The following is a 115,343-nucleotide window of genomic DNA, read 5'->3' as shown; positions in this document are numbered from 1 at the left end:
ACCCAAATAACCGTTACGTTTGCCAAACATTTAGAATCAAATATTCTTCAAACGCTTTTTAAAACACATTCCTATGAAGAAGTTGCTTATGAAATAACTACTTTGGAAAACAAAAATCAGCATATAGGACTAGGCATGATTGGTAATTTGAAAGAAGCCATGAAACCAAAAGACTTTTTAACCCACGTAAAAACCAAAATGAATACCCAACTTATCAGACATTCCCAATTTTTAAATAAAAACATAAAGAAAGTAGCCGTTTTGGGAGGTTCGGGAAGTTTTGCCATTGAAGCCGCTAAAAGTGCTGATGCTGATGCATTTGTAACAGCCGATTTAAAATATCATGATTTTTTTACTGCCGAAAACAGCCTCCTTTTAGTGGATATTGGACATTATGAAAGTGAGCAATTCACAAAAAATATTTTAGTTGCATATCTTACGAAAAAAATCACTAATTTTGCAGTCGTTTTATCAAAGACAATTACCAATCCTGTTAAGTATTTTTAAAGTATGGCTAAAAAAGAACAAACTGTTGAAGAGCGCCTAAGAGCTTTATACGATTTACAACTCATCGATTCCCGCATAGATGAAATAAGAAATGTTCGTGGAGAACTTCCATTAGAAGTTCGTGATTTAGAAGATGAAGTTGCTGGACTGAATATAAGATTAGAAAAACTTGTATCTAGTTTGCAAGTCATAGATAATGATATTGTTTCTAAAAAGAATCTTATCGAAGAATCTAAATCTTTAATGAAAAAGTATGCTGAGCAACAGAAGAACGTTAGAAATAACCGAGAGTTCAACTCGCTTACTAAAGAAATAGAATTTCAGGAATTGGAAATTCAACTAGCTGATAAGCACATTAAAGAATATAAGTCTCAAATCGAACAAAAAAAAGAGGTTATATCCGAAACCAAAGAGCGTTTAAAAGAGCGTGAAAATCACCTTAAACACAAAAAGAGTGAGCTTGATGCTATTTTAGCCGAAACTGAAAAAGAAGAACAAGCTTTAATTTCAAAATCTGAAGATTACAAAGAACAAATTGAAGAGCGTTTAGTTGCTGCTTACGATAGAATTCGTAAAAATGTAAAAAACGGTTTAGCGGTAGTCGCTATTGAAAGAGGTGCTTCTGGAGGTTCGTTTTTTACCATTCCACCACAAATACAAGTAGAAATTGCTTCTCGCAAAAAAGTAATTACAGATGAGCATAGTGGTAGAATTTTAGTTGACGCTGTTTTAGCAGAAGAACAAAAAGAAAAAATGGCAAAATTGTTTTCAAAATTTTAATCCATTAAAAACTATATGTCTAAAGCCTTCATAAATTATGAAGGCTTTTTTATTTTGTGAAAACTTTCACAATTAAAAATAAAAAGGTTTTCTAATTTTATACGACTAGTTAAAAAAACTTATTATGAAATCGCCATTGACAACAAGTTTGTTGCAAACAAAAACCAATAAAAATAAGGCGATACCATATGACCAAAAAAACAATAAATATTTACATATGAAAAATATCATATCAGCCATAGCGCTTACCATTTTATTCAGTTGCCAAAACAAAGCCCAAAACAATCAAGTTCAAAAAGTTATAGATGCTAAACCTGTTCAAGTACCCATTCAAAATGGCAAAGATCGTGCCTACTTTGCTAGTGGTTGTTTTTGGTGCGTAGAAGCCGTATATGAAAGCATTAAAGGTGTTGACGAGTCCATAAGTGGATATTCTGGCGGCCATACCAACAACCCCACTTATGAAAGCAGTAATACTGGAAGAACAGGTCATGCAGAAAGTGTTGAAATTATTTATGATCCAAAGATAGTAAGTTTTGAAACCTTGGTAGATGCTTACTTTGCTTCTCAAAACCCAACACAGGTTAATGGACAAGGCCCAGATAATGGTTCGCAGTATCGCTCCATTATTTTTTATCAAAACGACGAGCAAAAACAAATCATTTTAAAAAAGAAAGAAGCGTTGGCAAAAAAATTAAATGCAAACATTGCTGCCGAAGTATACCCCTTCCAAAAGTTTTGGATAGCTGAAGATTATCATCAAAATTATGAAAAGCTTCACCCAAACAATAGTTATATAAGAAACGTGTCCATCCCTAGATTAAAACGTTTTAAAGCTAATTTCCCAACAGAATTACTAAAAGAAAATCACTAAATCAATGAAAAATGCTATTTTAATTATCTTAACAACACTATGTTTTTCTTGTAAAGAAAATCAAAAAAATGTGAGTGAACCCAAAGAATTGACCATAGCTGAAAAAATTGCTAATTCTCATGGTTACGAACATTGGAAAAACGTTTCAAAAATTGAGTTTACTTTTAATGTAGATAAAGACAGTAGCCATAGCGAACGTTCATGGGTTTGGGAACCAAAAAATAGCAATGTATCTTTTTTAGCAGACAAAGATTCCATTGTCAATTATAACAGAACCAAAATAGATTCAATAAAAATAAATCTAGATAAAAGCTTTATCAATGATAAGTTTTGGCTGCTTATACCATTTCAATTGGTTTGGGATAAAAATACAACCATTTCGGCGCCTATTAAAGCTGAATCACCGATAAGCAAAACACAAATGAATAAAATTACATTGACGTATCCAAGTGATGGTGGTGGCTACACACCTGGAGATGCTTACGATTTATATTATGGAGACGATTATTTAATCAAAGAATGGGTGTTTAGAAGAGGCAATAGCGAAAACCCTTCCCTTATAAACACCTTTGAAACTTATCAAGTTTATAACGGCCTAAAATTAGCCACAGAACATAAAATGGCTAATGGTATGAATATAAACTTTACGAATATAAAAGTAACATTAGAATAATTTTTTTGGGAAAATAATCCAAACTCAATCTTCAATCGTATATAATTATAAATATCCCGCTTTAAGCGTCTATATATATTTAAAAGCTCTTTAACCAATAGTTAAAGAGCTTTTCTTTTTCACCCAATATAATGTACCGTTGCAATTAAACTTGTTGCAAATCATTTAATCACCATTATCAATAATCTCTATTTTAATTTACAGATGCTCCGCTTCTTTATGAACTTCTCCATTCATATAATAATCCAAAGCACCAGATGGACATTGTTTTATTTGATTTACCAACGCCTCGGTTGATGCAGCTTCCATAGTAATCCATGGACGTTCCCTAGGTTTAAATACCTTTGGCAATCCTTTGGCACAAATAGCCGAATGTGTACATTTTTCGGGCTCCCAAACTATGGTGACTTCTCCGTTTGAGTATTCTTTGATTTTGCTCATTTTTTAAAAGTTTAAATAAATATACAAAAAATGAATATGGAAGTAAAGGTAAATTCTACTGACCATTTCTTATTTTTGTTATAAACAAAATTATGAATTTAAATTTAAAAAATAAGTATGCTTTGGTTTGCGGAAGCACTCAAGGCATCGGAAAAGCTACAGCAATAGCATTAGCCCTAGAAGGTGTTCATGTTACTTTGGCAGCTCGAAATGAAGACAAATTAAAGCAGGTTTTATCAGAATTACCCAATCCTGAAAATCACAATTACATTGTGGCAGACTTTTCAAATCCTGATATTTTACATTCTAAAGTAGTTTCATTCATTCAAAAAAACCATGGATTTCACATTTTAGTCAATAATACTGGTGGCCCTAAAAGTGGCACTATCTTGGATGCTTCGATTTCAGAATTTGAAAATGCATTCACACAACATATAAAGTGCAACCATTTATTGGCTCAAGCACTTATTCCTTTTATGAAAACGGAAGGCTTTGGCAGAATTATAAATATCATTTCAACGTCTGTTAAAGAACCTATTCCCGGACTTGGTGTTAGTAATACCATAAGAGCAGCCGTTGGTAATTGGAGTAAGACATTAGCTAGCGAAGTTGGTGCCATGGGAATTACGGTAAACAATGTGCTTCCTGGTTTTACCGATACTGAACGCATCGCTGAAATAATAAAAATAAAAGCAAAAAACGAAGGCACTTCCATTGACGAAATGACAGAAATCATGAAAAGTTATTCACCAGCAAAACGATTTGCAACACCCGAAGAAATCGCGAATGCTGTTGTTTTTTTAGCAAGTGAAGCGGCCAATTATATTAATGGTATTAATTTGCCTGTTGATGGCGGCAGAACAAAAAGCCTTTAAATATGTATTTTATCCCAGAAGAATTAGATAATTATGTTGTAAAACATTCTGAAGACGAACCAGAACTGTTACAACAACTTAGTAGGGAAACCTATCAAAAAATATTGCAGCCACGCATGCTAAGCGGTCATTATCAAGGGAGGTTGCTTAGTATTATTTCTAAATTGGTAAACCCGAAAAACATCTTGGAAATCGGTACTTATACGGGTTATTCCGCTTTATGTTTAGCGGAGGGCATGCAAACTTCGGGAGCATTGCACACCATAGATATTAATGAAGAACTGATTGATTTTCAAAGAAAATATTTTGATAAATCTGATTACGGAAAACAAATTTTTCAGCATTTGGGAAATGCCTTGGAAATCATACCAAAATTGGATGAAACATTCGATTTGATTTTTATTGATGCCGACAAAGACAATTACCCAATCTATTTTAATGTGATTATTAACAAACTGAATATAGGAGGCATTTTATTATCTGACAATGTTTTATGGAGCGGTAAAGTCATTGAACCTATAAAAAAAGATGACACGGCAACAAAAGCGCTATTAGAATACAATTCGCTTTTAAAAGAAGACAAACGTGTAGAAACCGTTATTCTACCAATAAGGGATGGTTTAACTATCAGTCGGAAAGTAGCTCTATAAACACTCTTTAAGAAGCCTTAATAAATTTAGTGATTTCTCTTTGTTTATTAATATTGGCTGAAAGAATTTGAAAAAACTCATAATTATCAAATGGCTTGGTAATAATATCATCGTAACCTATATTTTTATGATCTTCTTTAACATCTTCAATATCTGCAGCCGTCAACGCTATAACTGGGATGGTATCATTAAATTTCCTAATGGCCATAGTAGCTTCATTTCCATTCATTAAGGGCATATTGATGTCCATTAAAATAAGGTCAAAATTATTATTTTTTATTTCCTCAATGGCTTCCAATCCATTGTTAACAATGGTACATAGATAACCTTCTTTATTTAACAGGTTTTTTGTTACAATCTGGTTTATTTTGTTGTCCTCAGCAACTAGAATCCTGCGCTTTTTAGTTTCAGAAATTAAACTGTTTGGTTTATTATCAGAATCAGAAATACTATTCGTCCTGTTGTTATCTATTTCAAAATTCACGTTAAAGCTAAATTTCGATCCTTTACCAACTTCACTTTCAAGTTCAATTTTACTCTCAAATAGCTCAATTAATTTTTTCGTTATGGAAAGTCCCAAACCAGTGCCTTGATAATTAAAATTGTTTTCGGCTTCTAATTGTGAGAAGTTATTAAATATGGTGGCAAACTTTTCTTCAGGTATTCCTATACCGTCATCTTCTACTTCAAAACGCAATCCAACTTGGTTATTATCTATATTCAATAATCTGGCTCTTAAATTAATAGTGCCACTTTCTGTGAATTTCACACTGTTACCAATTAAATTAATTAAAACCTGAGACAACCTAACATTGTCACATTTAATATATTCTGGCACATAATTATCAATGTAGATTTTAATTTTGTTATTGGTTTCTTGAAGTCTGTATTCAAATGTATTTGCAATACTTTCTAATAAATCTTTTACATTAACGGATGTGTTTTTCAATTCTACTTTTTGGTTTTCCATTTTACTTACTTGTAAAATATCATTTATTAAATTCAAAAGATAATCCCCCGAGTATTTTAAAGATTTCAACAATTTGGTATCTCTATAGCTCAAATTATTATTGCTAAGCAAAAGTGATGTTATGCCAACAACACCGTACAAAGGAGTTCTTAATTCGTGTGATACATTAGAAATAAATTTTGATTTTAATTCTGAGGATTTCAGAGCTTGCTCTTTGGTTATTTCCAGTTCACTATTACGAATCTCTAGAGTCTTGCTTAATTTTCTTTTGGAAGTATAACTTACATACAACGTAATTAATGAAGCGAACAACAAAGATAACGTGATGGAAATAATAAGGTTTACCATTTTAATCTTATTATTTGCTTGTTGTTGCTCGAGTTTTTCAATATTAGCAAGATGTGCATTGTTTTTATAATCTTCAATAAGAAATTTGGATTTAGTAACTAAATCTTCTTTTAATTTCTCTTCATTTAAAAACCTCTCTCTGTAATTATTATGTTTTAATAAAGCCACGTAGGCTTCTTCATTATTTCCAGATTTAGCTGCTGACAAAGACAACTCCTCGTAGGCTTTACTTAAAAGTTTTAAATTTTTATTATCTTCTTCCAATAACGTTATGGCTTCTTTAAATCTGGAATTCGCATTATTATATAAATCTTGCTTAACAAAATAAAGTCCGTATATGTAATTGAAATACCCTTTTGAATAGGTGCTTGCTGTATTATTCTTTAAACTTTCTTCAACTTTCAACAAACTAATCAATGCTTGTTCAAACTGATTATTATTTAATAATGCTTCGCTTAAATTGATTCTAATATCAAATAAAAGAGGCTGTATTTGTTGTTTTTCATTGTCATTAACAATATCCAAACCATATTTTAATGCATTTTCAAAGTAGGAAATCGCATTTTCAAATGCTTTATTGTTTTTATAGAGTTTCCCTAAACTTATATAAGCATTAGCAATTAAATAATCATCCTTGGTATGCTTTGCAGATTTTAGCATGGCTTTATAACAATTTTCTGCTGCATTATCATTTTGCATCAAATTGTAAATATGGCCTAAATTATAATTTGCAATGGCATTCCCATAACGATCATCTATGGTTTCTGATAATGCTTTTGCTTTATTAAATCCATTGAAAGATTTTACAATGTCATTATTATCGTAATAAATTAAAGCAGTGGAGTTTATACTATCAATTTGCTTGATAATTTCTCTATCTCTTTGACCATAGGTCAACGAAGTAATGGATAGAAAACAGATTAGTAGATTAGTTTTCATTTATTTGTGAAATTAGATTTGGGACTACCAAAGTATTTTATTTTACAAACAGGTTTAAAAAAAATCGTTAAAATGTGCCTTAAAAAAGTTTAATAGATGAACAACACTATAAATGAGAAGAAAATAAAACTGATTTAAAGCTTTCGCTTTACTGAGCCTGTAAAATCATCTAGATTCTCTTTAGCTTCATTAAGTTCTTTGGTGATATCTTTAGTGATACTGGTGTCGATACCATTTTTCTCAGCGGTTTTAGTTATTTCATGCTTAATATCGTTGGTAGCATCTTTAAGAACACGCATGCCTTTTCCCAAGCCACGAGCTATCTCTGGTAACTTATCGGCACCAAAAACCATAACAGCTATAAATAGTATGAATGCTATTTCGCCACCGCTAATAAATAATAATGTAGGTTGTAATATCACAGTACAAATATATGAAGTTGCATCTACACAATAAAAAAAATCTTGTTTATTAATAAAAACATTAACAAACAAGATTTTATAAAGTCTATGCAAGATAATAACTAGCTTCCTGCCTTCTCCTTAAACGTATCGAAATCACTTTCTTGAACCTGTTTGGGCCATGAATTATTGGATGGATCAATATCGGCAGTTTCTAAATTCGGGTCTACAACAATACCAATAATTTCTTTTTCAGAAGCTATGGCTTTTTTAACTTCTTTGTCATTAAGTCTCCAAATTTCAGCAGGATAGGTTTCCATTTTTGAAGTTCCATCAGCATATTTATATTCAACAATAATAGGCATAACCAAGCCTCCTGGTTTTTCAAAAGTTATATTATAGAAATATTTAGGCGTTTTTAACTTACTAAGCTCTGCTTGAGTGAAATTATTCATAAAATAGTCATTAAGCGCCTTTGAATTATCGGCTAAAGAGCCCTTTTTCAAATCATCACTGTAATCTTCACTTCCTTCTTCAACCAAATATACCAAGGGGCGTAAATCACTTTCCACAAGTCCCCTCTCCTTCATATAATCCTTCATATCTTTATTAGGTTTTGAGGACACATAATATTTTTTCACATCTTTTACACCAATATCAACCCAATCGGTTGTATAGAACCAACCGCGCCAGTACCAATCTAAATCCATGGCCGAAGCATCTTCCATAGTACGGAAAAAATCTTCAGGCGTTGGGTGCTTAAATTTCCATCGATTTGCATATTCCTTAAAAGCATAATCAAAAAGTTCATGCCCCATAACCGTTTCCCTTAAGATGTTAAGAGCGGTTGCCGGCTTATAATAGGCATTATTACCAAGTTCTCTTGTTGCAATATTTTGCCCCTTAGACATAATTGGGTTTATTAAATCTTGATCTCCAGACATGTAGGGGATAATTAAAGGTGCTGGTCCAGCATCAGAAGGAAAGTTTTTGTGTTGTGGTGACAGTGCTGAAGGATAACGTTTCCCAAATTCCTGTTGCGCCAGGTATTCAAGAAAAGTATTGAGACCTTCATCCATCCATGCCCATCTTCGCTCATCACTATTAACAATCATAGGGAAAAAATTATGGCCTATTTCATGTACAATTACCCCAAACATACCATACTTTACACGGTCACTGTAAGTACCGTCTTCATTTGGTCTACCATAGTTCCAACAAATCATGGGATACTCCATTCCCTGATTTTTGGCATGCACCGATATAGCCTTGTGGTATGGATAATCAAACGTCATATTAGAATAGGTCTTTAAAGTACTTGCCACCACCTTAGTTGACCAATCTCCCCAAAGCGGATTACCTTCTTTAGGGTACATTGATACCGCCATAACATCTTTATCTCCTATGTTAACGGCCATCATATCGTAAACAAATTTTCTAGAAGTAGCAAAAGCAAAATCACGAACATTTTCTGCGTATAATTTCCATGTTTTTGTTTCTGTAGAAAAACTTTTTTCAGCTGCTTCAGCTTCTTTTTGAGTGACAATTAAAACAGGTTCATCATAAGATTTCTTAGCTTGTTCGTAACGATCCATCATGGTTTTAGAAAAGACATCCTTTCTATTCATCAACGTTCCCGTACCATCTAAAATATGGTCGGCAGGCACCGTAATGTTAACCTCAAAATTACCAAATGGCAAAGCAAACTCATCATTACCAAAAAATTGCATGTTTTGCCAACCTTCAACATCGTTATACACTGCCATTCTTGGATAAAACTGCCCTATGACATAAACCCTATTCCCATCTTTGGGAAAGTATTCATAACCAGATCGGTCTCTTAAAGGCACGTGATCGTTTATGTTATACCACCATCTCACATTAAATGAAAACTTATCACCAGTTTTCATGGGTTTAAGCAATTCAATACGCATCATGGTATTATTTACCATATATTTTAAAGCTGTTCCGTTAGTATCACTCACCTCTTGAATATTGAAGCCGCCATCAAACGGGTCTTTCAAATAATTTTCAACAAATTTGTCTGGAAAAATATAAGGATCGAAGCCTGTTGATTCAATTAAAGGGGTTTGAGAGTTTTTTGACCTCTTATTTTGGTCTAATTGAACCCAAAGATATTTAAGTTCGTCTGGGGAATTATTTGTATAAGTAATTGTTTCAAAACCTGATAGTTTAGTGTTTTTATCGTCTAAAACTATGTCCATTTTATAATCGGCCTGTTGTTGGTAATATGCAGAACCCGGAGCTCCAGAAGCAGTTCTGTACTGATTTGGAGACGCAAACTCATCATCTAACTGTCTGAATTTATTTGTATTTGTATGTCCGAGTTTTCGTTCTGTTTTCTGTTGCTCTTGAGCAAAAATACTAGTTATAAAAAACAGCATTGAAATAAAATACAGCAATTTTTTCATTTGAATTTAAATTTTTTATTGATGAATAATTTGCTTTTAAGCAAATTGGTTAAATTATTATTAATTAAAAGTTAGGCAAAGTAATAATTTTAAAAAAATCTTCCTATCAATTAATCAAAATTTAACACGGCATTATCATTTTGGGAGGTTAGCAAATAATTTTTAAATAACGCATTTATTTTTAGCTTAACCATATTCTGTTGCTCATCAAATAAATCGAATAAAACCTTATTGGTTATTTGAAAAGAATGGATCTCTTTTATTCCTTCTATTTCCAAATAAACCTTCATAACATCTAAATCAGTATCTTTTCCAATAAAATTAAAATTGACATCCTTTCCGTTGATTTTAATTTTAATTCTTTCAGCTAAATATTTTTGAATGTAATCATCAACAATTGGAGCTTTTTTATCATCATCTAAGTTGATGGTTTTATCATAGCGTTCTCTTAACAGATTTTCAAAATCATCCATAAAAATTCTTGAGATTATCTGAACTGATTGTTTATCTTGAACATATTCTATTTGTGTCACACTTAAATAAAATTTATGAACCGCAGTAAATGCCGAAACACATAAAACAACCAGTAAAATTGAGATTTTTATAAACTTCATTTGTATAAATTATTTGCAAATTTACTTTTTTCAACGTTTCTAAGAACAATACAAAACTATTAATCTTCAGTGTCACTTCTATTCTCCAAATACTGTTCGTATTTCATTCTTAAAAATTTAAATATTTCAAAATCAGTTTGATTTTTACATGCCTCAATAAAATTATCATCATCTGCACAGAAATAGAAAAATTCCATTCTCAAATGCTCATCTAATGGATTTAACAAAAAAAAATCTTTAGCCAAGCGGCTTTGTATACTTTGCATCAATGCTTCTACTTCCTCTACTTTTATTTGATTTTTCAATTGTTTTGTTCTTCCTGAAATAGCATTTAAAATAGGATTTAACGGTATAAAACCACCTCCCGTGGTTGCTTCATTTAATCTTCGCTCACTTTGTGTTGCTATTTTGCCAGTATAACCTGCAATGCCAACATCATAAAAATTAACAGGCGGTTCGCCTTTTCTGTTTTGAATGTCTAAAAACAAATCTCCTGTAAGCGTATTGCCCACAGTCACTTCGCTTAGCTCGTTAACTTGTTCTTCCAAAGCAACCTTAATTGTTTTTAACAATAGCATATTTTTATTTACAACTACATATTTTGTTTTGTGTAGCATGGAATAAAATTGCAAGCTATCATTAAGTCTAACCATAATTGCAAACTCACCTTTGGCATTTGTTATGGCATAATTATAAGTGGTTTTATTTATAATATTAATGTTTTCAATTCCAATATTGCTTTCTACGCTTCCTTTAATCTCAATGGATTGCGACATTCCTACTTGAAATGACAGTAATATTAAAAGTTGTGGAACATGTTTACTTTTTAACATGGTGTTGCAATAAGAATAATGCGCTTTGCTTTACCAAAAAATCAATTCTTTCAAATTCTTGTTTATCATTCAAAAATTCTTGAGATATGCCATTTTTTTCAACAAATGCAATAAATTCGTCTATATGCTCTATGGGGATATTAAATGTGTCATTAATGTATTTTCGGGAATAAACGTCTAACAACAATTTGGGTTTTACAAATTTGGGGTAATCTTCTGTGTAAGCACGTTTTTTAGGTTTAAAAAGCATGTTCGTTATTTTAACAAAATCCACCCCATTATAAAGTTCATGATTATTCATTACTGAATTTAATTCATTTTTAACCTTAAAATCATTGTGACCCATTTCATCATACATCTCAAGATCATTCATGTTTCTTAAATCAATATCAATTTTAGGAGGGATTTCAACAATTTCTATATCAACCGCTAAGCTTCCTGATAAACCATGCCTTAATAAAACCGCGCTTAGTTGATTGACATATTCCACTAAATAGATTTTTAAGACACGAGACTCTAAAACGTCTTTTGTTATACTAACTTTTTGGGGCTCAAATTGTAATGCAGAAATTTCAATGACATCGTTTTCTGCAACTTCTAAAAGAAATTCTCCTTTTTCGTTTGTTACAGTCCCTTTATTGGAAGATTTATTATAAATGGCAACAGCTTCAATATCATTAGCATTGGCATACATAAACCCATGAACCTCTACCCTGTTAATTGTTTGACCAATTAAAAACTGAAATATAAGTAAACATAAAATGACAAGTAATTTTTGTTTCAAGCTTATAATTTATTAATACTTAAATATAAAGAACGTTTTTCAAATCTTAAATAAAATGTAAACTCTCTATAAATTTTTGTTAAAGTGAACATTTAGTTAGCTTTACGCAAAACTTGATACGGCATGAAGAACATGATTATTGCTAGCACGTCCACCCTACACGGCAGCGGCTATTTAGAATATCTTTTGGATGATTTAGCAATGCTTTTCAAAGACTCTTCTGAAATTTTATTTATTCCTTACGCAAGACCAAGTGGAATATCCCATGATGATTATACCGAAAAAGTCTCGGAAGCTTTTTTAAAAATAAATAAACAAGTAAAAGGTATCCAGACATTTGAAAATCCTTTAACTGCAATTAAAAATGCTGAAGCCATTTTTGTTGGTGGCGGCAACACCTTTGTTTTGCTATACCAACTGTATAAAAATAATTTAATACCTGTTTTAAAAGAAACGGTTAATAATGGAACACCCTATTTAGGCACAAGCGCTGGAAGCAATATTTGTGGGTTGACTATAAAAACCACTAACGATATGCCGGTTGTTTATCCGCCAAGTTTTAATGCTACTGGCTTAGTCCCATTTAATATCAATCCACATTATTTAGACCCGGATTCCAATAGTAGGCACATGGGAGAAACCAAGGAAACAAGGATTAAGGAATTCCATCATTTTAACACACAACCAGTTATAGGATTACGCGAAGGCAGTTGGCTGCATGTAAAAAACAATTCCATAATTTTAAAAGGCAATCTAACTGCTAGAATATTTGAACAAAATAAAGCGGCTTATGAAGTTGTTTCTGGCACAGAATTGAATACTCTAAAATAAAAAAGCCTCACCGTTTAAGTGAAGCTTTTAGAGCGGGAGACCGGGTTCCCTTCGACAAACTTCGTTTGCTACTTTCAAAACAAAATATATTTTGTTTTTCAGTAATGCTCAGGATAAACTTCTCACCCTAGAGTTTTAATAACAATAAAAATACAGCATAAAAAAAGCCTCACCCATTAAGTGAAGCTTCTAGAGCGGGAGACCGGGTTCGAACCGGCGACATTCAGCTTGGAAGGCTGACGCTCTACCAACTGAGCTACTCCCGCAATTCCACCGCAAATATATATAAACTACACTTTCATTTGCAACAAAAAAATACAACTTCTTGAAAAAAAAGATTTCCTGAAATTTAAATCTTAAATACTTTTTATGTTGAAGTAAAAAATGTCTCTGAATGGTTATTTTGTTTAAGTTTGAAAAACCATTTTATCTATCACAAATGCTAGAAAATTCAAATTATAGAATTGGGCTAATAACCGCAAAAGAGGCTTGGTCTATAAGACAGCCTGTTTTACGTGAAGGAAAGCCAATAGAAGCCTGTATTTTTGATGGAGACGATTTTGAAACCACATTTCATATTGGTTTATTTGTTGATAATACTCTTATTGCAGTTGCCACATTTATGAAGAATTCCAATTCCCTGTTTTTAGAAAAAAAACAGTTTCAATTGCGTGGTATGGCCGTATTAAAAGAATTTCAAGGAAAAGGCTATGGCAATGATATTTTAAAATTTGGAGAATCCCTTCTTATAAAGCAAGGCGTAAAAATGATTTGGTGCAATGCCAGAAAAATTGCTGTTAATTTTTATCAAAAAAATAACTACACCATCAAAGGAGACTCGTTTATTATTCCAGAAATAGGAATTCATTACGTTATGGGTAAAACTTTATAAATCAATCATAAAAAATTGTACTTTTATTAAATGAGAAGTAGAAATTTTAAAGTCAGGTTATTAATTGGAGTTGCCATTGCTTTATTTTTTGTATTTAAAAGATGTAGTCAACAAGAAGTGAACCCGTATACGGGAAGAACGCAAACTATATCTATGACAGCGGATAAGGAAATCGCCATTGGTTTGCAGAGTGCCCCACAAATAGCTCAAGAATATGGCGGTTTGTATCCAAGTAATGAATACCAAGCTTTTGTAGATAATGTAGGCAACAAATTAGTTGATAATAGTGTCGCAAAAAACACCCCCTATCAATACGAATTTCATTTATTAGCAGACCCCAATACCATTAATGCTTTTGCGCTTCCTGGCGGACAAATTTTTATAACCTATGCCCTATTTTCCAAATTAGAAAACGAAGACCAACTTGCTGGCGTTTTGGGTCATGAAATCGGACATGTTATTGGGCGCCACAGTGCCGAACGTATTGCCGAAAGTGAATATTGGCAAGGGTTAATTACCGCTGGTAATGTGGGAGCCGATATAGGAAACGTGATTGGTGGTATCGGACAAAACACACTTCTCACAAACGGAAGGGATGATGAACTGGAGAGTGATGATTTAGGCGTCTTGTTTATGTTGAAATCTGGCTATAATCCTGAAGAAATGATTGATGTCATGGAAATACTTAAAGCAGCTGCAGGACCTAACAGATTACCCGAATTTAAAAGTACGCATCCCGACCCGGAGAATAGAATAGAAAAAATTAAAGAGTCTATTGAAAAATACAAAAAAAACCCTGAAATTCAGGGTTTATAAAGAGTGACTAGCTCAAATAATTTATAAAACTATATTATAAATCACTTATTTTTTCATGGCTTCTTCTAAAATAGCTTTAGCGTCATGGGCTTTGTGTAATTCAGCATATTTTATAGCTGTCATACCTTTGTCCGATTTTGCTTTTAAATTGGCTCCATTGGCTATTAAAAGTTTTAAAATATCAGTTCTGTTGTATTTAGCAGCATACATAACTGGTGTCATACCTTCAGATTTTTGATTAACATCGGTGCCAAGCTCTACCAATTTTTTAACTGTTTCAAAATCGCCTTTAGCAATTGAAACACAAAATGGACTCACTTTTACTTTTGAAGTAGGTTGATAATTAGTCAGCGTTTTAATTGATGTTTCGGCATGTAATGTTACTACTGAGAAACATAATGCCAGTGCAGAAATAATGATTGTTTTTTTCATGATGAAAGATTTTAAATTGATTTTAATGATTTGTTTTTTGATATACTAAACAGACGACAAAATTTGAAACCTGTTACACCAAAAAAAAATTATAACACATTTTTAACATTTATTTTACAGATTATTAACGTGTTACAAAATCAAAAATCGAAAAAAACTAAATAACCCATTATTTCAAAATTTGCTTTTCAATCATCTTTTAAAACTTGCCATTTTTCTAAATCTCCATTTATTATATAAGTATTGGAATGTTTTAAAAACGCTGTAATTCCACCATTACAAGCACCAGCAACAGCTCCGAACATCGCACCTCCTACTAGTCCATCCGATTCAGTATGATAAAACCAATTACCAAATAGATCATTCGTTGCATTGACTGTCACCACTCCTAAGATTGCTCCTGCTGCGGCCCCAGCTGTAGTACCAATAAGTAGATTATGTCCCGCAGATCTTTTTGTTTTTATAGTACCTATTTCACGAACATTTATTTGTATGATGTTACCATGTCGTTTAAGTCCAAGAATTGTATCTCCAACAAAAGTGACATGACCCTTGTTAATCTTTTTCCCATCTAAATTGTAAACACGAACAAACATGCTACTTTTTATGATCTCTTTTTGAGCATACATATGAGTACTCAAAACCACAACTAATAATAACATTATTGTTTTGACTTTTTTTATTATTATCATAATTTTTAAATTGGCTAATGCGTTTATTTATTCTGGTAAATCTTTTAAATTTATGGAAACAGTAATTATTTTAGTATCAAGAATATCTTGACTAAAATCCAAATGCACAATTACTCTGTTAACTTTAATGGTCGCTATAATTATTGGGTTAGTCTCAAAATCAAAATGTACTGGATCTTGAACATAAATGGAAGCATTGCTAAAGCCATATGAATTATTAATACTAATAGCATTTGGAACATTTTGAGATGTAATAATAAACTCTGTAAGCCCTTTATTTACTTGATATGGAATGATTCCAATTAATTGATCTTGATTTGGATTTTCATCTATGGTTGTAGTGAAATCATTAACAACAAATATATCTAAATCATCCTTTGAGCAAGAGATAATTATCCAAAAAACGGACAGACAGCATAAAATAATTTTAAATGTAGTTTTCATATTAATAGTTTTTTAAAATCATGCATATAATAGTTTCTTTAAATCTTCGGTTAGATTATTGTTCAAATATATATTTCGCAGTTTAAATGACTATCCCATTTAGTGTGTCAAAGACTAATTCGGACAATTTTGATTTGTTTGCTGTATTCATCTTAAGTTATTTAGTTTAAATTAATATCATTCGTCTTCGGAAAATAGGAATCCCAAGCCCAGCCTATCTATCCCCCAAATAATTCCTCCTGAAAGAACTACTAATAAAATAAATTTAAATACTGACATGTCTTTGTATATGGATTCAGTATTTTCTAGTTGAATTGGCATTTTAACCAACTCTCCTCTATACTTTTTTATACCGTAATAAACGGTATCAATCTTTACAATTTTATCAAACTCTAAAGAATTTGCACTATCGTTACTATAAATAATGCTAGCCGATTTGCCATCTTCAACCGCTTTTTCTAAGGAAATTGAATTTGCATAATAGGTTTTACAACTCTGGAACAATACTAAAAAGGCGAAGAATAAGGCTGTTCCTCTTAATCTCAATAATGTGATTTTCATATGTAGATATTTATTATTTTTTATCGGTCTCCCGATAGCTATTGGGAGCAATTCCCATATCTTCATTGGTTGTTGCATCAAGTTTTCGTTATGCTCATTTCATAACTCGTTTATTAAAATTATAATCCTAAAATCGATATGTGATTTTTGGCATATAGTACCATTTACCTATGTCGTTCTGTAAAGCTGCTTTCAACTTATAGGTAGCATATTGTACACTAAAACTTATTGACATTTGAGTCTTATTTGTTACATCAAATATATACTCCAATTCAGGGGACAAGAGAAAAGATGTCATTCCTTTATATAGTGCCTGATTGTCTTCGTTTTGCGGTTCAATAACATCCGTAGCAATTAAAATAGTTGATATACCTATGCCAGCACCAATACCTATAAAAGATTTATTAAAGAAAATTATATCCTTTTTTAATTTTATGAGTCCATTAAAAAAGATATTGGAAGTTCCTTTTAGTGTATCCAACCTTTTTACATATGTGAAATTATTTTCACGGCTCCAACCTCCAAATTGAATGGCAAATTCAACAGAATTAACTTGGCTAGTTGGTACATTCATATTGAATTCAAAAAATGGCGCTTCTCTAAAATGCTGGTTTGAAGCGGGTATAAAAAGTCCCATTCCACCTCTGTATGATATGTTTTCAATCATTTCATCAAAATCATCAACGTATCTGTCAATAGTCCTTATAGAATCATATTGAGACCATAATGGCATAAGGTTCAAATGCAACAAAAGAATACATAAAGCAAAACGTTCCATAATATTCAGTTTCCTTAAAATCGACTATACTTTTTTTAAAAATGTCCCCATTAATCTATCCCAAATAGTAAAATATAATCCAAAGTTATACTTTGCATTCCTGTGATGAAGGTCATGTTCCAAAGGTGTATTTTGCCACTTAAGAAATTTAAACGTCTTAATATTAAATCCCCAATGAACATAGGTGTCATAAAAAATCATAATGGTTATAAAAATGACAAGTGCCAAATTATGCCATGGAATTGTAAATATGATTATTGGTATGATGCCCATTGTTAAAATCGCTTCCAACGGATGAAAAGCAAAAGCACTCCAAGGGGAGGGATTATGAAATTTATGATGTAACAAATGGGTATATTTAAAAATTAACTTATGATGCATCAATCTATGGATCCAATACGAATACATATCGTGCATGACAATCATTAGAAAAACACTCAAAATAAAATATGGTATTCCAAATTCCTGGATATCTGTATAATTTTTTGTAAATCCATTTTTTAACCAATTCAGAAAAAACCAAATACCTGAACTATAAATACAAAACGTAGAAAGCGAATATTTTATCTCCTCCAATACCTGTTTTCTAGATGGGTATGCATTCTGAATTTTCGAAGCTCTATAACGGTTTTTTCCAATGATATACAGCCACAAATAAGGAACTCCAGCCACCAAAACATACCGCATAGTTAGCATTAACATTAAAAGCAGCCATAAATTAAAAGTCGACATTTCCAATAACTTTTCCATAATCAATTTAATAAGTGGGACAACCTTGTATAGACATTGCCGATAATTGATTTTCAAAATCTTCATGTAATATGTTTCCTGAATTAGTATGACAAAAAGGGCATGCATTTAGATTCCCTTCTGTGTCAACATACATACTCCTATTACCACCAGCAAAGCATCCTTGCCGTCTTTGATAATACCCATGATAGCTAATTATTGGGAAATCCAGAAACTCGTTGGAAAAATTTATTTTGGTATAAAAAGATTCCAAAATCGCTATATTTTCTTGAGTAATTGTAACCTCTTTCCCTTTAAAATGACCTACCTCCTTTGGTTCTAAAAACTGTACAAAGTGAACTCCTGTTTTCCTGGCTAGTTGCATGTATGCCATTAGGTTTTCTTCACTAACAAAATCGTTAGTTACGCACACAGAAAACACCACCACTAATTGGTTTTCAATAGCATTCTTAGCGCCGTTAATTGCCCAATAATAGGCGTCTTTGAATTTCCTGAAATTATTATGTTTCTCTTTTTCAAAATGGTCTAAACTTATAAAAACCCCTGTCAATCCTGCATTTTTTAATCTTTTGGCCACTTCATTTGTCAATTTGAATCCTGAAGAATTGATCCAAAAATTAGTGGTGTTTTTTGATTTTGATATTAGATTGATTAGAATATCCAATTTAAGCATTGGCTCACCTCCTGTTAAATGAATCTGTCCCGTACCCATGGCTTGCAGTTTACTAATGATATTTGAAAGGTCATTTTCATTTAGTTGATCTTTTTGGTTTAAGACATCCCACGCGTAACAATGGTCACACTGTAGTGGACATTTTTTTGTAATTGCTAAATACACATGATTGAATCTTAAAACGCTCTTTTCAATAGATTTGTAATGATTTAATTCTGAAATGATAAATCGTTTATAAATGTCATCGTTCCACCCTGGTGTATACAATCCCATATAGTATTTACCATCTACTTTAACTAATTTTTTAAGCTTAAAGTTCCCTAAAAACTTTTTCCTTAAATGGATTAAATAATTAATCCCCCGTATCCAATGCAATGGATTTGAATAGCTTGATATAAGAATGCTTATTAATGTGAGTCTAATTCGAAAATGCCACCAAGATTTTTCAATTCCTGTTATTATTTTAGAATCAATTTTAAAACAGTTTTCACCTTCAGAAACTACTACTGCTTCAGAATAATGTAACTCATCTCTAACCGATATTACTGATGCTTTATTCATGATAAGCCAATTCATTAGGTTGAAAGTTTGCAAACTCAAAATATGATTTCTCCGCGTATTTTGTAAAGGCGTTATCTTCTTTAAAAGATTTCAAGGCCTCAAAATCTGGAATTCCGCTATAATCTCTTATATAATTATAGTACCCTCTATTTTTGAGAATAACCGTTTGGGATTGCCCTTCTTTAGGCCCAGTAGTTGGAAAACTTATTACAACTTCATCACCAATATTGGCTTGAGCAAAATAATTTTGATCTGCTTTAGCCAGAAGAGCGGTCACATCATTTCCATTTTGGTCCAAGGCTTTTGAAGCATTAATGTATTCGGGTTGTAAATCTAAATTTTCAGAAAAATCCATTCCTACATAATCAACTTCCCAGAACATAAATCCGGTTTCCAATTTAATTTTCACCATGTTACCCTCATGATTATCTAAACTAATTGGTATTGCTAAATCTCGCATCGCCATTGGACCAACAGTACCAATACGCTCAACTAATTCCCACCCCGTTTTTGTGTTTTTATAAATAGACAGTGGAATATGCTGATTCATAGTCCATTTTTTTATGCTATCATTAGGAACTTGCTGTTGCTCCTTCTGAAATGTATTGTAGTAATACCCAAATTTTTCATTAAATTTTCCGAAAATATAATCCAGCCATACAGAATTTTTTGCGGTTAAATATAGCTTTGCCTCTTTAGCTTGTTCGGGTTTTTCAAATTCAAAAACAATATTTCTGGTACTGTTTTCTGTCGTTAGAGCGGTATCAAACGCATAATAATCGTAATCTTTATGTATTACAGATTCTAAATTTTTAGAACCATTGTCTTTTGTAGCATTTACTGGTGAGACCAAATTATTAAAGGTTTGTAATTGCCCTTTGCTATCCATTAAAACCTCCAGATTCTTTTCATGATTTATTAAAACCAACTGAACCTGATCTGTATATTGAATTTCTTTTAGGTAATTGGATATTTTCAAAGTGTATTCACCATTTTCTGATTTAAAATGAGGTAACTGTAAATAATCATCCTTTTGCATATTTGGGGTTATGGTACCTGGATACAATTCCCCAACAAACTCAAAATTTTCACCGTTCTTTATATAAACAAACGGACAGGAACTTTTAGTTGCCGCTACAATAAGTGCTACTACAAAAAACACTCCTACTGTTGTTAATGCCACATTGGCAATTGCTCTTCCAGTGTTTTTATCATTCACAGATATTGAAGCAATCTCTACCAAGGGAATGCTAACAGCGTTGTTAATTGAATAATCTACAGAGGTATTCAAATAAAAATGAACTTCATTTAACGGATTAGTTGTTAGGTTATTATATCTATGAACTCTTTGACTTTCTCTAGGTTTTGTATACTGGTGTTGACTGTTTATTGATACTACAGTTCCAGAAATGGTTTGATTATATTCATTAATTACCGTATTACTTAAATGCCATGACCGATTTTTTGAATGGATTATTACATATTTTTCAGAGTTATTAAATTCTTTAACTGTGGTTGAAATGTTTTCTCTTGTTGTTGGCACATTCTTAACAGTGAAGTAAGAGCAGGATATTGTAAGGTTTAGAATAGCCATAATCATGATGCAAGAGATGGTTTTAGTGACTCTTTCATCTTTATGGAAGTATGACAATCTTCCTATTTTACTTTGGGTGATTCGTGTTTTCATAATTATTGTTTTTAGTTGAAATATTGTTTTTCTAATAATGGGTCTATATGTATAAAGCCTATGTAAATTGCTCATATCTATAAATAAATTTAGAAAGAAGTTGCTGGGGTTGATTCCACTATCCTTCCATTTTGAGACCATGAACCCAAAAAGTTCAAATTCAATAAAAGAATACATAAAGCAAATCGTTTCATAATATTCAGTTTCTTTAAAATCGTCTGTTAGATTGTTGTTTCAAATATATATTTCGCAGTTAAAATGACTGTCCAATTTTGTGTGTCAAAGATTAATTCGGACAATTTAATTGGATTTTAAGCAGTCGAAGGAAATTTGTTTATCTCCCGATTGGTCAATCTATTCTTGATAAATTCAGGTAATAGTTTATCTAATGCTATAAAACATTTATTTACAAATCCGGGAACAACCACACATTTTTTGCGCACTAAAGTTGCGTTTCTATTTGTTAACAAGGAATCCAAAATTTTTGGTGTTAAGGCAAAGTCAAACTTAAAAAGGGTATTAAGTTTTGATATCATGATTATTCCTCTTTTCCCTAAAGCATAATTAATTTGTAATATCCTGATTTTACTTATGGTGAGCGTTTTTATGTGATTGAACAATTATAGATAACTAATATTCTCTCCCCGAATAATATATTGCTCGCAACTTAATCCAGACTGTAATGCCAAAAAACGGGCATTAATAACATCATCTATAAACACATAATTGGAAATGGTGGAAGTGGCAGTATGAAACAAATAAGTGCATTCTTCCTAAGCCTTTAATACCATAATATTAATGAGTTAACCTATTTTTTAATTGCATTGTTCTTACAACAGCTGTAGCCAGGTCTCTTGGAAATAATCGAGGTAAAAACGCCAAGAATCTATTGAATAAACCCGGAATTGCAACTGTTTTACCTTTAAGCATAGCGCCATAACCATATTTTGCAACTGCTTTCGGACAGGACATATTAAAGGTAATCTTATTTTTAGCCGTATCGTGAGATACCACATCCTGAAAAGAAGTACGTGTTGGCCCAGGACATAGTGCGGTTACTGTTACGCCTGTATCTTTTAATTCGCTCGCTATAGCTTGAGAAAATGATAAAACAAATGCTTTTGAGGCATAATAAACCGACATGAATGGACCTGGTTGAAATGCTGCCAAAGAGGATATATTTAAAATTTTCCCACAACCACGATTCATCATAGATTTCAATACCAATTTTGAAAGTTGTGCGGTAGTTGTAATATGTACAGTTAGCATTTCTTCCTCTCTTCGCCATTGCGTATTTGCAAAAGGACCGAAGAGTCCAAAACCGGCATTATTAATTAAAACTTCAATAGGAATATTATCAATATCTTCAAAAATTTCTTGGGCAATATTCGGTTTGCTCAAATCCTTTACCAAAACAGTAACTGAAACACTGTATTTTTTTTGAATAAAGTTTTTTACAGCCTTAAGTTTTAACTTATCAATATCTACAAGCACTAAATCATATTTGTCATTCGCTAACAACACTGAAAGCTCATAACCTATTCCCGAAGCGGCCCCGGTTACTAAAGCAGTTTTCATGATAGTGTTTTGTTTTTTAAGGTTAGAGTATAAAACATAGAGATTTCATAAACTGCAGATAATGCGATATGAATAAAAAAGGCATACCATACACTGTTTGAGTAATAGGTGAATAAGCATAAGACAAACCCAAAAGGGATGGTTCCTAAAATCTCTTTTCTTGAATCAAAAATGTGAATGAGTACATATAATATGGTGCTATAAAATATCGATGAAAAAAGTGTGACATGTTCCAAAAACTGAAATAACAATACACCTCTAAAAAAGAATTCATAGCTCAACAAAAACGCAAAGCGTATACTAAAATACACCCAAGCATTGGAGAGATAGTAACCACTAATATGAGTTCTATTTAAGGTTTGCTTTTTTACTGAAACTTCCGATATGTATGTGCACAGAAATACAATTACAAAAAATGGCAAAAGCACATACAATCTTGGTATTTCTATAACATCAACTAAAAATCTTGATTCCGGTAAAATGGTATAGAAAATAATTCCGAACAATATAATCCCGAGTATATGTTTCAGATTTAAGAGCCGCAACCCATTGGTTGCCAATAATGCAGATTGCAGATTATTGACCCCAAGTTTTTTGTATACCGCACTTATAATAAAATAAGAAGTGAAACTCACAGCAATCAAAACCCAAATGACAATTGAAGAACTCATGACTAAACAGGTATTAGGATGACATCAAACATGGGAGATACGGCTACTATTTTCACACATTTTCCATGCTTATAATGAAAAATATTATACTTCCCTTTTGAAAGTTCAACCTTGTAGCTTCCATTACCTAGAGATTTCACGTTTACCATTTGCTTTTGGTTGTCACAAAAAACCGACTCAATCCCTATAGGCTCAGTCATGTAAAGGGTCATTAGGTTTTGCTTGATATTGTCAAAATTCAAAGGGCTAATCTTATTTGGTGTTTGAATGCTATAGTGTCCTTGGTTATAAACAATAGAATGGTTTGTTTTTACCTTATTGTTAAGTGTCCTAAAAAGTGAAGCATAGATCAAGGTGCCATCTTTATAAATGTATTTTTCTTTGCCCACAACCTTATATTTTAAAATAAACTGTGCTTCAACTTCACTATCTATAGTATATATCACAGAATCTTTAGATTTACTTTCGGTTATTTTTATGGAACCAATTACCGAGTTGTTCTTTACTATATTGAATATTATGGGTTCAGGTGGATTGCTGCCATAGTTTGAAGCGAACGCTAAAAGACATAAAACAGCAATTGTTTTTTTGACAAATTTTTTGAATATCAAAAACTTTTTTGATGTAGACTGGCTAGCTGAAAACTTCCTTAAAGCGTATAAAATCAACATAGGTATCATGGCTAATAATTTTAAGATTGTGGTTAACAATCGTAAAAGTATTATGGACCATCAATACTAATATCCAAAATAGTCTATGATGTAAAAATCAGGATGTCCAACGATAATTTCGGATAAAACAGGAGATTAGAACTGCTCTCTGTAAGTGGTTGGTGTTTCTGAAGTGAATTTTTTAAAGGCAGAATAAAAGGTTGATTTTGAATTAAAACCACATTCCAGTCCAATGGCTACAATGGTATATTGGCTAAATTCATCATCAGACAAAAATTTCTTCGCCTGTTCTACACGTAAAGAGTTTATAAAATCTGAAAAATTGTTATTGCTGTATGAATTGATCAGTTTTGAAAAATAGCTTTTGCTCATCCCTAAATCTGAGGCTACACTTTCCATACTCAACAACGGGTCCAAATACAATTTCTCATCAATAAGATAACTTTGTATTTTATTGAAATCATTTTGGTGCTTGTCATTAAAAAACTCATCGGTTTGTTTTTCAGGACTCAAATTCTTCTCCGGGCTTATCAAAACCCTATCTGCATCAATTGAGCTTCTTAAAAAAATACGATCCTCAACAACATTATATTTATAGAACCCTAGATAACCTATCCAGTATAATAAAATGGAAGAGCTTAAGCGCAAAAAAACATATGCCGATTCATTTCCAGTAACGGTCTTAATTGAAAGGGCAACAGCCCAAAAAATGACCACAACCAAACCCAAACAAATAAACCATTTAAGCCAGCTTAAATCATCATAAGCTAAAATATATTCAAGTAAATGATGCCTTCTAAAAACAAGCAACCAAGCATTTAGAAATAGAAAAGTACAATAAATAAGGTTAAATATATCTTCAATATTTGTATAGCGCTCGATTAAAACAACATCCCGATTTGGGATTTCATAATAAACATAAGATATTAAACAAAGGCGAATAATAATTTCAATGGCAAACAATATCAAGGTAGGTTTAATAAAATCATTCACTTTATCATTGATTTTCAAAAAATGTGTGGTAAATGCATAAAACATAGGGAAAATTAAAACATACCAAGGAACGAGCAACTGTTTTAAAAGAAATAAATCAGAAGAAAAACCATTGTCAATAAGCCACCGTTGAAGGTTGTTCAAGGAAATAAAAAGCACCACTAAGTTTAAAAAAATTACAACTTTGCCAAATTTTCTTCTACCAAAAACTGTAACAAGATTAAATCCAAAACCTTGTATTACGCCTGCAATAAGTAAAAAATTGACAATAGAAAGAAAATTCATAATTAAATTTCATTAAACAATTACAATGTCTTTTACTAATTTTTTAGGGGAAAGGATAATCTAAGTCATTCAAATAATGGCTCTTAGATATATAGCTAATATAAGGAAAAATGTTAAAATTTCAGATTTGAAATTAAACGACCAAAAAGAAGGAGAAAATAATTAGGCTATGTTTAGATTGACCTCATTAATTATTTGATTATTGGGATTTGCAATAAACGATTGTTTATAACTTTTGTTGATCACTACATAATAAATGTACTTATCCAAAAGGATATGAATATAAGAAGTCGATTTACCTGATTTTGCATTCATGACCAAATATTTTGAGAGTTGATTTAACTATTGATTAAAATTAATTGTAATATTTAATAGACTATTGGTTAAAATGTCAAAAAAAGTAAATTTTTTTTCTTAAATTTCACAAAGTCTTCCAAAAACCTACTTGTAATTTTTCAAAAAATGCAAGAGCAGTTTATTCAATATTTAAAGTCGAAAACCTTAGATAGCACATCGTTTGCAGAGGAAATAGCAAGTGTTTTAGACATTGGTTATGACGCCGCTTACAGGCGCATTAATTCTAAAACAAGTTTAACTTTAGAAGAAGGGGTTAAACTTGCCAGACACTATAAAATATCATTGAATCAATTATTTGAAGTTGGTAACCAAAATACCATTGTTGCTGATTTATCTCCCCCAATACATAATATTAAAGGCCTAGAAGTATGGTTAAATCAATCTTACAACAGTGTTTACCCTTTAACTAAACTAAAAAGCGCATCCATAATTTATTCAGCTAAAGACATCCCCCTTTTCCACACACTTAAAGATTCTTTTTTATCACGATATAAAATGTATGTTTGGCTAAAGGATGTAGACTCTAATATGACCAGAGACAAAATCAGTTTTGATGATTTTATAAAAAACATTCCCGAATCGTTACTTGAAAGTGCTTTTAAATTAGGGCAAGTTTATAAAGACATCAACATTACTGAAATTTGGAACAACACCACCATTAATGGATCGTTACAACAAGTACTTTATTATTTTGAATCTGGAGCACTATCTAAAGAATTGGCCTTAATAATATGTAACGACATTGAGGATGTGGTTCGCCTTATTGAAAAACAAGCCATACAGCAATCTCTAGTTGGCTCTGAAAATAAAGCCATATATAACTTATATATTAATGATATTCATACCATGAGCAACACTATTATGGTAAAAACACCGTTTCAAAAAGTGTTTTTTACACCTTTTACAGTAATAAGTTATTTTAAAATAGAACATCAACCTACCTGTGAGCTCATGTATGAGTTTTTTGAAAAACAAATGAGTATTTCCAAGCTTTTGGTAAATGCAGGGGAAAAAGACAGATCTTTATTTTTTAACCGCATGATTCAAAAAATTAACAGATTACGAGAACGCATTATTATTGATAATGATGCTTTTGATTTTGAATGATTCAAGCATAATTAAATGTTAAAACCATACTCAAACTTGCTTATCTCGATTTTTTTATTAAATTGTAGAGTATGATTTATTCCGAAAAAGAAAAATATTCCGAAATCTTAAACGACTCCATAACTTATTTAGAAAATCGTGGTTATGAAAACATCAAGGCCGATATCGATAATTACGAAACCCCTAAATCGTATACAAAAAAAGGAAGCGATATTAATATTACTCCAGATATCGTAGCGATTAAACATGGACAAAAATATTATTTCGACATCAGTCTTAAGTCTGAAAAACCAAAATTATTAAAATCAAAATGGCTGTTTCTTAACACATTGAGCAATTTAAAATCCCATAAATTCAGATTAATCACGACTCGTGGCCATTATAAGTTTACCGAACAAATGCTTGAAGATATTAACTTAACTAACAAAAAATTAATTAAAATTTAATTTCCTGTAACATTATCTGTTATTTATACGTATAACTACTGAATAATAGTATTCATTAAAAACACAGGAGAACTTTAGATGAGACAACTTAAAATTACGAAACAGGTTACCAACAGAGAAACCGCTTCGTTAGATAAATATCTTCAAGAAATTGGAAAAGTTGACTTAATTACCGCAGACGAAGAAGTAGAATTAGCACAACGTATTAAAGCTGGCGATCAAGCTGCTTTAGAAAAGTTGACAAAGGCTAATTTACGTTTTGTTGTATCGGTAGCTAAGCAATATCAAAACCAAGGTTTAACATTACCCGATTTAATTAATGAAGGTAATTTAGGTTTAATTAAAGCGGCACAACGTTTTGATGAAACTCGTGGTTTTAAATTTATATCGTATGCTGTTTGGTGGATTCGTCAATCGATTCTTCAAGCGTTGGCTGAACAATCGCGTATTGTACGTTTACCATTAAACAAAATTGGTTCTATTAATAAAATCAATAAAACATTTGCGTTTTTAGAACAAAGCCATGAGCGTCCGCCCAGTGCTGAAGAAATTGCCAAAGAGTTGGATATGACCATTAACGATGTTAAAGAGTCTATGAAAAACTCTGGTCGACACGTAAGTATGGATGCCCCTTTAGTAGAAGGTGAAGATTCTAACTTATATGATGTATTAAATAGTGGCGAGTCGCCAAACCCAGATAGAGAATTATTACACGAATCATTACGTACAGAGATTGAGCGTGCTCTGGAAACATTAACACCTCGTGAAGCAGACGTGATTCGTTTATATTTTGGTTTAGGAAACCAGCACCCAATGACTTTAGAAGAAATTGGAGAAACATTTGATTTAACTCGTGAACGCGTTCGTCAAATTAAAGAAAAAGCAATTCGTAGACTAAAACATACGTCTAGAAGTAAAATATTAAAAACATATTTAGGTTAGTAATTACATAAAATTATAACTAAATTACAGTTACAAACAGTTACAACATAACTGTTCGTTTTTTGATTGATGAAAGAACCCACGGCTGATTACCGTGGGTTCGTTTTTTAGCCCATCTTCCGTCTTCCCAAAGGGAAGAAACTTTTTCCTAACCCTAAATCCCTTTCCAAAGGAAAGGGACTTGTAAAAAGACTTTTCTATATTTGCAGAAACAAACCAATACTTATAAATAATGGGTTCTAAACTAATCGCACCTTCATTACTTGCAGCAGATTTTGCCAATCTTCAACGCGACATAGAAATGGTAAACCAAAGTAATGCTGATTGGTTTCATATTGATGTTATGGATGGTGTTTTTGTGCCAAATATTTCGTATGGCATGCCTGTGCTACAAGCCATTACAAAACATACAAAAAAAACGGTTGATGTTCATTTAATGATAGTTGAACCAGATAAATACATAAGCACTTTCAAAAAATTAGGAGCTAATAATTTAACGGTCCATTACGAAGCATGTCCACATTTACATAGAACATTACAAGCCATAAAGGCAGAAGGCATGAAAGCAGGCGTGGCATTAAATCCGCACACAAACATAAGCCTTTTAGAAGATATTATTAATGATATAGATTTGGTGCTCATTATGAGTGTTAATCCTGGTTTTGGTGGGCAAAGTTTTATTGAAAACACCTATAATAAAATAAAAGCGCTTAGAGAATTAATTATACGCAAAGGCGCAAAAACACTTATTGAAATAGATGGTGGGGTAAGTGCTGCAAATGCCAAAATGCTTGTTGATACCGGTGCAGATATCTTAGTTGCCGGTAGTTTTGTTTTTAAAAGTGAACATCCTCTTGAAACCATCAAAGAATTAAAAACAATAACTAATTCCTAAAATTGTCTCAATAAGAAATTTATTAAATCTGTTGTAGTTACAATACCTATCAATATATTATTATCTACAATGGGCAACGCATGAAATTCTTCTTTAGCAAAAATTTCTGCTACTTTTTTAACAGAAGTCGATGATGAAACAGACGTTAATTTTTTGGTCATCACTTCCTCAATGGTTGTTTTAGTCCTAACCAACGTGCTAATGGAATCATTAACAACTCCATCATCATTCCACAATCCAATGCGTTGCAAATCGGTTTTACTAAGCATCCCTATAATTGATTTGCCTGACACAATGGGTATATGCCTAACATGGTGAATTTTTAATAAGTATTTTGCATCTTCAAGATTGTCGTCTTTTTTCAGACAGATAACACTATGTGTCATAATTGTAGAAACTGGAACCTTGCGTATCATGATGCTCTTTGGTTTATTGCTGACCTTAAATATAAGTATATAAACACAGGGGAAGTATGATAAAAATCATACTTCCCCCTAACATAAAAAATTAGTTTAGTTTATAATTGTTTTAAAAAGTAATTTAATAAATCTGTACTTGTTACAATTCCTACCAAAATGGATTCATCTACAACAGGCAACGCATGAAACTCCCGCTTTGCTAAAATTTCAGTAGCTTCTTGAATTGTAGTATCACTATCAATACACAAAACATCTTTAGTCATTACTTGTTCTATGGTAAATGAATTATAAACAACAACCTCTATATCATGCTCATCGTTGGTTGTATCGGCATAGCTAATTTTGAGTAAATCCGCATAGCTTAGCATACCAATGATAGATTCTCCTTTAACTACTGGAATATGTCTTATTTTATGCTTCTTAAAAAGCATTTCGGCTCTAGTTAAGTCATCAGACCTCGTTAAAGCAATAATGTTTTTTGACATTATTTCTGAAACTGGAGTGTTTCCTATCATCATTATAACATTTTAATTATATCATAAAGATATGACCAAATAAGAGAATAAATCATGACTTAAGTCATGTACTAAAAATAAAAGTTTTTTAACTAAGGGATTAATACCCAGAAATATTAAAGTTGAGCATTTGCCTAACTTTCCCATAGATTTCTGGAAACTCGGCCTTAAAATCCTGAGGTGTTTCAATAAAGTTTTCAATAGCTACGGCCAAAAACTCAAATTGATTGGTAAAGGCATATTTCCTAAAGTATTTTGAGGCCATCAATCTATTTCTCAAATCCTCCTCTACTGCCAATAGTTGTGAAAGTTCGTTAAACGAATCGCTAAAAATGGTAGAACTAATATCGCGTTCTTTAATACTGTTTAAATGTATGGCATGCGTAAATTCATGAATGCCTAGATTTAAATTATCATTTTTTGCATCAAACCCCTGTTTAAAATCTTCCCATGATAACACTAAGGTTTGAAATTTTGGATTAAATTCCCCTTTATGATAAGTCTTGTTTGTATTTGAATAAAATTTATTTGGATAAACCACTATTTTTGAAATAAGTGCAATGTAAAAATCCCTGAAACCAAAAGTGAGCATGACTGCTGTAGCAGATATTAAAACCTTTATATCATCAGTAATTACAAGACCATCTCTACCAATAAAATCTTTATCCTTCATAAAGGAAGCTACTCGATGTTCAAAATAAGATTTTTGTTTATTCGATAGTTTCTTATAAAAAGGAAAATTATTTATTAGAATATGCTTTTGTTGCTGATTAAGTTTCTTTAAAAAAAAGTAAAAATGAATATAAAAGGGCTTTCTGTATTTTAGAACATAAGCGACCTCAACCATTTTTATAGTAAAATAACAAATTATATAAACCAATACTGCAACAAAAATTCCTATAACCATATTACTACCCATAAAATTCTATCTTGAAACATTTTGAACGATTACTTAAATTAAAATTACAAAACATAACTGTAAAACCTGCTTTTAATTTTAGAGATTAAAAAACTGTTTAAAAATAACCTTCATTCTTAAAATGATTGTTTACCAAATAAGAACATTTTTATTTAAAAAATGTATCTTTAAAAGCAAATAATTTCTATGGATTTTTAAATTTATCTTTATAAGAAGCATTAAATAACAGTAACCCTTAAATTAAAGTTACTAAGATTTTACCATATCCATACGTAAGCTTTTTGTTATTGGCCATAAAAAATAAAAAAGTTATCCTTGATAAAAAACCAACAAACTAAACACATTACTAATTATGCAAAAAATCACAACTTATCTAGTGGCTATGCTTATGTTATTTGCCACCATGTCTTGTTCCAAATCCGAACCAGGACAAGTTAAAACCAAAGATGGATGGTTGCAAGGAACTATCCAAGACAGTTTAACCATTTTTAAAGGCATTCCTTTTGCTGCACCACCCATTGGGAATTTACGTTGGAAAGCGCCACGGCCCGTTGAAAAATGGGAAGGTATAAAACAAACGACCGAGTTCGCTCCTGGACCCATGCAAGGCGGAAATCCACCTTCAGGAAAAAGCGAAGATTGTTTATACTTAAACATTTGGACCCCTGCCCAAACAGCCGATGAAAAAATCCCTGTTCTTGTTTGGATATATGGTGGAGGGTTTGGCGCAGGTGCCACATCAGAAACTGTTTACAATGGTGAAAAACTAGCTAAAAAAGGCGTTGTACTTGTTAGCATTGCTTACCGTGTTGGCATACTTGGATTTATGGCTCATCCTGAACTGAGTGCAGAAAACCCCAACAAGGTATCTGGAAATTATGGCCTGCTTGATATGATTGCTGGCTTAGAATGGATACAAGAAAATATCTCTGCATTTGGAGGAGACCCCAACAAAGTCACCATTTTTGGTGAATCGGCTGGAGGTATTGCCGTAAGTATGTTAAGTGCTTCGCCATTAGCTAAAGGATTATTTCATGGAGCTATTTCACAAAGTGGCGGGTCGTTTGGGCCTTCACGTCCAACCACATATCCCGGTGAAAATCAAAAAACATTACAAGATGCTGAAAAAGATGGTGTGTTATATACTGAAACTGCTGGCGTTTCATCAATAGCAGAACTAAGGGGCATTTTAGCTGATAGTCTTCCCGGCGGTAGAGGATGGCCTATTATTGATGGTTACGTCATCCCAGATGATCAATATACCCTATATGAAGCTGGCAAGTTTAATGACACGCCTATATTAGTTGGTTATAATTCCGATGAAGGCGCCAGTTTTACCCGTACCAAAGATCCACAAGAATTTATTACCAGTGTAAAAGAACGGTATGGTGCATTTGCAGATGACTTATTAAAAGCGTATCCTGTTGGCGACAGTACAGTTCCTAAAACTGCCCGCGACTTATCTCGTGATGCAGCCTTTGGATGGCATACTTGGAGTTGGGCAAGGTTACAGGCTAAAAAAGGACAACATAAAGCCTATTTCTATTATTTTGACCAACATCCTGATTATCCTGAAGATTCTCCACGTTTTGGTTATGGCTCACCTCATGGACAAGATGTTGGCTATGTGTTTATGAATTTAGATGCTTCCAATCCGGAAACAACCAAATCCGATCTAGAGATTTCTGAAGCTATGGGCACTTATTGGACAAACTTTGCTAAATATGGTAATCCGAATGGAGAGAATGTCCCCGAATGGCCTGCCTTTAGCGATGCCAATCCTGAAGTGATGTACTTGGGGCCAACGCCACATCTTGGCCCTGTACCAAGTGCAGAATCCCTTGAAGTATTGGATGATTATTTTGAATGGCGACGAACACCAGAAGGCGAAGTTTGGGCTAAATAATTTAAACATCAAAAATGAAAAGAATATAAATTGTAGGGTTGATATTGAATTAAAATTCTATGTAATACGTTTAAAAAATACTACTTTTAAATGAACCACTAAACTAATGATATGGATATGAAAAACTTAACACGCCGTCATTGGCTTAAAGGCATCTCTATGGGTGTTGCGGGCCTTATGGTACATGAGCGGGCAACCGCCAAAAGCAGTGAAAAAATCAATTATACAACTGCTCTTATAAATCCAAAGGATGATTTAAAAATTACAAAACTAGAGATTATCCCTGTAAATACACTTCGTACTATTTTTATAAAACTGCATACAAATGCTGGTATTGTAGGGTTAGGAGAGGGTACTGTAGAAGGTCGAATAAATACTACTATGGCTGCAATAAAAGAGTTAGAAAATTATCTTATAGGTAAAGATCCAAGGTTAGTGGCTCATCATTGGCAGGCCATTTATCGACACGCTTTCTATCGAGGTGGTATTGTTCTAACTTCGGCTCTTTCAGCTGTTGATATAGCTATGTGGGATATAAAAGGTAAAGCCTTAGGTGTTCCCGTTTATGAATTGTTGGGCGGACTTACCCGCGACCGCATACGTGTATACGGCCAAGCTCAAACACCCGAAGAAGCTAAAAAAATTATGGCCGAAGGTTATACATCCATGAAAGTTGGTGTAACTTCAAGTCGTGGGCGTTTATCCCGGTATGTGGAAAACCCTGATTTTGTTCAAGGAGTGGTTGAGAATGTTCAAGCCATACGTGACATTATAGGTCCAAAAGTAGATATGGGTATCGAGCTACATGGCGATCATGAACCACAAACATCAATGATTTTAATAAAGGCATTAGAAAAATTTCAACCATGGTTCTACGAAGAACCTATACAATTTCAAAATTTACCACTAATGGCTGAAATGGCCAAAAAAACACATATCCCATTTGCTACGGGAGAACGCATGGTTACTAAATGGCAATTTCGTGATTTATTGGAACTTAAAGCTGCATCATTGTTGCAACCTGACATTACGCATTGTGGTGGTATTACCGAAATGAAAGCTATTGCTAATCTGGCGGAGGCCCATTATGCTGGTATGTTGCCACACGCTAAAGAAGGTATGATTGGTGCTGTGGCTTCCATGCACGTTGCCGCTTCTATCCCAAATTTTGTTTGTCATGAACTTCCTAGTCTTCAAGCGGCTCCCAATGATGGTGTGGAACGAAGTTATTTAGGCAAAAGCTACATAACCAAACCTTTAATCATGAAAAATAGTGAGATCATGGTAGCAGGTAATTTTGACGGACCTGGATTAGGAATATCTCTGGACGAAAACATTATTGAAAATGAAAAAAACATCCCAGAATGGGAATTTCCTGAAATGTGGGATACTGATGGGTCTGTAAAAGACCATTAAGTTTTTGCAGGCAATATTTGCCCTTGTTTGATTGTAGCATTTTTATAGAGTTATTTATGTTCTCATAAATGAAAAATCACTATTTAAACCAAGGGCACAAATCAACATACTTTTATAAACCAAAAAAAACATATAATTAATGAAAATTACATGGTTTTTTGTGACCGCGGAGGGGTTCGAACCCCCAACCCTCAGAGCCGAAATCTGATATTCTATCCAATTGAACTACGCAGCCGTATTCCCGCACAGGCGGGAATCTTTTTATTTTTAAGACAGCTTGGCTTTTACAATATTGGAAATAGTTTTTCCATCTGCTTGGCCAGCCAATTCTTTACTTACAAGTCCCATAACTTTCCCCATGTCTTTCATGCCTTGAGCGCCGACTTGGTTTATAATGTTTACAACAACTTTTTCAACATCTTCATCGCTTAATGCTACTGGCAAAAATTTACTGATAATATCAGCTTCTGCCAATTCAGGTGCTGCCAAATCCTCACGTCCTTGCGCCAAATAAATGGCCGCACTGTCTTTACGTTGCTTAACTTGTTTTTGAAGTATTTTAAGTTCTTGATCTTCTGTTAGCTCTTCTTTTGCTCCGCTTTCTGTTTGTGCTAATAAAATAGCCGATTTTACAGCTCTTAATGCTGTTAAAGCGGTTTGATCCTTTGCTTTCATGGCGTCTTTTAATGCCGACATGATACCTTCTTGTAAACTCATAGTTAAATCATATTAAGAATGCGAAGATAAAACAAATAAATAATAAAAATGTAGCTGATAAGAGATTCCCTCCTTCGAGGGAATGACAAAATTGCTGTTGATTAATATTATTGAGATTCCCGCCTTCACGGGAATAAAAAACCCGAAAAGCTGAGAGGTTCTTTTCGGGTTCATAACTAAGTTAGGTTAGCATATATTTTAATCTACGTTATCGTGTAAATAAGAATTGTTTGTTCTTAATTGAATATCGTCATTATCATCTACACCAATACTGGTTCTAGACATATCAGTTTCTGATGAATGTTTTGCATCTTCAAGATTTACGCCTTGACGTTTATAAGCGGGTACTTTTTCAATATCATCAATTTTTGAACTATTGAATTTATAATTAAAGTCTTTCATTTTACGTCGTCGTTCTTGGGCGCGTTCTTTAAGCATATCTGAAATAGGACTATTCATAGGGTCTATCTCTTCACAAGTGTTTTCAGTAACTTCTTTTGCTATAATTTTCTTTTCAAAAACCACGTTATAATCTTCATCTTCAGCGATATCTTTAATGGATACTTGCTTTTTATTCATAGATGATTCTACTTCTATACAATCTTCCAAGGTATAGCGAATGTCACCTGCTTCATTAGATTCGGTTACCGTGATAAGTTCTACATAATCATTTACGGGCATTTTTTTAACATCCTCGTTAGCTTCATACGTCATCATATCATCATCATCTTCCTCCGCATTAGAGTTAGTAAGAGGTAAATCAAACGTTAACGTAATTTGTTGTTCTTCCTCCACCTCAACGTCTTTAACTTTATTTGACATTTTAGTGACCGGTTTGATAATGAAGTCATCGTCTTCTTTAATATTGGCCTTTACTTCTTCATAAACAACTTTAATGTTTTTTATGATATCAGTGGTTGGAACCAAATTGATATCCTTTAAAAAATACTCTTGTTTTTGTTTAGGCTCTTGTTTTTTAGTATCAGGTTGAACCAACTCTTCGTCAACTTCAATATCTAAAGTATGACGAACAACAGGTGTTTCTTTTTTTGTTTCAAGTTCTATAACTGGTGCGATAATGACAGGCTCTTTTCCCTTTGGGCTTAATTCCCTTTCATCCACTAAAGAATGGATCACTTTCTTTGTTTCACTATTAGAAATTTCATCTTGTTGCTCTACATTAAATCCCGTGGCAATAATAGTTACCGCAATGGATTCTTCTAGCGCTTCGTCTTCACCAACTCCCATAATAATATTAGCCCCATGACCTGCTTCATTTTGAATATGGTCGTTTATTTCGCCAATTTCATCAATGGTTATTTCATGTGTACCAGAAACAATAAGCAGCAATACGTTTTTGGCTCCAGTAATTTTGTTATCATTTAATAACGGTGAATCAAGTGCTTTTCTAATAGCGTCTTGTGCACGGTTTTGACCCGATGCTAATGCAGACCCCATAATAGCTGTACCACTATTGCTTAATACTGTTTTAGCATCACGTAAATCGATATTTTGCGTGTAATGATGCGTAATAACTTCAGCTATACCACGAGCAGCAGTAGATAGCACTTCATCTGCCTTAGAGAAACCAGCCTTAAAGCCTAAATTCCCATACACTTCACGCAGTTTGTTGTTATTAATCACAATTAAAGAATCTACAACGCTTCTTAATTTTTCAATACCTATTTGAGATTGCTCAATACGCATTTTACCCTCAAATTGAAAAGGCATGGTGACGATCCCTACTGTTAAAATATCTAAATCCTTAGCCATTTTAGCAATAATAGGTGCCGCACCAGTACCTGTACCACCGCCCATTCCTGCAGTGATAAATACCATTTTCGTGTTTGAATCCAACATATTGGAAATGTCTTCATAACTTTCAACAGCAGACTGCTCCCCTATATGTGGATTTGCTCCCGCTCCCAATCCTTCGGTCAAATTAAGACCTAATTGGATTTTATTTGGTACACCACTGTTTTGAAGCGCTTGTGCATCTGTATTACAAATGTAAAAGTCTACGCCTTTAATGCCTTGCTGGAACATGTGATTGATAGCATTGCTACCACCACCGCCAACACCAATAACTTTAATGACATTTGATTGATTTTTTGGTAAATCAAATGCGATACTTTCGAATTCTTTTTTGCTGCTCATAAATTCTGTTTTACTGGGGTTTGATACTTTATACTCTTAATTCTATGGATTTGTACTATTCTGCGTTATCTAAAAAATCCTTAACCCTTTCGGTTAACTTATCTAGAAACGAACGTCGTTCTTTTGGTGGTTTTTCAACAGGTTTCTCTTCCTGTTTTTCCTCTTCAGTTTTAGGTGACAATTTTTCTTTTTGTTCTATTTTTTTACGTTCATTGCGTTTGATGCCATCTAAAACCAAACCAACAGCCGTTGCATATAAGGGACTTGTTATTTCTTCATCACTATCACCTGCTAAATGCTCGTTAGGAAATCCTATTCTGGTATCCATGCCTGTAATATATTCTACCAATTGTTTAAGATGCTTTAATTGAGCACCTCCACCTGTTAAAACAATACCAGCTATTAGTTTTTTCTTTTGTTCTTCATGTCCATAATTTTTAATCTCTACATACACTTGTTCTACAATTTCTACAACACGTGCATGAATTATTTTGGACAGATTTTTTAATGTGATTTCTTTAGGCTCTCTTCCTCTTAGCCCTGGAATGGAAACAATCTCGTTTTCTTTGTTTTCCCCTGGCCAAGCAGAACCAAATTTTATTTTTAAGAGTTCGGCTTGCTTTTCTATAATGGAACACCCTTCTTTGATGTCTTCTGTTATGACATTTCCCCCAAAAGGAATGACTGCAGTATGGCGAATGATGCCATCTCTAAAAATGGCTAAATCAGTGGTTCCACCTCCTATATCTATTAATGCAACACCAGCTTCTTTTTCCTCTTGACTTAACACTGCATTTGCTGATGCCAATGGTTCTAGCGTAATGCCTTCTAAATTTAATCCAGAACTTTGTACACAACGACCAATGTTTCTTATAGAGGAAACTTGCCCAACGACCACATGAAAATTAGCTTCCAACCTACCACCATACATGCCGATGGGTTCTTTAATTTCAGCCTGTCCATCTACTTTATATTCCTGTGGCAATACATGAATTATCTCTTCCCCTGGCAACATCACTAATTTATGCACCTGATTGATAAGTCGGTCTATATCTTCTTCATCAATAACCAGATCTGAATTAGGTCTTGTTATATAATCACTATGTTGTAAACTACGTATGTGCTGACCCGCAATACCCACGGTAACACCTTCAATTTTCCTATCGGCTGCAGCCTCTGCCTCTTGAATAGCTTGTTGTATAGATTGAATGGTTTGTGTAATATTATTTACCACGCCACGGTGCACACCCAAACTTTTAGATTTGCCTATACCTAAAATTTCAAGCTTGCCGTATTCATTTTTACGACCAATCATAGCCACAATTTTTGTGGTACCTATGTCTAATCCTACTGCTACATTATGCTCCATAGTTTACGTTTTGGTACATACTACCTGATTATCAAATTGTAAATTAACTTTACTGTAACCATCAAGTGTTTTTTCTTTTAAACTCTTTTGATAAAACGCTTTTAGATTATTTATTTTTTTATCCAAAAAATTAACGCTTCCCAATTGAACTAAAAAACGACATTGTCTAAGTTTCAAGTAAATTACTTCATCCTTATCCTGATGGATTTCAACAACATTCTTTTTTAAAAACTCATCACTTTCAATTTTACTTGCTACAGTAAATACATTTTTTAAATTATTTTTTTCAACATATCCCGTAACAAGTGGCACTCTGGACGAATAATTTGATGACAATGGCATATAAAAACCTTCGTCATCAATATAATACGACGCATTTGTACACACTCTAGCAATTGGTCTTTTTTGTTCGATTTCAGCGGTAAGTGTGCCATTTACAGTAACATACACTTCAGCCGATTTAATCATTGGGTTAGAATTCAGGGCGCGCTCTAATACATTCAAATCTAAAGTTTCTTTAGGCATATTTTTTACATCCCCGTAATTTTGTATTAACAATTTACTAACAGTTTCGTAGGTGATAAAAAGATTGTTATCCCCAACAAATTGTATGTTGGGTTGAGACACTTTTCTAATGGAATTTCTACTCGATGCAAAGGCATACAAGAAAACCACTAAACCTAGCAGCACTATCATTTTTATGTAATTCCAATTAACTCGCAATGCTTAATTCTTTTTTAATTTGTTTTACTTCTTCACCTATATCACCTGCCCCAATGGTTAAAATGACTTGGGCATGACTTTCTTGTATTTTAGAAATTAGTTCAGCTTTACTGACCAATTGCTTATTTTTATTTTCAATTTTATCCAATAACCACGTTGATGTAACACCTTCTATGGGAAGTTCCCTTGCAGGATAAATATCCAATAATAATATATCATCAAACTGAGATAGGCTTTTGGCAAACTCGTCAATAAAATCTCGTGTTCTACTAAATAAATGTGGTTGAAAAATGGCTAAAACCCTTTTATTGGGATACATTTCCCTAACCGCTTGGTGTACGGCATTAATTTCTTCTGGATGATGCGCATAGTCATCAATATAAACCAGATTTTCTGTTTTTATTTGATATGTAAATCGTCTTTTAACCCCTTTGTAAGATGCTAAAGCTTTGGCGAGCTGTTGGTGCGGGCAACCATATTCTACAGACATCGCCAAGGCTATTAATGCATTCGACAAATTATGTCTACCAGGCAGGTTAAATTTTAAATTTTCTAACACCGCTTTTGGCGTTTTAACATCAAAAACATACGTGCCATTTTCTATTTTAATATTTTGAATGGTATAATCTGAATCATCTTCAATACCATAGGTAATTCCTTTTATGGGCAATCCGTTTTTAACAAATAATTTTCCATCTTTCTTAACTCGTTTTGAAAAAGCAACGAACGATTCTTTTAAGGCATCAGCATTTCCATAAATATCCAAATGATCGGCATCCATGGATGTGATACAAGCCATGTTGGGCGATAAAGTTAAAAACGAACGATCGAATTCATCTGCTTCAACAACCGAAACCTCTGTTCCGTTAAGAATTAAATTGGAATTATAATTTTCACTGATGCCTCCTAAAAAAGCCGTTAGTGGCACATTACATTCTTTCATTAAATGACCCAAAATACTTGTTGTAGTGGTTTTTCCATGTGTACCAGCAACTGCTAAACAAAACGTGTTTTCGGTTATTAACCCTAAAATTTGGGAGCGTTTTAAAACATTAAATCCGTTGTTTATAAAATATTGTAATTCTGAATGGTTTTTAGGAATTGCTGGCGTGTAAACTACTAAAGTTGTATTAGGATTTAAAAATGATGGCTCAATAAGTTCAACGGCGTCTTCAAAATGAATTTGGATACCTAAATCGGTTAAATCACTTGTAATATCAGTTGGTGTTTTGTCATAACCTGCTACTTGTTTTTTATTTGCTTTAAAATATCTAGCAAGCGCACTCATACCTATGCCGCCGATGCCGATAAAATAAATGCTATGTATATTATTTAAGTTCATGTTGTCATTCCTGCGTAGGCAGGAATCTGATTATATTATTATTTCTTTTGTGAATTCCTGCCTATGCAGGAATTCACAAATAGGTTTAATTTATATTATTTATTTCCTTAGAAGTTTTACAACTTCATCTACAATTTCATTTGTTGAATTTACCAATGCTAACTTTTTTATATTGCCCCCCAATTGCTTTTGCTTCTCTGCAGACGCTATAAGCTGAGAAAATTTATTCTCAAAATCGGCATCTAAATCTTCTTCTTTAATGATTAGGGCTGCATTTTTATCTACAATGGCCATGGCATTTTTTGTTTGATGGTCTTCAGCCACATTAGGTGATGGTATGAATATAACCGGCTTACCAACCACACATAATTCTGAAACCGAAATAGCGCCAGCTCTAGAAATCACGATATCTGCCGCCGCATACGCAAAATCCATATTATTTAAAAATTCATATACCTGAACATCCTTGGTATGGCTGTAAATTTTATATTGTTGATAATACAGCTTACCGCATTGCCAAATAACCTGAACATTTTGTGTGCTTAAAAAATCCAATTTACTTTCTATCAATTGATTGATTCGTCTGGCACCTAAACTCCCGCCGAGAACCAAAAGGGTATATTTACCATGCTTTAAATTGAAAAAATTTTTAGCTTCCACTGTTTTTGTATCAATATCCAACAATCCTTTTCGTAAAGGATTCCCCGTTTTTATGATTTTATCTTTCGGAAAAAAACGTTCCAATCCATCATAAGCCACACAAATTTTATTTACTTTTTTTCCTAATATTTTATTGGTTATTCCTGGATATGAATTTTGCTCCTGAATAAGTGTTGGAATTTTTTTGGAAGCTGCAACATTTAATAATGGGCCACTAGCAAAACCACCTGTTCCAATAACCACATCTGGATTAAATTCATTAATAATACTTCTGGCTTTTAACAAACTACTAATCAATTTAAAAGGAAACATGAGGTTTTTAGTGGTTAGCTTACGTTGAATACCCGATATCCACAACCCTTTAATATCATAACCCGCTTGTGGCACTTTTTCCATTTCCATTCTATCTTTTGCGCCAACAAATAAAAATTCCGCATCAGGAAAACGCGATTTTAATTCGTTTGCTATGGCAATGGCTGGATAAATATGCCCACCAGTTCCTCCTCCTGAAAGAATAATTTTATATGCTTTATTTTTTGCCATTTATTCTATTTAAATTGTTTCTGATAGAATTTCCAACGGATTTTCTTCCATATATTCTTGTTCCTTAATTTCTTCTCGTTTGGCACTTACACTCAAAATAATACCTATTGCCAAACAAGTCATCCAAATTGATGTTCCTCCACTACTAATTAATGGAAGCGTTTGTCCCGTTACTGGAAATAATTCCACCGCAACTCCCATATTTATTAATGCTTGAAAAATAATGGGCAAGCCAACCCCTAAAACCAAAAGTTTGCCAAATACCGTATCGGATTTTTGTGCCACAATAACTATTCTGAACAATAACCACAGATATAACACCACTAAACCAACACCCCCGATCAATCCATATTCTTCAATAATGATGGCGAATATGAAATCGGACGACGATTGTGGCAAAAAATTCTTCTGAATACTTTTCCCAGGACCCAACCCTTGAATACCTCCTGAAGCAATGGCAATTTTTGCTTTTTCAATTTGATAGTCGGCTTCAGTATCTTCATCATTGGCATAATTTAAAATCCTATTTTCCCAAGTAGTTACTTTTACATTTAGTGGTCCTGTTGTTAATTTAGCTGTCATAATAAAGACTACTAAAGCAATCATTCCACAGCCTATAATAATTCCTAAATAACGCATGGGGTAGCCTCCAATAAACACTAGGATTGATACCATTAAAAATATAATGGCTGCCGTAGAAAAGTTAGATGGCAATATGAATGCTAACACTAAAAAAACTGGAGCCCAAAGTGGGATGATCGTTGACTTAAAAGTTATTTCCTTGTCTTTTATTTTCGACATATAACGGGCTACATACACCATAAGCACCACCAATGCAAAAGTGGATGTTTGAAACGACATACCCACAATTGGTATTTGAATCCATCTACTCGCACTCGCGCCACCCATAACCGTGCCTTGCATCATCGTTATAACCAGTAAAACCAATACAACGGGCATCATAACCAAAGATAAGCCTCTAAAATATCGATAGGGAATTTTATGAACGCCATACATAATCCCGAATCCTAAAAAAAGATGCATAAAATGTTTTACAAAAAAGACAAACGTATTGCCTTCCCCTCTATCGTAAGCCAAGTCACTTGAAGCACTGTATACAGGTAAAAAGGACAAAATTGCCAACAACGCAACGATGGCCCAAATAAGCCTGTCTCCTTTTATATTTTCAAATAGTGCTTTCATCCCATCTCTCCTTTCGGACATCTTCCCTAAGGGAAGAAATTATTTAGTTTTAATTAAAATTTTCTTTTTTCTTATCCACATCAGTTTCTTCCCTTCGGGAAGATTAAGATGGGATTATAAATTCCTAACAGCGTTTTTAAATTGACGTCCTCTATCTTCGTAATTTTCAAACAAATCGAAACTCGCACAAGCAGGCGATAGCAATACGGTATCTCCAGCCTCAGCTATTTTGTATGCTATTTTTACAGCTTCGCTCATAAACTGTGTTTCAATTATAACATCAACCATATTACTAAACGTGTTAAAAAGTTTCTCGTTATCAACACCCAAACAAATAATGGCCTTTACTTTTTCATTAACAAAAGGAAACAATTCTTCATAATTATTACCCTTATCAACACCTCCAACAATCCAAACCGTAGGCGCATCCATGCTTTCCAAAGCATAGTAAGTTGAATTCACATTGGTAGCTTTAGAATCATTGATGTATTGCACTTTATTAATTTTTAACACATGTTCCAAGCGATGCTCTACACCTTGAAAATTCTCCAAACATTCTCTAATAGTTTGTTTTCTTATTTTCAATAAATGTGCTGCAGTAGATGCGGCCATGGCGTTTTTAATATTGTGCTTACCCTCTAATGCTAGATTTGTTGTTGGCATAATCATTTGGTTATTGTCTATTGTTATTATTATGTTATTATCTTTTAAATACGCGCCATTTTCAATCGTTTTTGTTAATGAAAAAGGCAATAATTGTGATTGAATTGGGTATTCCTTGAGGTGATTGTTTATTATTTCATCATCAGCATCATAAATCAAGTAATCATCTTTGGTTTGATTCATTGTTATTCTAAATTTAGAAGCGATATAATTTTCAAACTTGTAATCATATCTATCTAAATGATCTGGTGTTATGTTGGTTATTACAGCTATGTGTGGTTTAAAATCTACAATATCATCTAATTGAAAACTGCTAATTTCCAACACATAGTTTGGGTAATCCTTTTCCAGAATCTGTTTTGCAAAGCTGTCGCCAATATTGCCTGCCAAGCCTACTTCCAATTTTTGTTTTAAAATATGGTGCGCAAGTGTTGCTGTGGTTGTTTTACCATTGCTTCCCGTGATACCTATAATAGTTGCACTGGTATATTGGGCAGCGAATTCAATTTCAGAAACTACTAAAATCCCTTTTTCACGAATGGTCTTTACCAAAGGTGCTTTATCAGGAATTCCTGGGCTTTTCATAACCATGTGGGCATTCAGTATTTTTTTCTCAGAATGCTTTTCATCTTCCCATTCAATCTCATTATGTATAAGAACGTCTTTATATTTTTCTTTAATTTTTCCTTTATCGGAAACAAAAACATCAAAGCCTTTTTCCTTTCCCAAAAGCGCTGTTCCCACTCCGCTTTCGCCTCCACCTAATATGACTAATCTTTGTTTTGCCACGAATTCACCAATTTTTATTTATCTGTTTTTATGGATTCCTTCCCGATAGCTATCGGGATTCGCAGGAATGACAAAACTTTATCTTATTTTCAATGTTACTATAGATATAATGGCTAGTAAAATGCCGACAATCCAAAAACGAGTGACTATTTTACTTTCATGATATCCTATTTTTTGGTAATGATGGTGCAACGGTGACATTTTAAAAATGCGTCGCCCTTCACCAAATTTTTTTTTAGTGTATTTAAAATAGCTTACCTGCATAACCACCGATAAATTTTCCGCTAAAAAAATACCACACAGTACAGGAATCAACCATTCTTTTCTAACAGCAATAGCTATAACTGCAATAATACCACCGATGGTTAAACTGCCTGTATCTCCCATAAACACTTGCGCTGGATACGCATTGTACCATAGAAAGCCGATGAGTGCACCCACAAAGGCTGCGATATAAATAGTTATTTCCTCCACTCTTGGGATATACATGATATTCAAATAATCGGAAAAAATAATGTTACCAGACACCCATGCGAAAATACCTAGAGTAAGGACTATAATTGCCGATGTTCCTGCTGCCAAGCCATCAATGCCATCGGTTAAGTTGGCTCCATTTGATACAGCAGTAATGATAAAAATTGAAATGATGATGAATATAACCCACGCATATTCATCTAATTTCGGACTTATCCAAGTGATGATATCGGCGTAATCAAATTCATTTTCTTTAACAAATGGGATGGTTGTTTTAGTTGACTTTTCTTCTACTTCAAAAAGCTTAGTAGGAGAGACATTAGGGTCTGCCGCAAGCATTTGTTGTTGTACTTGAATAGGCAATTTCTCTTTAATAGTTACATTCGGATTAAAATACAACGTGGCTCCAACAATAATTCCTAAGCCTACTTGTCCTAATACCTTAAACTTGCCTTTTAAACCTTCCTTATCGTTTTTAAATTTTTTAATATAATCATCTATAAAACCAATAGTTCCCATCCAAAGCGTTGTAATTATCAACAAAATGATGTATGTGTTCTCAAGTTTTGCTAACAACAATACAGGAATCAGCGTGGCTAAAATGATGATGATACCACCCATAGTTGGTGTTCCAGCCTTTTCTTTTTGACCTTCTAGACCTAAATCCCTAATGGTTTCGCCTAATTGTTTTATTTGCAAAAAATTAATAATCCGTTTACCATAAATAGTAGAAATAAGCAATGATAAAATCATGGCAAGTGCCGCCCTAAAGGTTATAAACCCAAAAAGTGATGCTCCAGGAACCTGGAATTCTTTTTCTAAATATTCAAATAAGTAATACAGCATTTATTTTTGTAATTGTTTTAAAAATTCTTGTACGGTTTTATAATCATCAAAATCGAAACGCTCTCCTTTAATTTCTTGATAAGTTTCATGACCTTTGCCAGCTATTAAAATAATATCGTTAGGCTGTGCCATTTGACATGCTGTTTTAATAGCTTGACTTCTATCTGTAATGGAAAGGGCTTTTTTAAAATGTTGTGGCTCCACGCCTTGTTCTATCTCTTTAATGATGGCTTCTGGTTCTTCACTTCTTGGGTTATCACTCGTGAAAATAACCTTGGTACTTAATGCCGAAGCTATTTGCCCCATAATAGGCCGTTTTGTTTTATCCCTGTCGCCACCACAACCCACAACGGTAATCAATTCCTCGTTTTTTGTGCGAATGCTATTAATCGTTTCCAGCACATTTTTTAAGGCATCTGGCGTATGGGCATAATCGACAATAGCCGTTATTTTTTCATCTGAAATAAAATATTGAAACCGTCCACTAACACTTTCCAAGCCACTTATTAATCGAAGGATTTCAACTTTTTCAAGTCCCAACAATTCTGCTGTCGCATATATAGCTAACACATTGTAAGCATTAAAGTTGCCGATAAGTCTTGTCCAAACTTCACTTTCATTCAACTTCAGCAATAACCCGCCTAATTGGTTTTCTAAAATTTGAGCTTTATAATCGGCATAGCTTTTTAAGGCATAGGTGTATTTTCTAGCCTTCGTATTTTGAAGCATGACCAAGCCATTTTTATCATCAATATTTACAAGTGCAAAAGCTTTGGACGGAAGTGCATCAAAAAACGATTTTTTAACATCTCTATATTCTGAAAATGTGTTATGATAATCTAAATGATCGTGCGTTAAGTTGGTAAAAATGCCTCCTTCAAAATGTAGACCTTCAGTTCGGTGTTGATGAATACCGTGAGAGCTGACTTCCATAAAGCAAAATTCAACGCCTGCCTCATTCATTTCCTGTAAGTATTTATTAATGGTCAAAGAATCTGGCGTGGTATGCGTCGCTTTATATTCTTTGGTATCTACTAATATTTTTACGGTTGAAAGCAAGCCTACTTTATATCCGGCATTTTTAAATAATTGGTACAACAAGGTTGCAATAGTTGTTTTTCCGTTTGTACCGGTAACACCTACCAATTTTAAATTCGCTGAAGGTTCTTCATAATAATTTGAAGCCATAATCGCTAAAGCCTTACTGGAACTATCAACTTCAACATAGGTAACGCCATTCATTAATTCATCTGGCAAGGTTTCACAAATCACCGCTACCGCACCTTGCTTAATGGCGGCGTTTATATAATTATGCCCGTCAGAAACACCGCCTTTAATCGCAACAAATACGTCATTTTTAGCAATGTTTTTCGAGTTGAAATCGATAGCACGAATCTCTACACTTGTGTTGCCTACCACAGCGTTTAGAGTAACTTTATATAATATGTCTTTTAGTGCTATCATGATACCTCTAAAACAACGATTTGATTTTTATTTACTTTTTGTCCTGATGTAAGTGACTGTTTTTTAACGATCCCAGAACCATTTAACTTTACCTTAAGTCCCATGTTTTCCAATAATGAAATGGCATCCATCGCTGGTAATCCAACCACATTTGGCATGATGGTTTTATAGGCTTGTGCTGAAGCGTAATAGTTTTCAAATTCGGTTTCAGCAGATGCATTTTTTACTTCCAAAGATTCTACCTCATCAACAATAGGCGTGTCTATAAATATTTTCTGAGCTATTTTTTTGAATACGGGACCAGACACATCCGCTCCATAATAGCCAACACTCTTATCGGGTTCATGGATGACTACGATGCAGGAATATTTTGGATTGTCTGCCGGAAAAAAACCAGCAAAAGATGATATATAGCTCAGCTTATCCTTTTGAGCATAATCTTTTTGGCAAGTCCCAGTCTTGCCCGCCATAGAAAAATTCTCTGAATATAATTTATGGCCCGTACCATGGTCTTTTTCTACAACATTTTTAAGCAGCTGTGTCACTTTTGCAACGGTTTCCTCTGAACAAATTTGTTTGTTGATAACCTCTTTTTTAAATGGCACAATGGTTTTATCAAACTCTTTTACTTCCTTTAAAAATTGCGGTCTTACCATTTCTCCTCCATTAGCAATGGCATTGTAAAATGTTAATGTTTGCAATGGTGTAAACGATACGCCGTATCCATAAGCCATCCATTGCAGTGCGATACCACTCCAACGGCCATTTTTTATTCTTGGATCTGGAATGATTGGTTTGGGCTCTCCTATAATAGAAATATCCAAGCTTTCATCTAAATTCATGGCATATAACCTATCAACAAATTTCTCGGGTTGATTTCGATATGCCTTATCAATGGCTTTTACAATACCTGTATTTGATGACACTTCAAAAGCTTCCGAAATGGTGATTTTACCATAGCCACCCTCACGTGAATCGCGTACTTTCTTTCCATAAAAAGATAAAATGCCTTTTTCAGTATCCACCACATCACTGGTATCAATCACCTTATCTTCTAAAGCTGCGGTAACAGCCATAAGTTTAAACGTAGAACCAGATTCATGACTTTCACCAACAGCATAATTCAATCGTTCATAATAGAAACCATCACTATTTCTTCCTAAATTTGAAATAGCTCGAATTTCCCCAGTTTTGGTTTCCATAACCACCACACAACCATGATCTGCTTTGTATTTTTCTAATTGTTCCAAAAGCGCATGATGCGCAATATCCTGTATGTTTACGTTAATGGTCGTATATACATCGTAGCCGTCTTGTGGTTCAATTTCATTGGCATCACTAATGGGTTTCCATTGACCTTTACCGATTTGTTGTTTGGCTCTACGCCCATCTATCCCTCTTAAATATTGAACGCCATAAGCCCCATCTATTCCGGGTCTTGTGACATTCCCGTCATCATCTATGCGTTCGTACCCAATCGTTCTTTGCGCTATGCCACCCATAGGATGTTCACGTTTTGTGGTTTGCTCTACAATTAATCCTCCTCTAAAAGCACCCAGGTTTAATAATGGGAAGTTCCTGATACGGATATAATCTGAGTAACTAATATTTCTAGCCAATAGAAAATACCTGCTTTTATTGGCTCTTGCTTTTCTAAGTTCATTTTTATAATATGAAGAAGATTTGCCTGAATATTTAGAAAGCGAATCGCTTAACGGATTCAAATAGGTTTCAAAATTTTTAGCAGATGGCGTTATGGCATCAAAACGTATATCGTACTTCGGTATAGAGGTTGCCAGTAAATTGCCGTTTACGGAATACACATTGCCCCTGTTTGATGGAATCACAAAATCCTTTACAATACGTTGACTTGCTAAAGCCCTGTATTTATCACCATCGACAAATTGGATGTTCACTAATTTAAAAACAACACCAAGTCCGAAGATGAACATACATCCTGCTATAAAATACAATCGGTTTAATATGCTCTTTTCGTTTACTGCCAACTTCGAACTTTAATTTTGGGATTTAACTTTAATTTTTTTTGGCGGAATCACAGATTGGGACAAGCCTTTTTCTTTCATTTTATTGGCTATATCTGATTCCATTTTTAACCGCATCAATTTCGACCTACCATCTACAAAAGCCGAACGCATTTCTTTTGCTTCATTATTCAAGCGTGCAATCTTATACACCTTTTTATCTGCACTATGGGAACTTGCAATCATAATGAGTGCTAAAACCGAAATAAAAATGATAAAACGCCAATTCTTAAAAGAGTCATCATTTACTAGAAATGTTCCTTTTAATATGTTATAGGTGTTTTTTTTCATTCCTTATTCTAAACTTAGGCGTATTATAATTTTTCCGCAATGCGAAGCTTGGCACTTCTAGCTCTGTTATTATTTTTAATTTCTTCTTTTGAAGGTACCGTTAAGCCATTTATTTTTTTTAATGGTACTTCAAACTTTCCAAATACATCCCGTTCCGGTTCTCCTTCAAACAAACCACTTCGTATAAACCGTTTCACTAACCTATCTTCTAAAGAGTGGTAAGAAATAAAACTCAAACGTCCGCCAGGATTTAACAAGTCTGGTGTTTGTTCTAAAAACTCTTTTAAAGCTTCTATTTCTTGATTTACCTCAATCCTAATCGCCTGATAAATTTGCGCCAACACTTTATTTTCATGTTTTGGCGGTAAAAACTTTTTAAGAACTTCTTTAAGTTGCATGCTGGTTACAATTTTCTCCGTTGCTCTATGCTCCACAATAATCCTTGCCATGGCGGGTGCGGCTCTTAGCTCTCCATATTGCCAAAACACTTGTTTTAGTTTTTGCTCTTCATAATCATTGATTACATTATAGGCAGACAAGGTATTTTTCTGATTCATTCTCATATCTAAATCTGCTTCAAAACGTGTTGAAAATCCGCGTTCCGCCACATCAAATTGGTGAGATGAAACTCCGAAATCAGCTAAAATTCCATCCACTTTATTGACTCTATAAAACTTTAAAAACCGTTTTACGTATCTAAAGTTTTCATGTATCAGTTTAAATCTACTGTCGTCTATCGCATTTTTAAGAGCGTCTTCGTCTTGATCAAAAGCAAATAATCGCCCATTTTGGCCAAGACGTTTTAATATTTCCTTGCTATGCCCCCCACCACCAAAAGTGACATCCACATAGATGCCATCTTCCTTAATGTTTAACCCATCAACGGTTTCTTTAAGTAAAACAGGGTTATGATATTCCATGATCGTCGTCATCTTGTCCCATTACTTCCTCAGCCAAATCCGCAAAATCTCCGGTTGCATCGTCAATGGCTTGTTCATACTTGTCTTTATCCCAAATCTCAATGATGTTTATTGATGGGGAAATCACTACATCTTTTGTTATGCCAGCAAAAACCGTTAAGTCTTTGGGGATGAGCAAACGTCCATTGGCATCAATCTCAACAATTTTAGCACCAGCACTAAACCGACGGATAAAATCATTGTTCTTTTTTTTAAACTTGTTCAGCTTATTCATTTTCTGCATTAAAAGCTGCCATTCTTCCATGGGATACAACTCTAAACACGACTGAAAAACTGATCGCCTAAGCACAAATCCATTTTCTAAAATAGAAGACAATTGTTTTTTAATACCCGAAGGCAACATAAGTCGCCCTTTGATATCTACTTTACAATCGTATGTGCCTATTAATGAATTCAAACCGTTTTTTTCTCTTTTTGGGGTTTAAGTTTCAAATATATTGAAAATTTTACCACATTTTACCACTTTACCCCACTTTGTTAATAATTTTTATACTAACACTCTTTTTATCGGGATTAATAAGCGGTGAATCCCACTATGCACTTACTATCAATTTGTTAGATTATTATTTTTTTTGACTGAAATCTATTGTTAATATCTCTGTAAAGTATTTTTTTGAGAATTAATTAAACTTGCTGAAATATGAATGAAATAACTATATTTGTTTTTAACGAAAAGGAATAAATATTTTGACGCATCGTTTAAAAAAAGAAAAAAACTACAGCTATATTGAAGCTGGAGAAGGCACTCCCATTATTGTTTTACACGGCCTTATGGGTGGTTTAAGTAATTTTGATTCTGTTATAAAATTTTTTAGTGCAAAAGGCTATCAAGTTATTATACCCGAATTGCCTATTTACACCCAATCTTTGCTAAAAACCAATGTAAAAAGCTTTGCCAAATACTTACATGATTTTATTGAATTTAAAGGATTTAAAGAGGTTATTTTATTAGGAAATTCGTTAGGAGGCCATATTGGCCTATACCATACTAAATTATATCCAGAAAAAATAAAGGCTCTTATAATAACCGGAAGTTCAGGGCTTTACGAAAGCGCCATGGGCGGTGGTTATACCAAAAGAAGCGATTATGAGGTTATAAAAAAGAAAGCCCAAAATGTCTTTTATGATCCTGCTATAGCAACAAAAGAGATTGTTGATGAAGTTTACGAAACCGTAAATGACAGAAATAAATTAATCAAAACCTTAGCCATTGCAAAAAGTGCTATAAGGCATAATATGGCTAAAGATTTGCCCAAAATGACTATTCCAACCTGTATCATTTGGGGGAAAAATGATAATGTAACTCCTCCAGAAGTTGCTGAAGAATTTCATGGTTTGTTACCAGATTCCGACTTATTTTGGATAGATAAATGTGGACATGCTGCCATGATGGAACATCCTGATGAATTTAACCAAATTCTTGATGGTTGGTTGCAAAAAAGAGGGTATTAAAAATCTAAAAAATTAGATAACCTCAAATACCAAACACAAATTATATAATCATGGATATTAAATCTGCTGAATTTGTTATGAGCAACTCTGATGTTGCCAAATGCCCTAAGGCTTTGCTCCCAGAATATGCTTTTATTGGCAGAAGTAATGTAGGCAAATCATCACTAATAAACATGCTTACCAACAAAAAGAGTTTGGCAAAAACATCTGGTAGACCTGGAAAAACGCAATTAATAAATCACTTTTTGATTAATAAAAACTGGCATTTGGTTGATTTGCCTGGTTATGGTTATGCTCGTGTTTCCAAATCCTCAAAAAAAACATTTCAAAAATTTATTACCCAATATTTTGGTTTGCGGGAACAATTAGTATCTGCTTTTGTCTTGGTAGATATCAGGCACGAACCCCAAACGATTGATTTAGAATTTATGCAATGGCTAGGCGAAAACGGCATCCCATTTTCTATTGTTTTTACTAAAGCCGACAAACTAAAACCACAAGCAATTGAAAACCATGTAGTCGCCTATAAAACGATTTTACTGGAAACTTGGGAAGATATGCCCAATTACTTTATAACTTCCGCCACTAACGACATAGGCAAAGATGCTGTTTTAAATTATATTGATGAGTTGAATGGAAATATGAAACTCCATTAAGTTTTGATTTAGTTAAAACGAATAAAGGTGATACCTTTTGTGAGTACCACCTTCATTATATCATGATTATAATCCTACCTGCTAAATGAATTTCCTTTGTATTCTGGAGTCGCTGACATTTTTAAGTCCGCTTTATCACCATTCGCATCCAATAGCATAAATTCAGGGTGTTCTTTGGTATAAGGTTTCCATGCGCCACCATCTTTACCATTGGGGTCTCCAAACTTGGCAAAATTAGTCCAATAATCTACTATTTGATTACTTAATGCCTCATCACCGGCCGTAAAAGGCCTCCAACTGTGTTTTAAGGAATGAAATACATACCATAAATCGGCAGAGTGGAAAGCACCGCTTTCGTCACCTGGCAATTGGCGTTGAAACAAATAGGCATAAGTAGGTTTATCGCTCTGCTCTGCACGCAAGGCTGCAAAATCGTTCACCGGCTTCGTCATATCACTTAAATCGTTTGCAGTAAAACCAATCATATATGGAATATCTGGTATGTTGTTTGCCAATGCTTCATCAGAAAATGTGTTATTTAAAAAATAACCATCAATCACAGGACTCCAGCCAACACGGGTTTTTGTGGTATCAGCATATTTTTGGGACATTTCTATAAGTTCATCAAAAGAAAGCGTACGCATATCATCTAAGGTAGTTTTCTCAAAAAAGTCCATCAACTTTTTGTTAGCTACTTGAGCGGTATCAAGCGGTGTTCCGGGTCTGGAACCTAAACCCCCACCACTCATACTTATTGCTTTGCTGATTAAGTTTTTAGATTGCGGCGATGCACATAATGATTGCACACTGCCTGCTCCGGCACTCTGACCAAATATAGTAATGTTATTTGAGTCTCCACCAAACTGTGCAATGTTTTTGTTAATCCATTTTAATGCTGCAGCTTGATCCATAAGCCCATAATTGCCAGATACTCCATTAGGGCTTTCATCCGATAAAAGTGGATGCGAAAAGAACCCCATAACACCAAGACGGTAGGTTACGGTTACTAAAATAACGCCACGAGATGCCCAATCTTCACCACCATCCATTTCTGGCTCAAAAGCAAAACCTTCACGGTATCCACCACCATGTATCCACATAGCCACTGGAAGTTTTTCCTCTAATTTACCTGCGGCAGGTGTCCAAACGTTTAGGTAAAGACAATCTTCACTAAACGGCACAGAACCGCTAGCTTGCCATTCTTTGCCATAAAAACTTTCAGGATCCCATGTTAGTTGAGATGCGGCATCTCCATAAGCATCTGCTATTTTTACACCTTCCCAAGGAAGTATCGGTTGTGGTCCTTTCCAACGCAAATCACCTACTGGTGGCGCAGCAAAAGGAATTCCTTTATAAGCCACAATACCTTCTGAAGGAGTCTGAACTCCTTGTATTTGACCACCTTCAATAGTTAATACAGGGTTTGGGTCGATTTTTTCCTGACAGGAAGTAAATCCCAATAATACGACGGCCCAAATGAATAACGGTAATTTTTTCATAATAATTAGATTAGTTTAGTATATATTTAGTTTAATAGTATGGTGAATCAAATATAACAATAAACAAAAGAAAACCAATTACTTGGCATTCTGGAAATAGCGAACATTACCCTTTCACATCTAATGCATCACGAAGTGCATTGCCAATAAGCATAAATGCCATTACCAAACTCATAATACATAACCCAGGTATAATGGCCAAAAAGGGTTTTCCTAAAATGATATAATTATAGTGGTCTTTAATCATGGCACCCCAACTGGCCATGGGCGGTTGGGCTCCAATACCTAAAAAACTTAATCCGCTTTCCACCAAAATAGCCGATGCAAAATTAGCTGCCGAAATAACAATGACAGGCGCCATGATATTAGGTAAAATATGCTTGGTAATAATTCTGAAATCGTTAAAACCTAAAGCTCTTGCGGCCGTTACATATTGCATTTCCTTGGCGCTTATTATTTGTCCTCTAACGACTCTAGCCACTTCAACCCACATGGTTAGTCCAACAGCAATGAACACTTGCCAGAAACCTTTGCCTAATGCCAATGTAATGGCTATTACCAATAGCAAAGTCGGTATCGACCAAGTGACATTTATAAGCCACATAATAAAAGCATCGATTTTACCACCAAAATACCCCGCAACACTCCCCATAAAAATGCCTATTACCAAAGATATAAATACGGCAACAAAACCAATAAAAAAAGAGATTCTAGCACCAACTAGCACTCTGCTCAATAAATCCCTGCCATACTTGTCCGTACCAAAAAGAAACGTTTTTTGTTTTATAAAATCTTGGGGATTATTGTTTGAAAAAGCACTAGAGGGCATGGCTTTTTCAACACCTTGTAAACCATCAGAAGCATATTCCGTATAGGATAAAGTGTCATTATTAATAGCAAAGCTTGAAATGGGAATTTCTGTATCTGTATTTTTTTTTCCGAAGAAGATTTTATCAAAAATATTTTGGTCTACTTCCAACCCCGAAGTGATTGTAAGCATTTCAACAGCAAATCCAGGTTTTTTTGAGTGAATAGACAAATGCATTTGATTGGCATACTGCGAATTATCTGGAGCCATCACATAAGCAAATACAGAAACTACGCCAACTAAAACAATAAAGTAAAAACTAAAAACGCCCCAAAAGTTTTTTTTAAACTTTTGGAGCGCTAATTGTTTTAACGAGTGTGATGCATGACTCATACTTTAGCTATTCTTTTACTGTGGCTATTTTTTTAATATTATACGATATTTTCAAATCTTGAAGTACGTTTAAAGCTTCTTCTATATATACATCTTGACTTAAAGTAAGATGCCATCTATCACGTTTTTCTTTTAGACTGGTTATGTCATCATTAAATAGTTCTTTTTCGTAGGCTGGGGATTCAAACGTTAAGTTAGTTTGATATTTGGTCATCTCATCAAAACGTTTTGATTCCTCATCATTTAAAGTTAATTTCTCTTTATACTTGCTATAATTCAAAGGATAAACGGTTTCATCAATTTGACTTTTCACCCATTTAGCATTATCTTCAATAAGCTTTAACTGCTTATTTTTTGTCATACGCTCATTACTTTTTTTGATAGTTTCTTCATAATCAAAATAATTATCCCAAGTGGCATAATCTGCTGAATCTATCTCATCCCAAGGCAATGCATTAGACTTATCTTTTTCGCCAACCTCAATAAAACTGAATTTATCTGGTACTTTTACATCACTTTTAACACCTTCTAACTGAACAGAACCGCCACTAATTCTATAATATTTTTGCGTAGTCAATGCCAAAGCTCCTAAATCGCCACTGGCATTATTCCTAACTAAATTATTAAGATTTAACACATTTTGAACCGTGCCTTTTCCATAAGTTTGTTTACTACCAATAATAATGGCTCTTTTATAATCTTGCATGGCAGCTGCCATAATTTCGGAAGCTGATGCTGACAATTCGTTTACTAAAATTACTAAAGGACCATCCCAAGTGATTGATTTATCCCTGTCTCTTAACACTTCTTTAGGCTCTCCAGTAGAACGTACCTGAACGATTGGGCCATCTTTAATAAACAATCCTGCCATATCTACTACAGTTGGCAATGAACCTCCGCCATTATCACGCAAATCCAATATAAGCCCTTCCATACCTTCTGCTTTTAAATTCTCAATTTGACGTTTTACATCGGCAGCGGCATTTAGTTTTTTATAGTCTTCAAAATCTACATAAAAGGATGGTAGATTTATAACACCAAACTTTACACCATCTTTTTTAACCACTGAAGCTTTGGCATAAGTTTCGTTTATTTCTATCACATCTCTAACCAAAGTAACATCTTTAATGGTGCCATCAACTTTTTTAATAGTTAAGGTTACTTTAGTGTCCTTTGGACCCTTAATATATTTTATAGCGTCATTAATACGCATACCAACTATATCTACAGGGAATTCTTCATTTTCTTGTTTTACTTTTAAAATAACATCTTCTACCTCTAATTCTTTGCTTCGCCAAGCTGGACCGCCAGAAATTAAGCCAATTATTTTAATGTAGTCCATACGTTTTTGTAATTGGGCTCCAATACCTTCCAATTTACCAGACATACGCTCATCAAAATCTTCTTTGTTTTTAGGTGCTAAGTAGTATGTATGAGGATCAAACTCACCAACGATGGCATCTATGTATGTTGCAAACCAATCTTCTCGCTTAAAATCCTCTAAATTGTCATTGAAAAAAATATCCATGGATTTTAAGGTTGCCTCGCGAGCCTCTTTCTCAATTTGGCTTTCGGTTTTCATTACATACGACGCATCCTTTTCTTTTTTCTGTTTTTCTTCTGTATAGATATCATCATAATAGGATAATGCAGAGAATTTGAGCTGTTGTTTCCAACGTTCTTTCAATTCTTTCTTGTTTTTTGCAAACGCACTATTTTCATAATCGGTATCAAATACTTCTTCTTTGGAATAGTCAAATGGTTCTGATAATACTTCTCGATATATCCCTTTAGCTTCTGAAATACGTTGCATTAAACGCTCATGGGTAATATTGAAGAAAGTAATATCTGATACTTTTAATTGATCATCGATAGTGGTTTTAAACTTTTCAAAATCTTTATAATCAGATTCATAGAAATATCGCTTAGTTGGATCTAAACTTTCTAAAAAATTTGAAAATAATTCCTTAGAAAACTCATCATCCATGGCAATAGGATCAAAATGTCCCTGCTGCAGTACAAACGTAATTACCTGAACAAGCAACTTATCTTTATCAGGATCACTAAACGTTTTTGTTGTAAAACTGCATGATGCAAATGCTAGTAATAACAACAATACCAAGGCTTTATAATTCCTTTTCAACATATTTTTCATAATTTTCATTCTATGTCTTTTTATAAAAATCTTATTATTTAGATTAAAACGTAAAGAATCTAATTTTTAGTTTTTACAAAAATACATATTATATTTTTCACTAAAATAAAGAAAAAACCATGCCAATAAACCAATCCGCTACTAATTTTTTGTTAAACTAAACAAATTGAAACGTTAATCGGATTTTATGTATTTTAGCATCACAATAATATGAACGACCTCTATGGCACAAAAACCCCTTATTTTAGTTACCAATGATGATGGCATTAGCGCACCCGGCCTAAGAACTTTAATAAAGGTTATGATTACCCTAGGTGATGTTGTTGTTGTAGCACCAGACAGTCCGCAAAGCGGCATGGGGCATGCTATTACACTTGATTCTATGCTTTATGCGGAACGAGTAACTCTTGATGATGGCCCACAAAAAGAATATAGTTGCTCTGGAACTCCTGCTGATTGTGTAAAACTCGCCATAAGAGAGATTTTAGATAGACGTCCCGATTTGTGTGTTTCTGGCATTAACCATGGCTCCAATTCATCTATCAATGTGATTTATTCTGGCACGATGAGTGCTGCTATTGAAGCTGGCATAGAAGGCATTCCAGCCATTGGCTTTTCATTATTGGATTATGCTTGGAGCGCCAATTTTGAGGCTTGTAAAAGCTATGTAAAAACCATAGCCGAAAATGCATTAAAACATGGGTTGCCCAACGGTGTGGTGTTAAATGTGAACATTCCAAATCTTACTAAAAAACAAATTAAAGGCATTAAAGTTTGTCGACAAGCGAAGGCTAATTGGGTAGAAGAATTTGATAAGCGTAAAAATCCACAGGGAAAGGATTATTATTGGCTTTCAGGAAAGTTTGTAAATTTGGATGGTGGTGAAGATACCGATGAATGGGCTTTAGAAAACGGCTATGTGTCTTTAGTCCCTATTCAATTTGATTTGACAGCCTATCATTTCATACAAAATTTAAATTCTTGGAAATTGAATGATTAAAAAAAATATTTTTATTGGAATGTTGGTGGGGTTAATTGCCAATGCCATTGGATTAATTATTGTATCAACATTATTAGGGCAAGGTGATGATTTTATAACCGTTATTAAAAATGCCGCTAAAGAAGATTTTTTAGGAAAGCTAATTAGTCTTGGCGCTATTTTAAATTTGATTGCTTTCTTTATTTTTATAAGAAAAAAACAAGATTACCGGGCAAGGGGCGTTATATTAATAACCATTTTGGTCGCTATTTTTACCTTTGTATTTAAAATGCTATAATTATTTAGTTAATGAAGTATTATATTATTGCAGGAGAAGCGTCGGGCGATTTGCATGGCTCTAACCTTATGAAAGCATTACTAAAAGAAGATGTCAATGCTGATTTTAGGTTTTGGGGTGGCGACCTTATGCAGCAAGTTGGTGGCACTTTAGTGAAACACTACAAAGAACGCGCTTTTATGGGGTTTGTAGAAGTTATTAAAAACCTTCCTAAAATCTATAAAGACATTTCATTATGTAAAACGGATATACGAAGTTATAAACCTGATGTTATTATTTTTATTGATAATTCTGGATTTAATTTACGTATTGCAAAATGGGCAAAACAACAAAACTATATAACCAATTATTATATTTCTCCACAAGTTTGGGCGTCTCGGGCTAGCAGAGTAAAAGCCATAAAACGAGATATTGATGCCATGTACGTTATTTTGCCTTTTGTGGAAGCATTCTACAAAAAACATAATTACAAAGTAACCTTTGTTGGACATCCATTAATTGACGCTATTGCCGATAGGACCCAAGTTGACGAATATGAATTTAGGGCTACGCATGAATTAAGTGAAAAACCCATTATTGCTCTTTTACCCGGAAGCCGGAAGCAAGAAATAAAAAATATGCTTTCTGTCATGCTAACCTTGGTTAACATGTATCCAAATTACCAATTTGTCATTGCAGGTGCACCTAGTCAAGATTTTGATTTTTATTCTGCTTTTATCAAGGCATCAAATGTTAAATTTATAGCTAATAAAACATATGATTTATTAAGTGTTTCAACAGCCGCTTTGGTGACTTCTGGCACAGCTACATTAGAAACCGCCTTGTTTAAAGTGCCTCAAGTAGTATGTTACAAAGGCAGTAATATCTCTTACCAAATTGCAAAAAGAATAATAACTCTTAAGTTTATTTCGTTAGTAAATTTGATAATGGATAAAGAAGTAGTAAAAGAACTTATTCAAGATGAATTTAATTCAGAAAACCTAAAAAAAGAATTAGACATCATACTTGACCCCTACGAACGTACCAAATTCTTCATTAATTATTACGATTTAGAGAAAAAACTTGGTGGCAAAGGTGCTAGCGCAAAAACAGCTCATTTAATTTTTAAATCTATAAAAGCTTAATTTTAGTATGAAGAAACTCCTGTTTTTCTTAATTATTATTTTTTTTAGTTTCAGTAATTGCAAATCTGCCAAACAAGCCAAAAGCAAAAACCCAACACCTTCAAAAGTTATTATTGGTGCAAATACTAACGAAGACATTTATACAGAGAAAACAATTAGAACAAAAGACATTAATGCAAGTTCAGGTTCCATAAGTCCTACAGTTTCCAAAGCATACAACATTGTAGAGTATGCCAAACAATTTAAAGGCGTTCGATATAAATTTGGTGGTGCAACAAAATCGGGAATGGATTGCTCTGGTCTCGTATTTGAATCATTTAGGGCCCATGATGTGATTCTGCCAAGAATTTCTAGGGATATGGCAAAAAATGGTGATAAAATTCCATTAAATAATGTGGGCATTGGCGATTTAGTATTCTTTAAAACTGGAAGCAGACGAAATGATATTAGTCATGTTGGTTTGGTTGTCTCGTCTGATGACAATGGAAATATTGAATTTATCCATTCTACTACAAGTGCGGGGGTTATAATTTCGTCAATCACTGAAACTTATTGGGATAAGACATTTGTAGAAGCACGAAGGATTTTATAAGAAATTTTATATCTTTCGGTGAAATGAAGCTACTTAATTTCACCATAATAAAACTAACCATCTGCCTTATTACAGGCATTCTTATAGGGTATTTTTTTGTATGGCCTTTAACATGGACTTTGTACATTACCACAACGCTCTTAATACTTTTGTTCCTGTTTTATACAATTGCTAAAAAACAGTTTTTAAAAACTATTTGGTTTGGTCTTTTGGCTTTTATAGCCATGATTTTTATAGGCATATTGACTATAAATATTCATAATGAAAAGAATTTTTCAAACCATTACACGCATTTTACTTCTGAAAATGATTCTTTGAAAATCATCACGTTTAGAATTAAAGAGGTTTTAAAATCTAATATTTATTATGATAAATACGTCATAGATATTTTAAAAATTGGTGATTTAAGCGTTAGCGGAAAATCGTTACTCAACCTTCAAAAAGACTCAACTCAAGTCCCATTAAAAGTAGATGACCTTCTTATTACAAAAACGGTTTTAAAAGATATTGTTCCGCCCTTAAATCCCAATCAATTTAATTATAAAAAGTTTTTAGAGAAGAAATATATTTATCATCAACTCTTTACCAATAAACCATCACTTTTAAAAGTTGAATCTGAAAAAAATACATTTCTTGGAAAAGCAAATAGCATTAGAACCCACATCAACACCAAATTAAAAACCTATCCATTTAACCCAGATGAACTTGCCATCATCAATGCCCTTTTATTGGGGCAACGGCAAGATATAAGCGAAGAAGTTTATTCCAATTACACTAACGCTGGTGCCATACACATTTTAGCTGTTTCTGGATTACATATCGGTATCATTCTTTTAATTTTAAGCTTTATCTTAAAACCATTGGAACAATTTAAACAAGGCAAACTTGTAAAAACCATTTTGCTTATTGGCATGTTATGGGGGTTTGCAGTTATTGCAGGCCTTTCTGCCTCCGTAACCAGAGCCGTTACCATGTTTAGTATTGTGGCTATAGCCATGAATTTAAAAAGACCCACGAGCATTTTCAACACCTTGGCAATATCTATGTTTGTTTTGCTTCTTATAAAACCTATGTTTTTGTTTGATGTTGGTTTTCAATTAAGCTATTTAGCCGTTTTCTCCATTGTGATTATAGATCCTTTGCTATATAATTTATGGAAACCAAAAAATAAAATTTTAGATTTTTATTGGCACACCTTAACAGTTACTGTCTCTGCTCAATTTGGTATATTGCCTATAAGTTTATATTATTTCCACCAACTCCCCGCTTTATTTTTTATTTCCAATCTTGTGATTATACCTGTCCTAGGCATTATATTAGGTTTTGGCATTCTTATTATTTTTTTAGCATTATTAAATATACTGCCTGTTTTTCTGGCGAAAACTTATGGATACACGATAAGCTTAATGACCCGCTTTGTAGGTTGGATTTCTCAACAAGAACAATTTCTCTTTAAAGATGTTGCGTTCAGTCTTTTATATGTTTTTGTTTCTTATTTCTTAATTATTGCCATGATACAGTTTTGGAAGCAGAAGCATTATAAAAACTATAGCTTCCTACTGATTGCTGTGTTGGTGATACAATGTGCTTTGATATATACAAAATACAATAGCCCAAAAAATCAATTTGTAATATTCCATAAAAGTCGATTTACCTTGGTTGGAAATGTAACATCAAACACTTTTCATGTAAATAGCGATTTTGATAGCTTAACATTTTCAAAAGATAGAATAATCAGAGATTTTGTTGTCGGCAACCATATCAAAACCATTCAAAATAACACCTTCAACCCTATTTACCTATTAAATAGCAAAACACTTTTGGTCATTGATAGTTTAGGCGTCTATAATATTAAATCATTCGAACCAGATTATGTATTGTTAAGACAATCACCACAACTAAATTTGAATAGGTTGATAGATTCCATAAAACCAAAATACATTATTGCAGATGGTAGCAACTATAAATCGTATCTAGAACATTGGGAAGCTATTTGCCAAAAAAGAAAGCTCCCATTTCATCAAACTAGTAAAAAGGGAGCTTTTATTATTAATTATTAGACTTATTGGCTAACAACAAATTGAGGTGTAAATGCTTTGTAATATGCATTGAATTTGTCTTGGGTATCAATGCTTTTATGGTCATCTTGTTTAAACATTTTTAAGTATAGTTCCAATTGTGGCGGGGTTTGATAACCTCGAATTGGCGCTATAACATTCCCTTTTTCATCAAAAAAAACGATTGTTGGATAGGCGCTAATTTGAAGATAACTTGCTAATTGGTGCGCCGAATTACGCGTATTAGCCCTAGAAGCATCATAACTAGGGTTTTTAAAGGTGTTCCCATTAAAATTAATTATATCATTTCCTTCACCATTAAACTTAACTGCATAATAGTTTTTATTTACATAGTTTGCCACATCTTTATTTTGAAACGTGTTTTTATCCAACATCTTGCATGGACCACACCAATTGGTATAAACATCCATCATGATTTTTTTTGGATTTGTCTTTTGAAGTGCTACCGCTTCTTGAAGCGACATCCATTTTATTTCTTGTGCAAAGCCTTTAACTGACATTAAAATAGTTAAAAGGCATATGTATTTTATACTTTTCATAATGATCCTGATTACAAAATTTGTTCCAAAATTACAAAAAAAGCCCTATTATAGGGGTTTTTGATTTTATTTTAACTATTTTTTCGATTAACGGATACCATGCATGAGTTTTTTTATGATTGGATACATTAATGCTGAAAATATACCCAGACCCACAGCAACAGTCGTTAATAGCCAAAAGAAATAACTCAATCCTTCTGTTTGTGCAATACTCTCGGAAGCTTCACCAAAAACGCCAGCTAATTTCATTCCTATAGCAACAGCCAAATACCAAATACCAAACATCATAGCAATCATTCTTCCAGGAACTAATTTACTAACATAAGACAAAGCTACTGGAGATATGCATAATTCCCCTAAAGTATGGAAAAAGTAAACCAATATTAACCATATCATACTTACTGAAGCCATTTTTGCGCCAACAGTAATCGAAGATGCACCAATTGCAACACAAGCCATACCCAACCCCAATAAAAACATACCAATAGCATATTTCATATTAGCATTTGGATTATACTTACTTTCCCACCATTTAGAGAATAAAGGGGCGAATATAATAATGAAAAGTGAATTTAAAACGCCGAACCAAGATGCTGGTACCTCGGCAATATCTTTCATAAATTCAGCATAAAGCATCCATATGGCAATGGCCCAAATAATAATAAAACTAATTGACAAGATAATATTAGAAATGGCATATTTGGCAAATGTTCTCTTAAATAGCAGTCCAAGAACATAAGTTATAATTCCTAACGGAACAATGGTCATTAAAGAATTTATCACCTTAAAAGTTACGGCTGAACTACCTTCAAGTACCCTTTGAGTATAATCTCGAGCAAAAATGGTTAGAGAACTAGGTGACTGCTCAAAAATAGCCCAAAAGAAAATTGTGATAAACGCAAAAAACATAACTGCTAGCATTCTATCTCTTGTTATTTTATCATATTTAGGTAACCTAATAATCAATAATAGAATAAATAACAGTAATGCCAACAAAATAATGATTGTAGAACCGTCTAATCCAAATGCACTAAAATCGAACAGATTATAATCTCCCCCTGAAATTTTAGAAACTGGATCATTCAATATCCAAGCCAATCCACATACGGCTGCTAAAATAATGATGGTCAATTGCAAATTTGTAAATGGATTTAGTTTTGGTTCTCCTTCTTCTAATTCCAAAGCTACATTTTTATCTCTTTTAAGCGGTTTTAATCCAATATTTCCAAAAATATCCTGTGCCATCCAAAATTGTGCTAGACCAAAAAACATAAAAATACCTGCTAAACCAAAGCCCCAACTCCAACCAACTTTTTCACCTAAATAGCCGCAAAGCAAAATACCTAAGAAAGCGCCTGCATTAACACCCATATAAAATATAGTGTATGCTCCATCCTTTTTTTCTGGCCTATGCTTGTACATTTCAGAAATAATAGATGTCATATTTGGTTTAAAAAACCCACTACCAAAAACCAAAAGTGTTAGACCTAAATAAATAAAAAATGGGGTCTCTAATGCCATGGAAGCATGTCCCAAAGTCATCAACAAAGCCCCAACTACAACAGCCCATCTAAATCCTATAATTTTATCAGCGAAGTATCCTCCTAGTAAGGTTGATAAATAAACCAAAGATGTATAAGTCCCAAAAATCGCGAAAGCATGTTCTCTAGGCCAACCCCAACCTCCATCAAGTAAAGAGGCCGTAAAAAACATAACTAACAATGATCGCATTCCGTAATAAGAAAAACGCTCCCACATTTCGGTAAAAAACAAAACGAATAATCCTGCGGGATGCCCTAAAACCGTACTTTTAAAATATTGATCTGTTGTATTTTCAATCATGTTGTTTGGTTTAAATTTTAAAAATTAATTGTCTGTTAATTCAAAGCCTTCAGCTTGGTTAGCATGCATGATGCGTTCATTATCTTCCGCGCCATGTGTCAATCGTTTAAGTGGTTTTAAAATCAAGATAAATAAGGTACCTATTATAATGGTAAATATAAATATCCCAACAAACACAGCGTATTCGCCAAAATCAGAGGCTGATTCACCAATCATTCCTGCTACTTTATTCCCTAAACCAGAAGCAGCAAAATAAACGCCCATCATTAATGAGGCATATTTTACAGGTGCCAATTTAGTTATAAACGATAGGGCGACTGGAGAAAGACACAATTCTCCTATAGTATGGAAGAAATAGGCAAGCACTAACCAAATCATACTAGACGACCCTGATCTTTCAAATTCCATGGCAGCAAATACCATGAATAAAAATCCAAAACCCATAATAATAATCCCTAATGCCATTTTGAATAATGACGAAGCTTCCTTTCCTTTTAGTTTACGTCTTGCCCAAATACTAGCTACCAGGGTTGCAAATAAAATGATAAAGCCCGCATTCAAACTTTGAAACATGACGGTTGGCACTTCCCAACCCAAGAGCATTCTATTTGTTTTGGTATCCGTATATAAATTCATGAGTCCACCGGCTTGTTCAAACGCTCCCCAAAATATAATGACCATAATAAATGATAACAGCAACACCATAAACCTATCCTTATAAACTTGGGTGTCCAATTCTTTATAAATCATCATTAAAAGTGATGCTATGGCTGTTAAAAAAATGAATAACAAGCCGTAACCCCAATCCATTTTGTACCATCCATAGACGGATAATACCAATAAAATTGCTGCTATTAGTAACTGCTTTGGAGAATTGAATAATTTAGAATATAACTTACCATAAGAAACATCGTCAATATCGTTTTTAGTGGAAACAAAATCACCCACGCTTGTTAGGTATTTTTGTCCAGCTATATAATTAATTAGTCCTAAAACCATTACGACACCAGCAAGCCCAAAACCAGCATGCCATCCCCATTTTGCGACAACGACACCTACTATCATCGTCGCTAAAAAAGACCCCAAATTAATGCCTATGTAGAAAATACTAAACCCCTTATCTCTTCTTATATCTCCCTCTTTATACAATCCACCAACCATGGTAGAAATATTAGGTTTTAATAAGGCTACTCCTAAAATAACTAAACCTAAACCCGTATAAAAGGCCCAAATGTCAGTTAGGACGAGTACGCCATGTCCAATGCACAAAGTAATAGCACCAACCAATACCGCTTTTTTCTGACCAATTAATTTATCCGCAATCATACCACCAGGAATAGCCATGACATACACTAGCATGGTGTACCACCCATAAAGTGCCAATGCTTCTTGGTTTGTCCAGCCTAAACCTGCACCTCTATCATCGTCACCAAGTGTTGATGTTGTCATGTACAAAACCAACAAGGCTCGCATACCATAATATGAAAAACGTTCCCACATTTCCGTTAAAAACAAAATATAGAGTCCTACTGGTTGTCCAAAAAGTTCTTTTTGATGTGGTTTAAGTATGGTTTCTGTCATAAAATAGTTCTGATAAATTATGAGTAATCACTCGTAATACTATGGAATATACATTTTTAACATTAGAATAATCTCGCCAATTTCAAATAATCGTTGATGTATTATTAAAAGTTTCCAAGTTTACTAAAAATTATGCAAAAAAAGACATTTTTACGAGACAAATAAGTCTTCAAAAACAAGATATTCCAATTTCATGTCAAGAATAGTATCTTTGTTCTGTAATAATGCTACTATGGGCAAAACTATTTCTGGTTTTTCTAAACTTTCCAAATCCAAAAAAATAGACTGGATTGTTGACACTTATTTATCAAACTCGAAGGATGCTGAACATATTTTAAAACAATATTGGAACGCTGACAACAAATTGCAACAGCTTCATGATGAGTTTATTGAAAACACCATATCCAACTATTATCTACCATTTGGTGTCGCTCCTAATTTTTTAATTAATGATAAGATGTACACCATTCCTATGGCTATTGAAGAAAGTTCGGTTGTGGCAGCAGCCAGTAAAACTGCTAAATTTTGGATGGATAGAGGTGGTTTTAAAGCAGAGGTCATTTCTACTACTAAAATTGGTCAGGTTCATTTTATGTATCATGGCAGAACAGATGTATTAAAAGCGTTTTTTATCACCATAAAATCGAAACTTATTGAAGACTGTAAGTCCATTACCAAAAATATGGAGTTACGTGGTGGTGGTATTATTGATATTGAATTACGTGACAAAACAACCGACATTAAAGATTATTACCAAATCCATGCTTCCTTTGAAACATTGGATGCCATGGGTGCTAATTTTATCAATTCATGTTTAGAGCAATTTGCCAAAACCGTGAAACGTCAAGCGTTAATATTTGATGGTTTCTCTGAAAAAGAAAAACATATGGACATTGTGATGAGTATTTTATCCAATTATGTTCCAGATTGTTTAGTGCGTGCAGAAGTAAGCTGTAAAGTTGAAGATTTAAGTGATAATGATGCTTTTTCGGGAGAAGCATTTGCCAACAGATTTCTTCAAGCTATAAAAATTGCTGAAGTAGAACCCTATCGTGCCGTAACCCATAATAAGGGCATCATGAATGGTATTGATGCGGTTGTTTTAGCAACTGGAAACGATTTTAGGGCTGTTGAAGCTGGCGTTCATGCTTATGCTTCAAGAAACGGCAGTTATAGCAGTTTAACACATGCCAAAATTGAGGACGGTATCTTCACTTTTTGGTTGGAAATTCCGTTAGCGTTAGGTACGGTTGGTGGCCTTACCGGATTGCATCCTTTGGTGAAATTGGCCTTGGAAATGCTAGGCAATCCAACCGCTAAGGAACTTATGGAAATAGTAGCCGTGGCCGGATTGGCGCAAAATTTTGCCGCGTTACGTTCACTTACCACTACGGGTATTCAGCAAGGACATATGAAAATGCATTTAATGAATATCCTAAATCAATTTAATGCCAATGATGCCGAAAAAGTTATTTTGATTGAACATTTTAAAACAAACACAGTTAGTTTTAGTGCTGTTTCTGAGACTTTAGCAACACTAAGGATGCGTATAGATGACTAATTTTCAATATGAAAAATGACCTTTACTACAGTAATGGAAAACTTTTAATCTCGGGCGAATATCTTGTGCTTGATGGTGCTATATCATTAGCGATTCCGACTAAATATGGACAATCTTTAATAGTTGAAATTATAGATGACCGAAAAATTATTTGGAACAGTTTTGATGAACAAAATCATGTTTGGTTTGAACGTGAGTTCGAATTACATGCCGATGAGATGCTGAAACCAGTTCAGCATGACAATATAGCCCATAAAATTGTTCAAATTTTAAATACTGCCAAAGTATTAAATCCGGCATTTTTAAAATCTACCAATGGTTTTAAAATTTCAACAATCTTAACTTTCCCAAGAAATTGGGGACTGGGCACCTCATCTACATTAATAAATAATATAGCTCAGTGGGCACATGTAGATGCTTATATGCTCTTAGAAAAAACGTTTGGCGGCAGTGGTTACGATATTGCTTGCGCACAACATAACCATCCTATTTGTTATCAGTTGGAAAATGGCAACCCAATGGTGGAAAAAGTTGAATTCAACCCTTCATTTAAAGAACATCTTTATTTTGTGTACTTGAATAAAAAACAAAACAGCAGAGATGGGATTTCAAAATATAAAGAAAACAGGGGAAATATAAAGGCTTCCATTATTGATATTAATAATATAACAACTCATATGGTTTCTTGTAAATCGTTAGAGGATTTTGATAGTTTGATTCTACAACACGAACTTATGATTTCAAACATTATAAAACAACAACCCGTAAAAACCATTTTATTTCATGATTTTAACGGACAAATAAAAAGCCTTGGTGCTTGGGGAGGCGATTTTGTAATGGCGACATCTAAAACTAATCCAACAGCCTATTTTAAGGCCAAAGGATTTGAAATTGTTATCCCTTACATTGATATGGTACTAAAAAATAACCCATAAAAAAAGCCCCAATTATGAGGCTCATTTTATATATGTTTGGCATTCTATTGAATTTGCGTTTTAGCTCTATTATCCTCAATATCTGCTGATTCTTTTAAGGCATCATATAATTTTGAAGACACCACATTTACTTTTGCTTGCTCCACTCTATTAGCGGCCGCTTGGTAAGTATCCAACTTAACGGCTGGTTCCGCTTTAGTGACTTGAACCATATAAACACCAAAAGCTCCATCAATTAATTTAGATGTTTGACCTTCTTTTAAACCAAATGCGGCACCTACAACCAATGGCTCTCTTCCTGCTCCAGAAATAGTTGGGTTCTTCATATTGATGGCAGATGCGGTTCTTACCGTGGTGTTCTCAGCAGTTGCTAAAGCCTCTAAATTAGTTGCCTTTACTCTATTTCTAATAAGTTCGGCTTTTTTCTCTCTCCTTATAATTGGTAAAACGGTAGCGGTAGCCTCCTCCACACTCATGAGTCCTGCTTCATGTTTTGCAACTAATTGTGTAATAGCATAACCATTGGGGATACTAAATCTTTTAACGTCTCCTACTTTAGCTTCATCACTAAAAGCCCAGCGTACTATAGGTCGTTGGCTCCCTATTCCAGGAATATTTTCATCTAAAACTTTAATACCATTTACTGGACGCACGGTATATTTACTCTCTGATGCTACAGCGTCAAAATCTTTACTGCCAATAGCAATTTCGAAATTTGATGCGTTTCTAAATACGCTATCTATGGTTTCTTCTGAAGGCTCTATCTTTTTGGAAATTGTCGCCACTTGAACTACTTTACTTTGCCCTTTTTGACCTAAAACTTCAATAATATGAAAACCAAAAGCTGTTTTAACAACTCCTAAGTCTCCTGTTTTTCCCTCAAACTCAAAGGCATTAAATTCCGTAACCATGGTGTTATAGGGATGCCAATCGTACTCACCTCCATTTTCAATACTTCCAGTATCGGATGAATAATCATTAACAAATTCAGGGAATTTAGAACGATCTTTTTTAACAACAACCAATAAGCTATCTGCAAGAATCTTAGCTTGTTCTTCGGTTCTTGTAACACCTGCATCTGCGCTTGCAGAACCTAAAAAGGGAATTAATATGTGTCTAACTTTTGCAGAATCCGGAACTTGTTTAACTGCTATTAATTTAGATATTTTAAAATTGCCATTATCTTTATAAGGGCCGTAAATTTGTCCAACACTTAGATTAAAAATACTATCTGCTGCTACCGTTGGTAATGACGATTTATACAGAAAACGATCATCAAATTTAATATCGGAATTAGCATTTACATAGTCTTCATTGTCTGTTGTATTCAAAAATCCTGTTACGGTTTCACTGGCTTTAAGTCCTTCATTGTATACCTCTCTGTCGTTTAACAAGGCTTTAAGTTCTTCTTTAATAACATTTTCGTCCTCAACACTAGCTTCTTCTTTAAACTCGACATATTTAATATCTGTTGAAGCTTCCACTTCGTATTGTTTTTCATGTTTTTTTATGTAATCTGAAATATCTGATTTTGAAACAACAACAGTACTATCAGCAATTGACGAATAAGGAACTTGAACATATTTTACATCTACTTTATTGCCTTCTAATTTATGTTCTAATTCGCCTTCAGCCAGTGTGCCTGTTAAACCAGCTTTAACCATATTAAAATAGTTTTGCTGCAAGGCGCTAGACGCTAAAGTCTTTTCATAGTTAACCCAACTTAGAAAACCTTCGGGCGATGTTTCTTTTAAATTGGCTATATATTCGTTTAATTTATTCTCGTCAAATAACCCTGCTTGGTTTAAAAACTCAGGACTGCTTCCTAAAGCTGTTCTTAAAACATCACGCATTTGGTCTTTTTCAACGGTCATTCCCAATTTTTCAAATTGAGTTTCCATAATGGCTTTTCTCACTTCTTGATCCCAAATACTATTTATCACTTGGTTATTGGTTGCACTTGCTCCAGCTTGTCTTTGGGCAGCCTCTACTTTTTGTAAAAAATCATCTCTCGTGATATCTTTACCATTTACAACCCCAATTGTGTTTTGTGATTTCGCTGAAGGTGTACCTATATTTCTAATAACACCGTCTAAAACAAACGCAAATAATGCTAATGCTATAATAATTATTAAGAAAAGTGAACGTTGTCTAATTTTATTTAAAACTGCCATCTGTCATTTAAATTTTTATAAAATCCTTTTTGGGGATTAACTTGTTAAAATCAATTAAAATTGAAAATATAGAAATGTTTTATTATTTCTATATTAATGAAAAAATATAGTGCGCGAAAATACTATTTTCTATTTAATAATAAAAGCAGAAAGACGCATTAATTATGTAATGTTTTTGGAAATCAATCTTCTTCCAAAATTTTAAGTTCTACCAAATCTATTTTAGTGTTAGATGCTTGTAAAATTGTAAACTGAAACACGTCGTTTATAATGATTATCTCACCTTGCAGAGGTATCTCTTCTGTCTCATTAACGATCAATCCGCCAATGGTATCATAATTTTCACTTTCAGGCAAATCGATTTTATAGGTTTCATTTACATAATCTACTTCCAAACGGGCTGAAAACTTATATAAATCAGTCTCCATTTTTTCTTCAATCAAGTCAATGCTATCGTGTTCATCTTCAATTTCACCAAATAATTCTTCCACAATATCTTCCACGGTCATAATCCCCGAAGTCCCTCCGTATTCATCTAAAACCACAGCAATACTTTTGTGCTTTTTTATTAAAATATTAAGCACTCCGTGAATAAAAACCGTACCTGGTACAAACTCTACAGGATGCAATACCGATTTTATGGTTTTTGGTTTTTTAAACAATTCAAAAGAATGCACATATCCTAAAATGTCATCAATGTTGTCTTTATAAACCAATATTTTTGTACAACCCGTTTCAGTAAAAAGGGCATTTAGTATTTGGATGCTTTCATTAACTTCTACAGCAATTATTTCGGTTCTGGGCACCATAACGTCTCTTGCTTTTAACTCGGAGAACTCTAAGGCATTTTGAAATATTTGAATTTCGGTATCCATCTCTTCATGTTCTTCAACAGACTCCATTTGCTCGCTTATATAATTGCCCAATTCTACTTTTGTAAATGCCAATTGTATTTGATCGCCCTCTGTTTTAAATAAATGCTTTAAAACAAAATCGGATATCCATATAACAAAATCTGATAAAAACGTGAATAATATATAGAAAATATAAGCAGGGACAGCTAATATTTTGAGTAACGAATTTGAATAAATTTGAAAAAATACTTTGGGCAAAAATTCAGAGGTAATTAAAATAAGCAAGGTTGATAAAACAGTTTGCGTTAATAAACTTAAATCGTTTAACATATAATTTAAAAACCCAGACGATGTTGGCAATATGGAGTGAAACCAACTCACTAGCAAATCGCCCATAAAAAACCCATAAATAACCAACGCTATATTATTACCAATAAGCATGGTGGTAATATATTTTGAAGGTTTTGCAGTAAGTTTGGTTAATATTTTAGCCAGAATACCTTCCTGCTTTTTTTCAATTTCTATATGGATTTTATTTGAAGATATATAGGCAATCTCCATGCCCGAAAAAAAAGCGGAAAGAATTAATGTGATAATGATAATTAAAACATAAACACTCATTTATTTTGAATCGTTTTTATTATCATATTTTTTATTGAATCGTCTTCTGAAGAAAAATATAAAAACTGCTAATCCCGCCAAGGCTAACGAGACATAAGATTTATTATGGCCCCAATTAATAATCGCGTCATATAAAAAAAGCCCAGCAAAAACTAAATAGGCATATTGAAAAAACTTGGTAAATTGCATATATGATTTTTTTTTGTAGCGTAAAGATAAGGAAAAAAGTATGTTCTAGGCGGCGTTAGTGTAATCTACAATTATTCATCAACAGTAATAAGACCATCTACTTCTAGAACTTCGGCATTGGTGAATTTAGAATTAGAATCGAATCCTTTACCATTTATTTTATCAAATCCCATTCTAAAAATTACAGGTTTATTGGTAAAGAGCCATTCCTTATTTTGGTCGTAATACAATTGTTCTGCAAACAAGGTGTCTTTTTTATAGGTTGACAGTTTTACGTTACCTTGCAAATCTAAAAGATCTGTCTTCGAATATGAAATAGCGTAATCAGCCACCACAACACTTTTATTGTTGTCTTCATCAAAAACCTCCAAATAAATGCCTTCTGGGAACTCTGTAAAGGGAAAATCCCTATTGCCATAGTCTAGCATTTTAGAACTAATAAGAATGGCCTTTACCCTACCAGAATCGGTATATTTTAAATTAATGGTATCTGCAACACCAATGGGCTCATTTTCTGAAATACCAATTTTTTGGACTTCTTTAAAGTTGTCTTTACATGAAAAAAACATAGTCACAGTAATTACTGTGACTATGTTTAGAATAGTATGTTTTTTAAAAAAAATCATTTTAGTTTTGGCACTGTAACAGAAGCCCCAATCCAACAACCTATATTAATGGTTTGACCGTCATTACCAGCACTAAATATATCTTGATTAGAAGGAGCTCTACCCATATAACTTTCTACATATTTTGCACCTGCACTACCAGCTTTTCTAGCTTCTTCTGCTGCTAACCAATACACAGCCCTCTTATTAAATTGAGTATCACCACAATCATTAGCACTTGCTGCATACATAGCGGCAATCAATAAATAAGGATTCACGTTTGAAGGGTTAAATTTTAAAGCATTTCTATAATACCCTCTTGCTTGTGCATATCTACCTTTAGCTTTAAGTTTTGAACCAATTAAGCTATATAATTTGGCTTTTTCAAAATTATCTGTTTGTAAACTAATGGCTTGCTCATAAAATTCAATGGCCTCATTAGGTTTATTCTCCTTATCTTTTAATATCCCCAAGAAATAAGCGGATCTAGCCGATGGACTCAAATCATGGTAGGCATTAACAATTGAAAAGTATAAAGGACTATCAGTACATTCTTTTTCAGACATTTTACCAGCTGCTCTTTGTAACCAAAGTGCATTTGCCTTATTTTGTTCAAAGCCTTTTTCATATAAAGGAACTAAATTTTCACAATTGGCTCTTTCTCCTAATATACCATCAATACTACCAGAAATTAATTCATAATTAGCTAAGCTACCTTGATAGAAATTTTTAAACTGTTCTTCTCTACTGGTCAATGCCGTACCTGCTGTTTCTTTTTCAATAAGAACATTTAAATTTTCAGAAAAGTTTTTAACTTCTTCTTCAATTTTTTCTACAATATCATCGTATTTATTAAATAGGTCTTCAGCTGGTTTAGTACCTGCATCATATAAAACTACCATTAACGAAAAATATGTATATAAACTTTTTGGATCGGTAAATGTTGCTTTATCTGCATTGTAAGCTGCATCAAAACAGTCATATAATTCTTGGTCTGTTTTATTTAAAACATCCTTGTGATCATACATTAACTGACATCCTTTAGCAGCCCAGAGTCCTTTAGGTGTATGGCTAGCAAAATGCTCAGCTCTCTCATCATAAAGTTTTACAAGGTCATTTAAAAAAGCTACCTTTTCGGCTCCTGCAGAATTATCAATTTTATGCTTAAGAATATCTTCCCCATACACAAAAGTGGCTCTATTATATTTAGGGTTTCTTTGTCTTAACTCCATAAATGGTTTATATGCTGCATCATAATTCTTTGCTTTAGCATTGTCTGCCATCATAGACAAAGCCAGCATATCTTCTTCATTCTGCTGAGAGAAACCAATATTTAACCCTAAAAAGAGCAGTGTGAATAATAATGTAATGTTCTGTTTCATGATATTAAATTTATACGATATTATTGTTAGTTGTATTTACTTTTTTCAAACCATCTATCGTTCAAAGATAAACTTATTTGAAAATTTATAAAATTCTCTTGTATTAAATTGCTGTTAGTTGTACCACGCTTACCAATTTCAAAACCTAAGTTAGCATTAGAGAACATAGTTCCTACTGGTATGCCTACTCCAAAAGATATGCCAAACTCATTAATTGATTCGTTATTTATATTTAAACCTGTTTTTTCATAATGCAAACCGCCTCTGTAAACCAATCGCTTAAAATAACTTGACATGGAAGTTTCAAAAGAATCATAATCTGGTATGTAAAACCCTCCTAAAGAATAAGAGAAGCTATCTTCGTAAGTTGTACCGCTATTACTATATAATGCATTATAAAAATCACTTGTATTTTGCGAAGCAAATTCTGCCCCTACAAACCATTTTCTAACTTCTCCAATACCAAAGCCTAACGAGAACTTAGATGGCAGCACTAAGTCTGTTTGCTTAAGACCAATGGCATCTAAATCAAAATCTATTGTGTTATTTACAGATTCTAACCCTGTTGACGATACTGTAATTGTTGAAAAAGACCTATCATTATTTGAAGTTAAATTACTTTCTGGGGTATAAGTTATTCCAGTAACCAACTCTAATTTTTTATTTAACATCGTTTTATAGGAAAGCCCTAAATTAATATTCAAGCCACTTAAATCTGATCTATTATTCTCACGGGATTGAATAAGCACCGGAACTCCATCATCATCATAAAGAAACTCAATAGCACTATTTTGAATAGTACCAAAGTTATAATGGGCATCAATACCCACACTCAGTCCTTTTTTTATTTGATACCCTAACCCAAAAAACACTTTATTTAAACCACCCTGTCCGTTAAATCTATTTGAAATATCGCCATTATTATTTAAAGTTTCTAATCTGTAACCAACAGAAGTATATGGCAAAAGCCCAAAGCCTACCCCAAATTTCTTCATAGGAAGCGATATGGCAATATAATCAAACGATGTACTTGATGAATTATCGCTACTGCTACTGCCCTTTAATCCAACACTGGAATGGCTTCCTCCTACTGAAAATTTAACCGGTCTACTTTCATTATTATAATAAAATAAATTATCTGTCGCATAAGATGCCGGGTTTCTTAAGTTTACATGAATACTATCTGTATAAATACTTAGACCGCCCATACTTCGGTTTTCTACTGTACCTTTAAACTTTAAACTTCCAATTCCATAAAACGAATAAGGTGATGCCGTACCGCGCTGTTGCGCATAAGATTGAAATGTTGAAACCGCAATAAAAACCAATACCAGTTTTTTAATCATTAGTTTGAATTAAATTGTAAAATATAGTTCAGTCCCTCCAAAAGAAAATTGGAGTTGGCAAATATGCTACTTTTTAATTGTTTAGACAAGAAATTAGCATCACCACCTGTTAAAATAATTGTTAAATCTGAATATTTTTGTTGGTATGTTTCAATATTACCGTCAATTTCCTTTAAAACACCATTAATAACTCCTGAATGTATTGAACTATTTGTGGAGTTTCCAATAATGTTTTCGGGTATTTCTTTCTCTAACAACGGTAAATTTGCCGTTAAATTATGCAACGATTTATAACGCATAGAAATTCCTGGAGAAATGGCCCCTCCTAAATAGTCATTATTAGCGGTCACAAAATCGTAAGTTATACACGTACCGGCATCAATAATAAGCACATTATTATTAGGAAAATGCTTCATTGAAGCCGAAACCAGAGCTATTCTATCTAAACCCAAAGTGTTTGGTGTTTCGTATAGATTTACAAAAGGGACAGTGGTTTTGGAATTTAACTCAATTAAATCAAAGTTTTTCTTTAAGTAAGCAAGGTCTTTTTCTTTTAATTTCCCTACTGAAGATATTATGGCCTTTTCTATATTGTTATACTCTTTCCTTAAAATATCTATATGTTTTACAATAACATCTGGTTTAATATTTTTTTTAACTACCAACTCATTTCCTTGAAATACAGCTAGTTTCACAAAAGAATTACCAATATCAATTATTAAATTCATCTTTAAAAGTAAAGTCGTAAAAATACAAAACGATTAAACAATAATTATCGTTAATTAAAATATAATTCAACTAGAAAATGGTGCCTGGCAAACAAATAACGACCGATAATTAAATACGAAACCATTTTTTACAAATTTTCCTTTGGGAATAATAAAAATGAATATATATTTGCATCCGCTTTGGCGAGGTACCTTAGCTCATCCCGATAGCTATCGGGAGGTAGAGCAAAGTATTTACAAAAACGCTTAAGTTGAATGGTACCTTAGCTCAGTTGGTAGAGCAAAGGACTGAAAATCCTTGTGTCCCTGGTTCGATTCCTGGAGGTACCACAAAAAATCCCGAAACTTAATTGTTACGGGATTTTTTTTATAAGGAAACTTCTAGTATCCGTGATTTCATTTCCGCTTTAAGCTTAACATAATCAATCGCTGCTGGCAATAAAATAGTTTCCCCCTTATTTAAATTGAAAGTCACATTAGCGTATTCTAAAACAGCATTGCCTTCCACACACATATATATAACGAAAGAATCTAAGTGTGAATAATCCATTTTCATCTCGCCCTCTATTTCAATAATATTGGTTTTAAAATAAGGGGAATGTACCAACTCACATGATGTGTTAATTTCAGCCGTGTAATTGGTTTTATAAGTATCATAAAAATTATAATCAATGGCATCTACAGCTAATGCGGTATGCAATTCTCTTTTTTCACCTGTTTTAGCTTCAACCCTATCATAATCATAAATTCTATAGGTAATGTTTGATGTTTGCTGAATTTCTGCCAACAACACACCAGCACCAATAGCATGAACGCGGCCTGTTGGAATATAAAACGCATCGCCTTTAGTTACTTTTTCGATATTCAAAATATCGGTCACCGTAGAGTTTTCAACATGCTTCACATAGTCTTCTTTTTCAACTTTCTTATTAAACCCTACAATTATTTCAGCGGCTTTATCGGCTTGCATAATGTACCACATTTCATTTTTTCCAAAAGAATTATGACGTTCCTTAGCTAATTCGTTACTTGGATGTACTTGAATGGACAAGGGTGTTTTGGCATCTAAGAATTTAATCAGCAACGGAAACTCTTTGCCAAATTCTTTATAAACTTTACTTCCAACAAAACGTTCTTTATAAGTTTCAATTAAATCCCTTAAGGTTTTACCTTCCAACACACCACAAGACACTCTTGTTTCATTAGCTTCAACATCCGAAATTTCCCAAGACTCTCCAATAAAATCTTCGTCATACTCTTTATTAAGAACCGTTTTTAACTTATCTCCTCCCCAAATGCGATACGTATAAATTGGTTGAAATTTTAAAGGGTATAACTGTGTAGCATCTAATAACATGACGGAAAATTTAATTCATTTATTTAAAACACAAAAATACCATAGACATAGGTTTAATCCTAATTAGATGACAAATAAAAACAATCTTTTATGTTAAGTTGTTTTCTTTTTTTCGACCTAAGCAATTAGATTTTTATCTTTAGAGCAAAAATATACATCATGCAAAAAACCTATTACGACCCGGCCGATTTAAAAAAATTTGGTAAAATATCTGAATGGAATGAAGAATTGGGCGCAAAATTCTTTGACTACTACGGAAAGGTATTTGAAGAAGGTGCACTTACCGAACGTGAGAAATCGTTGATTGCCTTAGCCGTATCCCATACCATTCAATGCCCATATTGTATTGATGCTTATACAGGCGATGGATTGCAACGAGGCATTACCAAAGAAGAAATGATGGAAGCCTTGCATGTTGCTGCTGCCATAAGAGGCGGCGCATCGTTGGTTCATGGTGTGCAAATGATGAATAAGGTGAATAAACTGGATATGTAATTAGGCTGAAAAAAATAATGACGGAAGACAAATGACGGAAGACAGAAGCTATAAAACTGTGAAACTTAGGTACTATGTGCCTTTGAAACTTTGAAGCTTTGAAGCTTTGCCACTTTGAAACCTTAAAATTTTTATGATTAAATCCCTACATAAACGCGAAAGCGAACTTGCCAATAGCAAGCGACAACTTGAAATTTTATCAAATGGTATTTTTCAAAAAGGAGCATTGCCTACATTTAAAGAACAACTTTCTAAAAGCAATCAATTTCCGGTAAAAGCAAAGAAACTTGAAATCCTTCAAATAAACGTTGGCTATATGTGCAACCAAACTTGTTCGCATTGCCATGTAGATGCAGGTCCAGACCGTAAGGAAATCATGACTCGCGAAACCATGCAACACATTTTAGAGATTATAAAGCAAACCTCTGCACATACTCTGGATTTAACTGGTGGTGCACCAGAAATGAACCCTAATTTTAGATGGTTTGTGCAAGAAGCCAGTAAAATTGGCATCAAGGATTTTATAGTGCGTTCCAATTTAACCATCATTACCGCCAATAAAAAATATCATGATTTGCCTGAATTTTTTAAAAAACATCATATTCACGTCGTGAGTTCTATGCCACATTGGACCAAAGGAAAAACCGATAAGCAACGTGGCAACGGTGCTTTTGATGCGTCTATTACAGCTTTAAAAATGTTAAACGCTATTGGTTACGGGATGCCAGACAGTAATTTAAGATTGGATTTGGTTTACAATCCTACAGGGGCGTTTTTGCCAGGGAATCAATCGTCATTGGAAAAAGATTTTAAAAAGGCTTTGAAAGAAGATTTTAATCTTCAATTTAACAAGCTGTTCGCTATCACGAATTTACCAGTCAGCCGTTTTTTAGATTATTTAATGGCTTCCGATAATTACGAAGATTATATGTACGCTTTGGTAGAAGCCTACAATCCAGCCGCCGTGGCAAACGTGATGTGCACCAATACGCTATCCGTAAGTTGGGATGGGTATTTATACGACTGCGATTTTAACCAAATGCTTGGATTACCAGTTAATAGCAAAGCAAAACATATTTCAGAATATAATGAAGACTTGTTAGAAGGACGAGACATTGTAGTTTCCCAACATTGTTATGGATGTACCGCTGGTGCTGGAAGTAGTTGCCAAGGTAGCGTAGCTTTATAGAAAGGAAGAATATGAGTATTTTAATTAATAATGATAATACTGACAATCCAGACATGGTTGACGATTTTCATTTTCCAACGTCTAAAAACGCATTAATAATCTTTATCAGAAATCCAGAACTTGGTAAATGTAAAACCCGGCTTGCCGAAACCATAGGCAACGAAGCCGCATTAAAAATATACAAACAGTTACTACTACATACGTCCGATGTTACCAAAAGTATTACGGCAGATAGATTTGTATTTTATTCTGAAGCCATTCAAAAAAACGATATTTGGGAAGATGCTATTTTTAGAAAAAAATTACAATCAGAAGGTGACTTAGGCGTGAAAATGGAGACTGCTTTTTTAGAACTATTTCAAATGGGTTACGAAAAAGCAATCATAATTGGTAGCGATTTATTCGATCTGAAACCACTTCATATCAATTCAGCATACCAAGCTTTAAATACCCATGAGGTTGTTATAGGCCCTGCCAAAGATGGCGGTTATTATTTATTGGGACTCTCTAAAATGAACGAATCTCTTTTTAAAAACAAACCATGGAGCACTTCTAATTTATTGGAAGAAACTTTAAATGAGTTAAGAGAAAACAATATCAAATTCACTACTTTAGAGACATTAAACGACATAGATACTTATGAGGATTTAATAGCTTAAAATGGTAACAAAAAATCAAAAAAATTAATGATTAAAGATATAGCAGAAACCGTAGACTACCTGCACGGCAAAGGTTTTGAAAACCCCGAAATTGGTATCATTCTAGGTACTGGCCTAGGGCAACTGGTTAATGAAATAGAAATATTAAAAGAAGCTAGTTATAATCACATTCCAAACTTTCCGACAGCAACCGTAGAATTCCATAAAGGCAAACTTATTTATGGTATTTTAGAAGGTAAAAAAGTCATCGTCATGCAAGGACGTTTTCATTTTTACGAGGGCTATTCGTTACAAGACGTGACATATCCCGTTCGCATTATGGAAAAATTAGGCATAAAAACCTTATTGGTTTCCAATGCCGCAGGTGCCATCAATCTTAATTTTAAAAAAGGTGAACTCATGCTTATTGAAGACCACATCAATCTTCAAGGAAACTCCCCTTTGGCTTTTAAAGGGGTAGAACATTTAGGCGAACGTTTTGCCGATATGAGCGCGCCGTATGATGCCGATATCAATTTGAAATTCAAATCAATCGCCAAAGCAAATGACATAAAATTGCACGAAGGTGTTTACGCCAGTGTGGTTGGTCCGCAATTGGAAACCCGCGCCGAATACCGCATGTTAAAAATTTTAGGCGCCGATGCCGTAGGCATGAGTACGGTACCAGAAATTATTGTTGCGAACCATTTAAAATTAAAAGTCGCCGCTGTTTCTGTTTTAACTGACGAATGCGATCCAGATAACCTGAAACCAGTGAATATTACTGAAATTATTGGCATGGCAGAAAAAGCAGAACCAGACATGATCACACTTTTTAAAGAACTTATTAAAACATTATAAATTTGGCGTGTGGGGAATGAAAATTTGTTCCTACTTAGTTAAAAATAGATTCCTGCCTTCGCAGGAAGTTATTATGGAAAAATATATTGATGTCATAAAAAATGCTTATTCTGGTTATTGGAATTACCTCAAGCATGAGCTGATTTCCATCAACCATTGGGACAACTATTTTTATGGTTTAATCATTATTTCATTAGTGGTTTGGATTCTTGAAATTTTCTTTCCTTGGCGAAAAAACCAAGCTGTTTTTAGAAAAGATTTTTGGTTGGACACCTTTTATATGTTCTTCAATTTCTTTTTACTTAATCTAATCGTCCTGATTGCACTTTCAAATACAGCTGAAGCTATTTTTAATGATATTTTAAACATTGTGGGATTATCCATGTCTAGTTTTCAATTGGTGGACTCAAACCATGTACCTCAATGGCTAGGCTTGTTTATCTTTTTTCTGGTAAACGATTTTGTACAATGGAACATACATCGTTTACTGCACCGAGTACCATTTTTATGGAACTTTCACAAAGTGCACCACAGCGTTAAAGAAATGGGGTTTGCCGCCCATTTGCGTTACCATTGGATGGAACCAGTTGTTTACAATTCGTTGCGCTATATTCCGCTAGCCATTATTGGCGGATTTAATGCGCAAGATGTAGCTATTGTCCATTTTTTTAATATCGCCATTGGACATTTGAATCATGCCAATTTGGGTTGGAATTATGGTGTTTTTAAATACATTTTTAATAACCCAAAAATGCATATTTGGCATCATGCCAAACAACTTCCAAAGCATGCCAAATATGGTATTAACTACGGACTCACTTTAAGTATTTGGGATTACCTTTTTAAAACCAGCCATGTCCCATACGATGGTCGTGATATTGAACTAGGTTTTGATGGCGATGAGGATTTCCCGAAAGATTTTATTAACCAGGAACTGTATCCACTTAATAAAAAGCATAGTCGCTAAATTTTATTTCGACCCATTTCGTTTGGGTACAATGTTTTTACAACATCACTTTGAAAAAAGGTTTTGGTATCGATATTCATGCCTGTAAGTTTTCCATAAAATGTAGCACCCGTATCTACATTCCAAACATTGGCAGCATGCATAGGTTCGTAAGAATTAAAATTGATGGTTGGGGTATGACCTATAAAAATTTCGCTATAATTTTTTAATCGATTTGGGTATAATTCTGAATGGACACCTATATTTTTATCCAGAGCCAAAGCCATTTCCCAAAGTGTTCGGTCAAAATAAAACGTCTCTCTAAAAACTTCTTTCTCTACACCATGCATGGATGTAAAACCAGCATGAATGAATAATCTATTTTTATCATCTATAAAATAAAGTGGCATATTTTGAAAAAATTGTAGGTGCTGTTCTTTGTCTTCTTTAGAAAAACCCATATAACTTTCCATGGTTTCTTTGCCACCGTGCATGTACCAAGTGGGATTAACGTCATCGGATTTTAACCATTCTTCGCACCAAACATCATGGTTTCCTTTAATAAAAATACAGTTTATCTTTTCTGAAAGCTCCATGACAAACTGAATCACTTGAGCCGATTCGCTCCATCCATCCACATAATCACCCAAAAAAATAAGGGTGTCTTCATCTTGTATTTCCAACTTATTCAATAGCTGAATCAATGCTTTTAATCCGCCATGAATATCACCAATAACAAACGTATTCATCTGTTTTAATTTAATGTTTTAATATGGTCAGATGCAATGCCTTTTGTATACTGTGGGTTGGTTTTTAAATTTGGCAATAGGCATTTCATAATCTATTTTTTGCAAAACTAAGAGATATCGTTGAGAATGATAAATTATGGGGTTAAGTTTATATTAAAAATGAGGGTTTATAAATTCAATATTTCGAATACCACTCTTTTAAAATAGCTTCAGTAGGTTTGTTTTGCGGTGTAAATTGCGAATCGTTTTCGCCTCCAGAACGTTCGTGGTTATGAAACCATTTCCAAACAAAGCCGCCTACAAACCATTCTTCATCCCAAAAGGTTTCCAATAATGCTTGAGTGGTATTGTTTTGGGCTTCAAAGTTTACTTGGTCCATATCCCTATCGCTTCGCCAAGGTTGTTTTCCAGCAAAATCGACACTTCTATAGCCATATTCAGTAAATAATATAGGCTTATTGTGTTTTTTCGAAAATGCGTGGATGGTATCTTTATGTTTTAACCAACCCAATTTACAATCTTCCAACTTGGGGGTTTTTAAATCACTCACCGGAAAATAAGCATCAATGCCAACATAATCCAATTCATTCCAAAAAGGCGTTCTATCATATTCGTTCCAATTGGCGGCATAGGTTAATTTTCCTTTGTACACTTTTTTTATATCCGTTATTAACCGTTTCCAATAATCGGGTCGGTGGTCAATAAAGCTTTCCAATTCGGTGCCAATACAAAAAATATCGGCTTTAACTTCCTCTGCTAACGCTGCATATTCTAAAATATAGCTGGAATATGAGTTCTCAAATTGCTCCCATGCTGCTTCATCATTCATTTTTATTTGTCCAGTAAACACGCCGCCGACCCACAGCTGGGGTTTCAGCATAATTTTTATACCTCGTGCCTTTAAACTTTTTATGTATTGTCTAACACCGTCTCTCCTTTCTCCATACCATTGCCTCTGCCTATTGTAATTAATCTCATGATGATCAACGCTCCTAACAAAACCAAAAGGCATGATAGACGCATAATTGGCATGAATATTCACCACGGGGTCTATATGTGTAGCATTAATAGTATCTCGGGATGACACAAAACTAACACCATTAATTTTTTGCGGTTTATCGGGAGCCATAGAGCAACCACTTAATAAAAAAATGGCAAACAGCCCAAAAAATGTTCTCATACCTAAAATTTAATGTTTAAATTTAAACAAAATCAATTTATAATATTAAGCTTTTAACAAACCCATCGACAAACCTTTCAACGAAACACATTTCATGGAGCATATTGTTATTATTGGTAATGGTATTTCGGGTGTGACTGCTGCCCGACATATTAGAAAACTTTCCAATAAAAAAATTACCATCATTTCTGCTGAATCTGATTATTTTTTTTCCAGAACAGCCTTGATGTATGTGTATATGGGACACATGAAATTCGAGCACACCAAACCTTATGAAGATTGGTTTTGGGAGAAAAACCGAATCGACCTTAAAAAAGGGTTTGTAGAAACCATTGACACAGACACTAAAACCCTTCATTTTTCTGATGGCGAAAAGCTTGATTATGACACATTGATTATTGCCACTGGCAGCAAACCTAACAAATTTGGATGGAAAGGACAAGATTTGAAAGGCGTACAAGGCTTATATAGCAAGCAAGATTTAGAAAACTTAGAATTATATGCCCCAAATAACAAAACCTGCAAACGGGCCGTGATTGTTGGTGGTGGTTTGATTGGTATTGAGTTGGCTGAAATGCTCAATTCCAGAAATATTCCAGTCACGTTTTTAGTCCGTGAATCCAGTTTTTGGAACGGTGTCTTACCTGATGGTGAAAGCGACATGATTAATAGACACATTAAAAACCATCATATCGATTTACGATTATCTTCTAATTTAAAAGAGATTATTTCTGATGAAAACGGCAAAGTAAAATCCATAATCATAGAAGAAACTAATGAAGAAATCAACTGTGATTTTGTTGGCTTAACGGCTGGGGTTTCACCAAATATCGATTTTATAAAACATTCTGACATAGAAACCAATGAAGGTGTTTTGGTAAATCGGTTTTTAGAAACCAATATCCCCAATGTGTATGCCATTGGCGATTGTGCCGAACAACGTGAAGCCATTGGAAACAGAAAATCCATTGAAGCCGTTTGGTACACAGGCCGTATGATGGGCGAAGTGTTGGCACAAACCATTTGTGGACATAAAATGACTTACAATCCCGGACACTGGTTTAATTCTGCTAAGTTTTTTGATATTGAATATCAAACCTATGGTTGGGTTCATGGCACCAAAGGAAAACCAGATTATGAAGCACATGTTCATTGGAAACATGATGACGACACCAAATGCATCACCATTGCTTTTAATAAAAATACGAATCAGTTTTTAGGCATTAATACCTTGGGAATACGTATGCGTCACGAGGTTTTTGATAGGTTGCTAACTGAAAAACGAGATATAGGTTATGTTATTAATCATTTATCTGAAGCTAATTTTGATCCAGAATTTTACAAACATTACGAGCAAGACATTCAAAATGCCTATAAAAACCAATTGCAGATTGTATGAGCAATAAACTTAATCAAAGCATGTCTTTAGCAAAACCAGATGCGCAAGACCTTTCAGCGAAACAAAAAATAGCATTAGCTATTGGTTTTACTGGCTGTTTCATTTTAGTGCTCGCACTTTTTAATACAGACTTTTCAAATAAAAGTTTGTTTTTAACGCTGTCCATCGCTTTAATTGCTGTTGGAACAATTATTTTTTCTAATGACGCTTACTTAAATACATCAAAAGGCATAAAAAATGACGGCATTTGGTTTAAATCTATATCATCAAAAGGTGTTGTAGGTTGGCTTATTGGGGTTTTACTAACTCTATTTTACATTGTACTTTACTTCTATCCAAAATATTTGGGCTTAACTTCCAATGGAGAAAGCAATACAGGTTTAATTGCTTTGTTCGACCCATTAAGCGACTTATTAAGTAGCAGACCAGCAAGCCAATGGTTTGTTTACGGAACGCTTTATACGGTTGCTATCCTGATTTTTGGCTACAAGTTTATGCTGAAATATCGTAATAATAGGCATGAAAAGTTGCGGACGATTTCCGTCATGTTTTTTCAATTGGCATTTGCCTTTTTGATTCCTGAATTGATGTATCGCTTAAATTCGGATTTGCCTTATTACGATTTAAAAAGTATCTGGCCTTTAAACTATTATAATTTTGAACGCTACCGAATCAATCAATTTATAGATGCTGGCGATGTTGGTTTGGGTTTATTAATTTTCGGCATTGCTTCTATTTTAATAATCACGCCGATACTAACCTACAAATATGGTAAACGCTGGTATTGCTCTTGGGTTTGTGGTTGTGGTGCATTGGCAGAAACCGCGGGCGATCCATATAGGCAATTAAGTGATAAGCGTCAAATCGCTTGGAAAATAGAGCGTTGGGTGGTACATAGCGTTTTGGTATTCGTGGTGTTGATGACCACTGCCGTTATATATACATATTTGGGAAATGATGCCAGTAAATATTGGTTAACCAGAAAGGTTTTTTTGTTATTAGTGAGTACGCTACTAAGCCTTGTTTTTATTTTAACAATGATTTTTAAACGAAAAGAATTGGGTAAAGATGCGCGTTATGGAGCGATAGGGTATTTCGTAATTATTATTACTCTGATTGGGTTGCATTATTTTAGTACGGATACCAAATTGTTTTTATTTAAATCTGAAACTTTAAGAACCACGTATGCGTTTTTAATCGGTTCTATTTTTTCCGGAGTTATTGGCACAGGTTTTTACCCCATTTTTGGAAGCAGGGTCTGGTGCCGATTTGGTTGCCCCATGGCTGCCATTCTTGGGTTTCAGCAACGCTTGTTCTCTAAATTTAGGATTACCACCAATGGCGGACAATGTATTTCTTGCGGAAATTGCTCTACCTACTGCGAAATGGGCATTGATGTGCGAGCCTATGCCCAAAAAGGCGAAAACATTGTACGTAGTAGTTGTGTGGGTTGTGGCATTTGTAGTGCGGTTTGCCCAAGAGGTGTTTTAAAATTAGAGAACGGTTCGATGAAAGGACGTATTAATCCAACCGAAATATTATTGGGCAATGATGTTAATTTAATGGATTTGGTAAATCAGAAATAACTAGATTTTAAAATTAAATCCTTCCAAAACTTTTTCATCATACTTTACCTTATCAAACGTATATAAATAAGCACCCTTTTTTGATGCGTTAGTATCTTTTTCATCCAGTCTAACCAATATCCCAAAGGAATTTATTTTATTAATAAAATTTCGTTTGTCTAATTTTTTATCAAGAATAGACTCATATAATTTCTGTAATTGACGCATCGTAAATTTTGGAGGTAGAAGTTCAAATCCAATTGGTTTACTTAACGCCCTTCGTTTTAATCGTGCAATCGCTTTTTCAACCATTTGATTATGATCAAAAATTAAATGAGGTGCTTTATCCAAGCTAAACCACTGAGCTGACGTATTAATTAGCTCCTTATCATGCATGGCGATATCAATTAGCGCATAATATGCTACCGATAAGGTTCGCTCAACCGGATCCCTATCTACTTTACTAAACGTATAAAGCTGTTCCATATAAATGGTACGTAAACCTGTAAGATGTTGTAATATCCGAATGGCAGCTTCATCTAAGTTCTCATCCTCTTTTAGAAAACCTCCCATTAAGGACCACTTGCCTAATTCAGGCTCAAAATCCCTTTTAATAAGTAAAATTTTTAACCCCGCTTTGTCAAAACCAAAAATAATACTATCAACAGCCAAAAGGATTTTGTCTGCATTACTATACCTATTTAACGCCATATATTATTTTGAACTAATTTAATAAAATTATTATAACAGGCAATTTAATAAAATTATTGTAAAGTGTTTTTTTTACACTCGTAAAATTTTATATTACATTTGTTGCTACTCTTTAAAAATGTTACAATGAAAAGTTATGTGATAGGATTAGATTACGGATCGGATTCCGTTCGTGCCGTACTGATTGACACTGAAAATGGAAATGAAATAGCCTCAGAAGTACAGTGGTACGCTCGTTGGAAAAAAGGTGCTTATTGCAAGGCATCCATAAATCAGTTTAGGCAACACCCATTAGACCATATTGAAGGGCTGGAAACAACCATCAAATCTATTGTGTCTAAAAGCAACATAGATGCAGAATTGATAAAAGCGATTTGCATTGATACAACAGGGTCTTCTCCTGTTCCTGTAACAGAAGATGGCACGCCGCTCGCTCTGGTTAAGGGTTTTGAAGAAAACCCAAATGCTATGATGGTTTTATGGAAAGACCATACAGCCATTAATGAAGCTAATGAAATTAATGAATTGGCTGCCAATTGGAGAGGTGAAGATTTCACAAAATACGAAGGTGGTATTTATTCATCTGAATGGTTTTGGGCAAAAATATTACATGTCATCCGTGACGATGAAGCCGTTAAAAATGCCGCTTTCACTTGGATGGAACATTGCGATTTAATGACTTATTTGCTGATTGACAACAAAGATCTAAAATCGTTTAAAAGAAGCAGATGTGCCGCCGGACATAAAGCCATGTGGCATGAAAGCTGGGGTGGTTTACCCGATGATGCCTTTTTGAATCAATTAGACCCTTATTTATCAAAACTTAAAAGAAACCTTTACACAAACACATATACATCCGATGAAGTTGCTGGTAATCTTAGCCAAGAATGGGCAGATACATTAGGTTTAACAACAAACACGGTTATTGCCGTAGGTACTTTTGATGCGCACTCTGGAGCCGTTGGTGCCAAAATAGATGAAAACACATTGGTTCGCGTTATGGGAACCTCAACCTGTGATATTATTGTGTCTCCTAAAGAAACTATTGGCACGAAAACCGTTCGTGGTATTTGTGGCCAAGTAGATGGTTCGGTCATTCCTGGATTAATAGGTTTGGAAGCTGGTCAATCCGCTTTTGGTGATGTATTGGCTTGGTTTAAAGATGTCCTCTATTGGCCTGTTGATAATTTGGTCTTATCATCAAACATATTAAGTCCGGAACAAAAAGAGGATTTAAAAGAAGAGATTGATGCGACCTTCATTAAAAAGTTGAGTGAGCAAGCCGCAGCCATTCCATTATCCGAAAGTATCCCCACCGCTTTAGATTGGATTAACGGTCGTAGAACCCCAGATGCCAATCAGGAACTAAAAGCCGCTATGTCCAATTTATCATTAGGCACAAGAGCACCTCATATTTTTAAAGCGTTAATAAATGCTATTTGTTTTGGTTCTAAAAAAATAGTGGATAGATTTGAAGAAGAAGGTGTAAAAATAGATACCGTTATTGGTATTGGTGGTGTTGCCAGAAAATCAACTTTCATCATGCAAACGTTAGCCAATGTTTTAAATAAACCCATTAAAGTTGCAGCATCAGATCAAGCACCAGCTTTGGGAGCTGCTATTTATGCAGCGGTAGCCGCAGGGATTTATCCTAATGTGATTGAGGCCAGCAAAAATATGGGAAGCGATTTTGAAGCAGAATATATTCCTGAAAGCGATAAAATTGAAGATTACAAATTGCTAATGGATTCTTACTCAGAATTATGCGCTTTTATTGAATCTGTAAAATAACATTAAAAATGAATTCAAAATATAAAGATTTAAAACAAGAATGCTACGAAGCCAACATGCAATTAGATGCATTAGGTTTGGTAGTATACACCTTTGGAAACGTCAGTGCCGTTGATAGAAAAAATGGCGTTTTCGCCATCAAACCTAGTGGTGTGCCTTACGAGGTTTTAAAAATAGAAGATATTGTTATTTTAGATTTTGATAATAATATCATTGAAGGCTCTATGAGGCCTTCATCGGATACTAAAACGCACTCCTACCTTTATAAACATTGGGAAGATATAGGCGGTATTGCTCATACACACGCCACCTATTCTTGCGCTTGGGCACAATCGCAATTGGATATTCCTATTTTCGGAACAACCCACGCCGACCATTTAACATCCGATATACCCTGTGCACCACCAATGAGCGACGTCCTTATTCAAGGAAATTACGAGCACAACACGGGCATTCAAATTCTAGATTGTTTTAAAAACAAAGGTCTTTCTTATCAAGAAGTTGAAATGATTCTTATAGGAAATCACGGCCCTTTTGCTTGGGGAAAAAATGCTGCTAAAGCCGTTTACAACAGTAAAGTATTGGAAGTCGTTGCAGAAATGGCTTATTTAACCAGACAAATAAATCCGAATGCTCCCCGACTTAAAGATTCATTAATCAAAAAACATTACGAACGTAAACATGGAAAAAATTCCTATTACGGTCAATAACTAACTATAACCCATAAGATTAAAATGATAGATATTTCAAAAAAAGAAATTTGGTTCGTCACAGGTAGCCAACATTTATACGGAGAAGAAACCTTAAAACAAGTTGCTTTAAATTCTCAAGAGATTGTTAAAGGTTTAAATGGATCTTCACATATTCCCGTAAATATTGTTTTTAAACCAACCGTAAAAACTCCAGATGAAATTACCAATATATGCCAAGAAGCTAATGCCGAAAAAAACTGTATCGGTTTAATTACCTGGATGCACACCTTTTCTCCTGCAAAAATGTGGATTGTTGGTTTAAATATTTTAAACAAACCTATTTGCCACTTACATACACAGTTTAATGCTGAAATTCCTTGGAGTACCATCGATATGGATTTTATGAATCTAAATCAATCTGCTCACGGCGATAGAGAATTTGGATACATCATGTCTAGAATGCGTAAAAAACGTAAAGTGGTTGTTGGCCATTGGCAAAGCGAACGCGTTCAGATAAAATTAGGCATTTGGTCTCGTGTAGTACTTGGTTGGGATGATTTACAGAACTTAAAAGTCGCTAGATTTGGAGACAACATGCGTCAAGTAGCTGTAACCGATGGTGATAAAGTAGACGCTCAAATTCGTTTTGGGATGTCTGTTAACGGTTATGATTCTTCAGATATTGTTAAACATATCGATAATGTATCAGAAAGCGATTTAAACACATTATTGGACGTTTACGAATCTTCATATGAATTAACGCCATCACTTAAAAAAGGTGGAGAAAAAAGACAATCTTTAGTAGAAGCAGCTAAAATTGAGTTAGGCTTACGTTCCTTTTTAGATGAAGGCGGTTTTAAAGCATTCACGGACACCTTTGAAAATTTAGGCGCATTAAAACAATTGCCAGGTATCGCTGCGCAACGTTTAATGGCCGATGGCTATGGTTTTGCTGGAGAAGGCGATTGGAAAACAGCTGCCATGGTTAGAGCTTTAAAAGTTATGAATTATGGTTTAGAAGGTGGTACCTCTTTCATGGAAGATTACACCTATCATTTCACTCCTGAAAAATCGTATGTACTAGGCTCGCACATGCTAGAAATTTGTCCGTCTATTACGGATGGAAAAACATCATGCGAAGTGCATCCGCTAGGTATTGGCGGTAAAGAAGATCCTGTGAGATTGGTATTTAACTCCCCCGCAGGCCAAGCTATTAATGTATCGTTAGTAGATATGGGCAATAGATTTAGATTGATTGTAAATGAAGTTGAAGCCGTAAAACCAATGGCAGATTTACCAAAACTTCCTGTTGCCAGAGTACTATGGGATGCTAAACCAAATTTAGAGGTAGCTGCAACAGCATGGATTTTAGCTGGTGGTGCGCACCATACCGTATACAGCCAAGCTATTACTACTGAATATATGGAAGATTTTGCCGATATTGCTGGTGTAGAATTACTTGTTATAGATAACAACACCTCAGTAAGGGAATTTAAAGATAAGATCAATGCCAATGAAGCCTATTACAATATGTTTCAGCATCGTTTATAATTGTTTAACTAAAACACCACAAACAAATGAACACATTAAAGCGTAGTTTTTATGTAGTAACCTTATTAAGTTTCGCCTTATTAAGTATTCAATGTAAAAATGAAAAAAAAACGGACACTAATATTATAACTGTCGAAGAAATGAAAAACCTTGTCACCATTACAAAAGAACCGTTTGGAACAACAACAGATAGCATCCCTGTAGATAAATACATTCTAAAAAATGAAAAAGGAATGGAGATAAGTATTATTACCTATGGCGGTATTATAACATCTTGGACAGCGCCTGATAAGAATGGCGAATACAAGGATATTGTTTTAGGTTTTGATAGTATACACAAATATCAAATGCCAGGAGTACCTTATTTTGGAGCTTTAATTGGTAGATTCGGTAACAGAATTGCAAAAGCTAAATTTTCATTGGACGGCACTGAATACACTTTAGCAACAAACGACGGACAAAATCATTTGCACGGTGGTGTTAAAGGATTTGACAAAGTAGTTTGGAATGCTTCTGAAACTGCAACAGACAGTACAGCGTCTTTAGTGCTAACATATTTAAGTAAAGACATGGAAGAAGGTTACCCAGGTAATTTACAAACTACTGTGACTTATACGCTTAATAATGATAATTCCTTAGAGGTTCTTTATGAAGCTACAACCGATAAGAAAACCATTGTAAATCTTACCCAACATTCATACTTCAATTTATCTGGTGATTTCACCAAACCTATTTTAGACCACGAGGTTACAATTAATGCAGATAAATTGGTTCCTGTAGATGCGACTTTAATTCCAACCGGAAAATTAACAGACGTGACCAATACACCTTTTGATTTTAGACAAGCCAAAACCATTGGAAAAGATATCGCCGTTAAAGACGAACAATTAAAAAGAGGTGGCGGATATGATCATTGTTGGGCACTTAATAACCAAAACGAAGGCATGAGATTGGCCGCGACAGCGTATCACCCAGAAAGCGGTCGATTAATGGAAATATTGACTGACGAACCAGGTATTCAACTTTATACCGGTAATTTCTTGGATGGTACATTACCAAGTAAACAAGGTGGAACCTATGCCCATAGAACAGGATTTTGTTTAGAAACCCAACATTATCCAGACTCACCAAACCAAAAAGATTTCCCATCGGTAGTTTTAAGTCCGGGAGAAAATTACGTCTCTAAAACATCTTTTAAATTTTCTGTAAAATAAAAAAGAATAAGGACGTATATTGTCGACCGCTTCAACTAATAAAATAAATTAAACAAATAAATTATGGGAATTATATCTTTTGTTGGCTTCACTCTGCTAGTAGCTATTATTGCATGGTGGTCTACTCGAAAAACTGATGAAAATTCATCAGATGGCTATTTTTTAGGAGGAAGAAGTTTAACAGGCCCTGTTATAGCTGGCTCTTTATTACTTACCAACTTATCTACTGAACAAATTGTGGGTATGAACGGTGTATCATTTAGAGATGGCCTACCAATTATGGCATATGAAGTTGTTGCTGCCATAGCCATGGTTTTTACAGCATTTGTACTATTACCCAAATACCTAAAAGTAGGTATTGCAACCATACCCCAATTTCTTGAAAAAAGATATGGTAAAACTACCAAAACCATTGTATCATTATTATTCTTATTAGGATATGCTATCTCTATGCTGCCAACTGTTTTATATTCTGGAGCGTTGGCTATAAATAGTATGTTTGATATTCCTGAAATGTTAGGAATGGAACCCATACCCGCGCTTTGGGTTACCGTTTGGTCCATTGGTATTGTTGGAGGTATCTATGCGATTTTTGGAGGATTAAAAGCCGTTGCCGTATCCGATTCTATAAATGCAGTAGGTTTAATTATAGGGGGCTCTTTAATTCCTATTTTTGGTTTAATGTATATTGGTGATGGAAATGTATTTACTGGATTAAACACGTTAACTACTGCTTTACCTGAAAAGTTTGATATTATTGGAGGCCCAGATTCTGACGTGCCTTTCTGGACACTGTTTACGGGTATGATTATTGTAAACTTTTATTATTGGGGAACCAATCAAGCCATTATTCAAAGAGCACTTGGAGCTAAAAATTTAAAAGAAGGCCAAAAAGGATTATTATTTGCTGCTTTCATTAAAATATTAGGACCTTTTATAGTCGTATTACCAGGTATTATAGCTTTTTATATTTTTAATGGTGATATTCCTAATGCTGATGAGGCCTACCCTATGTTGGTTAAAAAAGTGCTTCCTGCTGCCTTTATAGGTTTCTTTGCAGCGGTTCTTTTTGGAGCTATTTTAAGTTCTTTCAACAGTGCTTTAAATAGCTCGGTAACATTGTTTGGACTTGATTTTTATAAAGAATACATCAATAAAGATGCTTCTGAAAGACAAACGGTAAAAGCCGGTAAGATATTCGGTATCCTTTTAGGGCTTTTCTCCATGGCAATTGCACCTTTGTTATATGGTGTACAAGGCGGTGTTTTTACCTACCTCCAACAATTGAATGGAACTCATAGTGTGCCAATTTTGGCCATCATATTAGTTGGTATTTTTTCAAAGAGAGTTACTGGAAAAGCAGCAAATTGGGCTATTGTATTTAGTGCTGTTACTTATTTAATTACCTTATATGTGATTAAGCCAGACATTAGCTTCTTGCACCTTATGGGCATATTATTTGTTTTAACCATACTTATTATGTTCATCATTAGTTATTTTAAACCAAGAGAAACGGATTTCTTTGATGAATACACGAAGCAAGTAGATATTACTCCTTGGAAATATTTAAAACCTTTCGGTTATACTGTTTGCGCTCTTGTTATTTTACTTTATATATATCTTTCGTAAAGATTTAATTAAAAAATAGTCTGCATAAAAAAGCCTTTAATTTTAAAATTAAAGGCTTTTTATGTTTAAAATAACGGTTTTATAATTTAAAAATGGCCTCTAATAGCAGCCACTTTTCCCCATCCTTTGCCATAGGAACTTTTTGTTGATATTGCCACATAAGGGTTTCCCATTCTTGCACTTTAGGATTATTGGCATCCATATCCGCTTTTTTATCAAAGGAAAAGGTATCGTTCACTTCCATGATCATAAATAACCTATTGCCTTTATTATAGATTTCCATATTTACTATCCCAGAATCTTTAATACTTTTTATAATCTCTGGCCATACATTTTTATGATAGGCTTTATATTCTGCAATTAAATGCTCATCATCTTTTAAATCGCAAAAAAGGTAGTACTTTTTAGTTTCCATGACTTTTAAATTTGTTTTTGTACACCATAATACCATAATATCCAATAATCAAGAAGCAAGCAGCTGGTAGTAAAAATGAAAAATTAACTTCTGGTACTCCTAAAATATGTGTATCGGTATAACCTATACCTCCTATATCTAATATTAATCCCTGCAACGTTGGCATAAGCGCACCACCAACAATGGCCATTACTAAAAATGCAGCACCAAATTTCGCGTCTTCTCCCTGCCCTTCTAAAGCAATCCCATAAATGGTTGGAAACATAATAGACATAAAAAACGATATACCAACCAACGCATATAGCCCAATCATTCCAGTGATAAAAACGGTTGCCACGGTACAAACCAAGGCACCTATCGAAAAATAGAATAGCAACTTACCACTATTAATATATCTTAATAACATTGTTCCTATCAATCTTCCAGTTAGAAAAATACCTAATGCAGCAATCCCATACCACACGGCAGATTGATTATCAATACCAATAGATTCGGCATACTGATATAAATACGTCCAACACATAATTTGTGCCCCTACATAAAATGCCTGAGCAATCACGCCCCATACAAATTTTTTCGACTTAAAAAGTCTTCCTATTGATTGTCCTATATGAACTTTGGTTTCTTGATCTTTATTTTGCGGCATTTTTATTGAAGCAATCAACACTAAAAAGCCAATAACAACCAACCCTAATATAACATAAGGATTACGAATTATCAGTAAGTCGGACGTACGAACCGTCGCTTTTGCTGTTTCGCTAAGTGTTTCGAAAACAGAGGTTCCATCTGGATTTAAATCATCTGACTGCAAAAACCCTAAGATGAATTTTTGGGCAATTATTAAGCCCCCCAAAGCCCCAATGGGATTAAATGCTTGTGCCAGATTGAGGCGCTGTGTTGCTGTTGCTTCATCGCCCATGGACAATATATAAGGGTTGGCCGTAGTTTCTAAAAATGCCAATCCGAATGTTAAGATGTACAACGCTGCTAAGAAAAAACCGAACGCTTCAAATGCTGCAGCTGGGTAAAAAAGTAAGGCACCAACAGCATATAAAGCTAATCCCAGCAAGACTCCTTTTTTATAAGAATATTTATTCACAAAAATAGCTGCAGGCAATGCCATGGTAAAATACCCTCCATAAAAAGCCATTTGAACCAAGGACGCTTGAAAATTATCCAATTCCATTACTTTTTTAAAAGCTGAAACCATTGGGTTGGTAATATCGTTTGCAAATCCCCATAACGCAAAAAGTGAGGTAATTAAAATAAACGGCAGGATAACCGATTTAGCAACAACTGGTATTTTGGTTGTTTTATTCATATTAGTTTAATTGGTTTAGTGGTGTTGGTAAAATTATTCAGTTAATAACGATCGATCTAGATGAACATAGCCCCCATCAACCGTTATGAATTGTCCTGTAGTATGTGATGACCTATCTGAAATGGCAAACAAACAGGTGTCGGCTATTTCTTGAGGCGTAGTCATTCTATTTTCTAAAGGAATTTTCTTTACGATGGACTGTAATTTTTCTTCCCCGTTTTCCAACGTTTGAATCCAAGTATCGTAGGCTGGTGTCCAACTTTCGGCAATAATGATCGCATTTACACGAATGCCTTCTTTAATCAAATCAACCGCCCATTCTCTTGTTAGTCCTAAAACACCTCCTTTTGAAGCAGCGTATCCAGAGGTTCTTCCTTGTCCAGTAAGTGCTACTTTAGAACCTATGTTTAAAATATTGCCTTTAGATTTTTTAATGTATGGTAAACAATATTTGGTCATAGCAAAAAAGCTAACAAGGTTAAGCTGCAAGGAGTCCATAAACGCTTCCATCGATGAGTCTAATCCTGCCCCATCATTAACCCCAACATTATTAATCAAGGAATCAATACGTCCATATTTTTCTCCTATAATTTTTGCAGCCCTTTCAATCTCTACAGGATTTTTCAAATCTATTTTAACAAAAAGTGCATCAATACCTTTGTCTTTCAGTTCTTTTTCATAGCCATAACCGCGGTCATTTCTACAAACAATAACTGGGATTGCCCCTTCATTTGCTAAAGATTGCACAATTGTTTCACCTATACTGCCTTTAACTCCGGCTGCACCTGTTACAACGACCACTTTATTTTTTAAATGTAAATCCATTAATTAGAGATTATAAAAATTTATAGCATTAATTCCCATAATTTGCACCTGCTCACTGGAGCTTAATTTTGATATAAAATCAGTTACCAAGTTTTTTACTTTTGAATAGTTTCCTGCTACTAAACATACAGGCCAGTCTGATCCAAACATTAACCGTTCTGCTCCAAAAGCTTCTAAAACCAATTCCATATAGGGTTTGATTTGTTCTGGAGTCCAAAGTTTATAATCGGCTTCGGTAATCATTCCAGATAACTTGCAGGTTACATTTTCATGTTTTGCTATGTCTTTCATTAAAGTAGCCCAACCATCATAAAAACCATCTTTTATATATGGTTTTGCTATATGATCAATCACAAATTTATGATTTGGGAATTGTTTAACAAACTCTAAAGTTGCACCAAGTTGATGTGGAAAAATTAATATATCGTAGGTAAAATTAAATTTTTTCAACAAGGAGATGCCTATCAAAAAACGAGGTCGAAGCAAAAAATTATGATCCGGTTCACCCTGAACCACGTGCCGAAAGCCTTTAAGCTTTTTATGTTGGGCATAGGTTTCTAAAGTGGCTTCAATGTTATTATTTCGTAAATCTACCCAACCAACAACGCCTTTAATAAAATCATGTTCTGATGATACTTTCAAAAGAAAATCCGTTTCAGCAAGCGTTTGGTCCGCTTGAACGGCAACACAACCATCAATACCATGTTTTTTATAAACAACTTCTAAATCTGAAGGCATGAAATCTTTCCGAATAGCAGCCATATCATCATCTATCCATGCATGTTTTACAGGTTCATAATGCCAAAAATGTTGATGACTATCTATTATCATTTTGTTTGATATGCTTTCACGCTTTGTTTTGAAACTCCTAATCCTTCAATACCTAATTCCATAACATCGCCCGGTTTTAAATATAATGGTGGTTTTAAACCCAAACCAACTCCAAATGGCGTTCCTGTTGAAATAACATCACCAGGTAGCAACGTCATAAACTGACTGATATAACTAATGGACTCTTGAATATTAAATATAAAGTCTGATGTAGAGCTATCTTGCATGGTTTTGCCATTTAGCTTTAACCAAAGCTTCAAATTATTGGGATTTTTTATTTCGTCTGTTGTTGCTAAAAATGGTCCTAAAGGCGCAAATGTATCACATCCTTTACCTTTACACCACTGTCCTTCTCTTTCAATTTGGAAAGAGCGCTCACTAATATCGTTATGTAATACATATCCAGCTATATGATCTATAACTTCTTCTTTTGAAATATATGACGCCTTTTTACCAATAACGACTGCTAATTCTACTTCCCAATCTGTTTTTTTACTTCCCTTTGGGATAATAACGTCATCATTTGGACCAATGATTGCGGTGGTCGATTTGAAAAACAACACAGGTTCACTAGGAATCTTCATACCAGCTTCGACAGCGTGTTGTGCATAATTTAAACCGATGCAAACAAGTTTGGATGGACGAGAAATTGGTGAACCCAAACGAGCTTCCGCAGAAATTGACGGACATTTACTTTCATTATCTTTTAACCAGTTTTTTAATCTTTCAATACCTTTAGTTTCAAAAAAAGTCTCATTATAATCCTCTCCAAAATGAGATACATCTATTTTAGTTCCATTTTCTAATTGAACTCCAGGCTTTTCTTTACCTACGTCTCCAAATCTTATTAGTTTCATATTTTCTGGTTTAATCGTTTATTCGTTTATACGTTAAATTGTTTATCCGTTTAGTTTTATAAATCCGCCATCAATAGGAAAATCGGTTCCCGTAATAAAAGACGCTTCATCAGAGCATAAATACAAAGCCAAATCGGCTACTTCCTGCGGAACACCCATGCGCCCTATAGGCTGGGTTTTAGAAAGTTTTTCAAACATCTCTGTTTCTTTTCCTGGATAATTATTTTTTAAAAATCCATCCACAAAAGGCGTATGGATTCTTGCTGGGGAAATAGAATTACATCTAATACCATAACCAATATAATCTTTTGCTACTGAATAGGTCATGGTAAGTGTGGCGCCTTTAGACATGGAATAGGCAAACCTATCGGAAACTGCTACAGAACTAGCTACAGATGCCATGTTTATGATAACGCCACCATGTTTTTTCATGTATGGTATGGCACTAAAAATACAGTTATAAACGCCTTTTACGTTAACGTTATAGACCCTGTCTAAATCGGCTTCCAGTGTTTTTTCTATATTTCCAATATGTGCTACTCCTGCATTGTTTATAAGAATATTGATGGTACTTTTTTCTGAAATTTTATTAATTACTCTTGTAACGTCTTCTTGGTTTGCCACATTACACGCATGTATTTCAGCTAAACCGCCATTTTCTACTATGTCATTTAAAGTAATATTTCCATTGTCGGCATTCAGTTCTAAAATATGGACATAAGCACCTTGCTCTGCCAAGGTTTTTGAAATGGATTTACCTATACCACTGCCGCCACCTGTAACAATGGCGACTTTATTTTTAAGGCTAAATTTCATGTTGTTAATTCAAAATAACAATTAAGTATGCAATATACATTTTTACTCCATATTAAAATTTACCATGGCTTTGATTACCTTTGTTTTTGGGTCTAGCCAAGAATCGAAGTTGGAAATCATATCGTTAAAACTTACTTGATGGGTTACAAAAGCGTTGGTTGGAAACTTATCGAGATTGTCTATCACAAATTCAAAATCTTCTAAAGTAGCATTTCTACTGCACATAATAGTGGATTCTTTGGCATGAATGGCTGGATGGCTAAAGGTTAATTCCCCTTTTGATAAGCCTACCAAAACATACCTTCCGCCATGCGACATATAACCAATACCTCCCTCTAAGGCTCTTTTATTTCCTGTGGCATCAAAAACAACTGCGGCTAAATCTCCATTAGTTATCTTTGACACTTCTTCAACGGCCGTTTCAGAAACTTTTACCGTATGCTTAACACCGATTTCATTTTTTACAAATTTCAATCTTGCTTCATCAACATCTAAAGCAATAACTTCTGCACCCTTAATTTGAGCCAATTTCATTAAACCAATACCAATAGGTCCACAACCAATAACAACAATGGTTTCTCCTTTTAGTACATTTGCTCTTCGAATAGCATGCGCGCCAATTGCCAATGGTTCTACAATGGCCATTGCTTCATAAGAAAGATGATTAGCTGGAAGTAGCAAATCTGTTCTTACGGCAATTTTTTCTTGCATGCCACCATCAGTATGCACTCCCAAAACCCTTATGTTGGTACAACAATTGGTTTTTCCTTGTCGACAGGCAACACAGGTTCCGCAACTGACATAAGGCATGACAATAACGCTATCGCCTACTTTTAAATTTTTAGGATTCCCACCAATTTCCAATATTTCACCGGCCAACTCGTGTCCCAATATTCTTGGATAGGTAAAAAATGCTTGATTACCAGAATAAGCATGTAAATCTGTGCCGCAAATGCCTACTCTATGTATTTTTATAAGGGCTTGATTATCTTCTTTTACAGGGATTTCCTTTTCTTTTAATGCAAACTTGTTTGGTTCTTCACAAACGATGTATTTCATTTTTTTTATTTCTTAGATTATCTAAATATGATTTCCCTTTCAATTTACGTGAAGTTTAAAGGGGTTTTTAGCCTAACTTTATATAAAGTCAGGATTGTAAAATTAATTAAATATTATGCAATGAATACAAAATTTCCCAAGAAATTTCCCAACTAATACAACCCTTTTAAAAAACGTAATGCACATGGTTTTATATTTTCTACAAAGGATACATTTTGACCCATTTGTTTAAAGTTATTTTTATATTTTGCATCAAATAAGTCAATATCTTAAACTAAGTTACTAAACTGATATGAAAAACTTTTTAACATTACTACTCTTAATTTTTAGCTTTCATTCTTATGCTAATATAGAATTACCCTTGTTGTTTGCTGACAATATGGTTTTACAACGCAATAAACCCATTCCTGTATGGGGTTGGGCAGATGCGAATGAGAACATTGAAATTCATTTTAACAATCAAATTGTAAAAACCAAAGCCGATAAAAATGGTAAATGGCAGGTTAATTTAAAACCAGAACCTGCAGGCGGTCCTTATAACATGTCTATCAAAGGAAAAAACCTAATAACCCTAAAGGATATTTTAGTGGGTGAAGTTTGGGTTTGCAGCGGCCAATCTAATATGGAGTTTACCGTTAGTCAGGCAATGAATGCGCCACAAGAAATGAATGATGCAAACTACCCAATGATTCGTCAGTTTTTAGTTGAAAAGGATGTTTCCACAACTCCAAAGCAAAAATTAAAAAACGGTAAATGGGATGTTTGCAGCACAAATACGGTTGGCAATTTTTCGGCGATAGGTTACTTTTTTGCTAAAAAAATATATAACGAATTAAAAATCCCTGTTGGCATAATACATACCTCATGGGGTGGCACTTGTGTTGAAACTTGGACTAGCAGGAAAGCCTTTGAGGGTAGCGATGAATTCAAAGACATGATAGCAAATATGCCCGATATTGATACCGATGCTATTTTAGAATTTCAAGTGAAGTCCATTTTAGAAAAAGTAGAAAAAATTCAAGGTTCAAAAATAACCATGGATAATGAAGAGGCCTTCAAAAATCCTGATTATAATGATAGTGGTTGGCCAGAAATGAATGCCCCTAGTCTTTGGGAAAACCAAGCCTTAGGAAACCTTGATGGAACTGTATGGATGCGTAAAACATTTACAATCTCAAAAGATGATGCCAACAAAGAAGCCTTTTTGGAATTGGCAAAAATTGACGACATAGATATTACATATATAAATGGTAGAGAAGTAGGAACAACTAATCTATATAATTTAAAAAGAGACTATAAAATCCCAGCAGGAATCTTGAAAGAAGGCATCAATACCATTGCCGTTAGAATTGTTGACAACACAGGTGGCGGCGGTATTTATGGTGAAGCATCCGATTTAAAATTAACTACCCAGAATGCCGTAATTCCTTTGACAGGAGCTTGGAGATATCAAGTTGTTGATGTTTTGACTTCTATATCCCCAAATAGTTACCCATCATTATTATTCAATGCCATGGTAAATCCTTTAATTCCTTACGCCATCGAAGGCGTTCTATGGTATCAGGGTGAAGCTAATGTTAATAGAGCACAACAATATAAAACAGCATTTCCATTAATGATTGCTGATTGGAGACAAAAATGGAACCAAGGGGATTTCCCTTTTTATTTTGTTCAACTTTCTACATTCGATGAGTTTGGAGGCAATAGCAACAAAGGTAGCAAATGGGCCGAGCTAAGGGAAGCACAAACACACACACTAAATACAGTTCCAAATACAGGAATGGCCGTAACTACTGATGTGGGAAATGCCATAGATATCCATCCAACAAACAAACAAGATGTGGGCAAAAGGCTTGCCGCTATTGCTTTAAATAATGTTTATAATAAGGATGTTGTTTTTAGTGGTCCTACTTATAAATCCATGGAAATAAAAGACAACAAAATCATTTTGTCTTTTGATGACATAGGAAGCGGCTTAATGACGCCTGATAAATATGGATATTTAAAAGGATTTGACATTGCCGGGGCAGATAAAACATTTTATTATGCCAAAGCATACATTGACGATAACAAAGTAATTGTCTATCATGATGACTTAAAAAACCCTATTGCGGTTCGTTTAGGTTGGGCCGATGATGCTGGTGATTGCAATCTCTACAACAAAGAAAATTTCCCTGCCGTTCCCTTTAGAACGGATGATTGGAAAGTTATTACTGAAAATCAAAAATATCAATTTCCATAATACATATTAATAATTTGAAATCTTAATAAAAGTAAAAGAGCCAAGGATCTAATTCTTGGCTCTTTTGCTTTGTCATTCTTTTATCTTTTATAATCTCCATTAAATAGTCTCATAATTCCTAAGGGATTATCGGTTTTTAATTCCTCTGGCAATAAATGTTCAGGAAAATTTTGATAACATACTGGGCGTGTAAAACGATATATAGCGGCCGTTCCAACAGATGTGGAGCGACTATTTGATGTTGCCGGAAATGGCCCACCATGAACCATAGAATGACAAACCTCAACGCCAGTTGGAAATTCGTTAAGGATTAACCTACCTACTTTTTGTTCTAAAATATCTATTAAATCGGTATAATTTGCTAAATCATTTGCTGTAGCAAATAATGTAGCCGTTAAATGACCTTTCATTTTTCTCGCAGAAGCCAACAACTCTTCCCTCGAGTCAGCAATAATATTAATTGTAGATGGCCCAAAATTCTCTTCTTCCAAAAATTTCTTTTCAATAAAACTTTTGGCTTTTGTTTCGAATAAATGCGCACTACCTTTATAACCTTCTGAGCTTTCTTTTCCTTTAGCTAATAATTTTACCGTATCGGCATTTTTGGACAAATGTTCAATACCGCTATCGAATGCCGCTTTAATTCCTTTATTTAGCATAGCTGCAGCTTCAACTTCTTCAAAATGCTTTACTGTTTCTTTCTGAAATTCTTGCAGGTTTTCATCATTATTCAAAAAAACCAAACCTGGGTTCGTACAAAACTGTCCTGCCCCAAGGGTTACAGACTCTGTTAATTCTTTAGCAATCTTTTCAGAACGTTCTTTCAATGCTTCTGGCAAGATAAATACAGGATTAGTACTTCCCATTTCAGAATAAACGGGAATAGGTTCTTCGCGGTTATTAGCCGCTTGAAAAATAGCGATTCCTCCCCTTGTAGATCCCGTAAACCCAATCGCTTTAACATGTGGATGAGTTACAAGAGCCATTCCTACTTCTACCGAGGGACCATGAACCATAGAAAACACGCCATTAGGCATATTGGTTTTTTCTACAGCTTTGTTAATGGCCATTGCCACCAACTCGCAAGTTCCAGGATGGGATGGATGCGCTTTTACAATTACAGGGCAACCACTCGCCAAAGCCGAAGCAGTATCGCCGCCAGCAACTGAAAACGCCAATGGAAAATTGCTTGCTCCAAAAACACCAACAACCCCTAACGGCTTTTGCATATATCTAAAATCGGATCTCGGCAATGGCTCCCTGTTTGGAATAGCCGTATCTATTCTGGCCTCAACCCAAGAACCTTCACGTAAAACAGTCGCAAATAATTTTAATTGCCCCATAGTTCTGGCGCGTTCATTAATTATTCTACCCGGAGGTAAACCGGTTTCTGCAGAACAACGATCAATCAAATCATCTCCAAGATTTAAAATTTCATCCGCAATAACATCCAAAAATAACGCTTTTTCTATTCCGCTTTTTTTACGGTATATAGCGAATGCTTCATGCGCTTTTGATGCTGCTTCATCAACCTCTTCTATGGTTGCTTCATAAAACAGTGTTGGTAATTCTGAAGCATCAGAAGGGTTTACACCTTTAAATGTAATTTTCCCTTTTGAGGATAAAACTCCTGCTATATAATTTTTTCCTATTAGTTCCATTTTGTGATTTTTTTAATTCTATTTTTATTCGTTCATAACATCAGACCATAACCATTTCAACGCATCAGGGAGCACACTACCTCCATGTTTTCCATTGTGAGCTCCAGTTCCTGTTACAAAGGTGTAATCATATGATTTATACTCTAATGATGATGCCATTTGCTGGTTAGCAAGCCACCAATTTCCATGCTCATTATTTAAATCATTGGAACCATCCTGTAGATACACTTTGATATTCTTTTTAGGAGTTTTTCTAATCATGGCTTCATAATTATGTCCGCCACGAATGTTGGTAAAACTTCCATAATGGCTCATGACTTTACTAAAATAATCGGGTCTTTCCCATGCTGCTGTAAAGGCACAAATGCCACCAGAAGACAATCCACAAATGGCTCTCATTTGTGGATTGTTGGTGATATTATATGTTTTGCTTATTTCTGGTATTAATTCTTCTATAAGAAACTGCGCGTAGGCATCATTTAAGCTATCATACTCAATGCTTCGGTTACTGGCCCTGAAGGGATTTTCAGGCAATTCGGAACCCTTGTGCCCTGGGTTTATAAATAACCCAATAGTAATAGGCAATTCTTTATTATGTATGAGATTATCGAACACAACAGGCACTCTAAAATCACCCTCTTCATTCACATAAGCATGTCCATCTTGAAAAACCATTAAAGCAGCAGCTTCATTGGGGTTATATTGCACAGGAACGTACAAATAATACTCCCTAATAGTGCCATCAAAAATGGTGCTCTTCCAGACATGTTTTGTTGCCATGCCTTTCGGAACACCATCATGCCGTTTAGAATCTTCACTAAAACTGTATTCACTTTCTTGCCCGAAACTTAATTTTAAAGTCATAAGGAGCAAAAAAGCAAAAACAGTTTTTATTGATTTCATCTTATATAGTTTACTAAAGTACCTATGTTGTCTATAGTAATTTTAACTTCATCGCCACTTTGTAATGTAAAAGCGGTCGTTGGTACGATACCGGTACCGGTCATCAAGAAACTTCCGTAAGCAAAAGAACATTCTTTATATAGGTAATGAACCAAATCTTCGAACTTACGTTTAATCTTATTTATTTCGATGGTATCTTCAAAAACAGTTTGTCCATTTCTGTTGATTTTCATAGCAATTTTAGTATCTAAAGGAAGTGCTTCTTTTGTTAAATAAACACATGGCCCTAAACCAGCACAAGCATCGTATGTTTTAGCTTGCGGAAGGTATAAAGGATTTTCGCCTTCAATACTTCTAGAACTCATATCATTCCCAATGGTATAACCAATTATCTTTCCAGAAGATGTGATAGCCAATGTTAATTCTGGTTCTGGCACATCCCAAGTAGAATCTTTTCTAATGTTTACTTTTCCACCAGATGGCACCGCTCTATTTACAGTAGCTTTAAAAAACAATTCTGGTCTGTCGGCATTATAAACACGCTCATAATAATCGCCGCCGCCAGTACCTTTACTTTCTTCTTGTCTTCCTAATTTGCTATTGAAATAGGTAACGCCACTAGCCCATAATTCTTGGCTTTTCATTGGCACTAACAGATGGTTTGCTATAATGTCTTCTGCATTATCAATTGCTAAATTTTTTTTAACAATGTCTTGAACTTTGTCGTACAAATTATCATTATTAAAAAAATCATCCCAATTTTCATTTACTATGTAAAATGATGTGTCGGATTGAACTAAGATCCCTTTAGTTGTGTTGTAAATTTTCATTTAAGTTAAAATTAAGTATGTTAAAAATAATAAAATCGCTGATGATGTCCCTAGTACAGCTGTTCCCAATGTATGAAAACGGTAACCCATTTTCACATCCATGCCAGATAATTGGGTAACCACCCAAAAGAAACTATCATTGGCATGTGAAACGACTGACGATCCTGCGCCAATAGCAATAACTACCATGGCTTTTTGTAATTCGGTTTCAAAACCTAAAGTGGCCATCATAGGTGCCAAAATAGAAGCCGTTGTAACCAGAGCTACTGTTGATGAGCCTTGTGCTGTTTTTAAAGCAGCTGCCAATAAAAATGGTAACCAAATGCTTATATTCACATTAGATAATGTTTCTCCCAAAGTGATTGCAATTCCCGAATCACGTAATACCTGACCAAAAATACCACCCGCACCTGTAATCAACAAAATGGAGGATGCTGCAACTAATGCTTTTCCAATCCATCCATCGGTTGAAAACATATTTGAATTCAATTTCCTTGGAAGTGTTAATGATAAAAACCCTCCAATTAATAAGGCCATAAAAGGTTCTCCTAAAAATAATAAAATTTTAACGAATATCGGAAAGGTGTCATAATCTTCCGTTTTGTAGCCAAAAACTGATGTCAATAACGATTTAATAACGATTAAAATGATAGGAACAAAAATGGGAATGACGGATTTAAGCGCGCTTGGTTTTGATTTTAAACGCTCATTCAATTCCTCTTCAGAAATTTCCGGATTAGGATCTATATAAGTTTTGGCAACATATTTCTGAATAAAAATAAATGATATACCTAAAGCAGCTAAACTAATAGGAATTCCGAAAAGCATAACCAAACCCAAATCGGCATTTAAATAATGAGCTGCTGCTATGGGCCCTGGAGTGGGAGGCACCAAGGTGTGCGATGCCGTTAAACCAAGAGCCAAGGCAATGGCAGTTCCAGATAATGAAATACCTGCTTTTTTTGATAAACTTTTATTTAATGGTGCTAATAACATAAAGCCACTATCCGCAAAAACAGGAATGGAAACAAACCATCCTATTAAACCCATGGCGAATGGAATTTTTTTCTTTCCCGTAAATTTCAATACTTTTTCTGCCAGTGCATAAGCCCCTCCAGAATTTTCTAAAAAAGCACCTATAATAACCCCAAGAATGATAATCATTCCAATACCACCTAGGGTGTTTCCGAAGCCAGTATTAACAGAGGTAATAATCTGATTTAATGGCATTCCTGAAACAATTCCATAAAGAATAGCGACTAAAAGCAACACTACAAACGGGTGTACTTTTAGTTTAGAGGTCATAAAAATAATCAGCAATACGCTGACTACTAAATAGATAACTACCATCTAGTTGGTTAAATTTAGTTTAGTTGGTTTATTATTTTAAATTAATGCAAATCTCTATCCACTTTAGAACCCGAACCACCTACAAGAACATCTAAATCAGCACCCAATTCCGCTCCTTCCACATGATCTAAATAGATACGCACATAGCCCCTTGTTGCTAGAGGCTCTGGTGCTTTCCATTCAGCTTTTCGCTTTGCTATTTCTTCATCAGAAATATTAAGTTGCAATAATCTGTTTTCAACATCCAAGGTAATCATATCTCCATTTTGAACAATGGCGAGCGTTCCACCAATCGTTGATTCTGGCGATACATGAAGCACCACGGTTCCGTAAGCTGTTCCACTCATTCTGCCATCAGAAATACGAATCATATCCTTCACCCCTTTCATAATTAGCTTTTCTGGTAAATCCACATTACCAACTTCTGGCATACCTGGATAACCTTTAGGCCCTACTCCTTTAAGCACGATGACACTATCTTCATCAATCTCTAAATTCGGATCATCAATTCTATGATGATAATCTTCCATATTTTCAAAAACAACTGCTTTACCAGTATGGTTCATGAGACGTTTTGTAGCTGCCGAAGGTTTAATAACGGCACCATTTTCACATAAATTGCCTTTTAAAACAGCTATACCTGCATGTTTTTGCAAGGGTTTATCTATTTTGGCAATAATCTCATCATTATAGCATGTGGCTTTCGCATAATTTTCCTTAAACGTTTTTCCGTTTGCCGTAATGATGTCTTGATGCAATAAATCGCCCAATTCTTTCATAACCACAGGTAAGCCTCCTGCATAAAAGAAATCTTCCATTAAATATTTTCCCGAAGGCATTAGATTTACTAATAATGGAATTTGACTTCCAACACTATCAAAATCTTCTAATTTCAAATCGACACCAATGCGGCGAGCAATCGCAATTAAATGAATAATTAAATTAGTTGAACCACCAACAGCTGCATTGGTTACAATGGCATTTTCGAATGCTTTTCTGGTAAGGATTTTAGATAAAGTTAAATCTTCTTTCACCATCTCCACAATACGACGACCCGACAATTGTTGCATGACTTTTTTACGGGAATCTGCTGCTGGGATAGATGAAAAACCAGGAAGCGTAAGCCCCAGAGCTTCACACATGGTTCCCATAGTTGAAGCAGTTCCCATCGTGTTGCAATGCCCTATACTTCGAGCTGCACAAATTTCTGCTTCTTGCATGGCTTCGGCATCAAAATCTTGTGTTGTCTGTTTTTCTTTAATCATCCAGTTGAAAGAACCTGAACCAATAGTTTCACCTCTAAATCGACCGTTTAGCATCGGCCCACCCGGCACTACAATAGTTGGTAAATCAACACTACAAGCACCCATAACGGTTGATGGTGTTGTTTTATCACATCCTGTTAAAAGCACAATACCATCGAGTGGATTTGCCCTAATGGATTCTTCAGTATCCATACTCGCCAAATTACGAAAGAGCATCGTAGTTGGACGCATGATGGTTTCTCCCAAGGACATGACGGGGAATTCCAAAGGAAAACCTCCAGCTTCTAAAATACCTCGTTTTACAACTTCGGCAACATCGCGTAAATGACCATTACAAGGCGTTAAATCCGACCACGTATTACATATGCCTATGACAGGTTTACCTTCAAAATAATCATTTGGATAGCCTTGGTTTCTTAACCAAGAACGGTGTACAAAGCCCATTTTATCATTACCACCAAACCACTCTTGACTTCTTAATTTTTTATCTTCACTCATATTGCTGTAAACTGAACTATTATTTATTTGGAATGTCTAAAATAGCTTCTAAAGCCAGTTTAGGTTGTTTGTTTCTATTATATAACAACGGGTAGTTGGTTCGACCAAAAAGGGGATAATCGTTTTTCCAAGACATACCGTCATGCAAGCCCCATAGGGTAACCCTATCAATTTTGTCTTTTTTTCTATAAAAAATCCCAAATAATTCGGCATATCTTTTAGCTAACGCTTCTTCTTCCGCTACTGGAAGCCCATGCTTGTAAGGATCTAAAAATGTTTTAAACTCCTCTAACTGGTATTGTGGATGTAACAAGCCTGTACCTATCACTTGTCCTTCCTTAGTTAATGGCAATACATCAACATCCAATTCGGTAATCATGACCTTGACACCAAGCGAAGCGAATGAATCGATAGCAGCTTCAATATATTCTGTTTTTGGGTAGTTAAGTCCCCAATGCGCTTGAATCCCTATGCCATCAATTCTAATATTTTCCTTTTGAAGAAGTCTGACCATGCGCATAATACCATCTCTTTTTTCTGGTCGCCAAGCATTGAAATCATTATAGTACAACTCGGTATCTGGGGCATATTCACTCGCAAACTTAAAAGCATTTTTTACCATCTCATCACCATTTCCTATACTTTTTACCCAAGCGGTTTCACTTCTATAGGAGCCATCATTATCAATAACTTCATTCACAACATCCCAAGCATGGACTTTACCAGCATATCTACCAGCAACAGTTTCTATATGCTTGCGCATTTGTTCTATTTGGGCCTCTGGTGTATTGGGGTTTCCCGCTTCATCCTGAAAAAACCATGCAGGCGTTTGATTATGCCAAATCAAGGTATGTGCCACAATAAACAAGTTGTTTTTTTGTCCAAACGCCACAAAATCATCAGCAGCTTTAAAGTCATATACCCCAGGTTCCGGATTTACGACCTCAGCCTTCATAACGTTTTCAGGCGTAATGCTATTAAATTGTCGTCTTATGATGTTTTGTGAAATAGAATCAACTCCAGAAGACACCTCTAGGTTAACTGCAGAACCTATTAAAAAAGCATCTTTATACACCTCTTTTAAATCTTTTGATGTTGATTGAATTTCTTCTTTCTTTTCAGTATTAGAACAACTTGTTAAAATTAAAAAGTATAGACAAATTCTTAAAAAGGATATGGATATTTTCATATTTAATGAATTATCAGAATAGATTTTGCGTAAATATATAAAAATAAAACTCAAACAAAACAAGTTTAACCTTTACCACTTCAAGAGTCAAATAAACATTTTTTTAGTTAAAAACATCTTAAAATTATGTGAATTTTTATATTGGAAACATTTGATTAACTTCAAATTTGTTGAAGACATAATACAAAAAAAGTTATCAAGTCAATCAAAATAGCAATAGAGCACATGCACTTGAATTTCAATAAATACCTTTAGGAGCTAATATTACTTTAATAAATAGCAATCAATAAAAAAATTGAACATGAAACTACAAAACAAAATAATCGCCATATTAGCTACAGATGGATTTGAAAAATCTGAATTATTTGAGCCCTTACAGGCCTTAAAGGAACAAGGCGCCACGGTAGATGTAATTTCTATTAAAGAAGGTGACATTAAAAGTTGGGATGATAAAAATTGGGGCGAGACCATTCATGTAGATAAATTAGTAAAAAACGTTGATGCCTCTAACTATGATGCTTTGATATTACCGGGGGGCGTTATAAACCCTGATATTTTAAGGGTTAATGAAGATGCCTTGATATTTATTAGAGATTTCTTTAAAGAAGGAAAACCAGTGGCCGCCATTTGTCATGCCCCATGGCTATTAATTAGTGCTGGCGTTATTGAAAACAGAGAAGTAACCTCATTTCATAGCATAAAAACCGATGTGGTTAATGCCGGGGCTCATTGGAGAGACGAAGAAGTCGTTGTAGATTCTGGATTGGTAACAAGTAGAAATCCTAAAGATTTACCCGCTTTTATTGATAAAATTATAGAAGAAGTGGTCGAGGGAAAACATGAAAGACAAATTTTATAATGCTCAAAAACATTATAATAATTGTTGTTAATATAGCAAGAGGAGCTCCTAGGCTCCTCTTGATTGGTTTTAAATTGTTTGTATGAATATTATAGGGAATATTATTAAGGGCGCTATTGAGATAACGGAAAAATTAACACCCTCATCTAACCCTGTCAAAAACCAAAAGGAGGTATTACATCATTTACTCCAAACAGCCAAAGATACTGCCTTTGGTAAGTTCTATAATTTTAATGATATCTTGGAGTCCGAAGATATGCGAACACGTTTCGCTGAAACTATTCCTTATTTTGACTACAATAAAATAAATGAAACGTGGTGGTCTAAACTTCATGAAGGGCAAACCAATATCACATGGCCTGATAATCCAGATTATTATGCACTTAGTTCCGGTACTACTGGAAAATCCAGTAAACGCATTCCTGTAACCCAAGCCATGATTGATAGCATAAAATCTACTGGAATCGCGCAAATTTTGGCATTAAGTAATTTTGATTTGCCTGGTTCCTTTTTCGAAAAAGTGATATTAATGCTAGGAAGCTCTACGGATTTAATCAAAAAAGAAAGACATTTAGAAGGCGAAATCAGTGGTATAAGTGCTAGTAATATTCCTTCTTGGTTTAGAGGTTATTATAAACCTGGAGATGATATTGCCCAGATTAAAGATTGGGACACCCGTATTCGCCAAATTGCCGAACATGCCACCGATTGGGACATTGGTGCCATAAGCGGTATCCCTTCATGGATTGAACTCATATTAAGTGAGGTTATTTCCCATAACAAAGTAACCAATATTCATGAAATTTGGCCAAATTTAGAAGTATACACGTCTGGTGGTGTTGCGTTTGGTCCCTATGAAAAAGGTTTTAATGCCCTCATGGGCAGACCCATTACCGTTATTGATACCTATTTAGCATCGGAAGGGTTTATGGCTTTTCAAACCAGGCCCGAAACAAATGCTATGCAATTAGCTACAAACCAGGGTATTTATTTTGAATTTGTCCCTTTTCTGCCAGAATATATAAATGAAGATGGTTCACTAAAACCTAATGCCCCTGCTCTTACCCTTGATGATGTAGAACTAAATAATGAGTATGTGTTAATAATAAGTACAGTTGCCGGAGCTTGGAGATATATTATTGGTGATACTATTGAATTCAAGGATATTGAAAAAGCAGAGATTATAATAACAGGCCGTACTAAATTTTTTTTAAACACCGTGGGATCTCAGCTTTCCGTGAACAAACTTGATGATGCCATTAAACACCTTGAAGAAAGCTTTAATATTGAAATATTGGAATATACTATATCTGCAAAACGTTATAATGGCGAATTCTACCATAGTTGGTATTTAGGTACAGTTGACAACATTGAAACGGATGCACTTGCCCAATCCATAGATGATTATTTAAAAGCTAATAAAAATTATGATGTGGCCCGTACTAAAGCATTAAAAGGCGTGAAGGTAAAAACCATTCCGTCTTCAATTTTTTATGAATGGAATGACTCAAATAAAAAGAAAGGTGGACAGGTTAAAATGGAACGTGTGATGGCGGAAGATAAATTTGTTGAATGGGAATTATTCGTTGAAAATAATTATCAACCTTCCTGACGCGATTGTTCTGCCTGTTCCTCCCGCTCTTTAACTAAAATCATGATTTCCTCGGGTGAGAGATAAAATCGTTTTATTCTCCCTTTGTATCTCTCCGAAAAATTGGCTTCATTTAAAATAAAGTTTTTGGTTGCCAAAATATATGTTTCCATGCCATGGGCAATTGCAAAAGAATCGGCAGTACGTTCGGCACGTTTCATTGCTTTTTCTGAAAACAAATACCCTAAGCCAAATCCAATTAGGTTTATACCGCTGCGTCCTTGATAATCCCTAATATGTCCCAATTCATGTCCAAACCATCCTATTAGCACATTTGATGGGATGTTTTTAGTGAAATAAATTGAATCTCCAATTCTAAACGATTCGCTAATTAATATCTTGTATTTGCGTTTTGATTTTTTACGGAAAAAACGCCAAAATTCGGGTTGGGCCTGCATGGTCGATTTCCGAATCTTATTTTTAAATTTAAACTCGATTGACACTTCAGCCAGTTCTGGAAAGTGCGACAAAGCTGTTTTAACTTCATTAGCAACAGATTCTGGGTATGTATGTTTAATAGGCAAATTATATAAACTTAAGGTTATTAAAAAACTACAATAAATAGTGATATTTTGAATTATATACATCATGCATAAAATTTTATTTACGATTGATGACCTAATTAACCACCAATAATCTCACCACCATTAATATGGATAAACTGCCCAGTAATATAACTACCATCTGCACTTGCTAAAAACACATAAGCTGGTCCTACCTCACTGGGCTGGCCCGCTCTTCCCATGGGCGTATCTTGACCAAAATCGTTTACATCATCAAAACTGGCTGGGATAAGTGGGGTCCAAATCGGCCCAGGTGCAACACCATTAACTCGAATTCCCTTTTTTGCCAATTGAGCAGATAAAGACCTTGTAAAACTAACAATTGCTCCTTTTGTACTGGCATAATCTAGCAAGTGTTCACTTCCTCTATATGCTGTTACCGAACTTGTGTTAATAATAACATCATCACTATTTAAATGTTTTAACGCTTCTTTGGTTAAATAGAAATATGGATAGATGTTAGTTTCAAATGTTTTATGCAATTGTTTTTTATTTATATCTAATAAGGAACTCTGGGGAAACTGCATGGCAGCATTATTCACTACGATGTTTAACTTTCCGTATTCTTTAATAGATGTTTCGACAGAAGATACACAATTCTTTTCGTCTTTTAAGTCCGTTTTTATAAGAATGCATGTTCTGCCCATTTCTTCAACTTGTTCTTTAATGGCATTAGCATCCTTAGTTTCTTCTAAATAGACTAGCGCGATATCGGCGCCTTCGTGAGCAAAATGCAACACAGCGCTGGCCCCTATCCCACTGTCGCCACCAGTTACAATGGCAACTTTATTCTCTAATTTACCAGAACCTCTGTAGTTTTTTCGTATCAATTCTGGCTTAGGAACCATTTTATGTGCTTTTCCTGGCTGTGACTGTTTTTGATCAGGAAATTTTTTTAGCTTTTTCATAATACAATCTATTTTATATAATCTCAAATTAAAATATAAAATGAAAAAGCTTTAACCTTATTTGATATAAAAATTAACCCAATAAAGCCGTTTTAAGGAAGCTAGTAAGGAAAAATAGTTGTTTTACAGCGTTAAAAAATTGTACCTATGTTGTAACTGTGCAAAAAAGAGGTTACATTGACTAGTCCTAAAAAATCGATACAGGTTATTAGAAAAAAATAGATTAATTAAACAGCATCAAAAACGTTTTTGATGCTTTATTTAGTTTTATAGGTTTTCATTTTAAGTTTGTTTTGCTGGTGCATTAGATTTGGAGTCAGC

Annotated in this window: 107 protein-coding genes and 3 tRNA genes (1 of these 110 running past the window's edge); 40 read left to right on the top strand and 70 right to left on the bottom strand. The window is 34.2% G+C overall.

Annotated features, from left to right (window positions below):
* The 4 genes from CSW08_RS16065 to CSW08_RS16050 all read left to right on the top strand — a co-directional run.
* On the top strand, positions 1 to 507 hold the 3' portion of the coding sequence (locus tag CSW08_RS16065; RefSeq protein WP_106660884.1) for a Nif3-like dinuclear metal center hexameric protein. 588 nt of this gene lie to the left of the window's left edge; the window shows 507 of its 1,095 coding nt (coding positions 589-1,095); its start codon lies beyond the left edge, outside the window; it ends in the stop codon at positions 505 to 507.
* A gap of 3 nt (positions 508 to 510) precedes the next feature.
* Positions 511 to 1,287: a zinc ribbon domain-containing protein gene (locus CSW08_RS16060; RefSeq protein ID WP_106660883.1), complete on the top strand. Its 777-nt coding sequence runs from the start codon at positions 511 to 513 to the stop codon at positions 1,285 to 1,287.
* 217 nt (positions 1,288 to 1,504) lie between these two features.
* Complete coding sequence (msrA, locus tag CSW08_RS16055) at positions 1,505 to 2,161, top strand: peptide-methionine (S)-S-oxide reductase MsrA (protein WP_106660964.1); 657 nt, start codon at positions 1,505 to 1,507, stop codon at positions 2,159 to 2,161.
* 4 nt (positions 2,162 to 2,165) lie between these two features.
* Complete coding sequence (locus CSW08_RS16050) at positions 2,166 to 2,834, top strand: hypothetical protein (RefSeq protein ID WP_106660882.1); 669 nt, start codon at positions 2,166 to 2,168, stop codon at positions 2,832 to 2,834.
* Positions 2,835 to 3,032: 198 nt separating this feature from the next.
* Here the strand turns inward: CSW08_RS16050 and CSW08_RS16045 are convergent, their stop codons facing one another.
* Positions 3,033 to 3,275: a (4Fe-4S)-binding protein gene (locus CSW08_RS16045; RefSeq protein ID WP_106660881.1), complete on the bottom strand. Its 243-nt coding sequence runs from the start codon at positions 3,273 to 3,275 to the stop codon at positions 3,033 to 3,035.
* A 92-nt stretch (positions 3,276 to 3,367) separates the two neighbouring features.
* On the opposite strand from CSW08_RS16045, the gene CSW08_RS16040 reads away from it, so the two are divergent.
* Positions 3,368 to 4,150, top strand: coding sequence for an SDR family oxidoreductase (locus tag CSW08_RS16040; RefSeq protein WP_106660880.1), 783 nt, complete (start codon positions 3,368 to 3,370; stop codon positions 4,148 to 4,150).
* Between the two features lie 2 nt (positions 4,151 to 4,152).
* Positions 4,153 to 4,800 carry an O-methyltransferase gene (locus tag CSW08_RS16035; protein ID WP_106660879.1) on the top strand — a complete coding sequence of 216 codons (648 nt, stop codon included), beginning with the start codon at positions 4,153 to 4,155 and terminating at the stop codon, positions 4,798 to 4,800.
* Between the two features lie 7 nt (positions 4,801 to 4,807).
* Here the strand turns inward: CSW08_RS16035 and CSW08_RS16030 are convergent, their stop codons facing one another.
* The 6 genes from CSW08_RS16030 to CSW08_RS16005 all read right to left on the bottom strand — a co-directional run bounded on the left by CSW08_RS16030 (position 4,808) and on the right by CSW08_RS16005 (position 12,121).
* On the bottom strand, positions 4,808 to 7,057 hold the full coding sequence (locus CSW08_RS16030) for a tetratricopeptide repeat-containing hybrid sensor histidine kinase/response regulator (RefSeq protein WP_106660878.1): 2,250 nt from the start codon (positions 7,055 to 7,057) through the stop codon (positions 4,808 to 4,810).
* Between the two features lie 134 nt (positions 7,058 to 7,191).
* Positions 7,192 to 7,479 (bottom strand): Sec-independent protein translocase subunit TatA/TatB, encoded by a 288-nt coding sequence (locus tag CSW08_RS16025; RefSeq protein ID WP_106660963.1) that lies wholly within the window; start codon positions 7,477 to 7,479, stop codon positions 7,192 to 7,194.
* A 101-nt stretch (positions 7,480 to 7,580) separates the two neighbouring features.
* Entirely contained in the window at positions 7,581 to 9,890 is a 2,310-nt protein-coding gene (locus CSW08_RS16020) for a M1 family metallopeptidase (protein WP_106660877.1), read from the bottom strand.
* Between the two features lie 110 nt (positions 9,891 to 10,000).
* Positions 10,001 to 10,504 carry a DUF6702 family protein gene (locus CSW08_RS16015; protein WP_106660876.1) on the bottom strand — a complete coding sequence of 168 codons (504 nt, stop codon included), beginning with the start codon at positions 10,502 to 10,504 and terminating at the stop codon, positions 10,001 to 10,003.
* A gap of 59 nt (positions 10,505 to 10,563) precedes the next feature.
* Complete coding sequence (locus tag CSW08_RS16010) at positions 10,564 to 11,337, bottom strand: hypothetical protein (protein ID WP_106660875.1); 774 nt, start codon at positions 11,335 to 11,337, stop codon at positions 10,564 to 10,566.
* Positions 11,324 to 12,121, bottom strand: coding sequence for a carboxypeptidase-like regulatory domain-containing protein (locus CSW08_RS16005; RefSeq protein ID WP_106660874.1), 798 nt, complete (start codon positions 12,119 to 12,121; stop codon positions 11,324 to 11,326). The genes CSW08_RS16010 and CSW08_RS16005 overlap by 14 nt, the downstream gene beginning before the upstream one ends.
* 123 nt (positions 12,122 to 12,244) lie before the next feature.
* Here CSW08_RS16005 and pepE point away from each other — a divergent pair, with 123 nt between their 5' ends.
* Positions 12,245 to 12,952: a dipeptidase PepE gene (pepE, locus tag CSW08_RS16000; protein WP_106660873.1), complete on the top strand. Its 708-nt coding sequence runs from the start codon at positions 12,245 to 12,247 to the stop codon at positions 12,950 to 12,952.
* Between the two features lie 193 nt (positions 12,953 to 13,145).
* Here pepE and CSW08_RS15995 read toward each other — a convergent pair.
* Positions 13,146 to 13,218, bottom strand: a tRNA-Gly gene (locus CSW08_RS15995).
* A gap of 173 nt (positions 13,219 to 13,391) precedes the next feature.
* Between CSW08_RS15995 and CSW08_RS15990 the strand changes: the two genes are divergently transcribed.
* A complete protein-coding gene (locus CSW08_RS15990) occupies positions 13,392 to 13,844 on the top strand; it encodes a GNAT family N-acetyltransferase (protein WP_106660961.1) in 453 nt (150 codons plus the stop codon).
* A 30-nt stretch (positions 13,845 to 13,874) separates the two neighbouring features.
* Positions 13,875 to 14,660: a M48 family metalloprotease gene (locus tag CSW08_RS15985; protein WP_106660872.1), complete on the top strand. Its 786-nt coding sequence runs from the start codon at positions 13,875 to 13,877 to the stop codon at positions 14,658 to 14,660.
* A gap of 45 nt (positions 14,661 to 14,705) precedes the next feature.
* Here CSW08_RS15985 and CSW08_RS15980 read toward each other — a convergent pair whose 3' ends face one another.
* The 13 genes from CSW08_RS15980 to CSW08_RS18165 form a co-directional block, all read right to left on the bottom strand.
* Positions 14,706 to 15,092 (bottom strand): ankyrin repeat domain-containing protein, encoded by a 387-nt coding sequence (locus CSW08_RS15980; protein WP_106660871.1) that lies wholly within the window; start codon positions 15,090 to 15,092, stop codon positions 14,706 to 14,708.
* A 188-nt stretch (positions 15,093 to 15,280) separates the two neighbouring features.
* Positions 15,281 to 15,733, bottom strand: coding sequence for a hypothetical protein (locus CSW08_RS15975; RefSeq protein WP_157831524.1), 453 nt, complete (start codon positions 15,731 to 15,733; stop codon positions 15,281 to 15,283).
* A 78-nt stretch (positions 15,734 to 15,811) separates the two neighbouring features.
* On the bottom strand, positions 15,812 to 16,228 hold the full coding sequence (locus CSW08_RS15970) for a hypothetical protein (protein WP_106660869.1): 417 nt from the start codon (positions 16,226 to 16,228) through the stop codon (positions 15,812 to 15,814).
* A gap of 177 nt (positions 16,229 to 16,405) precedes the next feature.
* The gene (locus CSW08_RS15965; protein ID WP_157831523.1) at positions 16,406 to 16,789 is read right to left on the bottom strand and encodes a hypothetical protein; all 384 of its coding nucleotides are present in this window, start codon (positions 16,787 to 16,789) and stop codon (positions 16,406 to 16,408) included.
* A 127-nt stretch (positions 16,790 to 16,916) separates the two neighbouring features.
* Positions 16,917 to 17,567 carry a hypothetical protein gene (locus CSW08_RS15960; protein WP_106660867.1) on the bottom strand — a complete coding sequence of 217 codons (651 nt, stop codon included), beginning with the start codon at positions 17,565 to 17,567 and terminating at the stop codon, positions 16,917 to 16,919.
* 24 nt (positions 17,568 to 17,591) lie between these two features.
* Positions 17,592 to 18,317 carry a sterol desaturase family protein gene (locus CSW08_RS15955; RefSeq protein ID WP_157831522.1) on the bottom strand — a complete coding sequence of 242 codons (726 nt, stop codon included), beginning with the start codon at positions 18,315 to 18,317 and terminating at the stop codon, positions 17,592 to 17,594.
* Between the two features lie 7 nt (positions 18,318 to 18,324).
* Positions 18,325 to 19,551, bottom strand: coding sequence for a radical SAM/SPASM domain-containing protein (locus CSW08_RS15950; RefSeq protein WP_157831521.1), 1,227 nt, complete (start codon positions 19,549 to 19,551; stop codon positions 18,325 to 18,327).
* Complete coding sequence (locus tag CSW08_RS15945) at positions 19,544 to 21,238, bottom strand: hypothetical protein (RefSeq protein ID WP_157831520.1); 1,695 nt, start codon at positions 21,236 to 21,238, stop codon at positions 19,544 to 19,546. Before CSW08_RS15945 ends, CSW08_RS15950 begins: the two co-directional genes overlap by 8 nt.
* A 795-nt stretch (positions 21,239 to 22,033) precedes the next feature.
* The gene (locus CSW08_RS15935; RefSeq protein WP_106660862.1) at positions 22,034 to 22,816 is read right to left on the bottom strand and encodes an SDR family NAD(P)-dependent oxidoreductase; all 783 of its coding nucleotides are present in this window, start codon (positions 22,814 to 22,816) and stop codon (positions 22,034 to 22,036) included.
* Positions 22,813 to 23,487, bottom strand: a complete 675-nt coding sequence (locus tag CSW08_RS15930) for a CPBP family intramembrane glutamic endopeptidase (RefSeq protein ID WP_106660861.1) — start codon at positions 23,485 to 23,487, stop codon at positions 22,813 to 22,815. The genes CSW08_RS15935 and CSW08_RS15930 overlap by 4 nt, the downstream gene beginning before the upstream one ends.
* Positions 23,488 to 23,489: 2 nt before the next feature.
* A complete protein-coding gene (locus tag CSW08_RS15925) occupies positions 23,490 to 24,167 on the bottom strand; it encodes a DUF6134 family protein (protein ID WP_162495565.1) in 678 nt (225 codons plus the stop codon).
* A gap of 126 nt (positions 24,168 to 24,293) precedes the next feature.
* Entirely contained in the window at positions 24,294 to 25,436 is a 1,143-nt protein-coding gene (locus tag CSW08_RS15920; protein ID WP_106660859.1) for a helix-turn-helix domain-containing protein, read from the bottom strand.
* Positions 25,437 to 25,598: 162 nt separating this feature from the next.
* Positions 25,599 to 25,751 carry a hypothetical protein gene (locus CSW08_RS18165; RefSeq protein WP_157831519.1) on the bottom strand — a complete coding sequence of 51 codons (153 nt, stop codon included), beginning with the start codon at positions 25,749 to 25,751 and terminating at the stop codon, positions 25,599 to 25,601.
* 147 nt (positions 25,752 to 25,898) lie between these two features.
* On the opposite strand from CSW08_RS18165, the gene CSW08_RS15915 reads away from it, so the two are divergent.
* The 4 genes from CSW08_RS15915 (at position 25,899) to rpe (ending at position 29,183) form a co-directional block, all read left to right on the top strand.
* Positions 25,899 to 26,900 carry a hypothetical protein gene (locus CSW08_RS15915; RefSeq protein WP_106660858.1) on the top strand — a complete coding sequence of 334 codons (1,002 nt, stop codon included), beginning with the start codon at positions 25,899 to 25,901 and terminating at the stop codon, positions 26,898 to 26,900.
* Positions 26,901 to 26,971: 71 nt separating this feature from the next.
* Positions 26,972 to 27,346: a hypothetical protein gene (locus CSW08_RS15910; RefSeq protein WP_106660857.1), complete on the top strand. Its 375-nt coding sequence runs from the start codon at positions 26,972 to 26,974 to the stop codon at positions 27,344 to 27,346.
* A 78-nt stretch (positions 27,347 to 27,424) separates the two neighbouring features.
* On the top strand, positions 27,425 to 28,288 hold the full coding sequence (locus CSW08_RS15905; protein WP_100610046.1) for a sigma-70 family RNA polymerase sigma factor: 864 nt from the start codon (positions 27,425 to 27,427) through the stop codon (positions 28,286 to 28,288).
* A gap of 232 nt (positions 28,289 to 28,520) precedes the next feature.
* Complete coding sequence (gene rpe, locus CSW08_RS15900; protein WP_106660856.1) at positions 28,521 to 29,183, top strand: ribulose-phosphate 3-epimerase; 663 nt, start codon at positions 28,521 to 28,523, stop codon at positions 29,181 to 29,183.
* Here the strand turns inward: rpe and CSW08_RS15895 are convergent.
* The 3 genes from CSW08_RS15895 to CSW08_RS15885 form a co-directional block, all read right to left on the bottom strand.
* Positions 29,180 to 29,599: a CBS domain-containing protein gene (locus CSW08_RS15895; RefSeq protein WP_106660855.1), complete on the bottom strand. Its 420-nt coding sequence runs from the start codon at positions 29,597 to 29,599 to the stop codon at positions 29,180 to 29,182. The genes rpe and CSW08_RS15895 overlap by 4 nt on opposite strands.
* A gap of 101 nt (positions 29,600 to 29,700) precedes the next feature.
* Positions 29,701 to 30,117, bottom strand: a complete 417-nt coding sequence (locus CSW08_RS15890) for a CBS domain-containing protein (protein ID WP_106660960.1) — start codon at positions 30,115 to 30,117, stop codon at positions 29,701 to 29,703.
* A 100-nt stretch (positions 30,118 to 30,217) separates the two neighbouring features.
* Positions 30,218 to 30,964, bottom strand: a complete 747-nt coding sequence (locus CSW08_RS15885; protein WP_238987296.1) for a zinc-dependent peptidase — start codon at positions 30,962 to 30,964, stop codon at positions 30,218 to 30,220.
* Between the two features lie 424 nt (positions 30,965 to 31,388).
* Between CSW08_RS15885 and CSW08_RS15880 the strand changes: the two genes are divergently transcribed.
* Both CSW08_RS15880 and dgoD read left to right on the top strand, forming a co-directional pair.
* Positions 31,389 to 32,942: a carboxylesterase/lipase family protein gene (locus CSW08_RS15880; RefSeq protein WP_106660854.1), complete on the top strand. Its 1,554-nt coding sequence runs from the start codon at positions 31,389 to 31,391 to the stop codon at positions 32,940 to 32,942.
* Between the two features lie 117 nt (positions 32,943 to 33,059).
* Positions 33,060 to 34,358: a galactonate dehydratase gene (dgoD, locus tag CSW08_RS15875; RefSeq protein WP_106660957.1), complete on the top strand. Its 1,299-nt coding sequence runs from the start codon at positions 33,060 to 33,062 to the stop codon at positions 34,356 to 34,358.
* A gap of 161 nt (positions 34,359 to 34,519) precedes the next feature.
* On the opposite strand, the gene CSW08_RS15870 is transcribed toward dgoD, so the two are convergent.
* The 15 genes from CSW08_RS15870 to mraZ form a co-directional block, all read right to left on the bottom strand.
* A tRNA-Arg gene (locus CSW08_RS15870) sits at positions 34,520 to 34,593 on the bottom strand.
* A gap of 32 nt (positions 34,594 to 34,625) precedes the next feature.
* Positions 34,626 to 35,075, bottom strand: coding sequence for a GatB/YqeY domain-containing protein (locus tag CSW08_RS15865; RefSeq protein WP_106660853.1), 450 nt, complete (start codon positions 35,073 to 35,075; stop codon positions 34,626 to 34,628).
* A 198-nt stretch (positions 35,076 to 35,273) separates the two neighbouring features.
* Positions 35,274 to 37,232, bottom strand: a complete 1,959-nt coding sequence (gene ftsZ, locus CSW08_RS15860; RefSeq protein WP_106660852.1) for a cell division protein FtsZ — start codon at positions 37,230 to 37,232, stop codon at positions 35,274 to 35,276.
* A 55-nt stretch (positions 37,233 to 37,287) separates the two neighbouring features.
* Positions 37,288 to 38,601, bottom strand: coding sequence for a cell division protein FtsA (gene ftsA / locus CSW08_RS15855; protein ID WP_106660851.1), 1,314 nt, complete (start codon positions 38,599 to 38,601; stop codon positions 37,288 to 37,290).
* 3 nt (positions 38,602 to 38,604) lie between these two features.
* On the bottom strand, positions 38,605 to 39,297 hold the full coding sequence (locus CSW08_RS15850) for a cell division protein FtsQ/DivIB (protein ID WP_317044941.1): 693 nt from the start codon (positions 39,295 to 39,297) through the stop codon (positions 38,605 to 38,607).
* Positions 39,298 to 39,313: 16 nt separating this feature from the next.
* Positions 39,314 to 40,666: a UDP-N-acetylmuramate--L-alanine ligase gene (murC, locus tag CSW08_RS15845; protein ID WP_106660849.1), complete on the bottom strand. Its 1,353-nt coding sequence runs from the start codon at positions 40,664 to 40,666 to the stop codon at positions 39,314 to 39,316.
* 99 nt (positions 40,667 to 40,765) lie between these two features.
* Positions 40,766 to 41,869: an undecaprenyldiphospho-muramoylpentapeptide beta-N-acetylglucosaminyltransferase gene (murG, locus tag CSW08_RS15840; protein WP_106660848.1), complete on the bottom strand. Its 1,104-nt coding sequence runs from the start codon at positions 41,867 to 41,869 to the stop codon at positions 40,766 to 40,768.
* Between the two features lie 9 nt (positions 41,870 to 41,878).
* Complete coding sequence (locus CSW08_RS15835; protein ID WP_106660955.1) at positions 41,879 to 43,072, bottom strand: FtsW/RodA/SpoVE family cell cycle protein; 1,194 nt, start codon at positions 43,070 to 43,072, stop codon at positions 41,879 to 41,881.
* A gap of 114 nt (positions 43,073 to 43,186) precedes the next feature.
* Positions 43,187 to 44,524, bottom strand: a complete 1,338-nt coding sequence (murD, locus tag CSW08_RS15830) for a UDP-N-acetylmuramoyl-L-alanine--D-glutamate ligase (RefSeq protein ID WP_106660847.1) — start codon at positions 44,522 to 44,524, stop codon at positions 43,187 to 43,189.
* A 78-nt stretch (positions 44,525 to 44,602) separates the two neighbouring features.
* Complete coding sequence (mraY, locus tag CSW08_RS15825) at positions 44,603 to 45,844, bottom strand: phospho-N-acetylmuramoyl-pentapeptide-transferase (protein ID WP_106660846.1); 1,242 nt, start codon at positions 45,842 to 45,844, stop codon at positions 44,603 to 44,605.
* Positions 45,845 to 47,308 (bottom strand): UDP-N-acetylmuramoyl-L-alanyl-D-glutamate--2,6-diaminopimelate ligase, encoded by a 1,464-nt coding sequence (locus CSW08_RS15820; RefSeq protein ID WP_106660845.1) that lies wholly within the window; start codon positions 47,306 to 47,308, stop codon positions 45,845 to 45,847.
* The gene (locus CSW08_RS15815) at positions 47,305 to 49,260 is read right to left on the bottom strand and encodes a penicillin-binding protein (RefSeq protein WP_106660844.1); all 1,956 of its coding nucleotides are present in this window, start codon (positions 49,258 to 49,260) and stop codon (positions 47,305 to 47,307) included. The genes CSW08_RS15820 and CSW08_RS15815 overlap by 4 nt, the downstream gene beginning before the upstream one ends.
* A gap of 63 nt (positions 49,261 to 49,323) precedes the next feature.
* The gene (locus tag CSW08_RS15810) at positions 49,324 to 49,641 is read right to left on the bottom strand and encodes an FtsL-like putative cell division protein (RefSeq protein ID WP_106660843.1); all 318 of its coding nucleotides are present in this window, start codon (positions 49,639 to 49,641) and stop codon (positions 49,324 to 49,326) included.
* Between the two features lie 23 nt (positions 49,642 to 49,664).
* Complete coding sequence (gene rsmH, locus CSW08_RS15805) at positions 49,665 to 50,573, bottom strand: 16S rRNA (cytosine(1402)-N(4))-methyltransferase RsmH (protein ID WP_106660842.1); 909 nt, start codon at positions 50,571 to 50,573, stop codon at positions 49,665 to 49,667.
* The gene (gene mraZ / locus CSW08_RS15800) at positions 50,548 to 51,018 is read right to left on the bottom strand and encodes a division/cell wall cluster transcriptional repressor MraZ (protein WP_106660841.1); all 471 of its coding nucleotides are present in this window, start codon (positions 51,016 to 51,018) and stop codon (positions 50,548 to 50,550) included. The genes rsmH and mraZ overlap by 26 nt, the downstream gene beginning before the upstream one ends.
* Positions 51,019 to 51,308: 290 nt before the next feature.
* On the opposite strand from mraZ, the gene CSW08_RS15795 reads away from it, so the two are divergent.
* Entirely contained in the window at positions 51,309 to 52,073 is a 765-nt protein-coding gene (locus CSW08_RS15795; RefSeq protein ID WP_106660840.1) for an alpha/beta fold hydrolase, read from the top strand.
* Between the two features lie 50 nt (positions 52,074 to 52,123).
* Positions 52,124 to 52,729 carry a ribosome biogenesis GTP-binding protein YihA/YsxC gene (yihA, locus tag CSW08_RS15790; protein ID WP_106660839.1) on the top strand — a complete coding sequence of 202 codons (606 nt, stop codon included), beginning with the start codon at positions 52,124 to 52,126 and terminating at the stop codon, positions 52,727 to 52,729.
* Between the two features lie 74 nt (positions 52,730 to 52,803).
* Here yihA and CSW08_RS15785 read toward each other — a convergent pair whose 3' ends face one another.
* The 3 genes from CSW08_RS15785 to CSW08_RS15775 all read right to left on the bottom strand — a co-directional run bounded on the left by CSW08_RS15785 (position 52,804) and on the right by CSW08_RS15775 (position 57,593).
* A complete protein-coding gene (locus CSW08_RS15785; RefSeq protein WP_106660838.1) occupies positions 52,804 to 54,228 on the bottom strand; it encodes a carboxylesterase/lipase family protein in 1,425 nt (474 codons plus the stop codon).
* Between the two features lie 106 nt (positions 54,229 to 54,334).
* Positions 54,335 to 55,429, bottom strand: a complete 1,095-nt coding sequence (locus CSW08_RS15780; protein WP_106660837.1) for an ABC transporter permease — start codon at positions 55,427 to 55,429, stop codon at positions 54,335 to 54,337.
* A gap of 7 nt (positions 55,430 to 55,436) precedes the next feature.
* Complete coding sequence (locus tag CSW08_RS15775) at positions 55,437 to 57,593, bottom strand: carboxy terminal-processing peptidase (protein ID WP_238987291.1); 2,157 nt, start codon at positions 57,591 to 57,593, stop codon at positions 55,437 to 55,439.
* A gap of 214 nt (positions 57,594 to 57,807) precedes the next feature.
* Between CSW08_RS15775 and surE the strand changes: the two genes are divergently transcribed.
* Genes surE through CSW08_RS15750 form a run of 5 tightly spaced genes read left to right on the top strand, consistent with a single transcriptional unit; the run spans position 57,808 to position 62,637 of the window.
* On the top strand, positions 57,808 to 58,584 hold the full coding sequence (gene surE, locus CSW08_RS15770; RefSeq protein WP_106660836.1) for a 5'/3'-nucleotidase SurE: 777 nt from the start codon (positions 57,808 to 57,810) through the stop codon (positions 58,582 to 58,584).
* Positions 58,577 to 58,861 carry a hypothetical protein gene (locus CSW08_RS15765; RefSeq protein ID WP_106660835.1) on the top strand — a complete coding sequence of 95 codons (285 nt, stop codon included), beginning with the start codon at positions 58,577 to 58,579 and terminating at the stop codon, positions 58,859 to 58,861. The genes surE and CSW08_RS15765 overlap by 8 nt, the downstream gene beginning before the upstream one ends.
* 11 nt (positions 58,862 to 58,872) lie before the next feature.
* Positions 58,873 to 59,985 (top strand): lipid-A-disaccharide synthase, encoded by a 1,113-nt coding sequence (gene lpxB / locus CSW08_RS15760; RefSeq protein WP_106660834.1) that lies wholly within the window; start codon positions 58,873 to 58,875, stop codon positions 59,983 to 59,985.
* 7 nt (positions 59,986 to 59,992) lie between these two features.
* Positions 59,993 to 60,577: a C40 family peptidase gene (locus CSW08_RS15755; RefSeq protein ID WP_106660833.1), complete on the top strand. Its 585-nt coding sequence runs from the start codon at positions 59,993 to 59,995 to the stop codon at positions 60,575 to 60,577.
* Between the two features lie 23 nt (positions 60,578 to 60,600).
* Entirely contained in the window at positions 60,601 to 62,637 is a 2,037-nt protein-coding gene (locus tag CSW08_RS15750; protein WP_106660832.1) for a ComEC/Rec2 family competence protein, read from the top strand.
* Positions 62,638 to 62,639: 2 nt separating this feature from the next.
* Here CSW08_RS15750 and CSW08_RS15745 read toward each other — a convergent pair whose 3' ends face one another.
* From CSW08_RS15745 to CSW08_RS15735, 3 genes are all read right to left on the bottom strand, one after another.
* Positions 62,640 to 63,155, bottom strand: coding sequence for a thioredoxin family protein (locus tag CSW08_RS15745; RefSeq protein WP_238987290.1), 516 nt, complete (start codon positions 63,153 to 63,155; stop codon positions 62,640 to 62,642).
* Between the two features lie 126 nt (positions 63,156 to 63,281).
* Positions 63,282 to 65,036, bottom strand: a complete 1,755-nt coding sequence (locus CSW08_RS15740) for a peptide MFS transporter (protein WP_106660830.1) — start codon at positions 65,034 to 65,036, stop codon at positions 63,282 to 63,284.
* A gap of 24 nt (positions 65,037 to 65,060) precedes the next feature.
* The gene (locus CSW08_RS15735) at positions 65,061 to 66,617 is read right to left on the bottom strand and encodes a peptide MFS transporter (RefSeq protein ID WP_106660829.1); all 1,557 of its coding nucleotides are present in this window, start codon (positions 66,615 to 66,617) and stop codon (positions 65,061 to 65,063) included.
* Positions 66,618 to 66,849: 232 nt separating this feature from the next.
* On the opposite strand from CSW08_RS15735, the gene CSW08_RS15730 reads away from it, so the two are divergent.
* Both CSW08_RS15730 and CSW08_RS15725 read left to right on the top strand, forming a co-directional pair.
* Positions 66,850 to 68,178: a hydroxymethylglutaryl-CoA reductase, degradative gene (locus CSW08_RS15730; protein ID WP_106660828.1), complete on the top strand. Its 1,329-nt coding sequence runs from the start codon at positions 66,850 to 66,852 to the stop codon at positions 68,176 to 68,178.
* A gap of 8 nt (positions 68,179 to 68,186) precedes the next feature.
* Complete coding sequence (locus CSW08_RS15725; RefSeq protein WP_106660827.1) at positions 68,187 to 69,113, top strand: GYDIA family GHMP kinase; 927 nt, start codon at positions 68,187 to 68,189, stop codon at positions 69,111 to 69,113.
* Positions 69,114 to 69,157: 44 nt separating this feature from the next.
* Here CSW08_RS15725 and CSW08_RS15720 read toward each other — a convergent pair whose 3' ends face one another.
* From CSW08_RS15720 to CSW08_RS15690, 6 genes are all read right to left on the bottom strand, one after another.
* Complete coding sequence (locus CSW08_RS15720) at positions 69,158 to 71,287, bottom strand: peptidylprolyl isomerase (RefSeq protein WP_106660826.1); 2,130 nt, start codon at positions 71,285 to 71,287, stop codon at positions 69,158 to 69,160.
* Between the two features lie 182 nt (positions 71,288 to 71,469).
* Positions 71,470 to 72,762, bottom strand: coding sequence for a hemolysin family protein (locus tag CSW08_RS15715; RefSeq protein ID WP_106660825.1), 1,293 nt, complete (start codon positions 72,760 to 72,762; stop codon positions 71,470 to 71,472).
* A gap of 260 nt (positions 72,763 to 73,022) precedes the next feature.
* Positions 73,023 to 73,577, bottom strand: a complete 555-nt coding sequence (lptC, locus tag CSW08_RS15705) for an LPS export ABC transporter periplasmic protein LptC (protein ID WP_106660824.1) — start codon at positions 73,575 to 73,577, stop codon at positions 73,023 to 73,025.
* A complete protein-coding gene (locus tag CSW08_RS15700; protein ID WP_106660823.1) occupies positions 73,574 to 74,938 on the bottom strand; it encodes a hypothetical protein in 1,365 nt (454 codons plus the stop codon). The genes lptC and CSW08_RS15700 overlap by 4 nt, the downstream gene beginning before the upstream one ends.
* A gap of 26 nt (positions 74,939 to 74,964) precedes the next feature.
* Positions 74,965 to 76,284 carry a hypothetical protein gene (locus tag CSW08_RS15695; RefSeq protein ID WP_106660822.1) on the bottom strand — a complete coding sequence of 440 codons (1,320 nt, stop codon included), beginning with the start codon at positions 76,282 to 76,284 and terminating at the stop codon, positions 74,965 to 74,967.
* On the bottom strand, positions 76,284 to 77,012 hold the full coding sequence (locus CSW08_RS15690) for a type III pantothenate kinase (protein WP_106660821.1): 729 nt from the start codon (positions 77,010 to 77,012) through the stop codon (positions 76,284 to 76,286). Before CSW08_RS15690 ends, CSW08_RS15695 begins: the two co-directional genes overlap by 1 nt.
* A gap of 257 nt (positions 77,013 to 77,269) precedes the next feature.
* Here CSW08_RS15690 and CSW08_RS15685 point away from each other — a divergent pair.
* Positions 77,270 to 77,342 (top strand) — tRNA-Phe (locus CSW08_RS15685).
* 37 nt (positions 77,343 to 77,379) lie between these two features.
* On the opposite strand, the gene CSW08_RS15680 is transcribed toward CSW08_RS15685, so the two are convergent.
* Positions 77,380 to 78,369, bottom strand: a complete 990-nt coding sequence (locus tag CSW08_RS15680) for a type I phosphomannose isomerase catalytic subunit (protein ID WP_106660820.1) — start codon at positions 78,367 to 78,369, stop codon at positions 77,380 to 77,382.
* Between the two features lie 159 nt (positions 78,370 to 78,528).
* On the opposite strand from CSW08_RS15680, the gene CSW08_RS15675 reads away from it, so the two are divergent.
* The 5 genes from CSW08_RS15675 to CSW08_RS15655 all read left to right on the top strand — a co-directional run bounded on the left by CSW08_RS15675 (position 78,529) and on the right by CSW08_RS15655 (position 82,519).
* Entirely contained in the window at positions 78,529 to 78,864 is a 336-nt protein-coding gene (locus CSW08_RS15675; RefSeq protein ID WP_106660819.1) for an arsenosugar biosynthesis-associated peroxidase-like protein, read from the top strand.
* 133 nt (positions 78,865 to 78,997) lie between these two features.
* The gene (gene arsS / locus CSW08_RS15670; protein ID WP_106660818.1) at positions 78,998 to 80,053 is read left to right on the top strand and encodes an arsenosugar biosynthesis radical SAM (seleno)protein ArsS; all 1,056 of its coding nucleotides are present in this window, start codon (positions 78,998 to 79,000) and stop codon (positions 80,051 to 80,053) included.
* An 11-nt stretch (positions 80,054 to 80,064) separates the two neighbouring features.
* Complete coding sequence (locus CSW08_RS15665) at positions 80,065 to 80,712, top strand: TIGR04282 family arsenosugar biosynthesis glycosyltransferase (RefSeq protein WP_106660817.1); 648 nt, start codon at positions 80,065 to 80,067, stop codon at positions 80,710 to 80,712.
* 27 nt (positions 80,713 to 80,739) lie between these two features.
* Positions 80,740 to 81,552 (top strand): purine-nucleoside phosphorylase, encoded by an 813-nt coding sequence (locus CSW08_RS15660; protein ID WP_106660816.1) that lies wholly within the window; start codon positions 80,740 to 80,742, stop codon positions 81,550 to 81,552.
* A 73-nt stretch (positions 81,553 to 81,625) separates the two neighbouring features.
* Positions 81,626 to 82,519, top strand: a complete 894-nt coding sequence (locus tag CSW08_RS15655; RefSeq protein ID WP_106660953.1) for a sterol desaturase family protein — start codon at positions 81,626 to 81,628, stop codon at positions 82,517 to 82,519.
* Here CSW08_RS15655 and CSW08_RS15650 read toward each other — a convergent pair.
* Both CSW08_RS15650 and CSW08_RS15645 read right to left on the bottom strand, forming a co-directional pair.
* On the bottom strand, positions 82,516 to 83,247 hold the full coding sequence (locus CSW08_RS15650; protein WP_106660815.1) for a metallophosphoesterase family protein: 732 nt from the start codon (positions 83,245 to 83,247) through the stop codon (positions 82,516 to 82,518). The genes CSW08_RS15655 and CSW08_RS15650 overlap by 4 nt on opposite strands.
* A gap of 175 nt (positions 83,248 to 83,422) precedes the next feature.
* Positions 83,423 to 84,427, bottom strand: a complete 1,005-nt coding sequence (locus tag CSW08_RS15645) for a glycoside hydrolase family 113 (protein WP_203226913.1) — start codon at positions 84,425 to 84,427, stop codon at positions 83,423 to 83,425.
* Between the two features lie 94 nt (positions 84,428 to 84,521).
* Between CSW08_RS15645 and CSW08_RS15640 the strand changes: the two genes are divergently transcribed.
* On the top strand, positions 84,522 to 85,826 hold the full coding sequence (locus tag CSW08_RS15640; protein ID WP_106660814.1) for an NAD(P)/FAD-dependent oxidoreductase: 1,305 nt from the start codon (positions 84,522 to 84,524) through the stop codon (positions 85,824 to 85,826).
* A complete protein-coding gene (locus CSW08_RS15635) occupies positions 85,823 to 87,412 on the top strand; it encodes a 4Fe-4S binding protein (protein WP_106660813.1) in 1,590 nt (529 codons plus the stop codon). Before CSW08_RS15640 ends, CSW08_RS15635 begins: the two co-directional genes overlap by 4 nt.
* On the opposite strand, the gene CSW08_RS15630 is transcribed toward CSW08_RS15635, so the two are convergent.
* Positions 87,413 to 88,102 (bottom strand): NUDIX hydrolase, encoded by a 690-nt coding sequence (locus CSW08_RS15630; RefSeq protein WP_106660812.1) that lies wholly within the window; start codon positions 88,100 to 88,102, stop codon positions 87,413 to 87,415.
* A gap of 126 nt (positions 88,103 to 88,228) precedes the next feature.
* Between CSW08_RS15630 and CSW08_RS15625 the strand changes: the two genes are divergently transcribed.
* The 5 genes from CSW08_RS15625 (at position 88,229) to CSW08_RS15605 (ending at position 94,979) form a co-directional block, all read left to right on the top strand.
* Complete coding sequence (locus CSW08_RS15625) at positions 88,229 to 89,893, top strand: ribulokinase (protein WP_106660811.1); 1,665 nt, start codon at positions 88,229 to 88,231, stop codon at positions 89,891 to 89,893.
* An 8-nt stretch (positions 89,894 to 89,901) separates the two neighbouring features.
* Positions 89,902 to 90,603, top strand: a complete 702-nt coding sequence (locus CSW08_RS15620; RefSeq protein ID WP_106660810.1) for an L-ribulose-5-phosphate 4-epimerase — start codon at positions 89,902 to 89,904, stop codon at positions 90,601 to 90,603.
* A gap of 24 nt (positions 90,604 to 90,627) precedes the next feature.
* Entirely contained in the window at positions 90,628 to 92,136 is a 1,509-nt protein-coding gene (gene araA, locus CSW08_RS15615; protein WP_106660809.1) for an L-arabinose isomerase, read from the top strand.
* Between the two features lie 26 nt (positions 92,137 to 92,162).
* A complete protein-coding gene (locus tag CSW08_RS15610) occupies positions 92,163 to 93,350 on the top strand; it encodes an aldose epimerase family protein (protein WP_106660808.1) in 1,188 nt (395 codons plus the stop codon).
* 63 nt (positions 93,351 to 93,413) lie between these two features.
* Positions 93,414 to 94,979: a solute:sodium symporter family transporter gene (locus tag CSW08_RS15605; protein WP_106660807.1), complete on the top strand. Its 1,566-nt coding sequence runs from the start codon at positions 93,414 to 93,416 to the stop codon at positions 94,977 to 94,979.
* 79 nt (positions 94,980 to 95,058) lie between these two features.
* Here CSW08_RS15605 and CSW08_RS15600 read toward each other — a convergent pair whose 3' ends face one another.
* Genes CSW08_RS15600 through CSW08_RS15570 form a run of 7 tightly spaced genes read right to left on the bottom strand, consistent with a single transcriptional unit; the run spans position 95,059 to position 101,103 of the window.
* Entirely contained in the window at positions 95,059 to 95,394 is a 336-nt protein-coding gene (locus CSW08_RS15600; protein ID WP_106660806.1) for an L-rhamnose mutarotase, read from the bottom strand.
* Positions 95,384 to 96,715, bottom strand: a complete 1,332-nt coding sequence (fucP, locus tag CSW08_RS15595; protein WP_106660805.1) for an L-fucose:H+ symporter permease — start codon at positions 96,713 to 96,715, stop codon at positions 95,384 to 95,386. Before fucP ends, CSW08_RS15600 begins: the two co-directional genes overlap by 11 nt.
* Positions 96,716 to 96,748: 33 nt before the next feature.
* Positions 96,749 to 97,540, bottom strand: coding sequence for an SDR family oxidoreductase (locus CSW08_RS15590; protein ID WP_106660804.1), 792 nt, complete (start codon positions 97,538 to 97,540; stop codon positions 96,749 to 96,751).
* Positions 97,541 to 97,543: 3 nt separating this feature from the next.
* The gene (locus tag CSW08_RS15585) at positions 97,544 to 98,371 is read right to left on the bottom strand and encodes an amidohydrolase family protein (protein ID WP_106660803.1); all 828 of its coding nucleotides are present in this window, start codon (positions 98,369 to 98,371) and stop codon (positions 97,544 to 97,546) included.
* Entirely contained in the window at positions 98,368 to 99,228 is an 861-nt protein-coding gene (locus tag CSW08_RS15580; RefSeq protein WP_106660802.1) for a fumarylacetoacetate hydrolase family protein, read from the bottom strand. The genes CSW08_RS15585 and CSW08_RS15580 overlap by 4 nt, the downstream gene beginning before the upstream one ends.
* 42 nt (positions 99,229 to 99,270) lie before the next feature.
* Positions 99,271 to 100,044, bottom strand: a complete 774-nt coding sequence (locus tag CSW08_RS15575) for an SDR family NAD(P)-dependent oxidoreductase (RefSeq protein WP_106660801.1) — start codon at positions 100,042 to 100,044, stop codon at positions 99,271 to 99,273.
* Positions 100,045 to 100,086: 42 nt separating this feature from the next.
* Positions 100,087 to 101,103: a zinc-binding alcohol dehydrogenase family protein gene (locus tag CSW08_RS15570; protein ID WP_106660800.1), complete on the bottom strand. Its 1,017-nt coding sequence runs from the start codon at positions 101,101 to 101,103 to the stop codon at positions 100,087 to 100,089.
* Positions 101,104 to 101,395: 292 nt separating this feature from the next.
* On the opposite strand from CSW08_RS15570, the gene CSW08_RS15565 reads away from it, so the two are divergent.
* Complete coding sequence (locus CSW08_RS15565) at positions 101,396 to 103,345, top strand: sialate O-acetylesterase (protein ID WP_106660799.1); 1,950 nt, start codon at positions 101,396 to 101,398, stop codon at positions 103,343 to 103,345.
* Between the two features lie 80 nt (positions 103,346 to 103,425).
* Here CSW08_RS15565 and CSW08_RS15560 read toward each other — a convergent pair whose 3' ends face one another.
* From CSW08_RS15560 to CSW08_RS15535, 6 genes are read right to left on the bottom strand one after another with little or no spacing between them, the layout of a single operon-like run.
* Entirely contained in the window at positions 103,426 to 105,006 is a 1,581-nt protein-coding gene (locus CSW08_RS15560; RefSeq protein ID WP_106660798.1) for an aldehyde dehydrogenase (NADP(+)), read from the bottom strand.
* 24 nt (positions 105,007 to 105,030) lie between these two features.
* Entirely contained in the window at positions 105,031 to 105,909 is an 879-nt protein-coding gene (locus CSW08_RS15555) for an alpha/beta hydrolase (protein WP_106660797.1), read from the bottom strand.
* Positions 105,906 to 106,739, bottom strand: coding sequence for a fumarylacetoacetate hydrolase family protein (locus CSW08_RS15550; RefSeq protein WP_106660796.1), 834 nt, complete (start codon positions 106,737 to 106,739; stop codon positions 105,906 to 105,908). Before CSW08_RS15550 ends, CSW08_RS15555 begins: the two co-directional genes overlap by 4 nt.
* The gene (locus tag CSW08_RS15545) at positions 106,740 to 108,089 is read right to left on the bottom strand and encodes a GntP family permease (RefSeq protein ID WP_106660795.1); all 1,350 of its coding nucleotides are present in this window, start codon (positions 108,087 to 108,089) and stop codon (positions 106,740 to 106,742) included.
* A gap of 41 nt (positions 108,090 to 108,130) precedes the next feature.
* Positions 108,131 to 109,852 (bottom strand): IlvD/Edd family dehydratase, encoded by a 1,722-nt coding sequence (locus CSW08_RS15540; protein WP_106660794.1) that lies wholly within the window; start codon positions 109,850 to 109,852, stop codon positions 108,131 to 108,133.
* 19 nt (positions 109,853 to 109,871) lie between these two features.
* Positions 109,872 to 111,041: an endo-1,4-beta-xylanase gene (locus CSW08_RS15535; RefSeq protein WP_106660793.1), complete on the bottom strand. Its 1,170-nt coding sequence runs from the start codon at positions 111,039 to 111,041 to the stop codon at positions 109,872 to 109,874.
* A gap of 301 nt (positions 111,042 to 111,342) precedes the next feature.
* Between CSW08_RS15535 and CSW08_RS15530 the strand changes: the two genes are divergently transcribed.
* Complete coding sequence (locus tag CSW08_RS15530; RefSeq protein WP_106660792.1) at positions 111,343 to 111,900, top strand: type 1 glutamine amidotransferase domain-containing protein; 558 nt, start codon at positions 111,343 to 111,345, stop codon at positions 111,898 to 111,900.
* Between the two features lie 82 nt (positions 111,901 to 111,982).
* A complete protein-coding gene (locus tag CSW08_RS15525) occupies positions 111,983 to 113,512 on the top strand; it encodes a GH3 family domain-containing protein (protein WP_106660791.1) in 1,530 nt (509 codons plus the stop codon).
* Here the strand turns inward: CSW08_RS15525 and CSW08_RS15520 are convergent.
* Both CSW08_RS15520 and CSW08_RS15515 read right to left on the bottom strand, forming a co-directional pair.
* Positions 113,500 to 114,141, bottom strand: coding sequence for a hypothetical protein (locus tag CSW08_RS15520; protein ID WP_238987288.1), 642 nt, complete (start codon positions 114,139 to 114,141; stop codon positions 113,500 to 113,502). The genes CSW08_RS15525 and CSW08_RS15520 overlap by 13 nt on opposite strands.
* Positions 114,142 to 114,173: 32 nt before the next feature.
* Entirely contained in the window at positions 114,174 to 115,022 is an 849-nt protein-coding gene (locus CSW08_RS15515; protein ID WP_106660790.1) for an SDR family oxidoreductase, read from the bottom strand.
* Between the last annotated feature and the right edge of the window lie 321 nt (positions 115,023 to 115,343).

This window comes from Confluentibacter flavum, assembly GCF_002843175.1.
Lineage (GTDB): Bacteria > Bacteroidota > Bacteroidia > Flavobacteriales > Flavobacteriaceae > Confluentibacter > Confluentibacter flavum.
The sequence above is the reverse complement of the archived record's forward strand: the minus strand, read 5'-3'. Positions and strand labels throughout refer to the sequence as shown.

Coding starts and splice junctions, on each gene's coding strand:
- CSW08_RS18165 (WP_157831519.1), bottom strand. CDS start 25,751: ATGAATGCAAAATCAGGTAAATCGACTTCTTATATTCATATCCTTTTG.
- CSW08_RS15745 (WP_238987290.1), bottom strand. CDS start 63,155: ATGTCAGTTAAAGGCTTTGCACAAGAAATAAAATGGATGTCGCTTCAA.
- CSW08_RS15990 (WP_106660961.1), top strand. CDS start 13,392: ATGCTAGAAAATTCAAATTATAGAATTGGGCTAATAACCGCAAAAGAG.
- CSW08_RS15985 (WP_106660872.1), top strand. CDS start 13,875: ATGAGAAGTAGAAATTTTAAAGTCAGGTTATTAATTGGAGTTGCCATT.
- CSW08_RS16020 (WP_106660877.1), bottom strand. CDS start 9,890: ATGAAAAAATTGCTGTATTTTATTTCAATGCTGTTTTTTATAACTAGT.
- fucP (WP_106660805.1), bottom strand. CDS start 96,715: ATGAATAAAACAACCAAAATACCAGTTGTTGCTAAATCGGTTATCCTG.
- CSW08_RS15720 (WP_106660826.1), bottom strand. CDS start 71,287: ATGGCAGTTTTAAATAAAATTAGACAACGTTCACTTTTCTTAATAATT.
- CSW08_RS15565 (WP_106660799.1), top strand. CDS start 101,396: ATGAAAAACTTTTTAACATTACTACTCTTAATTTTTAGCTTTCATTCT.
- CSW08_RS15650 (WP_106660815.1), bottom strand. CDS start 83,247: ATGAATACGTTTGTTATTGGTGATATTCATGGCGGATTAAAAGCATTG.
- CSW08_RS15680 (WP_106660820.1), bottom strand. CDS start 78,369: ATGTTATTAGATGCTACACAGTTATACCCTTTAAAATTTCAACCAATT.
- CSW08_RS15550 (WP_106660796.1), bottom strand. CDS start 106,739: ATGAAAATTTACAACACAACTAAAGGGATCTTAGTTCAATCCGACACA.
- CSW08_RS15920 (WP_106660859.1), bottom strand. CDS start 25,436: ATGAATTTTCTTTCTATTGTCAATTTTTTACTTATTGCAGGCGTAATA.
- CSW08_RS15980 (WP_106660871.1), bottom strand. CDS start 15,092: ATGAAAAAAACAATCATTATTTCTGCACTGGCATTATGTTTCTCAGTA.
- arsS (WP_106660818.1), top strand. CDS start 78,998: ATGATTAAATCCCTACATAAACGCGAAAGCGAACTTGCCAATAGCAAG.
- CSW08_RS16035 (WP_106660879.1), top strand. CDS start 4,153: ATGTATTTTATCCCAGAAGAATTAGATAATTATGTTGTAAAACATTCT.
- murG (WP_106660848.1), bottom strand. CDS start 41,869: ATGGCAAAAAATAAAGCATATAAAATTATTCTTTCAGGAGGAGGAACT.
- CSW08_RS15950 (WP_157831521.1), bottom strand. CDS start 19,551: ATGAATAAAGCATCAGTAATATCGGTTAGAGATGAGTTACATTATTCT.
- lpxB (WP_106660834.1), top strand. CDS start 58,873: ATGAAGTATTATATTATTGCAGGAGAAGCGTCGGGCGATTTGCATGGC.
- CSW08_RS15515 (WP_106660790.1), bottom strand. CDS start 115,022: ATGAAAAAGCTAAAAAAATTTCCTGATCAAAAACAGTCACAGCCAGGA.
- CSW08_RS16040 (WP_106660880.1), top strand. CDS start 3,368: ATGAATTTAAATTTAAAAAATAAGTATGCTTTGGTTTGCGGAAGCACT.
- CSW08_RS16015 (WP_106660876.1), bottom strand. CDS start 10,504: ATGAAGTTTATAAAAATCTCAATTTTACTGGTTGTTTTATGTGTTTCG.
- CSW08_RS15570 (WP_106660800.1), bottom strand. CDS start 101,103: ATGAAATACATCGTTTGTGAAGAACCAAACAAGTTTGCATTAAAAGAA.
- CSW08_RS15730 (WP_106660828.1), top strand. CDS start 66,850: ATGGGCAAAACTATTTCTGGTTTTTCTAAACTTTCCAAATCCAAAAAA.
- CSW08_RS15810 (WP_106660843.1), bottom strand. CDS start 49,641: ATGAAAAAAAACACCTATAACATATTAAAAGGAACATTTCTAGTAAAT.
- CSW08_RS15750 (WP_106660832.1), top strand. CDS start 60,601: ATGAAGCTACTTAATTTCACCATAATAAAACTAACCATCTGCCTTATT.
- CSW08_RS15915 (WP_106660858.1), top strand. CDS start 25,899: ATGCAAGAGCAGTTTATTCAATATTTAAAGTCGAAAACCTTAGATAGC.
- CSW08_RS15785 (WP_106660838.1), bottom strand. CDS start 54,228: ATGAAAAAATTACCGTTATTCATTTGGGCCGTCGTATTATTGGGATTT.
- CSW08_RS15925 (WP_162495565.1), bottom strand. CDS start 24,167: ATGATACCTATGTTGATTTTATACGCTTTAAGGAAGTTTTCAGCTAGC.
- CSW08_RS15545 (WP_106660795.1), bottom strand. CDS start 108,089: ATGGTAGTTATCTATTTAGTAGTCAGCGTATTGCTGATTATTTTTATG.
- CSW08_RS15610 (WP_106660808.1), top strand. CDS start 92,163: ATGAACACATTAAAGCGTAGTTTTTATGTAGTAACCTTATTAAGTTTC.
- dgoD (WP_106660957.1), top strand. CDS start 33,060: ATGAAAAACTTAACACGCCGTCATTGGCTTAAAGGCATCTCTATGGGT.
- yihA (WP_106660839.1), top strand. CDS start 52,124: ATGGATATTAAATCTGCTGAATTTGTTATGAGCAACTCTGATGTTGCC.
- CSW08_RS15960 (WP_106660867.1), bottom strand. CDS start 17,567: ATGGAACGTTTTGCTTTATGTATTCTTTTGTTGCATTTGAACCTTATG.
- CSW08_RS15600 (WP_106660806.1), bottom strand. CDS start 95,394: ATGGAAACTAAAAAGTACTACCTTTTTTGCGATTTAAAAGATGATGAG.
- CSW08_RS15605 (WP_106660807.1), top strand. CDS start 93,414: ATGGGAATTATATCTTTTGTTGGCTTCACTCTGCTAGTAGCTATTATT.
- CSW08_RS16010 (WP_106660875.1), bottom strand. CDS start 11,337: ATGTTAAAAAGTAAACATGTTCCACAACTTTTAATATTACTGTCATTT.
- CSW08_RS15715 (WP_106660825.1), bottom strand. CDS start 72,762: ATGAGTGTTTATGTTTTAATTATCATTATCACATTAATTCTTTCCGCT.
- CSW08_RS15765 (WP_106660835.1), top strand. CDS start 58,577: ATGATTAAAAAAAATATTTTTATTGGAATGTTGGTGGGGTTAATTGCC.
- CSW08_RS15555 (WP_106660797.1), bottom strand. CDS start 105,909: ATGAAATCAATAAAAACTGTTTTTGCTTTTTTGCTCCTTATGACTTTA.
- rsmH (WP_106660842.1), bottom strand. CDS start 50,573: ATGACGACGATCATGGAATATCATAACCCTGTTTTACTTAAAGAAACC.
- CSW08_RS15725 (WP_106660827.1), top strand. CDS start 68,187: ATGAAAAATGACCTTTACTACAGTAATGGAAAACTTTTAATCTCGGGC.
- CSW08_RS15665 (WP_106660817.1), top strand. CDS start 80,065: ATGAGTATTTTAATTAATAATGATAATACTGACAATCCAGACATGGTT.
- surE (WP_106660836.1), top strand. CDS start 57,808: ATGGCACAAAAACCCCTTATTTTAGTTACCAATGATGATGGCATTAGC.
- CSW08_RS15540 (WP_106660794.1), bottom strand. CDS start 109,852: ATGAGTGAAGATAAAAAATTAAGAAGTCAAGAGTGGTTTGGTGGTAAT.
- CSW08_RS15910 (WP_106660857.1), top strand. CDS start 26,972: ATGATTTATTCCGAAAAAGAAAAATATTCCGAAATCTTAAACGACTCC.
- murC (WP_106660849.1), bottom strand. CDS start 40,666: ATGAACTTAAATAATATACATAGCATTTATTTTATCGGCATCGGCGGC.
- CSW08_RS15930 (WP_106660861.1), bottom strand. CDS start 23,487: ATGAGTTCTTCAATTGTCATTTGGGTTTTGATTGCTGTGAGTTTCACT.
- CSW08_RS15885 (WP_238987296.1), bottom strand. CDS start 30,964: ATGGTTGAGGTCGCTTATGTTCTAAAATACAGAAAGCCCTTTTATATT.
- CSW08_RS15695 (WP_106660822.1), bottom strand. CDS start 76,284: ATGATTAAAAAACTGGTATTGGTTTTTATTGCGGTTTCAACATTTCAA.
- CSW08_RS15590 (WP_106660804.1), bottom strand. CDS start 97,540: ATGGATTTACATTTAAAAAATAAAGTGGTCGTTGTAACAGGTGCAGCC.
- CSW08_RS15700 (WP_106660823.1), bottom strand. CDS start 74,938: ATGAAACAGAACATTACATTATTATTCACACTGCTCTTTTTAGGGTTA.
- CSW08_RS15835 (WP_106660955.1), bottom strand. CDS start 43,072: ATGAAAGCACTATTTGAAAATATAAAAGGAGACAGGCTTATTTGGGCC.
- CSW08_RS15560 (WP_106660798.1), bottom strand. CDS start 105,006: ATGGAACTAATAGGAAAAAATTATATAGCAGGAGTTTTATCCTCAAAA.
- ftsA (WP_106660851.1), bottom strand. CDS start 38,601: ATGGAGCATAATGTAGCAGTAGGATTAGACATAGGTACCACAAAAATT.
- CSW08_RS15955 (WP_157831522.1), bottom strand. CDS start 18,317: ATGGAAAAGTTATTGGAAATGTCGACTTTTAATTTATGGCTGCTTTTA.
- CSW08_RS15625 (WP_106660811.1), top strand. CDS start 88,229: ATGAAAAGTTATGTGATAGGATTAGATTACGGATCGGATTCCGTTCGT.
- CSW08_RS15620 (WP_106660810.1), top strand. CDS start 89,902: ATGAATTCAAAATATAAAGATTTAAAACAAGAATGCTACGAAGCCAAC.
- CSW08_RS15780 (WP_106660837.1), bottom strand. CDS start 55,429: ATGAGTCATGCATCACACTCGTTAAAACAATTAGCGCTCCAAAAGTTT.
- pepE (WP_106660873.1), top strand. CDS start 12,245: ATGAAGAACATGATTATTGCTAGCACGTCCACCCTACACGGCAGCGGC.
- CSW08_RS15630 (WP_106660812.1), bottom strand. CDS start 88,102: ATGGCGTTAAATAGGTATAGTAATGCAGACAAAATCCTTTTGGCTGTT.
- CSW08_RS15580 (WP_106660802.1), bottom strand. CDS start 99,228: ATGAAACTAATAAGATTTGGAGACGTAGGTAAAGAAAAGCCTGGAGTT.
- CSW08_RS15585 (WP_106660803.1), bottom strand. CDS start 98,371: ATGATAATAGATAGTCATCAACATTTTTGGCATTATGAACCTGTAAAA.
- lptC (WP_106660824.1), bottom strand. CDS start 73,577: ATGATTTTTTTTAAAAAACATACTATTCTAAACATAGTCACAGTAATT.
- CSW08_RS15775 (WP_238987291.1), bottom strand. CDS start 57,593: ATGAAAATTATGAAAAATATGTTGAAAAGGAATTATAAAGCCTTGGTA.
- msrA (WP_106660964.1), top strand. CDS start 1,505: ATGAAAAATATCATATCAGCCATAGCGCTTACCATTTTATTCAGTTGC.
- CSW08_RS15895 (WP_106660855.1), bottom strand. CDS start 29,599: ATGATACGCAAGGTTCCAGTTTCTACAATTATGACACATAGTGTTATC.
- CSW08_RS15965 (WP_157831523.1), bottom strand. CDS start 16,789: ATGAAAATCACATTATTGAGATTAAGAGGAACAGCCTTATTCTTCGCC.
- CSW08_RS15575 (WP_106660801.1), bottom strand. CDS start 100,044: ATGAAATTTAGCCTTAAAAATAAAGTCGCCATTGTTACAGGTGGCGGC.
- CSW08_RS15970 (WP_106660869.1), bottom strand. CDS start 16,228: ATGAAAACTACATTTAAAATTATTTTATGCTGTCTGTCCGTTTTTTGG.
- CSW08_RS15890 (WP_106660960.1), bottom strand. CDS start 30,117: ATGATAGGAAACACTCCAGTTTCAGAAATAATGTCAAAAAACATTATT.
- CSW08_RS15525 (WP_106660791.1), top strand. CDS start 111,983: ATGAATATTATAGGGAATATTATTAAGGGCGCTATTGAGATAACGGAA.
- CSW08_RS15850 (WP_317044941.1), bottom strand. CDS start 39,297: ATGATAGTGCTGCTAGGTTTAGTGGTTTTCTTGTATGCCTTTGCATCG.
- CSW08_RS15815 (WP_106660844.1), bottom strand. CDS start 49,260: ATGTTCATCTTCGGACTTGGTGTTGTTTTTAAATTAGTGAACATCCAA.
- CSW08_RS15880 (WP_106660854.1), top strand. CDS start 31,389: ATGCAAAAAATCACAACTTATCTAGTGGCTATGCTTATGTTATTTGCC.
- CSW08_RS15645 (WP_203226913.1), bottom strand. CDS start 84,427: ATGAGAACATTTTTTGGGCTGTTTGCCATTTTTTTATTAAGTGGTTGC.
- CSW08_RS16030 (WP_106660878.1), bottom strand. CDS start 7,057: ATGAAAACTAATCTACTAATCTGTTTTCTATCCATTACTTCGTTGACC.
- CSW08_RS15520 (WP_238987288.1), bottom strand. CDS start 114,141: ATGATGTATATAATTCAAAATATCACTATTTATTGTAGTTTTTTAATA.
- araA (WP_106660809.1), top strand. CDS start 90,628: ATGATAGATATTTCAAAAAAAGAAATTTGGTTCGTCACAGGTAGCCAA.
- CSW08_RS16045 (WP_106660881.1), bottom strand. CDS start 3,275: ATGAGCAAAATCAAAGAATACTCAAACGGAGAAGTCACCATAGTTTGG.
- CSW08_RS16050 (WP_106660882.1), top strand. CDS start 2,166: ATGAAAAATGCTATTTTAATTATCTTAACAACACTATGTTTTTCTTGT.
- CSW08_RS15945 (WP_157831520.1), bottom strand. CDS start 21,238: ATGAAAACACGAATCACCCAAAGTAAAATAGGAAGATTGTCATACTTC.
- CSW08_RS15640 (WP_106660814.1), top strand. CDS start 84,522: ATGGAGCATATTGTTATTATTGGTAATGGTATTTCGGGTGTGACTGCT.
- CSW08_RS15530 (WP_106660792.1), top strand. CDS start 111,343: ATGAAACTACAAAACAAAATAATCGCCATATTAGCTACAGATGGATTT.
- CSW08_RS15820 (WP_106660845.1), bottom strand. CDS start 47,308: ATGATAGCACTAAAAGACATATTATATAAAGTTACTCTAAACGCTGTG.
- CSW08_RS15865 (WP_106660853.1), bottom strand. CDS start 35,075: ATGAGTTTACAAGAAGGTATCATGTCGGCATTAAAAGACGCCATGAAA.
- rpe (WP_106660856.1), top strand. CDS start 28,521: ATGGGTTCTAAACTAATCGCACCTTCATTACTTGCAGCAGATTTTGCC.
- CSW08_RS15635 (WP_106660813.1), top strand. CDS start 85,823: ATGAGCAATAAACTTAATCAAAGCATGTCTTTAGCAAAACCAGATGCG.
- CSW08_RS15675 (WP_106660819.1), top strand. CDS start 78,529: ATGCAAAAAACCTATTACGACCCGGCCGATTTAAAAAAATTTGGTAAA.
- CSW08_RS15535 (WP_106660793.1), bottom strand. CDS start 111,041: ATGAAAATATCCATATCCTTTTTAAGAATTTGTCTATACTTTTTAATT.
- CSW08_RS15740 (WP_106660830.1), bottom strand. CDS start 65,036: ATGATTGAAAATACAACAGATCAATATTTTAAAAGTACGGTTTTAGGG.
- mraY (WP_106660846.1), bottom strand. CDS start 45,844: ATGCTGTATTACTTATTTGAATATTTAGAAAAAGAATTCCAGGTTCCT.
- CSW08_RS15905 (WP_100610046.1), top strand. CDS start 27,425: ATGAGACAACTTAAAATTACGAAACAGGTTACCAACAGAGAAACCGCT.
- CSW08_RS15655 (WP_106660953.1), top strand. CDS start 81,626: ATGGAAAAATATATTGATGTCATAAAAAATGCTTATTCTGGTTATTGG.
- CSW08_RS15935 (WP_106660862.1), bottom strand. CDS start 22,816: ATGAAAACTGCTTTAGTAACCGGGGCCGCTTCGGGAATAGGTTATGAG.
- CSW08_RS15735 (WP_106660829.1), bottom strand. CDS start 66,617: ATGACAGAAACCATACTTAAACCACATCAAAAAGAACTTTTTGGACAA.
- CSW08_RS15755 (WP_106660833.1), top strand. CDS start 59,993: ATGAAGAAACTCCTGTTTTTCTTAATTATTATTTTTTTTAGTTTCAGT.
- CSW08_RS15690 (WP_106660821.1), bottom strand. CDS start 77,012: ATGAATTTAATAATTGATATTGGTAATTCTTTTGTGAAACTAGCTGTA.
- ftsZ (WP_106660852.1), bottom strand. CDS start 37,232: ATGAGCAGCAAAAAAGAATTCGAAAGTATCGCATTTGATTTACCAAAA.
- CSW08_RS15660 (WP_106660816.1), top strand. CDS start 80,740: ATGATTAAAGATATAGCAGAAACCGTAGACTACCTGCACGGCAAAGGT.
- CSW08_RS16060 (WP_106660883.1), top strand. CDS start 511: ATGGCTAAAAAAGAACAAACTGTTGAAGAGCGCCTAAGAGCTTTATAC.